This window comes from Neobacillus niacini (genome assembly GCF_030817695.1).
GTDB classification, from domain to species: Bacteria; Bacillota; Bacilli; order Bacillales; family Cytobacillaceae; genus Neobacillus; species Neobacillus niacini_F.
Map to the genome: position 1 here is coordinate 4,579,236 of NZ_JAUSZQ010000002.1, position 93,265 is coordinate 4,672,500.

Consider the following 93,265-nt stretch of genomic DNA (forward strand, 5'->3'; position numbering starts at 1 on the left):
GAGTTTAAGTATGTAAATAAAATTTTTGAATTTGATAACCGAATTGCCAAAGAAATTATGGTACCAAGGACAGAAATCGTTTCATTATCTAAAGATGATACCCTCGATACTTTTCTCGAAGTGATTCGTGAGGAAAAATATACGAGATATCCAATAATTGATGGTGATAAAGACCATATTATTGGTTTAGTAAATATTAAGGAAATGGTTACGGATTTAATCAGTAAAGAAACCCTATCAACTAAAACACTCGAACACTATACTCGTCCGATAATTAGAGTTATCGAAACGATACCGATCCATGATTTGCTTGTTAAAATGCAAAAGGATCGAATGCACATGGCTATCTTAATGGATGAATATGGTGGTACATCCGGTCTTGTTACAGTTGAGGATATCCTTGAGGAGATTGTTGGTGAAATCCGTGATGAATTTGATTCGGATGAGATTCCAATGATACGTAAAATTAAGGAGAACCATTATATTATAGATTCAAAAGTTTTAGTCACGGAAGTAAATGATTTGTTGGGCGTCGATATTGATGATGAAGATATTGACACCATTGGCGGCTGGATATTAACGGAGAATTATGAGGCCAAAGAAGGAGACTCCATTCATCACGATTCCTATGTCTTTAAAATACTTGATATGGAAGAACATCATATTAAATATATCGAGGTAACAAAGAGTGCAAAGGATGAAGCAAGTACAAATAAAATAGCTTTGTCTCAAACAGAAGTACTTTCTTAAAAACAGACCCTAGCGGTCTGTTTTTTTTGTAATAAAATCTTAATATTTCTTTAAAAATCCAATCAACTTCACCCTTCTAATCATATTCTAAAACTAAAGGGGGGAGAAATTACGATGGAATTAATTTTCTTATTTTTAGCAGCAATACTTTCTGGATTTGTTTTAATGAGTGTAGAACTGGTATCATTTTTAAGTTTCTTAGGCCCAATTTTTGATATCGTTGGCTCATTAGCAATGATTATTTTTTCTTTAGCGTTCATCTATAAGGCGCTGAAAGCACTATTTGGCAGATAAACTGTAAGCGATTGCATTATTCTATTCATAAAAAAAGATCAGTTTTCGAATCTGATCTTTTTTTGTTTATCTGTTTTTTAGGATAATGATTTCTTCTTCCGCTTTGGCTAATTTAATCAGGTGTGAATCCAGGCGGCGATTAATATGCTTAATCTCCTCGCCATTTCCTAAGTTATTCTCTAACTGTTTTACGACATTGTCTTGCACGTCTTCAATGCGCTGCAGTGATTCTTTTATATCGGATAAGTCGATTTGATTAACCTCCACTCGGTGTTCAATACTGTCCATTTGCTCCAACCGGGAAAGTCTATGTTCGATGTTTTCTAACGTTTTATTAAAAGTATTTATTAGCGTTTTAATATCAGAAATGTTTTCAGTTAATTTATCAAGTTTTTGCTCCATAGTTAGGATCTCCCTTTTTGTATTAAATCCATTTTACCACCTTTAACACTCTTAATATGTTACAAATACTAAAACAATACTAAAAGGTATTTTTTAGTATCCACTTTTCATGATGTTTATTGCGGAAATATGAACATTTTTTAAAATAATCTCTATGACGGATTTTCTTGTGAAAAATATCACATGCAAATCCAATAAAAAGCCTTAATCTAATACCATAAGAAATGATAAACATTTCTTTTTAACTTAAACAGTTTTCAATCTTATTATAGCTATTACTATTTTGAAAAGGTTGGTGCATATAAAATGCTAATTTCCATTGATGAAAAAGCTGCAAAGTGGTTTACAAATGAATTTGAGCTCCATACGGTGAGAATGTATCCGCAATATGATGGTTTTGGTGAAAAACATAAGGGCTTTAGCCTGGCGTTTTCTGCAGAGTCACCATCAAATATCGGCTTTACGAAAGAAATAAATGGAATTAACTTCTATGTAGAAGGCAATGATGTTTGGTTTTTCGAAGATACTGAAACATGTTTATCCTATAATGAAGAAATAAATGAAATTTCAAATAAGCTTTAAAGAAACATTTGCAATAAACTAATTGTTCTCCAATATTATTTCCTCAGGGCACCCATCATAAATGGCTGCCCTATTTCCTATATTATTAGTATACTTAAATTACATTTATTAATGATCGGAATAAAATGCGATCTGATTTGGAATAATGTAAGCGCCTATAATAAAATGTGTGAGCAATATCGCTCCTAACCTACGTAGAAGGGGTTGGACAATATGGAACATTGGTTTACAATTATTTTTACTTTCCTTGGGACTGGGATTGGGGGATTTACAGGTTACATAATAATACAAAAACATTATAATAAACCTGTAAATAAAACTACTGAGTTTAAAAATGACTCACAAATTAATCTGCAAGAAGCACAAAACTATCCAATGATTGACGTAAACATTGACCAGGTTCGGAAAGCTGTAAGGCAATTTTCAGATAATCTTCCAAAAGGTGTATACAGAACGATTATTGTACAAGACGATAACAGTATTGATTTCAAACAGATCGCAAAGATACTGGGCGGAATTCCCTCTAAAAAGTTTTATATGTCTAAAGAAACCTATGATCTGTTTGAGGAAAACGAAAAGAAAATACCAGCCGAAATGGACATGGTACAAAAGGCAGTAGACTTATATGTTAAGGAACGAAAAGAATATCCTATGCTGCGATTTGACCCAGAGCGAAGAGTGAACTACTACCAATTAATTCAAGAAAATTACTTAAAATCTGCTCCTGAAACACAATTCTATATTACTAAATTAGATGGAATGATAACTCATATTAGACCTAAAAAAAAGAAATTAGAAAACTCTTCTCAGTAATGTTAGAGGAGTTTTTTTTTGCTTTTTTATATGTTATTGAGATAATATCAATAAACAACCATATTTTAGTTAAAATGAGGGATACACAGATGTCGAAGAAAAAGAATAAATCGAAGCATTTAGCGACGATTTCTCTGGCTGTCATGGGAGCAGGTTTTATTGTAACGATTCCTTTTCAAGATTCTCTTTGGGGAACCATCCTTCAAGGGGGATTTGAAGCAGGCTTGGTTGGTGGTCTTGCAGATTGGTTTGCCGTTACCGCGTTATTTCGCCACCCTCTAGGTATACCTATACCGCATACTGCTCTTTTACCAAAGAACCGTAAGAGAATTATTGCAGGGATTATTTCAATGCTGGAAAACGATTGGCTGACCAAAGAAAGTATTCGCAAGAAAATATCAAGCTTTCCCTTTACCGTAAAGATGTTTAACTTTGCTGAGCAAGCCATCACAGGGCAGCATGTGAGAAATGTTACGCTTAAGCTAATCCAGCATTTACTTCATTCAATTGATAGCCATAAATTCGCACCTATCATTGAAAGCGAATTGAAAGGAAAGCTGAAAGATTTAGATGCAAGTAAGTATCTTCCTGTCGTAATTGATCAACTACTTAAAAGGAAGTATGATGAAAAAGCGCTTGATTTTGTTCTAAAGGAAATCGATGATTGGTCTAAAAAAGAAAGTACAAAAGAGAAACTTGGCAGGATGGCAGTTGACGCCCTGGAAAATATTAAAGCGGATGGTTTTATGCAATTTGCTTTAAAATCCTTTACGAACATTGTCAATGAGGAAAAGTTAGGAAACATCATCCAAGGTCTCATCCAAAAGGGTGTACAGAGCTTTAATGACCCATTTAATCAAAATAGACAAACCTTACTTTTTCATATAAGCACAAAACTAGAAGATTTAAAAACGGATGAAACTCTAGCTTTGGAAATAAATAATATAAAAGAACAAATGCTATCACACTGGCACTTAGAAGATAAAATCACCGATTTTATTGAACAGCTAAAAGAAAAAGCCATTACCCTTATTGATTTACCTAACTTTTACGAGGATTATCTCCTTCCTCATTTATCAAAGGCACTTGAAAGTTTGAAAACAGATGATGATAAAATAAAAGCCATTGAATCATGGATTCAACAACAAATTGCCACTTTTGTGGATAATAATCATCCGAAGATTGGAAAACTCGTGGAAGAAAACCTAGAAAAATTGGATAATAAAACCCTTATTGATATGATTGAGAACAATGTTGGAAAAGACCTGCAATGGATTCGTGTAAATGGTGCTGTCTGCGGCTTTCTCATCGGGCTTGTATTGGTAGGCTTAAAATTGATTTTTTAAAAGTTTATTTACCTACATGAAGGAAGGCAGCTATAGCATTTACTAGCTGCCTTCCCTTTTACAAATATTTTCGGTGAACGCCTTTTCCGTCATAAGAAAATAACATTCTTCGCTCTTCTATCATCGTTTCAATGTGAACAGGTCTTCCCCATAATTGTTGAATATATGGTAATACTTTTTCAAGATATTTTACATCTAATTCTACGCCTTCATACCAATGCTTTAAATAAAGTTCACCATTCTTCAGGTAGTCACCATCATTGACTGTAATATATGGGAAACCTCCATTTACACGCATATTAACTAACTGGTCACGTACATGTTCCCACTGTTTATCAACGATTTTGTAATCCCTTCCCTGTTTCTGAAAAAGATACATATCTTCCCTCATTACAAGGTCTTTATTTAAATAATTCCGTAAAAACGATATATCCGACTCCACTTCACGGACTTCAAACATCTTCTCCCGCCCAGAACCAGGTGTAACACCTCTTCTTATCATATCTTCAGTTGGATTATTATATCGCTCCTCAATATCCTCAAAAATCTTAATACCCAGGTAGTACGGATTTATTCCTGTTTTTGATGGCTGTACGACACCGGCATTTAATTTTGCAAATTCAATGGCTTCACCACTGGTTAAATCCATCTCTCTGATAATACGTTGGTGCCAATAAGAGGCCCAGCCTTCATTCATGATTTTTGTTTCAAGCTGCGGCCAAAAGTAAAGCATTTCTTCACGCATCATCGTTAAAATATCCCGCTGCCAATCTGTTAGCTCTCTGCTATATGTCTCAATAAATAATAATAAATCCTTTTCAGGTCGTGGAGGAAATTGTTTTTTCCTAGGCTGAGCCGGCTGCTCTTTGTCTTTATCGTCCAACCTCCATAAATCATCATACGGAGTCGCTGTTTGTTGGACATCTTCTTCTTCAGCATCATCTTCAAGTGACCAAGTAAGTTTAGGTCTCATCAGTGAAGGGTCAATATGTTCATCAATTGCCAGCACCGCGTCAAGAAAGGTCTCCACTTCCTTTTTACCGAATTGAATTTCATAACGGCGAATTCTCTCTGCTGTGGCTGCCATACTTTCGACCATATCCCGTTTGGTATTTTGGAAACGGACATTGTTTTTAAAGAAATCACAATGTGCAAGGACATGTGCGACGATTAATTTATTTTGGATGAGTGAATTGGAATCTAATAAAAAGGCATAACAAGGATTTGAGTTGATAACGAGTTCATAAATTTTACTTAAACCTAAATCATAATGAAGCTTCATCTTATGAAATTGCTTCCCAAAACTCCAGTGTGAAAATCTGGTAGGCATTCCATAGGCACCAAATGTGTAAATGATTTCTGCTGGGCAAATTTCATATCGCATCGGATAAAAATCTAAACCAAAGCCTCGTGCAATTTCAGTAATTTCACTAATTGCATATTCAAGAGCTTTGCGATCGTCCCCATTCATCGCCATTCCCCCTTTTCCTCTTATCACAATGTATGAAGAAAATCTGGGAATGATGAAACAAGATGTTAAAAACAACAAGTCTACCTGCTTATTTTGTCTTTTTCAGGTGCTTTGCCTCTTCTGCCAGGGTAAGTCCCACATATTTATTTCTTTCCCATTCAGTTTCAAAGACCGACAAGGGCGGGGATGTTTCCCCAACAAGAGGACTAATTTCAATCGTCAAAGCCGGACGATGATAGTGAGTGATAAACCAATCGGTGAACCCTCCTCCGGTTGCCTGTTTTGGCGGTTTTGCAAGTTTATATCCTGTCAATTTTGACACTTTCTTTGCAATCTGTTTATCACGCTGAAGATGTATACCATTATGATAATTCCAAAAAACCTCTTCGCCGGAGGAATGGTAGGCAATGGCAATCTCAGGATTGATTTTGCGAATGAATTGTGTTAATACCTTTACCTCTTTCGCTTCTAGGGGTTTCCTGCCTTTATAAAATTGATAAGATGGAAAATCAGGCTGATGATTTAACTCTTTCCATCCAGTAGGATATTGCCTATTCAAATCCACTCCCAGCCCGTTGGCTTTCCACCTTTCAAAATTGTCGAATCCTTCATTCATAGATATCAGATGTTTTCGGTGATGATACGGGAATTTTTCAAGAGTATTTTGCTGAATCGTGACACCATCTGGATTGAGCATTGGGATAAACCAAATGGAAACAACGTTTAAAATCTTGGTTGAAAAGGTTCCGAAATCAGTTTGATTTTGATATGCTTTAGCGTACCCCTCTAGCTTCTTCATTAAAAGCATGCTGGTCATCCATTCACGCCCATGATGTGCCCCTATAAGAACGATACTTCGCTTTCCTTCTCCAAGTTTAATCCCATAGATGGTTCTTCCAAAATGGGTCTTTCCAATACTTTTTACTTCTACTTTCTTATAGGTATGCTCGATTTCCGAAATATCCTGTTTTAATATTTCGTATGAATAAGGACGGGTGGTCTCGACAACCTTTGCCTTTGAAGTCATTTCGAATTGTAATAATAAAATCAACAAAATTAACAAAATTTTCTTCATAACAACCTCCTTATTAAAAACGAAACCAATACCTTACTTGTTATACAGGTAAAAGTTGAAAACACTGTAATATCGGCTTGTCCAACATTTTCTGTGAAAGTTTATTTGCAAAACGTCATAAAATAAACTCAACTCCTAGTAAGGAGGAGACAAAACAAATGAATAAAATGGATTATGATCGAGCTTTGTATTATACACATCGATCTGAATGGGATAATTTGCTGATACTTATGGTACGAACAAAAGACCAATTTTTATCTAAGCGGATAGAGCAATTCCTGCATGCCTATCACTTTGAACGTGACTATTCAGTCATTGAAGACAAATTATATTCACTGCTTCGTTATATCGACCATGCTAACGAAACAGTCGAACCTGATAATGAGTTACCGATGTATAGTCTTTCCTGAAATAACAAGTGGATACTATTATTGTTGAGAAAAATTTTTACAACCGGACCAAAGAATTCCACCAAAAAAAACGGCCTCCCTCCTTGGGAAGCCGTTTTTAAATGTTGTTATACTTTTCTTTCGTTTATTCCTTTTAGTTTTGCGTTACCATTTTGACTTTTTCGTCTACCAGTCCCATAAAGTTCTTTTCAATTTCAGATAACTTACTTCTGCTTTCGTCTAAACTCTTACTATTTACACCAAAATAGAATTTTACCTTTGGTTCAGTACCGGATGGTCGTAAACATACCCATGAACCATCTGTAAAGGTATACTTTAATACATTCGATTTTGGCAAGTCGATTGTCTCTTCACCTTTAGATGTTTGGCGAGTACCTGTCAGGTAATCCTCTGACATGGAAAGGGTTAAGTCACCAAGCTGCTTAATTGGTTGTGACCGGAAAGAAGCTAAAATCCGCTGAATTTGTTCAGCACCTTCTTTACCCTTTAAGGTTAGCGATCTAAGACCTTCTTGATAATAGCCGTACTTTTCAAATACTTGCATTAAACCTTCATAAAGTGACATACCCTGTTTTTTATAAAAGGCACATACTTCTACCGCTAAAAGTGCCGCTTGAACAGCATCCTTGTCACGAGCAAAATCGCCGATTAAGTAGCCATAGCTTTCTTCATATCCAAATAAGAAGGTATATTCTCCAGTTGATTGATACTCATTAATCTTTTCAGCAATAAACTTAAAACCAGTAAGTACATCAATGGTGTCTAAGTTGTAATCTTGGGCAATTTTTCTGCCTATTTCTGATGTTACAATTGTTTTTAGCACTACTCCATTTGAAGGAAGAGTCCCTTTACTTTGCTTTTGTGAAAGGATGTAATCTAACAATAGCGCTCCCGTTTGGTTACCGGTTAATACAACATACTCTCCTTCAGGGTTAAGAACAGCAATTCCTAAACGGTCTGCATCTGGGTCTGTTGCTATTAACAGATCTGCACCCACTTTTTTACCATCCCTAATAGCTAATTCAAATGCTGCATGTTCCTCTGGATTTGGACTTTTTACAGTTGAAAATTCCGGATCTGGCAGTTCCTGTTCCTTCACCACCGTTACGTTTGTATAGCCCAACGCAGCCAATGCTTGACGAACTGGTTTATTCGCCGTGCCATGTAAAGGTGTAAACACAATTTTTATATCTGTTTCATTTGAAATCGATGGATTTTCAGAAATCGTTTTTAATTTTTCTATATAAGCTTGGTCAATTTCTGCACCAATGGTGTTAATTAATCCAAGGGCTCTGAGGTTTTCTTCAGTATCTACCTCTATCAACAATTCATTTTCAATTTCGTTTACTCTTGCAATGACCTCGTCGGCAGCATCAGGAGGCAGTTGACCTCCATCAGAACCATATACTTTGTAGCCATTGTATTCTGGCGGGTTATGGCTTGCTGTAATCACAATTCCAGAAAAGGCGTTTAAATGCCTTAAGGCAAATGATAATTCCGGAGTCGGTCTTAATTCATCAAATATGTAAGTTTTAATCCCTTTTGTTGCGAGCGTTCTTGCTGCCTCCATACAAAACTCTGGAGACTTATGTCGTGAATCGTAGGCAATTACTACACCCTTTTGTTTTGCCTCATTCCCCTGTTCATCTATGTATGCTGCTAATCCAGCAGAAGCCTTGCGAACCGTATATAGATTCATCCGATTGGTTCCAACGCCAATCTCTCCACGCATTCCACCAGTACCAAACTCAAGATTTTTATAAAAAACTTCCTCAAGTTGTTTTTCATCGTTCTTAATTACCTCAAGCTGCTGCTTTAACTCTTCATTCAAATTAGCGAATTCTAACCATCTGTTTGCGTTTTCTTTCCACTCCATGACAAAATCCTCCTTGTTACTTCCATATTCATATTGTTTGAATTTCCCAATAAACTTACACCTTCTTTTTATTTTATATGTAATCTGTATAAGTTCAAGGATAATAAAAAAAAATGTCTGCATTTGCAGACATTTTTTTTCGAATTAGACGAGTAATTCATTTGCGGCTTTGATATAAATACTAAACACACTGTTTTTTAGATTTTTTGCTTCAACAAATTGTTCAAACTCAAACGGAAAGAAAAGTCCAAATTCTTGAAGAGTAGTAACATTTTTATTAAATAATGCTGCATATTGATCATCGAGAGTTGGAGACTCAAGTATTGAAATTACCGTTTGCATACTTGCCATCACTTGAAAGGCATCCTTTAATGTATTAAAGTCATCTGGCGTATGCAATACTTTTAATTGTTCAAACTCACTTATTTCCTTATCCGTAAAATAGAGTGGAAAAACAGTTGAATAGATATACCTGACAAGTCCACAAATTTCTTCTTCCTGACCCGGTGTCGAGGCAAAAACGATTTTCACTTGTAACCCACCTTTGCGATTGCCATAATCTATCGTAATATATATACATAAGAATAGCATATTTGAGGATAAATTTACGGTGGTAATTATAACCACGTTCTTTGATAGTGAAATTACAAGATAAGAGGAGTAAAAATGCTAAAAACGACGCGTAAAGGCAATTGGCTAGAAATCATTACACAAAAAAACTGGGCGGGAAAAACCATTGAAGAAATCTTTCGTAAGCAATGGGAAGTGCCAAAAAAGCTAACCCATCTATTCCGGATGGAACATAACGTATTAGTAAATGGAAATAATGCAAATTGGACTCAGCCCTTAGAGATTGGAGATAAAGTACTAATAAAACTATTTGAGGAAGCAGTGCCTCTAATCATACTAGACAACTTCTATGATATACAAGTTCTATATGAAGACGACCATGTGATTGTATTTAATAAACCACCTTTTATGAGTACACATCCAAATGATGAAAGTGATAAAAGCACGCTTTTACATGCAGCACAATTTTATGTACAGTCAAAAGGTGAAAAAGTGAAAATACGTCAAGTACACCGTTTAGACAAGGATACGACAGGTGCCATCCTGTTTGCAAAACACGCATTATCCGGTGCCATCTTAGACAGAAGGCTTGAAAAACATGAAATAAAAAGAACCTATCTTGCAATCGTCGACGGACATATAAAAAGGAAAAAAGGGACAATAAGTGAGCCAATTGGACGCGATCGACACCACGCAACGAGAAGACGTGTTTCTCCCACTGGGCAAGCGGCTGCTACACATTATCAGTTAATTAAAGAGGAAAAAGGACTTTCTTATATCAAATGCTGGCTAGAAACAGGGAGAACGCACCAAATACGTGTTCATTTTAGTCATATAGGACATCCTTTATTGGGTGATACATTATATGGCGGGAAGCCATTGTTCAAAAGGCAGGCATTACACGCTGCAAAATTAGAATTTACACACCCCATTACTGGTGAAGACGTTATTTGTTATGCTCCATTTATTGACCAGCCTCCAATCTTCAAAGGTATTGATATTTACAGTATATGAGACAAATTAAGAGGCCTCCCATATAGGAGGCCTCTTTTGCTTTTTATTATTTTGCTTTTCTAAATGCCCTCATTAATAGTGATAATAGGAAGACCAAGGCAACAGATCCAATTATCGCAGGGATAATCGCAAAATCTGCTACATTTGGTCCCCAATCTCCTAATAGTAAAGTACCAAGCCATGCGCCAACAAACCCAGCAATTATATTACCAATGATACCACCTGGAACATCTCTACCAACAATAAGACCAGCTAACCAGCCAATAACTCCACCGACAATTAATGCCCATATGAAACTCATACTGAACACTCCTTTTTGTGATGATTCAATTTATAACACGGTTTTTTTAATGATTAAAATTTGCTGCCGTGTACGATTAAAATACCCATTTTATTGAATTTCATACAAAGGAAGATACCAACTTCTATACAATACATATTACTATTTTGTTCTGGAGACATTAAAAAAATAAATAAAGCTGCTCGAATAAAACAATTTTCGGAAAATTCTTTTGTTAAGTTTTTGTAAATTAGGTTAACTTTTTATGATTTTTTTGTCTTTTTTCGGTAAAATGTTGTCCGTTAGTGTAAAAATTTTTTACATACTATTTAGGGGGATTCAAAAATGGCAAAAAAGGTTGATAAATTTTCAGCACTACTAAGTAATATTTCTTCAAACTTAAAGGAAGGCGCAAATTACTTTGCTGACTATAAATTAAAAAATATAAGTGATTTGAAAATCTTCTCAGAAAAGATGAAAGAAATTGAAACGAAGGGAGATTCCTTTGTTCATGAAGTGATCAAGCAATTAAATGACGCATTTATCACTCCTATTGAACGTGAAGATATCCTTCATCTAGCAAACAGCATGGATGACGTCCTAGACGGGCTGGAAGCCACAGCTGCACTGTTTGAAATGTATTCCATTACCCAAGCAGATGATTTTATGCTTCAATTTGTTGACGCTATAAAAGCTAGTGTTCATGAAATTGATAAAGCCATTGAATTGTTAGCGAATAAGAAACTTCCTCAAATGAGAGAACATGCAATCAAAACTAAGGATTATGAATCAAAATGTGACAATATCCTGCGTCAGTCCATTAAGCATTTATTTACAGTAGAAAAAGATCCAATAAGAATTATTCAGTACAAGGAAATTTATGAAAATCTTGAGGATATTGCAGACAGCTGTCAATCTGTTGCAAATACACTTGAAACCATCATCATGAAAAATGCATAAGGAGCAAACAAATGGAAATTTTAATTATTTTGGTTGTCATTGGTGCCCTTGCATTTGACTTTATTAATGGGTTCCATGATACGGCTAACTCGATTGCAACCTCTGTTTCTACAAAGGCACTAAGACCACGGCAGGCCATTCTGTTAGCTGCTATTATGAATTTTGTAGGAGCAATGACTTTTACGGGTGTAGCTAAATCCATTTCTAAGGATATTGTCGATCCCTTTACGCTTGAAAATGGATCGGTGGTTATTCTAGCTGCACTAATAGCAGCTATTTTTTGGAATTTATTAACGTGGTATTACGGAATTCCGAGCAGTTCTTCCCATGCACTCATTGGGTCAATTGCGGGATCAGCATTGGCTTCAGCAGGTTTTGGTGCGCTTAACTATACTGGATTTTTGAAAATCCTCCAAGCTTTAATTATTTCACCAATCCTCGCTTTTGCGGTCGGATATATTGTGTACAGTATTTTTAAAGTGGTATTTAAAAATGCAAATTTAGCGAAGACTAATCGGAATTTCCGTTACATGCAAATTGCCACTGCAGCCCTACAGTCTTACTCACATGGAACGAATGATGCACAAAAAGCAATGGGGATTATCACGATGGCTTTAATTGCTAATGGCTACCTTGGCAGTAATGCTGAAGTTCCATTTTGGGTACAATTCTCCTGTGCGCTGGCAATGGGATTAGGTACATCCGTCGGAGGATGGAAAATTATTAAAACCGTTGGTGGTAAGATTATGAAAATCAGACCTATTAACGGGGTGGCAGCAGATTTAACTGGTGCAGCTGTAATCTTTGGTGCTACTTTCATGCATGTACCTGTTAGTACAACCCACGTCATTTCTTCCGGTATTCTAGGGGTTGGTGCCTCACACCGACTAAAAGGAGTAAAATGGGATACTGCTCAAAGAATGCTTATCACTTGGGTTATTACGCTTCCGATTTCAGCAGCTATAGCAGCAATTTCTTATTTTATCTTAAATCTATTCTTCTAGAATATAAATAAAAAAAAGCAATACAATTCGAGCGAATTGTATTGCTTTTTTTTATAAAATTTTACCTATTTTGCCTTTATGGTCATCATACAAAGCAACGATAACCTCAATATTATTGTCAATAAAGCTTAGCCGTTCTCTTGAAACCACAGTCCATTCATCTGAAAAATTAATGGCTGACAAAATATGTCTGAAACTAAAGCTATATCTGTCGTGAAGTTGGGAAATGACATAACTTACTCCAGCATGTCTTCCTTCTTTATTCAAGATATCTTCTATGTCACTCTTTAGCCACTCCGGAGCCACCTCAACCGTTCTTTTCAGCAATAATTCATATTCGTCTTGAAGCATCATATACCTCCCTGATTTTAACAAAAAAAACTAATATAAAAAAAATTTACCTATTCCTATTATACCATACGTTAAGTATTCTCCTTATTCCTTGCCATCATACAACGTCTTAATTCAGAACCAACTTGCTCAACAATCCTTTTTTTAGTTTCAACACTTCTAAATGGAAATCACATTCATACTTTTTATGTAGGGACAAGTTTGGAGTGATTCTCATTGAAACAAAAAATTATTGCGATGCTTATTGGCAGTTTACTATTAAGCCTCGGTGTAAATGGGTTTCTCGTACCTTATCATCTGCTAGATGGCGGGGTAATCGGGTTAGGGTTAATCTTTCATTACTTTTACGGATGGCCAACGGGACTTACTATGATTGTTTTAAGTCTTCCTCTCTATATCTTAGCATGGTTTTTTGAAAGGCGATATTTTTACTACAGTCTGCATGGCCTCATTATCTCTTCTTTTTGCATTGACTTACTTTCCTTTATTAATGGAAAAATTAAGATTGGTATTTTCCCTAGTACGATTATTGGAGGTATTCTTGTAGGAGTTGGTATTGGTTTAATGCTCCGTTATGATACAAGCACGGGCGGGACTGATTTACTAGCCCAGATTATTACTAAATTTACCTCTGTAAATATAGGCATTATTATATTTTTAATTGACGGTCTTGTCATTACCAGCGGAATTCAAGTCGTGGGATTAGAGAAATTCTTTTATTCTTTAGTAACGATTATTTTTGTAGGTTTAATGACTTCTCTGACAGTGATTAGAAAACCTGAACCATACTAATGAAAAAAATATAAGAGCCTACGGCAGTGCCGCAGGCTCCGTGTTTGAATGTTAATGTAATGACTTTACCTTATCAGTACAGCTTTCCATCGCCGCCAATATACCGCCGCGAAATTGTCTCTTTTCGAGTTCAGTTACTGCTTCAATTGTCGCCCCGCCTGGTGTGCACACATTATCCTTCAGTTCTCCTGGGTGACTTGCAGTTTCGAGAACCATTTTAGCAGCCCCAAGGACTGCCTGCGCGGCAAGCCGATATGCTTTATCTCTTGGAATTCCCTGCTTAACTCCTCCGTCAGCCATCGCTTCTATCAACATATAAACATAAGCTGGCGAAGAACCACTTATCGCAGGTACAGCATCCATTAATTTCTCATCCAGCCTCTCTGTTTTTCCAAACGTTTGGAAGAGACGTTCAACCTCCAATACCTCTTCCTCACTAAGCCTCCCATTCGAACAAATAGCACTCATCCCTTCACCAACCAAGGAAGGAGTGTTTGGCATAGTCCTGACACCCTTTACATGAAAACCAAATTCCTTTTCAATATCCTTTAATGTAATTCCGGCTGCAATAGTAATAATCTTACATTCGGGATGAACATCATTTTTGATTTCTTGAATTACCTTCGAATGCTGATCAGGTTTTACAGCAAGGATCAAAATATCCGCAAACCTTGCTACTTCTCGATTATTATGGGTCGTTCGAATTTGATAATTTGATTTAATTTTTTCAATAGTGCACTCTGTTTTTGCGCTGGCGATTATGTTTTCTTTTGAAATCAACTTTGATTTTAGGATTCCTGCTATCATCGCTTGAGCCATTTTTCCTGCACCGATAAATCCGATTTTTTTATTCAAAAAGCTGCACCTTCTTTTATTTTCTATCTTTCGTTTCTGTAGGTTTCCTTAATGATGGAAATAACAAGCTTTTTTCTTTACCATTCTCATACATCATTAATTGTTATTTTTAAAATTAATAACAAGCATTAAAAAAGAGACGGGATTAGAATCCTGTCTCAATGTTTTATTTTATAATAAACACTCCTCAGACAACTTTATTTATTGGAAAAATTTAACCATCCAACTGGCAATAACGCCTCCAAAATAAACACCAAAGACGCCTACTACTGCGGAAAACACAGGAGGAGCGGGTAATGGCAGCCTCATAAATTTAAATATTATTCCAACAATTAATCCAGCAATTAATGCTAATACTACTTCTTTCATTTTGTATCCCTCAAATCGTAAAATTAATAATTGCTTTGAGAAATTTCACCTTTACTAATAGACACCCCTGAACTTGCACCGATACGAGTAGCACCTGCTTCAATCATGGCAAGTGCGTCCTCAGTACTGCGAACGCCACCAGAAGCTTTTACACCAATTTCAGGTCCAACTGTTTCTCTCATTAAACGGATATCTTCAATTGTAGCTCCGCCTGTAGAGAACCCGGTGGAGGTTTTTACAAAATCCGCGCCGGCCTTAACGGAAAGTTCACATGCTCTTACTTTTTCTTCATTCGTTAAAAGACATGTCTCAATAATAACCTTTGTTAGTGCTTTACCTTTCGCAGCCTCAACAACCGCTTTAATATCTCGCTCGACTAAATCGTCTTGTTTATCCTTAAGTGCGCCGATATTGATTACCATATCGATTTCATTCGCACCATTTTCAATCGCATTTCTTGTTTCAAATGCCTTTGTTTCCGGTGTAGAGGCTCCTAAAGGAAAACCAATTACGGTACAAACTTTTACTTCTGGGGTATTTTTAAGCATATCTGCAGATATTTTTACCCAAGTTGGATTGACACATACAGAAGCGAAAGAATATTTCTTAGCTTCCTCTACTAACTTCACAATTTCATCCTTGGTCGCGTTTGCTTTTAATAATGTATGATCAATCATTCTAGTAATACTTTGAGTCTTCATGTACATCCTCCCTGTTTTAGCCAAACATTCATAGTTTATTTTCACATTGTAACTATAACAAATCTATTAAACATTTGTAAATACACAAATGAACATTTGTAAAATAATTAATACTTATGAGTTTTTATCTAACAGAAATTTTGCGGTAAATTGATCGGTTATTAACACATTGGCATAATGTCCCTTCAATGCACCATATATCCCCTCAATTTTATTAGGACCGCCTGCTACAAGTATGGAATATTCCTTTTTTCGTAGGTCCTCAAGTTTCACACCTAATGTTCTTTCATTTAGACTTTCATCACAAACTTCTCCATTTTTATCAAAGAAACGTGAACAAATATCCCCAACTGCTTCTTCATTTAGAGCTTTTTGGTCACTCTCGGTAAAATACCCCATTTGGAATAATAACGAATCCGTTTTGATGGAACCAATGGTAAACAGTGCGATATTAGCCTTTTTTCCCAATTCAAGAATTTTTTTAATATGGCGGTCTGCCTCCATTGCCTGCTTAACAACCACGTGATCCACAATGGCAGGCAGCGGAAGATTGAGAGGTGTTGTGTTGTACGCCTTGCCAAAAAGATACAAAATTTCTGAAGCGTAATTATTGGTTTCCGCGTGACTGACGCCGCCTTTTAGCTGTACAACCTTGACATCTTTGACAAATTTCTGTTTTAGCTCCACTGCAATGTGGTATAGCGTTGTTCCCCACGTGACACCAATAATGTCCTGATCCTTTACAATTTCATCAAGATATAATGCTGCTTTTTCTCCGAGATAATTTTTGATAATATGATTCTCAAATTGGGGAATTGGTGCAACAATAGCTTTTTTTAAATTGAACTTTTTTTCTAGCTGAACGGTCAAATTCTCAACATCTTCAGTTGGGTCCATGATATTGATTTGGACGATTCCCTTTTCTTTGGCCTGCTGTAATAATCGGGACACTGTCGGGCGTGAAATACCCAAAATTTTCGCAATTTCGTTTTGATTATAATCCAATAAATAATATAACTTTGCTGCTTCAATCACTTTACTTAGTTTTTCTTGGTCCAATGTTCATCACCTAATCCCTGACTTTTTAATTATTATAGCAAGTCATCATGAAAATCCATAACTTTTTTTACATTTGTAAAGTATAAGATGAACATTATTTTACGTTCATCTCTTTCTGTATATTTGTATTTTCGTTATTAATTGAGGGAATGATTCATATCATATTTAATTGTCCATTTCTTATTGCCACGAAATAGTCATCTATTACTCTTAATGAGTTCTGCTATACTACGTAAGGGAATCATTTCCTAAAGGAGGTCTTAAAATGGAGAAACTCGGAGGAATTATATATCGATATCGTAAATGGGTACTTGCCCTTTGGATTCTGATTATTGGAATATCAGGGATTTTCGCATTAAAACTACCGTCTGTATTAAGCGGAAACGGCTTTGAATATAACGGGGAATATAATGAAACAAGAAAACTGCTTGAAAAAGATTTTGGGCAAGCGAAATCCTCTATTATTCTCGTTTTCCATAGGGAAAATAGTGTGGATGACGAGGATTGGAATCAATTCATACAAGGAACCTTCAAGAATCTTAAAGAGTTCGATCGTGCTAAAAGTATCACCACTCCTTATGATCGACATGGGATGATTAAAAATGACTATGCATATGGTCTTTTATCTTTTGATAAAAGTGCAGAAAGTTTAAGCGATGAAATTGGCCAATTGAACAAGATTCTAAAAAATAAAAAGGGATTAAAGGTCACAATGACAGGTGAACCTATCATTGTTCAAGATCTTAATATTGCAAGCCAAGAGGATTTAGCTAAAGCTGAAATGATTGGCTTGCCGATTGCATTAATCGTTTTGGTCCTAGCCTTTGGAGGGTTAATCGCTGCCTCCATTCCAATTGTCATCGGGGTTGTATCAATTCTAACAACAATGGGTGCTGTTTTCTTTTTTAGTTATGGTACTGATTTGACAATCTTTATTTTAAATATTGTCCCAATGATTGGACTGGCTTTAAGCATTGATTTTGCCTTATTATTAATAAACCGCTATAAAGAAGAATTACATACAAAATCTGTTGAAGAAGCGATTAAGATTAGTGTAGCAACCGCTGGACGTTCCATTATCTTTTCAGGGCTATGTGTTTTTATTGGCTTATCAGCATTATGGTTTATTCAAATTGATATTTTCCAGAATGTAGCTCTTGGCGGTATGGCAGTGGTATTTATTTCTGCCTTCTGTGCCTTAACCTTTCTTCCTGCCTTACTAGCAGTTCTTGGACCTAAAATTAACAAATTCAGCGTTCTTCGGATAACCGATAATAAAGCGAGCATCTGGCATAGATTTGCAAAGTTTGTAATGAGGCGCCCTGTTCTTATGGCAGCGGCCGCACTAGCCATCCTTCTTGCCGGTCTTGTGCCTGTTGCTCAGATGACAATGTCGATTCCAGGGACAGAATCACTTCCGGCAAAATATCCATCAAGAGTAGCATTTGAAGCCTTCGAGGAGAACTTTATTCCTAAGGATAAACGGAATGAAAAGAAAGTATCTGTAGTGCTTGAAACAAAAGGAAATATTTTAGAAACAGGGAATCTGGAAAAGGTAAGCAGCTTTCTTGATGAGCTATCGAAGGATAAACTGGTTGATACTGTAGATTCTCCTTTTTCTGCGACAGGCATTCAGGATGAAGAAGTGTTATCTCAACTGCTTCGGTTTGGACAAAAGGAACAGACTGCGCCCATACTTGATTATTTCGTTCGAGATAATAAAATGCTAATTGAAGTTTATTTAAATACAAATGATCATTCCGCGGAAGCTAGAGAGTGGATTCGTGATTGGTCAAGCAGGGATCTGGAACTGTCTGCCCATTTTGGAGGAGCGATTAAGTTTGAGCAGGAGATCTTTGATGAGATTTTCAAGAAGGCTCCTTATGGATTGTTATTAATTATAGTCTCAACCTTCTTCATTCTTATGGCGGCTTTTCGTTCAATCCTAATTCCATTAAAGGCGATTTTGATGAATATATTAAGCTTAAGCTGTACGTTCGGAATTGTCGTTTGGATTTTCCAGCAGGGGCATTTAGGTGTAGAGCCTGCAGATATAGCCCTAATTTTACCCGTTTTTGTATTCACTCTCGTATTTGGACTTTCAATGGATTACGAAGTCTTTTTGATTTCTAGAATTCAGGAGTTCTATTTGAAAACAGGAGATAATACTGAAGCTACGATATCTGGCTTAACTTACACGAGTAAAATTATTACCTCTGCTGCAGCAATTATGATTGTTGTGACAGGAGCATTTGCCTTTACAGGCGTAATGCCAATTAAGCAGTTAGGGGTCGGAATTGCCATCGCTATTTTTATTGACGCTACTATTGTCAGGATGGTTCTTGTACCTGCATTAATGAAGTTATTTGGGGACTGGAACTGGTGGTTCTTTGGACTTAAGAATAAAGGTTTGACAAAACACAAAAAGAAGCCGGCCTAATTTTTTAGGCTGGCTTTTCCAATCTTAGATATTTTTAGCGTATTGTTCGTTTGGTACTTTACTTAATGTAACATATAAGCTTACAGGTTCATTTCCGGTATTATTAAAAGCAAGTTCTTCTTCGCCGCCTACATGTACTAAATCTGCTTCCGATACCTCAGTTTCTTGACCATCAATAATAAATGTACCGCTCCCTGTTACAACATAAAGATATACCTCTGTTCCGGGGTGCTTATGAACGGGAAGCTGCTGTCCGGGTAAGAAATTTAAAACAAATGCAGTCGTTTCACCTTTTTTGTAAATAATCCGTTTTGTAAATCTATCTTCGCTATATTCCATATAGGCTTTTACAGAATTTTTTTCCATCCTATTTCCCTCCTTGTAATCCTATATGTATATTCTAACTGAAAATGATTTTCAATTAAGTGAAGCACATCACTGTTTATTGTTCTTATGGTACCAAGAAAAATTCTTGTAAAACTCTTCTTGTTATCGTAACCGCTTTTTGTTGCTAGGTAATCTTTTAATGCCCTCGGTACAAACAAGGCTTCCTAAAAACCCCACTAAGATGCTTGATGAGATGATTTTCAATGCATAAAAAATACCTGTTCCTGTGAGACAATCTAGTATTAAAAATTTTTTGATGGTTGATCCTTTAATAGTGTAGAAAACAACTTGATTTTGATGTTTCATATTCACATATCACACCCAAATTATTTTTCCTAAAGATATGATTAATCAAGATTGTCTTATTCCAACCTTTGACCTAAATAAGAAATGCGACCCTCCAAAATTGAAGAATCGCATTCAATACCCTGCTGCTCGAAAAGTTCTGAAACATCCCTAGAACGAAAATAGGGGTTAATAATATCTTTGTTATGTATCTTTTTTCATTCAATGCAAGATTTATCGCAATCTCTGTTTTTCCACTTCCAAAGTGACCGGTTAGGATAGTCAATGAACTTCTTTACGACATATAGGAAATGATAACTTTCTGAGGAACTTCTATCTCATCTTCATTTTTTGTTTTAAGTTGTCCACATGATGGCATTTCAAATGAGAAGTCCTCCACCTTTGAAGGAATAATACCTTTTTGTTTTAATTGTGAAAAAACTAGCTGCATTCCGTCTTCAGTCGAAAGGGTTTTATTCGACCCTTCTACCTGAAAACACTCTACACAGGTTTCAACAATATTCTCAGAGATCTGCTCCTGTGCAAACACTAATTTTGCTCCGGTAAACCGCTCTACTTCCATATTTTCTAGCTCAATGATTGTTGTAATATTCATATTTCAAAACCTCCACCTTTTGTCTCTTTTATTATAAGTAATCTCCCTAAAGATTTTTTTTGAAACCCCTTTAATTCACTTTTTATTCATATGTTTTTGACAAATTTCTGTCAATTTCGAGAATTTTATTCTCATGTATCAATATAAAGGGATTGCCAAATAATAACACAAAGAAGTTTAGAGGAGGCTGACAAATGAACAATAAAAAGTTATTCCTTTTACTCTTTATTAGCATGATTATTTGGTCTCTACTCCCGTCAAGAATGTTTGCAGAAGAAAGCAGTACAGTGAACAACAATGGAGTAATCGATTTGCGAATCCTTGAGACCACTGACCTCCACGCGTCATTAGTAAATTACGATTATTATCAAACTAAAACGGACAATACTATTGGGCTTGTCAAAACAGCAAGTCTTATTCGTCAGGCAAGAAGCGAAGCAGGCAATTCCTTATTGTTTGACAATGGGGACCATTTAAAAGGAAATCCTCTAGGTGAATACTTAGTAAGAATACGAGGTATTCAAAATGGGAAAGTACATCCTGTATACCGTGCTTTTAATTATTTAAAATATGACGCGATCACAATTGGAAATCATGAATTTAATTATGGTCTAAAGTTTTTAAACAATGTTCTTAAGGGAGTGAAAATGCCGGCTGTTAATGCCAATGTTTACTCCGTTAAAAAGAATAAACCCTATTTTAAACCTTATGTTATTTTAAAAAGAAGTGTTGTTGATAAGCAAGGTATGGAACATGAATTGAATATTGGGGTAATTGGATTTATGCCTCCACAAATTATGAGATGGGACAAGGCAAATTTAGAAGGAAAAGTGATCGCTCGGCCAATTGTTGAAAGTGCAAAGGAATTCGTGCCAATTATGAAGGCAGAAGGTGCTGATATAATTATCGCACTCGCTCACACAGGAATAGATAGTGAACCCTATCACCCAGAAACGGAAAACGCGGTCTATTACCTTAGTGAAATTCCAGAAATTGATGTGATTTTAGCAGGACACTCTCATAGCGTATTTCCAGGACCCACCTTTAAGGATTTACCAAAGGCAAATATTGAAGAAGGAAAAATCAAGGGTAAACCCGTTGTAATGGCAGGTGCTTTTGGCAGCCGTCTTGGGATTATTGATCTGCAGCTTGAGGTTAAAGATGGTAAGTGGAAAGTGGTAAAAAGTACATCCTTTACAAAATCGATTGCAGATGAAACTGGAAATCCTCTTGTGAAGACTGATAAAAAATTATTTAGGCTAATTAAACCTGAGCATCAGGAAACGGTCGATTTCTTGAAAAAGCTTGGTTTGTAGCGATGAAAAATAGGATGGATCCCTTTTAGTGACAATGGTCTCTACTTTTTTGGCCGTTTGGTCACTAAAAAGCCCTTTTAGTGACCTTGGCCTTTACTTTTCTTGCAATTAGGTCACTAAAGAGCCCCTTTAGTGACCTTAGCTCCTATTTTTTAAGGTTTCGGGCTTTAAAGAGCTCCTATAATGATCATGGTTTCTATTTTATTCAGTGAATTTTTTAAAAATCAAAGTGGCATTATGTCCGCCAAAACCTAATGAGTTGGATAAAACCACTTGAACATCCTTCATCTTTGCCACGTTTGGGACATAGTCTAAATCCAGTTGTTCATCAGGTGTTTGATAATTAATGGTTGGCGGGATAATTCCATCCTTGATTGCCAATAGAGAAAAAATCGCCTCTATTGCCCCAGTTGCACCCAACAAATGGCCTGTCATTGATTTCGTTGAACTGACAGATAATTTATAGGCATGATCTTTAAAAACTTCTTTGATAGCTAACGTTTCATACAAATCATTATAATAGGTGGACGTACCATGAGCATTGATATAGTCAACTTGTTCAGGAGTAATTCCAGCGTCAGCTAATGCTAATTTCATTGCTCTTCCTGCCCCTTCTCCTTCAGGTGCAGGAGTCGTAATATGATGAGCGTCACCTGTAGCTCCGTACCCTGCTAATTCTCCATAAATAAAAGCACCCCGAGCCAATGCGTGTTCTAATTCTTCTAGTACCACGATACCGGCGCCTTCACCGATGACAAATCCATCACGATTCTTATCGAATGGCCTGCTTGCTGTTGCCGGGTCGGGATTTTTTGAAAGTGCGGTCATATTTGAAAATCCCGCGACTGTCATAGCAGTAATGGTTGCTTCTGTTCCGCCAGCTATCATCACATCCACATCCCCCTTTTGAATCACACGGAATGCATCACCAATGGAATTCGCACCGGACGCACAGGCTGTAACCGAACAATTGTTGATTCCTTTAGCACCAAGTGAAATCGATACTTGTCCTGCTGCCATATCAGGAATAAACATCGGTATCGTAAACGGATTTACCCTTCTTTGGCCTTTTTCAATAAACTTTCGATGTTGTTCCTCGAATTCAGCCAATCCGCCAATGCCTGACCCAATCCAAACACCGACCCGTTCCGGTTGAATATCTTCTCCAATGTTGATCCCTGCATCCTTAACAGCCATTTTACTTGCTGCAATGGCGAACTGGCTATAACGCCCCATCCTTCTGGCTTCTTTTTTATCGATAAACTCTTCTGGCGCAAAGCCTTTAACTTCTGCTGCAATCTTGATGTCAACCTGATCTACATCAAAAAGGGTTGCAGGGCCAATACCGGAAACACCGTTCTTAATCTGTTCCCATGATGTATGAGCATCATTTCCCAAAGGAGTGACTGCTCCAATCCCTGTAATCACTACTCTTTTAATCATTCAATGCTCACTCCCAAATAGATTTTTTGAATAATTCTTACACTCTTTCTATAGTTTAACGAATTCAGAGTGGCCGGACAAATTAATTTTTCGGCACAGCACAATCTCTTTCACTAGCATACAGCAAAAAACGATAGGTTACCCTATCGTTTTTCCTCTACTTGCTATAAAGTAACTCCTGTTTTAAAAATAGCAATCTCTCTAAAGTCGTTTTTTTCGTTGTTCACCCATTCACCGCTTGCAACTTTGATAATGTAATGAATAAATTCTCGTAGTACTACATCTGATTCTTTTTCCAACAGTACGCCTGCATTAAAGTCAATCCAATGCGGCTTTGCCTCGTAAATTGGAGTGTTGGTTGATATCTTCATGGTTGGAACAAAGGCTCCAAACGGTGTTCCGCGGCCGGTAGTAAATAGAACCAACTGACAGCCGGCTGCTGCTAAAGCCGAAGAGGCTACAAGGTCATTTCCTGGGGCACTTAGCAGGTTTAGACCCTTTTGTTTAATCATTTCTCCGTATTTAAGGACATCGGTTACAACAGATGTACCTGCTTTTTGCGTACAGCCAAGTGATTTATCCTCTAGGGTAGTAATACCGCCGGCTTTATTCCCTGGTGATGGATTTTCATAAACTGGTTGTTTATTTTGAATGAAGTATTCCTTGAATTCATTAATTAATTCAACGGTTTTTTCAAAGACTTCACCATCTGCGGCTCGTTCCATCAAAATCGTTTCCGCACCAAACATTTCCGGTACTTCAGTCAACACGGTCGTTCCACCTTGGGATACTAAGAAATCTGAAAATCTTCCTAATAACGGATTAGCCGTAATCCCTGAAAATCCATCCGAGCCACCACATTTTAGACCAACCTTAAGTTCAGATAAAGGCACTGGTTCCCGCTTATCATCCCTAGCATTCTCATAGATTTCCTTAAGCAGCTTAACACCAGCTTCAATTTCATCTTTCACTTCTTGGGACACTAAGAACTTTACCCGATCTTCATCATATTCTCCCAAGCTTTCTTTGAATTCATATAAATTGTTATTTTCACAACCAAGACCTAGGACTAACACTCCGCCGGCATTTGGGTGCAGGACAGCATCCCTCAGAATTTTCTTTGTGTTTTCATGGTCGTCACCTAATTGTGAACAGCCATAATTATGTTTTAACACCAGTACATTTTCGTAAGGACTAATATCTCCCACTTCTTTTTCAAACAGCTTAATCATTCTTTCCGCAACGCCATTAACACAACCTACCGTTGGAACAATCCACAGCTCATTTCTAATTCCAACATGACCATTTTTTCTTTTGAATCCATTGAATGTTAGGTTCTCTTTTTCATAGTGAGTGGTGTTTAGCTTTTGATTATATTGATATTCCTGAATTCCGTCTAAATTCGTTTTGGTATTATGAGTGTGAATATGTTCCCCGACAGAAATTGCTTTTATGGCATGCCCAATCGGATAGCCGTATTTAACGACATGTTCATTTATCGCAATGTTTTTAATGGCGACCTTATGCCCTCTTGGCGCATCTTCCTTTAGTGTGATAGTTTCCCCATCTACAGTAAAAGTTTGACCTGCGCTTAAATCTTTTAAGGCAACCACAACATTGTCTTGATTATGGATCTGGATGATATCCAACATTAGATTTCCCCCCTGCTAGTTGGCTGCTTTTTGTCTTAAAAGTGATTCAAGGGCCTTATTCATTCCCTTTGTTTCAATGTTAAAGAGGTCAATCGTAATAGCAGCGGTTAGTCCAGGAACTTGGTTTAAATCCATCTCCCAAACCTCGTATCCTAACACATTAGAAACGATGTCCTTAATGCTGTCGATTGTTCCATTATATTGACTCCATTGTAATTTGAATAAATCTAGTACATCCTGGTCATCTGCTAAATGAATCTCTTCTTCTCCTCTTTTTCCTTTATAAAAAGAAATGAGAGCAGCAAGAGAGAAGACAAGTTTTTTTGGTAATACACGCTTCCGCTTGTAATAGTCCAATAAAGTTGGCAAATCCCTTGTTTTAAACTTTGACACCGAATTAAGTGAAATACTTAATAGAAAATGCTGCATAAATGGATTCCTAAATCGATCTAACACAGCCTCTGCAAATGAATGCAATTCTTCCTTTGGCAGGTCAAGCGTTGGGATGATTTCATCATAAATAAGCTCTTTGACAAATTGCCCTGTCACTTTATCCTCAATCGCTTGGGCCACAGTATTGATTCCATATAAATAGGAAACTGGTGTCATTGCCGTATGCGCACCGTTTAATATACGTACCTTTATTGTCCGATAAGGTGTCAAGTCATCAACCACCAAAGTATTTAATCCTGCCATATGTGCTGGAAACTCTTCGGTAATGAATTGAGGTCCTTCGATTACCCATAAATGGTATTGCTCCCCGACCACTAGTAGATTATCTTTATAACCAAGTTCTTCAGTGATTTCCTCAATACGATCTCTTGGGTAGCCGGGAACAATTCGGTCGACAAGACTGTTACAAAATGTATTTCCCTCATGTATCCATGCAGCAAAATCGTTTCCAAGATACCAAAGTTCTGCATATTTTAGGACGATTTCTTTTAACTTTTCACCATTTCGCTCAATCAGTTCACACGGGATGATAATCAAGCCCTTGTCCTTATCACCTTGAAAAGCATTGTAACGCTCATATAAAAAGGCGGTTAATTTTCCAGGAAAACTTCTTTGCGGGCGATCTTCTAAACGATCAGTTTCATCAAAGGTAAGTCCCGCTTCTGTTGTATTTGAAAAAATAAACCTCAGCTCTGGATTCGACGCCAGTTGAAGATATTGATCATAGTCGTTAAAGATGTTTATTCCTCTGCTAATACTGGTAATAATGGAATTCTCCTGAACAGCTTTACCATCCTTCATTCCCTGTAAGTAGAGTGTATACAGACCATCCTGTGCATTTAATTTCTCGATTTTTTCTTGACCACGCGGTTGGACAACGACAACACTGCCGTTAAAGGTACCCTGCTTATTCATGACATCAATTTGCCAGTCAACAAATCCTCGTAAAAAATTCCCCTCACCAAATTGCAATACTTTCACAGGGTATTTTTGGCGATCCTTTACTAAGCTATTATTTAAAACTTCCATGAATGCTCCTCCTCATAAATGGGGCATTTAAAATTGAAAATACTCTTTTGCATTGTCATAAGAGATTCCTTGGACAATCTTTCCTAAGAATTCGGTATCATTCGGTACTTCGCCATTTCCCACCCATTCACCGATGAGATAGCAGAATAATCTTCTAAAATATTCATGTCTTGTATATGATAAGAAACTTCTAGAATCTGTTAGCATACCAATAAAACGGGTGAATAACCCGACATTGGCTAATGCCTGCATTTGGTCAAGCATCCCTGATTTATTATCATTAAACCACCATGCGGTTCCAAATTGAATTTTCCCTGGAATCCCGTCTCCTTGAAAATTACCAATCATCGCTGCAATAACAGTATTATCGTTAGGATTTAAAGAATAAATAATCGTTTTAGGAAGAGCATTGTCCTGCTCCATCGCATTTAATAACTTTGCCAATGGCTTCGCAATTTCCTCGTCATTAATGGAATCATAGCCTGTGTCTGGCCCCAATTGGTTAAACATTCTCGCATTATTATTTCTTAATGCATTTATATGGAACTGCATGGCCCATCCTAATTCTGAATAGAGCTTGCCTAGGAATGTTAATGTATAGCTTTTATATTTTTTTTCATCTTCAATAGAAACCTTTTGGCCCTTCAATGCCTCGTTAAAAATCTCTGCTGCTTCTTCTTTTGTTGTATCCGCATACATCATGACATCAATTGCATGGTCTGAAACTCTTCCTCCAACAGAATGGAAAAACCGAACTCTTGATTCAAGCGCTAGTAAAAAGCCCTCATACGTATCGAACGGAGTACCAGAAACCTCTTGCAGCTTGTTCACCCACTCGAGATATCCATCGCGATTAATTTCAAGTCCTTTATCTGGTCGGAAGCTTGGCAGTACCTTTACATCAAAATCGGAATCTTCTTTTAATAGTTGATGATATTCTAGACTATCAAGTGGGTCATCTGTGGTACACACCACTTCTACCTTCGATTTTATGATAAAATCCCTCGCACCGAAGCCATCACTATCGAGTAAGGCATTCACCTTCTCCCAAATAACCGGAGCACTTTTTTCATTCAGTAACTCATCAATCCCAAAGTACCGTTGTAACTCTAAGTGGGTCCAATTAAACAGTGGATTCCCGATCGTCATTGGAACTGTTTTCGCCCAAGCCAGAAATTTTTCATAGTCATTGGCACTGCCAGTAATGAACTCTTCATCAATCCCATTGCTGCGCATTAACCGCCATTTGTAGTGGTCTCCAGATAACCAAATATCTGTAATGTTTTTGAATTTTTTATTTTCATAAATTTCTTTCGGACTTAAATGACAATGGTAGTCAATGATTGGCATTTCTTTTGCATATTCATGATACAAAGTAACCGATGTTTCATTGTTTAGTAAGAAATTATCATCCATGAAGTTTCGCATCGCGGCACCAACTTTCCTTTTTTGTTAAACTATAAACTATGCACTTGCATATTTATTCAGTAAGTAAGCAATGCTTCCATCTATATATGGTTCCTGTGTACTTTCCATTAAAATATTAATATATGGCTTTTTCTTTTTTAGTAAGTTAAATAGAGTATCATAATTTAACAATCCTTGACCAACCGGAACCATTTTGATTTGTTCATCCTCAATGATAAAATCCTTCGCATGTACAATCACCATTCTGTCTCCAAACAGGTCAAATGCTTCTTGAATGACTGCTTCTTGATTATGATAATTATCAATGGAGATAAAGTTGGCAGGGTCGTAAACTACTTGAAGATTGTTAGATGGGATAAGATCAAGTAATCTCTTCATCCGCCCAGGTGTATGAATTGGGTGGCTTATTCCTCCCTCGATTCCTACAATTACCCCAAATTTCTCTGCTTCTTCTACAAGCTCCTTGACACTCTTGACTGCTTCAAGAAATGGCTGTTCTGTAAAATTTTTTTCTGTATAGACGATTTCAGCCTGAACATTACCGGTCTCTGTTGCAACTATGCTACAACCAAAATCTCGTGCGAACCGAAGGTGTTCCTTGAATCGGTCCATCCCTTTTCTTCTCTCCTTGTGGTCAGGGTGGATTATGTTGAAATAGCAGCCTATAACAGCTATTTGAATATCCTTCTTGTCAAAAATGCGTCGAATACATTGAGCAAAACCTGGACTTAAACTGCCTAATTCGGAATTGATATCCTTTAAGGATTTGTTTAGTGCTAACTGAACAGCGCTGAATCCTTTATTTGCTACTATATTTACTACATTCTCGATTGACGGGTCTTCAATATCGTGAGCCCGGATTCCTATATTCACAGTCATTTCCATCCTCCAGTTTCTTTAAAGAAAGCCCTATCACTTCCGATGTGATACGGCTTCTTAAGATTATCTTGCTAGCCATCCGCCATCCACAGCTAGGATATGTCCGTTCATATAGTCCGATGCTCTACTTGCTAAGAACACTACAACACCCATTAAGTCTGCAGGTGTGGCCCAACGTTGAGCAGGAATACGTGCAGTAATTTCCTTTCTGCGCACTTGGTCTTCGAGAATTGGAGCGGTATTTGCTGTCTCCACATACCCTGGTGCAATGGCGTTGATTTGAACCCCATATTGTGCTAATTCATTCGCAAATGCCCTTGTCAACCCAGCAACCCCGTGCTTACTAGCCGTATACGATGGAACAAATTTCCCGCCTTGGAAAGAAAGCATGGAAGCAACATTTATGATTTTTCCACTGTTCTGTTCTACCATTACTCTAGCAACCTCTTGGCTTAAGAAATAAACAGCGCTTAAGTTTATATCGATTACAGCATCCCAATCTTCTGCCTTGTATTCAAGAAGTGGTGCACGGCGAATCGTACCTGCATTGTTTACTAAGATGTCGATTCTGCCATATGCGCTTACACAAGCCGATACAACATCTTTAATTGCCTCACGATTTGATAGATCTGCTTGAAAAAACTCAACACGGCGTCCTTCCTGTTCAATCAGGGCTCTTGTTTGATCCCAATTATCACTGTGTGTAACTACAAATAAGTCCGCTCCAGCTTTTGCCAGTGCTACTGCATAGCCTTGTCCTAAACCTGTATTTCCGCCAGTAACAAGGGCAATCTTTCCAGTAAGTGAGAAAAAGTCTAATGAGAAGTCGTTTAATTGGATGGTCACAAATATGCCTCCTAGCTTGTTAATAATTCGTATTTATTTTTCTATTTATCTCAACTCAGACATTTTGACATGATCCATGTCATCGTACGTAATGTTTTCCCCGCACATTCCCCAAATAAATGTGTAGTTGCTAGTTGCAGTGCCTGTGTGGATTGACCAGCTTGGAGAAATTGCTGCCTGCTCGTTTTTAATAACCAGATGTCTAGTTTCATTTGGCTGCCCCATAAAGTGGAACACGCGAGTATCTTGTTCCATGTCAAAGTAGAGGTACACTTCCATCCTGCGTTCATGGGTATGGCATGGCATTGTGTTCCATACACTTCCAGGTGATAACATCGTTAGTCCCATTTGAAGTTGACAGCTTTCGCAAACATTTGGATGAACGTATTGATAAATTTTTCTTTCATTTAATGTTCCAGGTTCACCTGCTTCAAGCGGCTTAATTTTATTTATATCAATTTTTACCGTCGGATAGGTATGGTGGGCTGGAGTAGAATTGATATAAAACTTTGCTGGATTATTCGCGTCTTTTGAACGGAAGAGAACCTGCTCAGTTCCCCTTCCTACATATAGACCGTCACGACGCTGCATGTCATATTCGACTCCATCAAGAATGACAGATCCGTCACCGCCAATATTAATAATTCCTAATTCACGGCGTTCAAGAAAATAGTTGACCCCTAGTTCTTTATCAAGCCTAATGGTTAATTCCTCTTCTGCAGGGGTGACACCGCCAAAAATCATTCGATCCACATGGGTGTAAATTAAATGAACCTTTCCTGGTTCAAAAAGTGTTTCTACTAAGAAATGATTTCGTAATTCGTCCGTATTATAACGTTTTATTTCTTCTGGGTGATTTGCATATCGTGTTTCCATTTTTGGTTCCTCCTTGAAATAACATTGGTCTCTATTCGTTACCGAACAATTTTTCCCGGTGATTGACTGGCAAAATCTATAATTTCATTTGGAGAGAAAATGTTGCAGTCCCCGTGAACTGTATGCTTCAATACCGATGCAGCTGTGGCAAATTCAATTACCTCTTCTGGAGCCAACCCCTCTAGAATTCCGTATATGATTCCCGCTGCAAAGGCATCTCCTCCGCCAATACGTTCAACAATATGTTCTATAGGATAAACCTTGGACTGATAGAGTATTCCGTCGAAATAAAAGTTCCCTTGCAGCGTATTCGTTGACGCTGAGAGTACCTGGCGGAAAGTAGAGCTCATGTAACGGATATTCGGGTACATTTGCTTTATTTTTTGGTAATAGTATTCGAGTTTTGCTCCCGCCTCTAAAGTGGGCTCAGCTATTTCAATTCCTAACAGGTAAATAGCGTCTAGTTCGCCGCAAAAAGCAATATCAACGTAGGGAAGGTATGTCTTAATTGTTTCTGCTGCTTCTTTTTGACTCCATAATTTGGCACGATAATTAAAATCGAAGCTGGTGGTAATGCCATTCTCCTTTGCTTTTTTTAAGGAGTGTAAAACAATCTCCTTCAAATTAGGAGATAATGCCGCAGTAATACCTGTCACATGGAAAAGGGATACATCTTGAAAAGCTTCATCAAAGTCAATTTCTTCAAGCGTTAACTTAGAAAAACTAGAGTATTTCCTGTCATAGGTTACTTGTGTACTTCTTGGTCCAACCCCAGATTCAACATAATAAGTTCCTAACCGCTCTCCACCTTTTAGTAAAAAATCCGTTTGAACTTCATTGGATTGCAGATGTCCTTCAACGGCCGATCCAAGCATGTTGTCTGGCACCTTACTAACAAAATAGGACTGATAACCAAAGCGAGACAAGGACACAGCGACGTTTGCTTCTGCACCGCCATAGTTCATCTGTGTCTGACCAGCTTTGAATAACCGTTCTCCTGTATTTGTAGAGAACCTAAGCATTATTTCTCCTAGAGTAATAATCTTTTTCATAGTTTATGCCTCTCTAGCAATCTGGACTTTTTTCACATATTCTCTGGCATATTCAGTAATTTTTTCAAATTCACCTGTTTTAGCAGGGGCTACGAGATTACCGCCAACGCCTACCGCTACACAGCCATTTTTAATCCATTGACCTACATTATCTAAGTCCACTCCGCCGGTAGGCATAATATTTACATGTGGTAACGGCCCCTTCACAGCCTTTACAAAGTCTGGACCAAAGGCATTGCCAGGGAAGAGTTTCACAATATCGACACCAAATTCTAGTGCCTGTTTTATTTCTGTCAAAGTCATGCATCCTGGTATGTAAGGAATTTGATAGAGATTACAGATTCTAGCAGTATCTTCATCAAAACATGGACTTACAACAAATTGAGCTCCAGCCAAAATTGCAATCCGTGCGGTTGTTGCATCAAGTACAGTACCTGCGCCAATAACCACATCAGTGTTACCTTGATAAAGCGAAACTAATTCCTTTATGACCTCATCTGCACTATTAACAGTAAAGGTCACCTCAATGCCAATAATTCCGCCGTCCACACATGCTTCAGAAGTTTTTATGGCTTCTTCCTTAGAATTCGCTCTAACGACTGCGACAATCCCACAGTCTGAAATTTTTGATAGAATCTTATATTTATTCAAAAATATCACTCCCCTCATTTTGCTTCATTTGGGTATTTACATTATTAGTAGAACTTACACGTTGATTATATTAATATTTGTAAGGGTTTACAATTCATCTCGATAAAGTCCTTAAAATGTTAAACGATTTTCTTAAAAATTTGCACAATATACAAAAAACATCCACATTTAACATTCCAAAATAATCAGATAGAATTTTAGATCAATCTGATTGCAGGAATCTCACGTGGATGGTATCTCTCTATTATTTAAACTTTTTCTTAAATTCTGCTGGTGTAAAACCAGTATATTTCTTAAAACAAATACCAAAGTATTGAGGGTTACTATAACCTACTCTTTCACAAACTTCATAGGTTTTAATATTCCCATCACCCAATAGCTCCATCGCCTTCTTCATTCTTAACTCTAATAAGTAATCCCCAAAGTTAAACCCTTTCTCAATTTTAAATAGATTGCTTAAATATGGGGTACTAACGTGGATTAACTCGGCTACCTTTTGAAGTGTTAAACTGCTGTCATGAAAATTCCCCTGCATATACTTGATTGCTTGGTCAACATGGCTATAATAATTATTTTCTCTCTTTTTATACATAGCTGAAGACCATTCTTCTATCAAGCTATGCAGCATTTCTGTCATTTCCGTTAGGGTTCTTAACTCCATGATTTCTTTGTACACATTTGATGAATTAAAGCTACTGGTTGTATCTTCCTTTTTCCACTTTTCTATTTCAAAAAAGAGCATGGTACTAAATTTTAGCGCCAGGACTTTCAAATCTGCTAAAGCGACAGTTTTTCTATCAACTATAGCTGTGCTTAAATCAAATAGGGCTTCATCTGCCTTTTCAGGTAAACCAGACTTGATTTGATTTTCTAATTTCAGCTCTAAATCATGGATAAGCTCTTCTTTCTGGTCACACTTAGAAACCGTTTCATCCAAAGATATGACCTTGCCTGTCCCCACAATATGTTTCATATCCATGGCAACCCTGGCTTCTAGAAAGGATTTCCCAATTTCAAACATATTCGGATATGCCCGCCCATGTGTAATCGTAATGGTATCGTCTATTTCTTTACTAAGATAATTGAACAAAGCCTGGGCTAACTCCCCTTTCCTTGAATCATGATCGTTTTCAAGGGATAAAAGGATAGTATATTCACCGACATCCGCATTCATAACCAAACAACTTAATTCATTAAAATGGGATGAAATGAAGCTGGTAATCTTTTCTTTGAAGAAATGTCCCTCAAGATCAAGCTCAATCGTATTCTTAACAAGAATAACGCCAAAGAAAGGACCCTCCAGCTGCACATCAAGCCCTAGCAGCTCATTCTCGACATCAACCCGGTAATCTCCTTCTCTTATTAACTTTTGAAAAAATTTCTGCTGCAGCAAAGGCAGGGACTCTAAGATTCGTTTTTCTTTCACGGATTCCTTTTCCCAATCAGCTGCTGCTTCTATAGCTTTTTCCAGCAAGTATTCCGAATCAACTGGCTTTAAAAGATAGTCAAACGCTTTCAATTTAACGGCTTCCTGAGCATATTTGAAATCTTCATACCCTGTCAGGAAAATAATTCTTGTCTCAGGGCTTCTTTCTTTAATCTGTTTCGCCATTTCTAAGCCGCTCATAAAAGGCATATTAATATCAGAAACGACGACTTGCGGCTGTTCCTTTTCGATTAACTCTAAAGCCACCTCACCGTCTCCTGCTTCTCCCGCTACGACAAATCCATGCTCCCCCCAAGGAATTGCCTGACATATGCCCCGACGAATAATTCTATCATCTTCTACTACAATTACTTTATGCATACTCGTTAATCTCCCCTTTTGTTTTGGGAATTGTAATGCTGACTACTGTTCCTTTACCAAGTTCACTGGTAATGGTCAAACCGTATTCGTTTCCGAAGTGAATTTTAATTCGTTCATTTACACTTTTCAGACCAATACCAAGATACTGCTTTTTCTCCTGATAAGATGCTTCTATTTCGAGCAAAATATCTTTTAATTTTTGTGGTTCAATCCCATTCCCATTATCACTAACCACTAAATGGATGGTATCTCCAGCCAGAAATCCACGTATGGTTATTTTTCCTTGGCCACGTTTTTGCTTTACCCCATGGTAGATGGCATTTTCAATGAGAGGCTGCAATGAAAGTTTAATAATATTATAGGGAAGGATCTCTTTGTCTATTTCAATTTCATAGGTAAAATCATCGCCATAGCGCATTTCCTGAATAAACAAGTAATGCTGAATATGTTCCATTTCTTCATGGATGGAAATGATTTCTCTTCCTTTACTTATTCCGATCCGGAAAAAACTTGCAAGTGCACTAATCATTTGACTAGCGTCTTTATTCAGACCCATATCACACAATCCTTTGATTGAATACATAGTATTATAGAGAAAATGTGGATTAATTTGGGCGTGCATAATCGCAAATTCTAATTGTCGTTTCTCTTCTTGTTCTAATCGGATCTGGTCCATTAAGGTATTAATGCGAATGATTAATTCTTTAAAACCCGTATGCAGGATTTTCATTTCTTCAGGAGCAGACATTTCAACATCAAAGTCCAGATTTTTTTTATTAATCATCCCCATTTGTTTGGCCATTTTTTTAAACGGATGGGTAATATATTTTCCTACGATGTTCGTAATAATAATCGCACTTAGAATCATCAATACGACCAATAGAATGGTGAAATCTTTGATGTAATTTACTTTATTTAAGATTTCATCTTGTGGAATAACCGCCGCTATTTTCCAATTATTAGAAGTTAATGTATCGTAAATCACAATCATATCTTCCCCTGCGGTATTTTCGTAGGAGAACTTCCCATCCTCCTCTTTAAGATTTTGCAGCGAGTGAAGAGTAGGTTTATCCAACTTGTATTTCTCTTTTACAATTTTGGATTCGTAGATTCCATCTGGACTAATAAGTGTCAGGTATCCATTATCTCCGATTAACGATTTATTCAAGACCTGTTCGAAAAATTCTGCCCGTAAATTAAATAGTACGATTCCTTTTGCGGATGACTGATTCTTATCGATCAATCTAAATATTGACATTACTTTATTATTTTTATTAAATTCCTGGTCTTCATGAATGTTTCTCCAATAAAACCCCTCTTTGTTTCCGTGGAATTTTGTAAAATACTCTTCATAATTTATCGATGGATTAGAATTATAGCTTGTATGATAAAGTAAAAAACCATTTTGCTTATGATTTACGAGAACCGATTCGAGAATGACATTGTATCTTGAATAAATAAGCTTTAAATTATTATCAATCTCCACGTAGGATTCTGGCTTAATCTCCGACACTTCTTTATCTACCAACGATAAGATCCTAGGATCATTCGATAAGGAGACTAGCTGTTGAAAAACATCTGAAAGCATATTATCAAGGTAATTTTTCGTTTGAAAGATCGTATCATTCACGTTTTTATAGGCATTTTCTTCTATTTGTGCAGTAGCCAGCAATGATGAAACCCATCCTGTAATTAATATAAAAAAGATAATGATAGGTAAATAGAGAGTATTAATAGTGGATTTAAAAGAATAGAAAAAATGTGTGCGAATAAAGTTTTTAATCTTTACAGCCGTCATAGAAGGAACTCCCTGTGAGTATATAAAATTCTTATTATAATTTTTACTGTAACCGTTTTCCGCATTTTATCATAATACAAAATTATCGGTCAATTGGATAAAAAAAACAGCAGCCAGATCAAAAATTTGGCTGCTGTGGTCTATTTTACATCAGGACCAAATAATCTTAACGCTTTAACTGCTTCATTTCCATTATTTATCAAAGAAAAACTAGAAACTTGAGCAGGAATAAACAGTTGGTCACCTTTTTTTACTAACAGATGATCCTCACCAGTAATGACTGTTGCCTCACCAGATAGTATATATAATCCTGAAAATACTCCGTCCCCCTGAACTTCAGTCTCAGTTTGGACTTCGACTTGTGTCATTCTAAAATAGGGTGTTCGTTTATAACCGATGAGTTCAATTTCTTTACTGCCTTCTGATTCTGTGACAATTTCAGGAGCTGCCTGCCAGTTTTCTAGAGTTTCTTCTCTAGTAAAAGTGTCGTACTTAAAAATATCAAACATCTGATCAAATCCAAGTCCTTGATGAATTAAGAAATCGTCAATTTGTAATCCTGAAGGTGATGTTTTTTCTAAACGTATTGTAATGTCTGAAGGCTCTTGAATTTCAACCAATAAGCAGCCAGAACCAATGGCATGTGGAATACCAGCTTCAATGAGGAAAGTGTCTCCTGGCTGAACATAGTATTTATGTAAACAATTAAGCATGCCTTCGACATCTTGTTTCTCAAACAAGGCTTTCCATTGCTCTCTCGTTACACCTGGTTTAAAGCCCATATAAACATGGGGAAGTTCACCGCCAATTTCCCTTCCGCCAACAAAATGCCAGCATTCTGTTTTTCCGTACATTGAATTAAATAGCTCTTGCGCTTGCTTCCTGTCTGGATGGGTCTGAATAATTAAGCGTTCAGCAGTATCGATCAACTTTACTAGTACTCCTGTTTGCTTACCGAACTTTTCAACATGGTTTTCCCCTAAGAACTCTACAGGATTTTTATCCACTAGGTCTTTCAAGGAAATGTCCCTGTCAGGAAGGTCTACCTTGCTGAGTCCTTCCTCTTTTAGATGTTGTCGATCGGCATTTCTATTAGTAGAAATAATCGACATCATCCATTCTTCAGGGTAACGACTATCCTTGGGATCACTGATACCATGTAATTCATCTAGGAGTTTTCCACCTACGTAGGTCCGCCATGACCTAGTTGGTGATAATTTAATTGGCTGTGATCCATCGATTTTTATTGTACTAACATTCAAGGGAATAAACCTCCTAATCATATAATAATAGATAAAAAGAGTAGAAAGCCTCCATTTGAATAGAAGCTTTCTATTTAGTTGATAAATCTTCATTTTAAATTGAGTGTTTTACTTGGTCCAAAGCCGCTCCAACGATAGCCTTCAACTTCGACAAGACCGTTCAGTACGACGTCGGAAAGTCTTTCTCGCTTTGAATACTTGATTCCTTTTCCGACAGCTTCTACTTTAAACGTATATTCTATTCCTGGTTCAAGACCTTTAACAGTATACGTAGTATCAGCCGTTGTCATTTCTGCGTTAATAGGCGTAAAATTTGCACCTTCAGGCTTAATTGGCTGCCCATTAACATAAACACGGTATCCAATTACTTCTTGGTTATTGGCTTTTGCTTGATTCCAAGAGAGAGTTACACTTGCTATATCTTTTTCAACTTTTGTTCTTAATGCACCATTAAAGGTTGGTGCTCCAATTGCATATGGAACTGCTGTTTCAATTTCAAGAGATGTGTTATAAGGTGTCTTGTTTCCTGCAAGATCAACCGCTTCTACTGTAACATCATATTTTGTACCTGGTTGAAGATTGGATAATGTATAGTTGCTAGTTTTAGCAAATCCTTGTAATTTGCCATTTGCATATACGTTATAACCGGCAATACCAGTGTCGTCACTTGCTGCATCCCATGTAACTGAAGCCCAAGTAAATCCTGGATATACAACCTCAACATCCTTGCCACTAAAAGTATCACTGGCTGGAATGGTGGTTGTTGGTTCTTTAATCTCAGTATTTACTGGAAGCACCGGAGCAGTTACATCTGCTGCTCCATTTGTTTTTACTTTGGTTGTAGGGCCATCAGAAGTACGATTTCCAATCGCATCAGTTGCTTCTACCTTAAAGGTATATTTTGCAGCAGGCGTTAAACCTGAAACTGTAAAGCTTGTTTCATTCGTTGTGGAATAACTAGAACCAATCTTCTCTCCATTTTTATAGACAGTGTACCCCGCTACCCCTAAATTGTCTAAAGCAGCATCCCATGTTAAGGTCACACTCTTACCATCTTCAGATGAGACGGCTTCTAATGCGGCTTCCTTAGCCCACTCAGGCTTTTTGGCGGCATCTGCAGGAGCTGCTGTAGTATTATCAAATTCCAGACCTGTGGAGTTCGTAATTCTCCAAGGATTGCCATTATTGTCTTTGACGTTGGTAAAAGCTACATTAATAAAATTAAAGTCTTTTGCGTAATCCATTTTAACGGAATATACATTATCAAACTTTACTTCTTTAAAAGTAATATTTTCGTGATATACTTCTCCGACATCATTATTTCCTTGTACAAGTATTGCTTGTTTCTTGCTGCCGCCTTGGTTGCGTACAGTCGTATTTTCAATCTTCATATCTCTGAATTGTGAAATTTGTTGTGCTGGTTCATATAGAATTGCAGCATTTGCATCTTCATATGAAGAAGTAAAAACAAATGGACCATCTCCATCAATGCCTTCTAAAGCATTATCCCGGAACAGGATGTTTCTTGCTCCGCCACCCATCGGTGTATTGGTTTTGCTGCGTAAACCAACATCTGTTTTATACATGATATTGTCTTCAACAACGAAGTCTTGAATCCAGCTGCCTGTATGACTGCCTGTTACCACGCCGCCGTGACCTTCACGAATATAGTTATTGAAGATCCATGCATCTCCAGTCGGTTCTTTACCTGCTGCTGCTTGTCCCATACCTGCTGCAAAGTTAACCGCATCATCTCCGGTATCAATAAAATTATTGAAAACCATTATATGCTGGGAGTCACCAAACTCATAACCATCCGCATTATTGGCGTCGTATGTTTTTGAAATCGTACCGTTTACAACAATGTTTTTACTATGAAGGTTCACGATACCGTGGAAAGCAGGATTCAGCTGTGTAAATCCTTCATAATACATGCCGTCCACACCACGTACCGTAATCAAGCTTGAGCGTGTGGAATAAGCGGATTTCACGTTCATCCCCATCTCTTGAGACGCATACGACTGGGTCGCTCCTAAAATCCCAAGTGTATTTGGGGAAGTAAGATCTAGATCACTCATCTTTCCATTTTCCACTTTTACATTTCCTGTTACTTTAGAATTATTGCCAGCAAAGTAATATGGAAGTTCATTACCTGCTTCATCAATGGTTGGGTTTTTTGAAGGGTCCAGCTTCCAGCCATTCCCATCGATCGTTCCTTTCCCTGTGATTCTGATATTCTTAAGACTGCCATAATCGTATGTATGGGCATTGATCAGGGAATAGGAACGCTCATCTGTCGAGTAATCATATACCCAGAAATTCCTGCTATAATCTTCTGGGTCATCGGAACCTAGTAAATAACCCTCTACTTGTAACGTCATATCGGATTTAAGCCAGATTTCACCGGAAATAAACTTTCCTTCTGGAATTAATACTTTCGCGCCTTTTGTTGCTGCGTCAATGGCGGCTTGAATGGCTTTGGTATCCTTTGTTTCATCATTTGGAGTTGCGCCAAAATCGACAATATTAAAAACCTCGGGTACTGGTGTTGTTTTTCCCTCAATCTTGTTTGAAGGTGTTGATTCAACTCCATCTTTATTTACAGAAGTAACATAAAATTCATAAGACGTGTTTGATCTCAATTTTTCTACTGTAAAATTATGAATGAGAATGTCTACATGAAAATCATCTTTATCAATATTTTCGTAGAAATTCTCAATATACTCTTTTGCCGGACCGCTGTTATCCTTTAAAGCACTGCCAATCTTCTTTCCATCCATATAAACATTAAAATCTACGATATCCTTATAATTCTCAGGTTTTTCCCACACAAGGGTTATACTGTCTTCGTCAAAAGCAAGAGTCGGTATCTGTAAGTTTACCGGTGCTCCCGGAGTAGAGGTTTTTGTTATTGCCAAAGATGCCGTTCCGAAGTTACTGAATACTAGCAATATTGCAAAAAATAAAGAGAGACTTGTTTTAAGTATTTTCAACTCTTATTACCACCTTTTATCTCACTATTGTGAAGCTCCCTTTCCTATGTAAAAAAACTGAATAGGAAAGGGACATATCAAAAAAAACGTTACCCGCAAGTTTTACTTAAGGAGGTCGTAGTACGCCATGCTGCCTAAAATAAAGGCACCCATTCCATGAAGATCATTTTCAGATGTTGGACGTGAAACATAATAATCGTATGTTCCTGCGGAAGTTCCAATAACAATTCCTTTTAATGTAAAAGAAGAATCATCGCTTTCCACCATATGTTCTAATAAACCTGCATAGGCTTTATCACAAACTTCACGGTAAGAATCATCAACAATGCCATGCTTAATTGCCTTCGCAATAAAATATAAGAAGAGAGCAGAACATGAGGATTCTAGCCAATTGTCTGGACGTTCTCCTTTATCGACCACATTGTACCAAAGGCCAGACTGTTCATCCTGGAATTTCACGATAGCTGGAATGAAACTTTGCAGAGATTGAATCCACTCCTCTTGACCGCGTTTCTTTTCCCCCAAAACCTCTAACAGATCAATCAATGCGGCACCGTACCAGCCAACTGAACGTCCCCAGAAGTCCGGTGAACAGCCTGTTTCCGGATCAGCCCATGGCTGCACATTTTTCTCATCCCAAGCGTGGAAGAGCAAACCAGTTTTAGGGTCTGTCATATGCTTTCTCATTAGCTTTTCTTGAAGTATAACATGCTGAATCAATTCTTCTTCTTGAAAATGGTTGCTGTACATAAGCATGAATGGTCCACCCATAAAGAGACCATCCAACCACATTTGATAAGGGTATTTTTCCTTATGCCAGAAACCATTTTCAGTAGTTCTGTTGATTGTATCTAATGCACTCCTTAATTTCTTTGCCGCAATCATATATTTAGGATTCTTGGTCTTTTCATATAAAGGAAACAATAAGATCCCAGGCATGATAGAGTCTAACTGATCTCTCTCAAAAACGACATTTCCTTCTTCATCAATTAAGTGATCAAAGTATGCTTTGATGTAGTTGAAGTACTCTTCCTTACCTGTTTCTTCCCAAACTCTATACATTCCGTATAGGAAAACACCTTGGTGATAATGGAACCAATTTACTGGAGGTAAATCCTCAGCACGGAAAGTATTCATTAATGCTTGGCATGCCTTTTCCGCCATCATTAGCGGCGTTTCTTTTCTGACTTTATCTGTTGTTTTTCCCATTCTCCTAATCTCCTTTACCATTTAACTAAATTTATTCTTCTAAATAGGGAAACTGGGTGTTAATAGAATCAACACCCAGAATGAAGATTTAATTACTTTTTAAACGTTTCGTCGTACTTTGTTTTCGAGTCTTCAATGGCTTTTGCCCACTCATCTAGGAAGTCTTTTGCTGACATTTTACCACTCATCACTGCCTGTACTCCTGGGTCAACTACACCGTCAAGAATCGCACGGTAATCTGGTAGATAGAATGGCGGTTCATATAGTTTTGTATCAGGATTGTTGTAAACCTCAAATGCTGTTTTGATATGCTGAGCTTCTTGTACCCATTCATCATCTAACACATCAGAGTTGGTAGGAATTTGACCTGTTTGTTGATTCCAGTAGCTTTGTGATTCTTCTGAGTTAACAAATTCTACGAATTTCCACGCTTCATCAGCATGTTCTGTTGATTTGAAGATTGCTAGGTTAACTGCATTACCACCTTCTGCAACATATTGACCTTTGTCTGTTGTTGGCAGTGGAATTAACTTGTAAGAACCTGCTGGTAATGCTTTATTGTGCTCGCCATAAGAACCTGGATTGTGGTGTACCATTGCTACTACACCAGTATCAAAGCCGGCAATCATTTCTTTATAACCATTCGTGATATCACTCTTTGGTGTTAATTTTTCATAGTAAGAGAAATACTTCTCAACAAATTCTACGTGTTTAGGATCATTGATGTTGGTCTTTCCATTTTTATCAAAATAGTCTAAACCACTATAAGCAAACATTGCTCTCTGGATTGTGAAGGATGCACCTGCACCTCCGCGGATTGTAAATCCATAACGATTATTGTTTTCATCTCTCATTTTTTCAATAACTGTAAAGAACTCATCCCATGTTTTAGGCTCTTGTACACCAGCTTGTTCGAACCAGTCTGTACGAATCCATAAGGCATCTAGATTTTGTGCATACGGAATTCCATATAGCTTGCCATCTTGAGTTATTTTCTTATTTACACCTGTAGCACTTGGGTTAATTTTCTTGCTGATTTCAGACTTCTTGTAATAAGAATCAAGTGGCAGCAAAGCTTCACGAATTGAGAATTCTGGCAGCCATGTTGTTTGCATAGATCCAATATCCGGCGTATCATCTGCTGCGATAGCCGCATCATATTTTGATTTAGCTGAACTATTTGGAATACCAACATACTCAACATCAATATTAGGGTTCTTTTCTTCAAATCGTTTAATTACCTCCTCCCAAACAGGGGTACGTGCTGGGCCTGCATTTTCATCCCAAAATTGGAGTGTTACAGGTTCATCCGATTTCGTTGCTGCTTTTTCAGTATTTTTTGTTGCAGCTTTTTCTTCACCGCCGCAGCCTGCAAGTAACATTCCGGTTGCCATTGTTAGTGCAAGCACAGAGGTTGAGAGTTTTTTCTTCATCATGGTAATGCCCCCTTAAATATTTTTTATAATTAGCCTTTTACAGCTCCACCCATACCGTTTACAAGGTGCTTCTGTGCATAGGCAAATAATATAACTGCAGGAATTAAAGCGATTACACTTCCAGCCGCCAAAGCTCCATAGTTAATACTAAATTCTCCCAGCATAGTACTTAATCCAACAGGGAGCGTAAACTTGGATTGTTGATTCGTCAGCATCAGTGCGATTAAAAATTCATTCCAAGTATAAATGAATGTAAATACACCTGTTGCTACAATCCCAGGCAGCAATAATGGGAATACCACATGGCGCAGTGATTGAAGTTTCGAGCAGCCGTCAATCATCGCTGCTTCTTCTAACTCCTTTGGAACATTTGAGATAAATCCACTCATCAAGATCGTAGTAAACGGAATTTCGATAGCTGTATAGGTAATAATCAGTGAAAGTGGATTACTGATTAACCCAAGATTTTTGAAAATGACGAACAAAGGAATAATCATCATGGCTCTTGGGATGAATTGAGTACATAGCAGCATAATCATAAAACTGCGTTTTCCTTTGAACTGATATCTGCTTAATGCATAACCCGATAAAGTCGAACAGACAAGTACAACCAAAACTGTAGAAACCCCAACTATTAAACTATTTTTAAAGAAAGTAGCAAAACCAACATTGGTCCAAGCAGTGACAAAGTTTTCAGTTGTCGGGTTTACTGGCAAATACTGCAGGGGACGTTTTACGATATCCCCTTCAGGTTTGAAGGCTGTATTTATTGTCCAGTAGATTGGAAAAATGGTAAAACTCAATAACATTGTTAAAGGAAGGTATAGCGTTAAAATTTTGTCGACTTTTTTATTGGCCGTAAACATCCTTCAAATCACTCCTTTTCATAACGTGAAAGTTTCAGATAAAGGATGGCGAAAACTAGTAAGATCCCAAATGAAACAACCGTTAATGCTGATCCGTATCCAAAATTACTTCCATGAACCGCTAAATCTGCAATATACATGGTAAGAGTTGTGGTTGAATGGGCCGGACCACCACCCGTTAAGTTAAACAATAGATCGACGTTATTAAACTCCCAAACAACTCTTAGTAAAGTAGTTAAGACAATCGTATTTTTTAATTGTGGTAATGTTACATAGATAAACGACTTCCATCTACTTGCACCATCTACCCTTGCTGCTTCATATAGTTCATTCGGTATACTTGATAAGGACGCTAGTAAAGTAATGGCAAAGAACGGAATACCCCTCCACAATTCAGCAATAATCACCGATGTAAAAGCTGTTGAGGTACTTGCTAAGAATGCCTGTGGTTCATCAATAATCCCTATTTTCATAAGCAAGTCATTGAGTACACCCATATGTTCGTTAAACATCAATGACCACATAGTTGACGCCAGAACCCCTGAAATCGCCCAAGGGATAAATGCCACCGCACGTACTAAACCTCTAAACTTAAATGTTTGGTTCAAAAGTAATGCGAGGATCATACCAAACACTAATTGTAATCCTACTTCCGTTACAACCCATTTCAAACTATTAATTAAACTAGGTATGAACATCTTGTCATTCGTAAAAATTTCTTTAAAGTTCTCTAAACCAGCAAAGCCATTATAATATGGTGCCGACACGTCATAGTGTTGAACACTATAATAGAATACAGTCGCTATCGGATAAAAAAGAAAACCTAAGATAATAAGGAAAGAGGGTAGAATAAAAAGGTAGGGAACCCATTTATCCTTTTTGACTTTCTTCCGATTCACCGTCTTATTGCTGTTAACAACTGTTTCAGTAACACCTTGTGAATAATTCATCTAGTTTCCTCCTCTCTGTTTTTTATAATAAATGAAAACGGTTTCTTAAATAATTAAAGATTTTTAAGATGATTGATTAAAATTTTAAGATATTTCAAAATATAGATAAAAATACAAAAAGGCATCCGATGCTTATGTGCTTCGAATGCCTAAATTTATCTTGTATTCACTAATGTTTCATCGTATTGTCGTTGAGCTTCTTCCATTGCTTCTGCCCATTTATCTAGAAACTCTTCCACGGTCAAGTTTCCACTTAGTACCGATTGTGTACCGGTGTCGACGATTGTATTTAAAATCGTACGATATTCCGAGAGATAAAATGGAGGCTCAAAAAGTATCGTACTTGGATCATTATAAACCTTCTGTGCTGTCTGAATATGCGGCGAAGTCCTGATCCAGTCCTCATTTAGTACATCTATATTAGTAGGAATCTGACCGACACTTTGATTCCAATAGCTTTGCGCTTTTTTCGAATTAATAAACTGAATAAATTTCCATGATTCATCTGGATGCTTGGTTCCTTTAAAAATACTGATCCCAATGGTGTTGCCGTCTTCTGCTACATAATAACCTTTATCTGATTTTGGTAAGGGGATTGCCTGAAATTGGCCAAAATCCAGCGCTTCACTATGTTCCGCAAAAGATCCTATGTTATGCTGTAACATCGCAACCGACCTAGAATCAAATCCAGCAATCATCGCCTTATAATCATTGGTGATATCGTTGATAGGGGTATAGTTTTGATACAAGGCAAAATATTTCTTTAAGAATTCTACATGTTTCGGATCATTAATCGTACTTTTTCCATCTTCGAAGAATGTTTCAATGCCTGAGTAGGCATACATCATCCGTTGTAACTGGAAAGAGCCCCCTGCTCCCCCACGGATTGTATAACCATAACGATTATTCGATTTATCTGTTAACATTTCAACTGCACCAAAGAACTCGTCCCATGTCTCAGGAGTGTTCAAATTGGCAGCTTTAAACCAATCAGATCGGACCCAGAGGATATCGAGGTTTTGAGTATATGGAATGCCGTATAACTTTTGATTACTTACCATTCGTTTATTAAACTCTATCGCACCTTTATTTATTTTATCCTTTTCACTCCATTTGGAAAAATAAGTATCTAACGGTAACAAAGCGTCACGCAGCGAAAATTCAGGCAGCCAACTCGCATAAACACTTGCCACATCAGGCGTTTCCCCAGAAGCAATAGCCGCGTCAAACATCGCTTTTGCTGAGTCCTTAGGCAATCCGATGTATTCGACATCAATGGTTGGATTTTCTTTTTCAAACCTAGTAATTAATTTCTCCCAAATTGGCGTCCGTTGTGGACCTGTATTATCATCCCAAAAAACGATTTTAATTCGCTCATCTTCTTTAGAGTTTGACTTTTGAAATAATGAGTCTTCACCGTTGCACCCCGTAAGCACCAATCCAATTACCACGATCAGGGCCATCACAGAAGCTGTCAGATTCTTCCTAAGCATGTTTTAATCTCCTCTTTGAAAAACCACTTCCTAAAAGTATAAAATCATTCTACTCATTTTGAAGCCACGTGCAAAGGTAATTTCATTGAAAAAAAGAAAAAACATACTAGAAAGTTCAAATTTAACTTATAGTATGTTTTTTCACTTAGATTTTCTTTTATCACTAGGTTAGTTGATGCTCCGAATGAAATAGGATTTCTTTTATGTTAATGGGTTTCTTTTCTGCAACTGAACGCCATACCCCTTCACCGACCGCAATGGAATAGGCACCTGCCTCAGCTCCGGCCAAAATCTCATATTTTCGGGCCGGGTCCGGACCAAGGAATAGATCTGCTAATAATATAGGGTCTCCCCCGCCGTGTCCTCCGGGATCTTGTACCAGTTCAATCGTTTCTTTCCCGCCAAAAAGAGGGTAATAATCTATCTTTTGTTCAGGATATTCAAATGGAATCCTAGAAGGTTCATGGTACTCGGTTGTTTCAATTCTTCCCTTGGTACCGTTAATAGCCAAGCGGTATCCTTCATATGGAGCTGAAAAATTAATCGAGTAACTAAGCATACTCCCCCCGTCATATTTAACGGCAGCTACATACGTATCCTCAATCGAAATTTCTTCGTCAAAAATGCATGCATCAGGTCGATAATTTGTATACGGTACATCCTTTTCATACACACCTGCTAAAAGGTGATCATCTCTAACAGTTGTGGACCCTGCTCGGGGATTCCACCTTCGAAAATAACTGCAGTCATTCCTAACATCACAAGTCCCACAAAAACGACCGGACTCTTTCCGAGGATTCATTTCACCATCCTGTCCATAGTAATTCAAAGCACCATACGCGAATACTTCTTCTGGCTTTTGGTCTAACCACCAATTGATAAGATCAAAGTGATGGGTAGATTTATGAATGGATAAGCCTCCTGAATTTTCACGGCTTCGATTCCATCTTTTAAAGTAACTTGAACCATGATACGTATCAATATACCAATTTAGGTCAATGGAAGTGATTCTCCCTACTTTCCCTTCAAGAATCATTTCCTTAATTTTCCGGTGAAATGTACTATACCGATAATTAAATGTAACAATGACTTTCCCTTTGCTTTTTGCTTCAGCCTGCATTATTTTATTGGCATCACTTGCTTTTGTCACCATTGGCTTTTCCGTTATCACATTCACCTGTTTATGTAACGCTCTTAAAATATATTCTACGTGCGTATCGTCTCTCCCCGTAACTAAGACATAATCTGGTTTGGTTTGATCAATCATGGTTTCAAATTGTTCTGGGTTGAAGGTGGGGACTTGGTCTAACTGCGGGTATTTCTCTTTACAAATACTAAATCGAAGCGGGTCTGCATCTAATAATCCAACAATTTTATTTTCTTTTGAAAACTCATTTACGAGTGGTTTAATAAACATTTCTAATGCTCGATTGCTGACACCGCAGATTACATACTTTTTCATACTAATGTCCTCCAATTTTTAATAAAGGCAAATTTACTTGCCCTCATTTTATATGAAAACGGTTTCTATCTTAATGGAGAATCTTTAGACTTTTGTGTAAATATTTAAGATAATTTCGATAAATATATCATATATAATTTATATTATTCTGTTAAAACTCGATAAAAAAAAGCTTATAATAGATTTATAGTTTTTTCATTAAACAATAAAGACAAGGGATCTGGTATGAATGATTGGATTAGTAATTATTTTAATTCTGGTTTTATTTTTGCCTTTTTCGGTAAAAAAGGTTGAACACAATTTAGAAATCTTTTTGTTTGTAATGGGTATTGCAGCTGCTTCAATTAGCGGGATGATGAATCTCCATTTAATCGAAAAAGCTCTAATCGATCCTATTACTATTACTTTAGCTGTCTTGATTGCAGGATTAGTCTGTAAATGGGGGCAGGTTCAGCTGGAAAAATCCATTCTATGGATGAACCGAATACTATCTCCTAGGATCTTTTTCGGATTAACCGTTATTATTTTGGGACTGGCCTCAAGCATTATTACGGCTATCATCGCAGCAATTGTGCTCGTGATTATCATTAACGTCCTTCCCCTTGACCGTAAATCTGAAATTCGCTTTACTGTTTTAGCATGTTTTTCAATTGGGCTTGGTGCCGCCCTCACCCCCATCGGTGAGCCTTTAGCAACCATTACGATTAGTAAGTTAAACGAAGACTTTTTTTATTTACTAAAATTAATTGGGCCGGAAGTTATCCCAGCGGTTGTTATCTTTGGGATATTGACAATCCTTTTAGTTAAACCCCAAGAAAGTACTGACGGTTTAACGGCTGAACAAAAAGTAGAAAGCTATAAAGAAATACTGATTCGATCTGCTAAAATCTACTTGTTTGTAATGGGATTAACCTTCCTTGGACATGGGTTTGAACCATTAATAAATGAGTATATTCTTGGACTTCATCCAATGTTATTATATTGGATCAATATGATCTCCGCCATATTAGATAATGCTACCCTTGCAGCAGCTGAAATTAGTCCAGCAATGGACCAAGCAACCATCCAGGCTGTTTTAATGGGACTAATTATTAGTGGTGGTATGCTGATCCCTGGCAATATCCCTAATATTATCGCAGCAGGAAAACTTAACATTACAAGTAAAGAATGGGCAAGTTTTGGTGTCCCCGTTGGCCTTATAACCATGGCTGTTTATTTTGTTGTTTTGTTTCTTTTTTAAGAAGTAAAAAAAGAATCGATTCCACATAAAGTGGTGTCGATTCTTTTTTATTTTGCCAGCATGTTCATTCGGGATAGGGCTTTTTCCTTCATTAACGGGGTAAACAGGGAATAGCAGTTTCTTCCCTGTTCCTTTGAATGATACATGGCTAGGTCCGCGTATTTAATTAGATTTTCCATATCTTCACCATGGATAGGATGTAAACTGATACCGATACTTGGAGAAATCGTAAATTTTTGTCCGTAAATAGTAAATGGTTCTTTCATCACTTTTAATATCTCTTTGCTTACTTCAAATGCCTCATCTGCTGATACAATTTGCTGCATTAGGATTATAAATTCATCTCCGCCAAATCGCGCTAAAACATTATCTGCTTGAATGACTCCTCTTAACCTGTTAGCAACAGCTTGTAATAACTGGTCACCTGCTTCGTGTCCCAGACTATCATTAATCACTTTGAAATGGTCTAAATCTAGTAAAAGAACGCCTTTCATCATTTGTGTTTCATCAGGAAGAGAATGACAATTTTTTAGACATGACTTTATAAACCAGCGATTAGGCAATCCTGTTAATGCATCATGGTAAGCCATATGTGTAATCTTCTCTTCCGCATTTTTTAAATCGGTGATATCTATGCCAAATCCGAGTAAATAGTCTTGATTAGATTCTTCCAGATGGATAATGGTTTTTCCTGTAAGCATATGGCCTTTTTTTCCTTGAAATTCTGTGGCAACTTCATTTGTTTGAAGAGTACGCTTCTCCCACACTTCTAGGTCTATTTCACGTAGTTTTGCAGCAATGGTTTTAGGAAAAAAGTCAAACACTGTTTTTCCTTCCAGTTTTTCCGCATTTACACCATGTGCTTTACAAACCTGTTCATTTACAAACATCGTTCGACCTTCCGGATCCTCTAAAAAAATATTTATTGGGAGCGCATTAAGAATTTTCGAATGCAAGGATTTATTCGTACGAAGGCTCTTAACAAGCTGTTTTTCTCTTTCCTCTAATTCTTCAACTCTTCTGCGTAACTTCTCTACTTCACTTTCATCGGTAATTTGGGAATTTAGGTTCATGATTAATTCCGCCTTTTAGTTTTTAAATCTTCTAATAGTTTTACCTTAATCATATTGCATTCCTGACTGATTTTCCAAAAAATTTCTAACAATTTAATGAAAGAAAAAAATAATCATGAGGTTAATCTTCACTTAATGTTCAAGAATTTCACCTATTGTACAAAATTGGGCAGGTTTATTTTTTTTATAATAGTAGTAATGAGGGCTATTAAAAGGATTGGATGTGTTTACGTGGGAAGATTATTATATATTACAGCAAATCCAAAAGGACTAGAGAAATCAAAAGGCTTGAAAATAGGCGAAGCATTTATCAATACCATTAAAGAAGAATCCCCTGAAACGGAAATAAAAACGATCGACTTATTCTCTTTAGATATTGCTCATATGGATGCTGAATTAGTGTCAGCTAGAGGTAAATTAGCGGGATATGGTTATACACTAGATCAATTAACTGAAGGTGAGCGTGAGAAAATACTAAAAATGCATGCTCTCGCGGATGAATTCCTTTCTTATGACTACTATGTTTTCGTTTCGCCGATTTGGAATTTAAGCTCGCCAGCGGTGTTAAAAGCATACTTAGATAATTTGTTTATTGCCGGTAAAACATTTGCACACACTTCGAATGGTCCGAAGGGTCTTCTAACCGGTAAAACAGCCATTCATATCAATACCCGTGGTGGTCTTTACACCGGAACACCAATGAAGGAGTTAGAATGTGGCGATCGTTATTTAAGAATTGCGCTTAATTTCCTTGGCATTGAGGTAATGGATACCATCATAGCGGAAGCGTTAGACCTTTATCCTCAAAAAGTCTCTGAAATTGTAGAAAAGGCGAAAAAAGAAGCAATTCTTGCAGCAAAAGAAATGATAAATTCACCCGTATTACTTTCATAGCGAAAAAGCTTCCTTAAAGTAGGAAGCTTTTTCGCTATGCAAAACGATAATAAATGAGAAGGAAGGTTGCCAATGTAAAGACAAAATTCAAAAATACAAAAACCATTTGAGAAATTTTTGTTCTATGGATGTTAATTGGCGGGTCATAAAACGATACACCCTCTATGATAAAGATAATTAAGACGATATGAATCATTAGGTGTCCGATAATCTCTGTAATACCAAACAACATGGTGGTTGAAATAAAAATCAATGTCAGCACAAAAGCTAAAAGGCGGTTTAAGATTCCCACAATCAGCAGATAACCAACAACAAATTCGATAAATGCTGCAAGAACGACAAATGTGACTGGAGGAAAACCAAACGTAGGAACCCCGTGCTGATGAATAATATCCATACTCATTGTGGGGTAAACCCATTTCTCAACTGCCACCCAGCATAATGACAATCCTGTCCCTAAGTATAGAAAAGGAAATCCCCAATCTTCTAGTTTCGTTTTTCCCACTAATAGTACACCCACGATGGCAAGGTAAAAGCCATAATCTAGCATATGAAATAAACCAGAATGAGTTAACTGGTATATAAATAAGCCCAATAAGATAAGGGCACCAGCTTTTGTCGCATAATGAAAGGGTATCAATAGCAGGATAATCGTTATCCACATTAAAATTCGAATCATTTGGTTGTTGATAGCAAATTCGGGTGCGAATATGGTCCCAGCCAAAACCTGAATAATTAAGGCGAGCGCTGTACCATATTTTAAAATGTACCGAGAAGTTTTCCGGTACTTATCCAAAAATTTATCAATTTTTTTGGTGACTGGGATTTTATCAAGCACTGGCAAAAGCTGCGTCAATACAGCCAGCAGTGCAGCAACCAAAATGGTAACCGTCATAAACATCGGAGATAAGATGTGTTCAATTTCTTCTTTTTCGGGTGTAACTTCTGTAAACCACTTTACATGTGCCTCAACAAAAAAAGGTGAACAAATGATAACAAAAACGAACATGAAGAAGACCTTAGCTTTATTTTTCATTATAACCTCCCAAAACGAGTAGTCATCTATATGGTTTTCGGATAATAGCTCAAATATTCTATTCTAAGAAATATACACATTCATTCCCAGAAGAATGTTTTTCTTCTATAATAGATTGATGGATGAAATTTATTAGGAGAACATAAATGTTAAAAGACTTTTTTTCAAATATAACTATACTAATTACTGCATTTACAGTAATGGGTCAAATTTTAAAAAACAAACCATTACTTCACTCCGCTGCAATTAGGACAAAACTTTATTGGGGAATTTGTTATGGTATCTTAGGAATTATCTTAATGTTATTTAGTTTTCAAATAAATCCCACTACCATTGCCGACCTGCGTCATCTTGCAATCGTCATTGCAGCTTCTTTTGGAGGATGGGTACCTGCAATCATTGCTTCTGGATTAATTGCTATTGGAAGAATAATTTTCTTTGGTTTTACTGACACTGCGTTTGTTGCAGCAATCAGCGCATTCCTTACAGGAATAGTGTGTGGTGGATTTTCTAAATTAGACATCGAACCAAATTTAAAGGCATTTTATATGAACCTAATTGGTTTATTTTTTATTTCAATTGTCTTTACCCTTTATATTGAAGATGAAAACACACTTATAAATGTTTTAATGACCCATTATCTTATTTCGTTAATCGGTGGATTTTTCGCTTATCACTTATCCATTTACATTGCTAACTCAAATGCAGCGGTAAGAGAATTAAATGACAGCCTCCTAAAATTAAAGGAAAGTGAACAGGAGCTAAATAAAGCAAATGAGTTTCTAAATCGTCTTTCTTATATGGATGGCCTAACAGGCATTGGAAATAGAAGGCATTTTGATGAAGTTCTGAATAAGGAATGGTCTAGGCTACTGAAAACCAAGTCACCAATCACTCTTCTAATGTTTGATATTGATTACTTTAAAAAATACAACGATACGTACGGTCACCTTGTTGGGGACGAATGCCTGCAAATCATTACTTCAGCAATAAAAGACCTTATTGCCAATAACCCATATAGCACATTTTGTCGATATGGCGGTGAGGAATTTGCTATTATCTTCACCAAAACGAAGTTGGATCAGGGATTCGCTATCGCTGAATTAATTCAAAAGAAGGTTCAATCCCTAAAAATTGACCATAGAAGTTCTGAAATAGCTGAAATCGTTACAATCAGCATTGGCATTGCCTCAACCATTCCGAGCTTGGAGACGCAGCCAAAAGATTTAATCCAATTAGCGGACACTTGTTTATATACCTCGAAAACGAAAGGAAGGAATACCATCTCAACTCCATAAAGATAAAAACGGAAGGATATTATTCCTTGGTTTTTATACAAATTTCTACAATTATCTTCTCTTTTCATGTATTTATTCAAAATAATTAGTAAATTTAGTTGTAATGGGACGAAGTTAAATGTAAAATTTTTCTTATAAGCCCTTGGGACGGTGAAAATAGATGGAAATTACTAAACACCTTTTCTTAAATCTTTCCATTTTAATAATATTGCTCCTCTTTTGCTTAATTTGGCTGGATCAAAGTACAAAATTTACGTTATCAAAAACGACTATGATTATCATTTCTGTCCTGGTGTTATGGATTTGTATTCAGTTCTCTTATAATCCCGTTCCCTATGCGCGGTACGATTTAAGGATTATTCCAATCGTTATTGGTGGGTTATATCTTGGAATTGGGCTTATTATTGTGATTGCCATGGTAATCATTAGAGGCTTTTATGGCTTGGACACGGGCTTGCTTGCAACAATCCTTCTCTATGTGCCGCTTGCGATTGTTTTTTTTCGACTTACACCTTGGTTTTGGAAACAATCTTCTAATCGTAGAATCTCTGTAGCTATTCTTTTAGGAATAATCCTTGGAATCCTTACTACGGGGGGAGAATTACTTAGATATACCGGCAGCCCTTGGTATGATGTTTTGATTGCCTACTTTGTGATTCCACCAATAGGTATTGGTCTTATTGCTTATTCAATTGAATATATCAAAAAAAGTGTAGAACTTAGGCATCAATTAATTAAAGTAGAAAAACTTAAGGCGGTAGAACAAATGGGTGCGGCCATTTCCCATGAAATTCGCAATCCGCTGACGGCTGCGAGCGGTTTTGTCCAATTACTTAACGATGACTATCTCCCGAGACATAAACGCCGGGAATACCTCTCGATTGTAAAAGATGAACTTAATTCTGCCGAACGAGTCATTCAAGATTATTTAACATTTGCCAAGCCATCCTTAGTTTCCATCGAAGAACTTAATGTCAAAAATGAGCTAAAGCAAATCATTAGCATCGTAACTCCGATGGCAAATCAAAATTCCGTCGAGATTATCACTAATTTTTCAGTGATTGGATTCATCAAGGGTGATCGACAACGATTCCGCCAATGCTTTATTAATATCTTTAAAAATGCTGTTGAGGCAATGCCTAATGGTGGTCAGCTATATATAGAAACCCATTTTAGTCAAGATTATGTAACGGTTTGTATCAGAGATACTGGCATTGGGATGACATCCGAACAAATTGAACGTCTCGGTGAGCCCTATTATTCAACAAAAGGTAAGAACGGTACTGGGCTTGGAATGATGGTGGTTTATAGTATCGTACGTGCTATGCATGGTTTTATCCGAGTGGAAAGTGAAATTGAAGCTGGCACGACATTTTATATTAAGTTTCCTACCATTACCTCGATCAAGAAAATTGAGAATTAACATATACAAAAAAAATCGACAGGCATGGTACCTGTCGATTTTTTTAGGCGTACATTTTATTTTCTTCTTTTTGAAAAAAGCTTTTCATCGCATGGAATACATCCGCCTTTTGCTTGAGAATATAATAGCGGAATTGCTCATCCTTGATATTTTTGTAGGCTGACATAAGTGTAGAATGGCGATTATACTGATTTACTTCACCATATCCAAACATGTTTGAGACTTTCATTAGTTCTTCAACCAGCTTTACGCAGCGAGCATTATCAGAAGTTAAATTATCACCATCAGAAAAGTGGAATGGATAGATGTTGAACTTTCGTGGATTATATTTTGCATCAATAATTTCTAAGGCTTTACGGTACGCAGAAGAACAGATGGTCCCTCCACTTTCACCCTTGGAGAAGAAATCCTCCTCAGTCACAACCTTAGCTTCTGTATGGTGAGCAATGAATTCTATTTCAACAGTTTCATATTTTGTACGCAGGAAGCGTGTCATCCAGAAGAAGAAACTTCTAGCCATATACTTTTCCCATATTCCCATCGATCCACTCGTATCCATCATAGCAATCACGACTGCTTTGGAATCTGGTTTAATCACTTCATTCCATGTTTTAAATTTCAAATCGTCTTTGTAAATCGGATGGAAGGCTGGTTTTCCATTCATTGCATTTCGCTTAAATGCAGACATCATCGTACGCTTTTTATCAATATTACCCATTAGACCTGTTTTACGGATATCGTTGAATTCAATATTCTCCACTAAATGTTCCTGTTCTTCTTTTCTTTTCAGATTTGGCAGCTCTAGTTGTTTAAACAAAGCTTCCTCTAATTCCATTAATGATACTTCAGCTTCAAAGTAATCTTCGCCGGCTTGATCCCCAGCACCTTGCCCTTTTCCTGGACCCTTTTGCTGACTCGATCCGTCACGAGCGATTACGTCACCTACCTGGCTCTCACCGTCTCCTTGGCCCACGTGTTTGTTTTTGTCATAATTGTAGCGGATTTTATATTCGTCCAGTGAACGAATTGGTATTTTCACCACATCGCGTCCATTAGACATAATAATACTTTCTTCTGTAATTAAGTCAGGAAGATTGTTTCGAATTGCCTCCTGGACTTTTTCTTGATGCCGTTGCTGGTCATCGTGGCCTTTACGGTGGAGGGACCAATCTTCTCTTGAAATCACAAATTGATGGTTATTGTCAGACAATGTAAACCCCTCCTTATAAATTTTTTATTTCCCTGAGTCACATTTTTTTTTCAAATGTCATAAAATAACCCGAGTGCAAAAATGCGTATAATGTTGATTACTTTATCCTATGCAGAAGCCATAAATAATTTACAAATTATTTTGACAATTGGGCTTATGCTATTAAAAATGGACGAGTCTTGGTGTGTTGATTTGCTCTCCACGCACTTCGCTTTCCGCAGGCGGTTCGGGGAGCCTCCTCGGCGCAAGCGCCTGCGGGGTCTCCCCTGTCCCGTCCTCCTGCAGGAATCTCGTGCCTTCCGCGCAAATCAACAATGAGATAACTGCTTTACCAATTTAAATCTCAACCCATTATTGAAAAAAACAGACTGGCAGATCTTTCCGCCAGTCCATGCTATTTTTCTAGGAAAATTCCTAATTAACGGTTTAATAGGGCTGCCTACATAGCGTAGGAGTTCGTTTGCGGATGTTGAGTTATAGCCGTGTTCGTCAATTAATCTAGCAACAACATCATTAATTTTCTTTAACTGCTGCTCATCTGGAGTTTTAGATGAAGTGGTAATCTTCACAACATCTTTAAGGTCAGCAAATAATTTCTTTTGAATCGCTTCCCTCAGCCTATCATGTGAGTTGTAATCGAATCTTTTCCCTTTTCTCGCAAAGGCAGAAATTCGAATTAGGATTTCTTCCCTAAATGCTTTTTTGGCGTTTTCAGAAATACCAATTTGTTCTTCAATTGAACGCATTAGTTTTTCATCTGGATTGATTTCCTCACCTGTGAGCGGATCTCGAAGTTTAGCTTTGTTGCAATACGCCTCAACATTATCAAGATAATTGTCCATTAGCGTTTTGGCGGACTCTTCATAGGAATATACAAAAGCTTTTTGGACTTCATTCTTGGCTATATTATCATACTCTTTCCGTGCAACCGAAATATAATTCATATAACGCTCGCGCAGTTCAGCTGTGATCGAAGGATGTTGATCCAGTCCGTCTTTTAACGATCTTAATACATCTAAAGCATTAATAGATGGAACTTCTTTCCGGATGATAGTAGATGAGATTCGATTAATGACATAACGTGGATCAATGCCGCTCATTCCTTCATCTGGATACTCCTTCTTTAGTTCACTTACGTCCACTGCATTAAAGCCTTCAACGTTTTCACCGTCGTAAAGACGCATTTTCTTTACCAAGTCAATATCGCCTTTTTTCGGTTCTTTTAGACGAGTTAGAATCGTAAACATCGCCGCAACGCGTAATGTATGCGGTGCAATGTGCACATCAGAAACATCACTTTCGCGAATCATTTTTTCATAGATTCTTTCTTCCTGTGAAACTTTTAAATTATACGGAATTGGCATTACGATAATCCGAGAATGCAACGCCTCATTCTTCTTGTTCGAGATAAATGAGCGGTATTCAGTCTCGTTCGTGTGCGCCACGATTAGCTCATCAGCTGAAATTAACGCAAACCTTCCTGCTTTAAAGTTTCCTTCTTGTGTTAATGAAAGCAAATGCCATAAGAATTTTTCATCACATTTCAACATCTCTTGGAATTCCATCATCCCTCGATTTGCCTTATTTAGTTCTCCATCAAATCGATAGGCCCGTGGATCTGATTCGGAACCGAATTCAGCAATCGTTGAAAAGTCAATGCTTCCTGTTAAATCAGCAATATCCTGTGATTTTGGATCGGACGGGCTAAAGGTTCCGATTCCAGTTCGCTTATCCTCTGAGAAAAAGATTCTTTCTACTAATACATCTTCAATTCTTCCACCGTATTCCTGCTCCAAGCGCATCATGTTTAAAGGTGAAAGATTTCCTTCGATCCGAATTCCATATTCTTCATAAAAATCCGAGCGCAGGTGATGCGGAATTAAATGAAGCGGATCCTCGTGCATTGGGCAGCCTTTAATGGCGAACACCGAGCCTCTTTCCGTATGAGAATAGGCCTCTAATCCACGTTTCAGCATGGTAACAAGAGTAGATTTCCCTCCACTTACTGGACCCATCAATAGTAAAATTCTCTTTCTTACGTCCAGTCTTTTGGCTGCAGGATGGAAGTACTCCTCAACAAGTCTTTCAAGTGACTCCTCTAAACCAAATAATTGATTACTGAAGAAATTGTAATGCTTCGTTCCTTTTACTTCCTCAATCCCAGAATCTTTGATCATATTGTATACTCGTGAATGTGCAGATTGTGCTACCCATGGCTTCTCTTTTAACAACAATAGATAATCAGCAAATGACCCTTCCCAACGGAGCTTTTCTTCTTCTTCTCGAAACATCTCAATTTTTTTTAGGATATCCATAAGGCCCTCCCCCTGTAGCGTTATCAGAGACGATTAATATACTCTATGCACCAATGAACTTGAACATGCGTAACGTTGAAGTATTCCTGCCTATCTTTTTTGTTTTCAGAAAAGATTGGAATATTGCCCTTTTCATTTTTTTAAGATAGGCTATAATAAATGTATATGTGTCTAATTAGAGAAATATCTTAAAATTAAGGAGGCTTTACATAAGCATGGGAACATTTCTAGTTATTTTAGTTATGGTGGCGTTTCTAGCAGCTATCTTTACAGCGGGTTATAATGATAAGCCAGGTACTAATAAATAATATTTTTTCACGTAAATAGGCTGCCTTTAAGGGGCAGCCTTTTATTTTTTGTAACAGTTACATTCGTTTTGTAAAAACTGTACGCTTTTATCTCAAATCCATCTTATTTTTTTGAACAAATTCCTTCATATACATCCTTGTTTGTTTTTCAAGCATGATTGCCATTTGCTCTGTCCACCGGTCTTTTCTTTTCCCGTCTGTACGCTGTTCATAATAGGTAGAAATCATTTCATTGTACTCTTGAAGCTGGCGTAAATAAACTTTTTTATCCTGTTGGTATTCTTCTTCATGATAGACATGCTCTAGTGGCAGCCTTGGCTTTTGATCATTAATCCTGTCCGGATAACCCACTGTCATACCAAAAAGAGGAATGACTCTCTCAGGTGTTTTTAATAATTCCTTCACCGCCTGCAGATTATTACGGATTCCACCTATGTAACAAATACCTAACCCCATCGATTCCGCAGCGATTGCCGCATTTTGAGCTGCCAAAGACGCATCGATTAACGCCACCATAAATTTCTCTGTACTTTCAATCGAAGGAAGAACATTTTTCCCTTCTATTTCTCCAATTAGTTCGTAGCGGCTTAAATCCGCGCAAAACACAAACAGATGACCATTTTGGGCAACATATTCCTGATTACCCGCTATCTCGGCAAGTTTTCGCTTTTTATCCATGTCCTTAATGCCAATTATCGAATATGCCTGAATAAAACTAGATGTAGAAGCAGCTTGAGCACTTGCAACAATAGTTCTAATTTGCTCATCACTTAACGGCTTGTCCTTAAAATCACGAATGGAACGATGATTTAATATAGTAGTAATGGTTTCATTCATTGAAATACTTCCTTTCTATTTAGCAAAAAGAGGCCTCACGCTTGGCCTCTTACGTCTATTTTAAATGACGATAATCTTGCTGGCGCAACGCTTCATAGATTAGAATCGCGGCCGTGTTCGATAAATTCAAGGAACGAATATTGTCATTCATCGGAATCCTTAGACTGACATCCTTATTATTTTCAATTACATCTTTCGGCAGCCCAGTGGTTTCCCGGCCAAAAATAAAAAAATAATCTTTATCGGGATTGCTATAATCAAAGGAACTATAAGCCTTCTCACCGAATTTCGTGATATAAAAAAACTCTCCACCCTCATTCTTCTGATAAAAGTCATCGAGAGAATCATAATAAACAATGTTTACAAACTCCCAATAATCCAATCCCGCTCGCTTTAACATTTTATCATCTGTTGAAAACCCTAATGGACGAATTAAATGTAAAGAAGTATCAGTTCCGGCACAGGTTCTCGCGATGTTTCCTGTGTTTGAAGGTATTTGCGGCTGATATAGTACTACATGAATTGCCAAGAATCTCACCTCATCAAAAAAACTCTCTCAACATTATACCATTATCCACAAGCCAAACAAATTTTCTTAACCATCTACTATCGTGAAAAATTTATATTTAATATTTGGGGTGTACGCGGATGAGTCTTCATAAGCCCAGTACCGCATACGGCTGTTATAGGTATTTGCATTTACTAAAGGCATTCCATAGGCATCCTTCCCCGTCACAATTGTGTTATGATTATAACGGCCATCTCCCTCGAAATCATAACAGATAACATCCCCCAACAATAATTTATCCGGACTGCTGACCTCTCTCGCCCTTAAGCCACTTTTAGAATTCCCCAAATACAACCTTAATGAATGGGCCACTGTCCAGCTGTAACTCCAATTATTATTTCGCATCCACCAGCCTATTCCTTTGTTCGGATACCCTCTCATCGGCGCTCCGCCTGCGTGAAGACATTGCGAAATATAATTCGTACAATTGTTTTCAAATGTCTTGTAAGCGGGATTGTAGCTATTCCACCAGCGTTCAGCATATTGAACAGCTTTTAGGCGATTATACTGGTAGCTAATCCGTTCCTCCTGTTCATTTTCTGACATGATTTCCAACTCAGGCAGCTTCGCATGAGGGTTCATTTCTTTATCCATAATTAAATCATTTTTAAAAAACTTGCACATTCGTACTTCTACTTCTTCCTCTTGGTACAATGTTCCTTTTTGTTTTATTAGATATTGGTAATGAACCTGGTAGGTGGTTGTTTGAAAATCCCCATCCAGTGATTGATTAATGATGTTCCCTTGCGCCTTCACCTTTACGATTTCTGCGGACCGTTTCGCAAAAGACTCCAGCTTCTGCTCGGCCTTTTCATAATTCCCCGACTGCCTCTTACGCTTTGAAACAAATTGTTCGACACGGCCTTCAAACAATTCTTGGAGTGATTGATCCACCTTCATCTCCCCCTTCTGTTTCATACATATGTAGAGAAGGGAAATTTAATCAAAAAAAATGAGCATAGACAGAATGTCCATTGCTCATTTAGTTCTTTAGTTTTAGTAAGCTTTTTTCAATTTCATTCTTAACCTCTAAATCATTCTCTTTATCTAACAATTTTTCCAGTGAATCAACCGCCCTCGGACTGCCGATTTTTCCGAGAGCCCAGGCCGCTGTTTCCTTCAGAAAACTGCTAGTTTCATTTTCTAACACACCTAGTAAATCCGGAACTGCACTTTCGTCCTTGAAATGGGCTAGTGCGATAATGGCGTTGCGCTGAATCGGCTTTTTTCCTCTCCACGATCCTGCTACTGAACCAAATTGGTTCTTAAATTCACGATTGCTCATCTTTAACATCGGTCTCAATAATGGTTTGGCAGCCTCGGGGTCAGCCTCCATTTCCTCATGGAAGTGAAAATCCTTCCCTTTATTGACGGGGCATGACGTTTGGCAGGAATCACAGCCGTACACCCGGTTGCCGATCTTATCTCTAAACTCTTCAGGAATCACCGTTTTTGTTTGTGTTAAAAAGGAAATACAGCGCTGCGCATTAATTTGGCCGCCTTGTACCAATGCTCCAGTCGGGCAGGCTTCGATACAAGCTGTACAGGAACCGCATTGATCCTCCATCGGTGAATCTGGTGCAAAGGGAATGCTCGTAATCATTTCACCAAGATATACGTAGGAGCCAAATTCCGGCGTCATCACTGCGCAGTTCTTACCGCTCCAGCCAATCCCAGCTCTCACAGCAACAGCACGGTCCGAAAGCTCCCCTGTATCGACCATTGATTTTAGACGAGCCTCTGGCACTTTTGCTAAAATAAAGTCCTCAAGCTTTTTTAACCGATCTCGCAAAATATGGTGATAGTCTAGTCCCCATGAAGCCCGGGAAAAAAATCCTCGCCGCTCCCCTTTTTTTCCTTTAACACGAAGCCTCATTTTTGAAGGATAGGCCAGAGCGATGGAAATAATCGACCGTGGTTCGGGAAGAAGTAAGGCTGGTGTAACCCGCTTTTCAATATCAGGCTCTTCAAAGCCTGATTGAAACCCGAGCTCCTGCTGGCGAATCAGTCTATTTTTCAGCTCTGTAAAAGGATCTGCCGTGGTAAAACCAATCTTATCAATGCCGATCGTTTTGCTATAAGCAATGACTTCCTCCTTCAATTGCTCAATATTCATTCGCAAACCTCCCTTCTTGTAAAAATGATCTACAGTAAGCCGTTAATTTTTCGGTACACATCTCATTATGATAAACTATTTTTATAAAATTTTGGAGGTGGAATCATTGGAAATTCAGCTTGCGTCAGAAATAATCAACAAGATTCCTGATTTTAAGCTTGGAGTCATTGAATATAAGAATATTACGGTAGGAGATTCCCCACAAATGGTCAAAGGCAGACTGCAGCTTTTTCAAGAATCGATTTACTTTGATTTAGAAAATAACAAAATAACAGGTCTGCCAGGAATACAGGCATGGCGCAGTATTTTTAAAACATTTGGCAAGGACCCTAACCGCTATCGCCCTTCTGTAGAGGCTCTATATCGCAGAGTCCAGAAACAGAATTATCTAACCACGGTTCAAAGTGCCATTGATATTAATAACTTCTTCTCGCTGCAATATCAAGTGCCGATTGGTATTTATGATAGCGATCAAATAAAGGGACCTGTCACAATCAAAATAGGTAAAACTGGAGAAGAGTATTTAGGTCTGAATGGTCGAGTGAATTCTTTAGAAAATCTGATTGTCTCAGCGGATCAGCTTGGACCATTCGGCAGTCCTTTTATAGACTCCAAAAGAGCCCCGGTAACAGAAGCAACCAAAAATGCGCTGCAGATTATCTATTTACAGCCTTCTACAGCGGTGGAAAGTGCTGGCAGGCTGACAGTATCGTTGATGAAGATGTTCACACAAATACATGGCGGTGACGCAAGCTTTTATATACTAGGAAGCGAGTAAGCCAAGCTTTAATATGTTAACTTTTTTATATCAAGCTATTGGTGACCACAATCGCTGTAAAAGTGTGAAACCGGTCACCAAGAAGCGTTCATGATGACCCAAATCCACGGAAAAATTAAAAAGTCGTAACCATGGAGCCTAACAAAGCCTTATAATTATCCTGAAAATTAAAAAAACGCAATGCATCGTTTTCTAGTAACGATACACTGCGTTTGGTAATATGTATGGAGCGGGTGATGAGAATCGAACTCACAACATCAGCTTGGAAGGCTGAGGTTTTACCACTAAACTACACCCGCACAAAAAAAGTATTAACAAAATATAAAGAACTTAAACACATTTATTATATTACAAAGTTTCTTCACTATCGTCAAGCATATTTTGCATTTTTTTGTCGAAAAAAATCCTTATACCAAAAACATCCAATCGGACTCTAATTGCTTAATGATATGATTGTGTAACAGTATTAATACCTAAATTTTTTTACAAAAAATTTGATTACGGTATAAGAAAAGGAACTGTTCCTTACTATTCAGTTTACTAGATAAAACAAAATAGATGAAACCTTACCGGTTTCACCTTATAAGATACTCCATCTAGCAAAAAAATCGACTGGGTAAGCTTTGTTCTATTTCGCTCCCAATCGGAACGCCCCATGTAGGCTAATCACAAATTGAGGAGAGTTAAAAAGTTTTATTCCAATGATATCTTCACAATTTCATCCAAATATTTCATTACATTATATCCAAAAATCTCCAGCCTCTTAGGAATTACCTTTTCTCCAGGAGTGTTATGGTGTAACTCCGTGCTGAGAACTGTAATGAAATGATGGGGCTGCTCGATTTCTTCATATGATATCGGTTCATTCAGATTATATTCCACCCCGTTTTTATCAACAAGCACTCCTTCAGAATTCATTTCCATTGGCCCAATTTCACTTTCATCTTCACCCACAACATGGAAGTTAAGCGACTCATATGAGCGATTCTCATGATTACTTATTTCAACTTTCGTCGGCTGTCCAATTTCCACTTTATCAATGGAGATAGTACTGCCTGCATATTCAAATGTTTGAGGATACCCCTGATTAGCATCCAATTCAATCGTTTTGTGGTCGTCAAACGTTAACCGAACAGATTCTAATTGGACATTAACCTCCTTTGGTTTTTCTCCATAAAGAGGGGCAAAATGCCGTTGAAAAGTAAACCAATTTACATCTTGTTGTGTGTTAAAAAAAGAACCTCCGTACATATCAGCTTTCACTTTTTTATTGTTCACTTCTAAATGATTAAATTCAAGAACCTCTATCCTCTTCTCTGTCTGTTCATTATTAATACCATATTGCAGAACCGTTGCTGTTGGAGCAATCGTTAGTTTTTCAAAACGAATCGGAATTCCCTCGGCTTCTGTTTCTGCGTCCAATGCATATTCTTCTGAGGGATGTTTTGTTACTGGAATCTCGAAGTTCCATTCCCCCGTTTCATATTCCATATTCCCGTAAGCACTAAACCCATTCTGATCAGAGGAATCACGAATCAATTTCATTAGCTTTGTGATTTCTAGTTTGATTGTCCCTTTATCAGAAGTAAGTGGTCGCAGGCTAATCTTCCCATGAAAAACATTCTTTTCATCTTTATTTAGCTCCGAATCAAAGTCTGGAGGATTGTATCCTTGATATCCTTCAGTGTTCAAGATTTCATGTTCGTTCTTCACAAATACCCCATTAAATTGGTCCATAAAATATTGATTGCCTTCCTGTGTGTCTTCTATTTCATAAAAAACAAGCGTCTGAACATCATCTGCAATCGCACTTTTAATCTTGATTTTCACCCCATTGCTTTCCGCTTCAAGGTTCAACCTTTCTCCTAAGTCCTGTTGAAGAAAGGCACGCAATTCCTGATCATCTTCTGTCCATGTGTAGTAAGGTTTGGAAAACGCCCCTGTAAAAATTTCTAAACCTATTAATAATGCGAATATAGCTGCGAAAATAAGACCCACAGTTATTCGTTTCTTGTTCTTCTGTTGTCTACGCTTTTCCTTTTCTGCGAGTCTATCTTTAACGTTCTCCATGAAACCAGAAGGCACATGCAAATCTTCTAACCTATCAGTTAGATTTAACAGGGTTACCATAACATCCTGAAAGGTTGCCAAATCTGCCTGACAGTCAGGGCAATGATAAATATGTTTCTCTAAATCAATCTTTCTCGAACGATCCAGGGTTCTTTCTAAATAATCGATGTAATTCTTTTGATAATCTTTACAGCCATTATGGAGAGCTCCTTCCCCCATTTCGTTTCTAAGTGCCCGAATTCCGGAAAACAAAGTCTCTTTCATCTTTTCCACTGAAACTTGGAGAAGTTGAGCACCTTCTTCCTTAGAGATTCCTTTTACATATGTAAGGAGCATCGCATCTCTCTCATACTCTTTTAATTGATCAAGTGCTTTAAATATATCCTGACGTGTATCTCTTTCGACTCTAGTTAGTAAACTTCTATCCTCAGAAAGCTCTCTGCATATATTTAGGAAGATGGATGTGACCCACGTATCGAATGTTGACTGACTTTTAAATCGAGGAATTTCTTTATGGACTTTTATAATAGCCTGGTAGAAAAGCTCTTCCATTTGCTGCTGATTGCCAAGATACGACCAGCCAAGTGTATAGAACGATTGTTTATTCAGATCGAACCAATCGACGATGGAATTCATGCTTTTTTCTCTGAGTATAGTGTTTGAAATAGGATCTATTTTTGAAATCATCATTTTGTTCCCCCCTTTAACATTGTAACTCTAGTACGTTGTCATTCATTCCCCTATTATTATCCTACTTCAAATATAACAAAAATTGGAATTTAAATCTCTTTATTTTGACGGTTAAACCGTACAGGAGATCATTAAAACACTTCTGTTACAAGAATAAAGAGCCTGTGATTTAACTCAGGCTCTTTACTACTTAATTATTTAATTGGTTGAATCATAAATTCAAATTCCATGTCTTCATTAGAATTCACTAGATGTTCCGGGTAAACCGGTGCTCCCCAACTATCATCTCCGCCAACGCCCATTTGTTTGCCCGCTACCGTAACAACGGTATAGTGCACATTAGGCAGTTCATAATGATGAGCTGCATTCTCTATTTCAAATGCTGTATAAGGTGAAAAATTACATTCAACCGGACGAGATGTGGAAGAAATTTTAATTCCGTGTCCTTCACTATTGGTGAGATTTACCCAACGTACTCCAGTGCGATTGCCAGATTCTTGCGGTTTTACATATCCTGATAAATTGTCTTTCACATTATTAGTAAATACCCCTAGCCTTGCCCCAGCTGCGCGGTCCGAATAATTTTCTTCAGGTCCCATAGCATACCATTCTAATTGGTCGTAATCCGCAGCAACCTTAAATGTAACGGCAAAAATCGGCATTTGCGGAAGGTTTTCAGCACCATAATAGTTTGATTTAACGTGCACACCTCCATCTGCAAATACGGTGAAAGTATTTTTGACTTCAATTACTGAATGCATCGAAAATTTATAGGTAAAGGTAACTTCTACTTTGTCTTTCTGTTCCTCAACATCCAACCCAAACGATTGACGGGCTAGGCTAGCTGCATACCAGCATCCTGAAGTAAAGCCTTGAAAAAATCCTCTATCATTATCGGTAGTAGCTCTCCAGAATAGTGGAAGTAGTGGAGCTTCAATCATCTCTCTAGCTCCATATTTCATAGAAATAAGACTTCCAGCCTTTCTACAAAACATGATGGTAAAATCAGTACCATGCACACCAATGTTTTGTGTACCGTATGCTACTCTCAGATTCCCACTAGGAATTTGAGTAATATGTTTTCTTTCCGCAAACACATATTGGCCAAAGGCAATCTCATAACCAGCTTCTGCCCAAAGCTTCTCTTCTTTGAGTTTGAATGATGTATGGATGACATATTCACCTGCTAGATTTAGTAAGTCCGCCGGCCAGTTAAATTCAACTCGCCCTTTACTTTGTGGCTGGATCACCACTTGGTCTTGATTCCGATACAATTCCTTACCTTCTAGGAATAGAATATATTCCAAATTATAGTTGGATGTATTTTCGAATAAATTTTCATTGATAATTGTTACCCCATATTTATCAACGTTAAGCTTGAGATTCTGGTATAAGAATTTTACTTCCTGCATTTTTGGTGATAACTCCCGATTTGAATATACAATCCCATTTGTACAGAATCCATAATCTGAAGGACGGTCACCAAAATCTCCGCCGTATGCAAGAAACTCTTGACCATAGCGGTCTTTCTTTATTAGAGATTGATCAATATAATCCCAAATAAATCCACCTTGGTACATCGCATATTTATTTTCAAGAGCAGTATATTTGTACATGCCTCCGAGAGAATTACCCATAGCATGCATATACTCACAGCTTATATAAGGTTTTTCCGGGTTATCGTTTAAATATTCCTCAATATCTGCTGGCTTTGCGTACATACGGCTCTCCATATCACTAGTGTCATTGAAGTCACGATTATGAAATACACCCTCATAATGTACAAGTCGACTAGGATCAACAGACTTAAAGTAACGGGTAACATTCAGAATAACCTCACCCGCATATGACTCATTACCACATGACCAGATCAATATGGATGGGTGGTTTTTATCTCTTTGTACCATTGAAACTGCTCGATCTAAAACAATATTTTGCCATTCAGGCTTATTCCCCGGAATATTCCATGAAGGTTCAACTTCCCCCATTTTTTGCCAGGAACCATGTGTTTCCAAATTCATTTCATCTATCACATAAATTCCGTATTCATCGCATAACTCGTACCAATAAGTTTGATTTGGATAATGAGATGTTCGCACTGCATTAATATTGTGTTGTTTCAATGTTTTAATATCCCAAAGCATATCTTCTTTTGTTACAGCACGACCTCTTCTACAGTTGAATTCATGGCGATTTACACCTTTAAACACAATTCTTTCGCCATTAAGCACCATGATTTTATCAACAATCTCAAACTTTCGGAACCCAACTTTTTGTGGAATGACCTCTACAAGTTCACCTGAAGCGTTATAGATTTGGATATAGAGTTTATATAAATACGGATTTTCCGCACTCCAAAGCTTGGGAGCTTCTACTTTTATCGAAATTGAACTATTTTCACCAGTTAGTTCGCTGCTTTTTTTCGTAATAAGGTTTCCTTTATCATCACAAAGCTCTGCTGCGATTTTGGAACCTGCAGGAATGTTTGACAGGAACTTCATATCTGCTTTTAGATCTGCATTCTTATAGGATGCGTCAAGATCCGTATGAATGTGGATATCATGTGCATGAATTTTAGGTACTGTATATAAATAAACATCTCTAAAAATACCGGAAAATCTCCAAAAGTCTTGATCTTCAAGCCAACTGCCCGTACTACGTTGGAACACCTCAACGGCAAGCTTGTTTTCTCCTTCTGTTAGAAAAGAGGTTAATTCAAATTCAGCAGGTGTGAAGCTGTCTTCACTGTACCCAACAAATTCACCGTTTAACCAAACAAAGAAGGCCGACTCTACACCTTGAAAAGAAATATAAACAGGCTTATTCTCCATAACCTCAGGTACTTTAAAGTACTTTACATAGCTTCCTACCGGGTTAAAATCCTTTGGGATTTCTGGAGGACGTACATCGCTATGCCCGTCCCATGGATAGATTGTATTCACATATTGTGGGGTTCCATATCCTTGTAATTGAATATGGCCAGGAACAGAAATATCTCCCCAGGCCGAGCATTCAAAGCCAAGCTCGTAAAAACGCTCGGGTCTTGATTCAGGGTTAATAGAATAATTAAATTTCCAATTTCCGTTCAAGCTATGGCGCATTTTCATTGCAGAAGCATCCTTTGCTTCCTCCATAGATGCATAATACAGATGATCAGAATGTGCAGGTACTCGGTTTACTGCGAACACATTTAAATCAGTAAGCCAATCTATAGTTGGAGCTTGGTTTTGTTTTTTTTCTTGGATCTGAGTTTTAGTCATATTCTACTCTTCCTTTCAATTTTTCTACCAACGATGATTATTTATTTTACTGACCCCATCATCCCAGCTACAAAATGCTTTTGAAGCAAGAAGAAGATAAGTGCTGTAGGTAATGTTGCAATCACAATCGTTGTCATAATAATCCCGAAGTCAGGTGAATGACTTGATCCAAGATTAGATATGAGCAACGGAATCGTATGGTTTTCAGGAGATTGTAAAACCACTAGCGGCCACAAATAATTATTCCAGCTTGCCATGAAGGTAATAATGGCAGCTGCTGCATATGTTGTTTTCATTGTAGGAACAAATATACGGAAGAAAACACCAAGCTCTGTTAAACCATCGATTCTTCCGGCCTCTAGCAGCTCTTTTGGAAACATCTTTGTATTTTGTCTGAAGAAAAAGATTAAAAAAGCAGTTGTAATGCTTGGTAACATTGCAGATGTTAGTGTATCAATACCAATCCCCGGTGCAATTTGAGAAATTGTCCCAAACATCCGGAATAAAGGGATCATCATGGCAGCGAAAGGTATCATCATGGATAGAAGTAAAATATTAAACACAACGTCCTTTGCCTTACTCCTGTAGATTTCAAATCCGTAGCCAGCAAGAGAAGCAATGATTAGAGATAGAACGGTCGTTGTTATCGCTATAATAACTGAGTTTGTTAACGCAGGAACAAGATTTACCGTATTAATAAGGTTCTGATAATTTTCTACCAAATGTGTTCCTGGCAATAATCTTCCCTTTGTAACATCGGAAGATTTATTTGTAGCACTGACAATCATCCATAAAAATGGAAAGATAGAGACGATTGTAAAGATTGATAGGATAATATAAATGAATATTCGATTTATTTTATGCATTTTTATCACCTGCTACTTTGAACTGAATGATAGAAAATATGACAATCATGATAACGATCGCGTATGAGACAGTCGCTGCATAACCAAAATCAGGAGTATATTTGAATGAAAGATTATATATATACTGAGAAATGGTTAAAGTGGAATTTCCTGGACCACCTTTTGTTATATTCATAACTTCATCAAACAACTGAAGTGTACCAATGGTTGATGTAATAGATGTAAATAAAATAATTGGCTTTAGCATTGGAATTGTAATTTTAAAGAATTGTTGAAATGCAGATGCACCATCTATTTTAGCTGCTTCATAAATGGAATTATCCACGTTTTGAAGAGCAGATAAATAGAAAATCATATTGTAGCCTGTCCAACGCCATGTAATCGCAATAATAATAGTTACCTTTGCCCAAAAAGGATCCGTAAGCCATTGAATTGGCTCTGATATGAGAGAAACATTTATAAGAAATTGGTTGATAAAGCCTTCTGAACCAAATAGATATTTGAATACAACAGAATACGCTACAAGGGAAGTTATACACGGTAAAAATATTGCAGTTCTGAAGAAACCTTTTAGCTTCAGTTTCTTATCATTTAACAAGACTGATATAAGCAATGCCAAAATGATCATTATCGGTACTTGAATGATGAGGTAGATTACTGTGTTTTTTACAGCAGCAATAAATGTCGGATCTGTAAATAATCGAAGGTAATTATCGAAACCAACAAATTGCAGATTGGTTCCAGCACCTGATTGAAAAGAAAGAATAAGTGCTTGAGCCATTGGATAGAAATAAAATAAACAGATCATTACTGTCGCTATTGTAATAAACGACCAGCCGATTAATCCATTCTTAAAACGAAGGTTGTTATTATATTTTCTTTGTTTTGGCTGTACGCCTTGCTTCGTAGTTGCTTGTATCATTTCTTCAACTCCCTACTTATAACTATATAAGAATAGCCTCGGAAGAGCCCGCCTAACCAGTAAATAGCTTCGTTGTACCCTATTAGAGAAGCTGGCGCGAGTTCCGAGGCTATAGCTCTTATATATCTCAAATTCTATAAAATATATGCGAGGTTAAATTCGAAGCCAATTATTTAATTTGTGTTTCCGCTTGTTGCTGTGCTTCTTCTAATACTTTATCTATGTTTTGACCTTCAAGGTAATTCTGCATAGCAACAACTAAAATATCCTCAATCGCATATGTGTGCATTCCGTAGTTTACTTGTGGAATTTCTTCAGCCCACTTTGAAAAATCAGAAATAATTGGCTGACCACCGAAGAATTCATCTTCTGCCTTATAAGCTTCACCCTCAGTTGCTGGAATATAAGTACCGATAGCACCAATTTCAGTAACAAATTTTTGGTACAAGTCTACATTCGAACCAAAAGTCTTTGTGAGAAAATCTACTGCATTTTCTTTACCAGGAACATCTAGAACGTACCAAGATGCACCACCTAAGTTAGAAGCATTTACGGATTCCATTCCTGGAAGACTAGGATGCGGCACTACTGCCCATTTTCCTGATTGTGAAGCTTCCGCTTTTATTGAAGGAGTAATCCAGTTACCAGTAGTTACTGTAGCAACTTCACCACCATTAAATGTAGCTAAGAACTCATTCCAGTCTGAATGGAAGTTCATTAAATCATTATCAACCAGTTCCTTATACATTTGGAATGATAGTTTAAGAGCTTCATTACGTTCTAAATCAGGTGTTTTACCATCTTCCTTTACATACCACTTACCTGCTGTCTGAATCATTGTACGAAGAATACCTAAATCATTTGGGTCGTTAGTAAGCAATCTTTTACCAGTTGCTTCTTTTACTTTCTTTCCAATTTCAATGTATTCTTTCCAGTCGATATTTTGTAAATCTTCTACTGTATAACCTGCTTCTGCTAGATAATCTGTTCTAACATATAGTCCAGTTACTCCCGTATCAAATGGTAGTCCGTAATTTTCACCATCTACACTTGTTGCTTCAACTTTGTATTGAACGAAATCTTCTGTTTTATAAGATCCAGTTAGTGGATGGAACATATCTGGATATGCTTGTAGGAAGCTTTTTGCACGATAATCTTCAATTAACACAATATTTGGTAATCCCTTAGTAGTACCGGAACTTAAAGACGTATTAAGTTTTTGAACAATGTCGTCTTGAGCATTTTCAATGACGTTAACCTTAAGATCTGGATTTTCAGATTTATAAGCTTCTTTCGCTAATTCTAATGCTTTAATGTTGAAATTTGGATCCCATGCCCAAACTGTAATTTCATTTTTATCTGAGTTCTTCTCTGAGTCAGTACCATTTGAAGCCCCCGAAGAACACGCTGCCAATAAAAGAATACTGATTATCAATAATACAAATATTTTCTTCATCTTTTAACCCCCTAAGATTTTTTTTCTTTGTAAGCGTTATCTCACTTACAATTACTATCGTACCATCACTTAGAGAGTACAAGTTAGGACGATATTTTTGTAAACTTGTGATATATTTGTCAGTTGGATACGCTTCCATTCGTTCTTTTGTATTATTTTTATATTTTATGAATATTTTTATTTTTTTCGTACTGGAAGTGAAATCCGAACTTTTGTCCCTTCTCCTATCTTACTAGAAATTGTAACTCCATAAGCTTCACCGTATATCAGCTGAATACGCTCATCGACGTTTCGAACACCAATCCCACTGAACATCTCCTGTTTGCGCTTCGTATCCGGAAGTTCGTTATCTGCCGATACTTCCATTCCGTCACCATTATCAAACACCTCACAAATAAGAGAATCTGCTTCTTTCCAAACGAGGACATTAATCGTCCCCACACTTTTTTTATTAAAACCATGAAAAAAGGAATTCTCAATAAAGGGTTGTAAAACTAATTTAGGTAGTTGGATTTGATAACATTCTGGCTCGATGAAATAATTCACTCTAATTCTTTCTCCATAGCGTTTTTGATTAATTAAAACATAGCTTTTTAAATTGTCTATTTCTTGCCTCACGGTAATGGTTTCACTAATATTACCTATCGTATTCTGTAATAAGGATATCAACGCATTAATGGTTTCGGATGCCTCTTCTTTTCCACCTTGCTGTACCATAAATTTAATGGAAGTTAACGTATTATATAAAAAATGGGGATTTATCTGCTGCTGCAGGGCCGCTAATTCCGCATTTCGTTTCTGCTTTTGGATTAGGACAATTTTATTCACATACTCATGAAGTTCATCAAGCATAACGTTGAAAGCTTGACCAATTTGTCTCGTTTCATACGTGCCCATTACAGGAATATAATAATCAAAGCCGTTTTTAGGAGTATTTCCAATCTGCTTAACAAGAGATGACAATGAATTGGTTAAACTTCTAGAAGCAAAAAACACGGTGATAATGGCCAGTAAGATGAACAGTAAACAAATGAGTGCAATCGATTTTTTATCGATGATATTTGCAAATGCTGCTTCTTTATCAATTAAATTAACCAAGTACAAATTAAAGGTTGGCAGATATTCAATCATTATTAAATGGTCCTTACCCTTAAAATCTGCATTCATATAATCCTTTTGTTGCTCCTCTAGTTGGATGGCATACTCCAGGAGTTCCGTTTCCTTATTTCCAATGAACTCATTACGATTACTCGATAAAATGGTCCCAGACTGATCCATCACTAACACATTATTACCCAAGCTTGTATAGCTGCTATAAAACTTTCTAAAATCCTTTTCTTGTATAGTAAAATACATAGATCCATAAATATATTTTGAAGTCGGTTCCATAAAGGCTTTTGAAGCAACAATCACTCTATTTTCTTGTGTTTTATCATTTTGTTGTTCAAGATGATATAGCAGTTTTTTAGGTTGTTTAAATGTATTTGTTGTGATGAAGTGATCTTTTAAATCTTCATCTGCACCGACCCATGATGGTCTTTCTGTTGCAAAACTAATGCCATTAATACCGTAGACTAAAATACCAACATCATAAGCTTCTACACTTGTTTTTATATTGTTCATTTGTTTTTTTACATTATAATAATACGTACCCAACATTTTGTTTGAATGCTCACCAGTGAGGAAACTCTTCATCGTTCCGTTATTCAAAAGACCATTAGAAGCGATAACAATCGAATAGTGAAAAGTACCTAAACTCTCCTTTATTTGATTCATAACCTTACTATTATTAAAGCTAAACCGCTCAATAAAAAATTGTTCTGACATACGAAATGTGGTCCAGGTAATCAGTGTGGAGACAGTAACAATGATTAGTATCGTAATAAGGAACATTTTATAAAATAAGCTGTTATGTCTAAATCGTTTCGGTATTATTTTCATTTATATCCCATCTCTTAATCCTTAAGTGTGTTTTCTTCTAAATTTACTAGGTGACATTCCGTTAATTTTTTTAAAGACTTTACAGAAATAGCTATGATCTGAAAAACCTACCAATCCACTAATTTCTGAAATCGATGCTGAATCCTTAAGTAAGAGCTGCGAAGCTTTTTCAATTCGAACCTTATTTAAATACTCGATAAATCCTTCTTTATTATGTGTAGAAAAATAGTTTGACAAATAGGAAGGATTAAAATGAAAATGCTCAGCTACATCTGATAGGCTTAGTTGGTCGGCATAATGGTCTTCAATAAATTGCAGGATTTTCTTCATATTTAAATTACTAGGTTGGTTTTTCTCTGAATCTAAGCATTTGTTCACTTGTTCAATAAACTTATTTAGTTGTTCTACTGTTTCATTAGATGAATATGCCTCGTTAATTGACCTGAAGTACTCATATTTCGTATTCTTTATTTCAGTCACATCGTATTCCATGTTATTTAGTATGACAGTAATGTGGAAGATGATATTTTCAAAGAATGATTTGAATTCGAATATATCCGTTGTAAAACATTTAGAAAATAAAGATACATACTCCTGTAAATAGCTAAAAGCTTCATAAAATCGACTATGCTTACATTCGCTTGTGAACCAATCCATTTTGAAAGCTTCCATTTTTGGTACTTCCCGTTGTAAATCCTGTTCCCTTAGAATAGGGATGTGTGGAAAATAAAATTGATATTGAATCAATTTTGATAGTTTTTCCTTATATACAAGCCCGATTTGTGAAAAATCAGTGAATTGCTCACTTAGAACAAAGCCAAAATCATTATGAGTTTCGGCAATCTTTTTTACGGAATCGATGATTGCTTCGGACTCGACTTTATTTACATTTAGAATAACCGCTGTTTTATTCTTATCTATGGAAAATGAATAATGTGTTGCTTGAGCTATATTAGAAGGGTATTGCTTTGTAATTTGATCTTGTATTTGAGTCAAATCTTCTTTAGGATAATGCCCATTAAAAACTACACCTAATAAATAGAAGCTATCATAGGGAAATACTCTCGATACCAGTTCGGCATCATAATCGGTTTCAAGACCAGAAATTAACTTATCAATGACAAGATTTACAGACATACGATCCTGCTGTTTTGTTTCATTTGAAGCAGTAGGTAACAACCTGCTTACTGCTTTATTTAGCCCATCTAACAATGTACTTGCATCCAGTTTAGGCTTTAGTATATAATCAACGACTCCGCTTTGAAAGGTAGAACGAACATAGTCAAATTCGCCAAAACTACTAAGGATAATGATTTCAATATCTGGATACTTTGACTTAACAATCCTTGTCAATTCTTCCCCATCCATAATAGGCATCACAATATCGGTTAGTATGATTTGAGGATGAGTTCGTTCAATGATCTCAAGTGCTTCCTTTCCATTCGAAGCCTCCCCCACAATTTGAAAGCCTTCTTGCTCCCAATTAATGTAGTGTTTAATCCCCTGTCTAATTAAAACCTCATCATCTACAATAATAATTTTACACAGTTCTTTTGCTGCCATCATGTTCACCTCAGAAGGAAAGCCTATTTTGCTAATATTCTTAGTATATATTATACACTTCAAAACTAGTATTTCTCATATTATCTATGGGGTTTAAATCTACCAATTTTAGATAAATAAATGAAAGACCCTAAGAAGAAACAGTTAAAGCTAAAAAACGTTCCTTACTAGTGTAAGAAACGTTTTTTCATCGTATTAAGTATTGCAATACAGTTTAAATTAAAGCTTTAATACTAGCCCTTTCTTTCTTTCCGTACAATAAAAAGTAAAGACCAGAAGAAACTAACACTAGAACGCCTAGAATCATATAAAGAGTACTATAGCTCGTATATGGAAGGAAGAATCCAAGTAAATAAGGACCGAATCCAAGCCCGGCGTCAAGAAATATAAAGAAAGTCGACGTTGCCAGGCCCATACGATGAGGTGGCGTCAGCTTAACAGCGATTGCCTGAGTGCATGACTGCATATTCCCAAATCCGAATCCAATAAGGATACCCGCTACTAACAAAGTGCTGCTGCTGTGGGCTGAACCTAAAAGCAGCATTCCAGCTGTAAAAAGGACAAATGCCGGATACATCACATAGTTTGCACCTTTCACGTCCATTAAGCGGCCTGTGAAAGGACGTGAAATCAATACTGCTATTGAATAAACAAGAAAGAAGAAACTTGCTGCACTAACCAGTTCAATTTCAATGGCATAGAAATTAATAAAAGAAAGAACGCTAGAGTAACAGAAACCTATTATTAGAGTAATCACAGCAATCGGAACTGCCTTAGGTTCGATAAATTGAGAGAGTTTGAATCCTTTTATTTCGGTTTTCGATGTTGCTCCTTCCAATGCCGGCACATGGACAAAGAATGCTGTGATTAAACTGAGGATTCCTAAAATCAGACAAAGGCTAAAAATGATTTGAGTGCTTGTATGTTGGCTCATATATATCCCAATGAACGGTCCGATTGCTGTAGATAATGTCGAACTCATACTGTAATAACCGATACCTTCTCCTCTTCGTCTTTTCGGGATAATCTGAGCCACAATCGTTCCTGTTACTGTGCTTGCAATACCCAATGTAATACCATGTAAAAAACGGGTAATAAGCAAGAAGGTGATACCCAAATGGATAAAATATAAACATGTTGTTAAAATATAAAGAATTAATCCGATGAATAACGTTCTTTTACGGCCAATTGAATCCATACTACGGCCAATAAACAGACGCCCAATTAACGTACCAACAATAAAAATCCCTGTAACAAGCCCGGCCTGACTTGCAGAAGCTTGATATTCCTCTACCGCATAAACACCTATAATTACGATTAATAAATAAAAGACTAACGTTAACAAAAAGTTGACGCTGGATACAATAATAAAATCCTTTGTCCATAATTTAGGATTATTCACTTTTGCTTCCCTCGCCTTTCATAATATTTTCCTGTACCTTAGGAAGCGTTTGAAACGTAATCATTTGTTCTTCATCAGTGATACCTTCCATAACACTATTTTCTAGTTCCGTAATTTTTTCTCTACATGCTTGATAAATCTCTTCTCCTAATTCTGTTAGCTGAATGACTTTCTCACGCCTATCCATACCAGGAATTTGCTTCACCAGCTGTAGGTCCTCCAAACGGTGAACCCTTCTCGTGATAGTTGGCTTTTCAACATTATAATTATTTGCAATATCTACAAGTGTCGAAGGTCCATTGTTTTTTATATAAAAAATAACTTGCCATAAAGAGTAAGAAAGCTCATAAGTACTCATTAGTTCATTCAATTTAGTTATTAGTGATCTATATAAACTTAAATAACGCTGAAAAAAACCTTCCAATTCTTTCTCCTCCGCTCAAATAAAATAGTTACTACGGATAACTGTTACCTAAGATAACCATATGTTTTTTTGAAAAAGATGTCAAGGTATTTACTTTAAATATTGACTCATTCAGTTCATAGTAAGTGATGTCTTAAATGAGTCTAACAAGATATATTATTTTGAATTTTTATTATATTATTATCCCAATAAAATATATTGACTCGCCCGTTAAACTCGTGATAAATTATCTTTTAATAATTAAAGTCTATGACGAGAAAGAGTAAAAAAAGAATTTGTTCTCCAGAGAGTCGGCGTTTGGTGGAAGTCGATGGGCAATCTTATCTGGAAATCATCTCCGAGACGCAAAGCTGAAAATCAGTAGGCTTTGACGGATTTCCACCGTTACGATGGAACACGTATGGTAGTACGTTGACTGAGAGCCGATTTGTTTCTATTTAGAAACCTACGGAATATGGGTAGTAACGCGAGCACAAACTCGTCCCTATTTTTGGGACGAGTTTTTTTATGCATAAAGTGGTGGAATCACCATTCGTGTTCACATCTCACCTAAAAAGTTCCTTAAATGCACATTCTACCATTACAAGTAATCATTCTTTTTTTACTCAAGGAGGTTTAATGGTTTGAAAAATCTATTTGTTATCTCAGGTTCATTAATTGTGGCTTTTGCTTTTAATTTCTTTCTCGTTCCTTATGGAATCTTGAGCAGTGGTATTAGCGGTATTGCTATTTTGATTGGGTTAATTACTCCATTTGATATTGGCTTAATGAATCTGCTGCTGAATTTACCCTTGCTGATTTTAGGCTATTATAAACTTGGGAAAATGATTACCATCAATACACTAATTTGTGTTTTATCCCTCTCCGTTTTCTTATATCTATTGCCCGCAGTTCCTGTGACAGACAATATATTGCTCTCAACCATTTTTGGCGGAATCATTGGAGGTATTGGGGTCGGCATTATTTTAAAGTCCTCCGGAACTTCTGGTGGTTTGGATATCATTGCGATTATCCTTTCCCGAACGAGTAATGCTCCTGTTGGTCTTCTACTTACAGGTATGAATGGCATTATCGTTCTTATTTCCGGAGCTGCTTTTAGTTGGAATATCGCCCTATACACACTTTTATCTATCTATCTGACTGGTAAAATGATTGATACAATTCACACGGATCATATTAAATTAACCATGCAGATTGTCACTACAAAAGGTGATTTAATCCGAAAAGATTTACTGGAATCAATCTACCGAGGGATTACCATTACTGAAGGTTATGGCGGCTACTCCCAAGAGAAAAAACAGATTATCATGATGGTCGTTACAAGCTATGAAACAGCACAAATAAAAAAAATTGTCCGTAACCATGATGAAAATGCATTTATAAATATATTTAAGACCGTTGAAGTTGACGGGTTGTTTGCTAAAAATTAGAAATATGGAAAAAGACGCTTTCGATTAGAAGCGTCTTTTCCATTTTTAAAAAGTATGCATTTTTTTGATAATACTACTGGTCATTCTACCTTAGCACAGATCATCCTATGAAAGGGTAATTAATATGATTCTTTTAATGTACGTTTTAGGAATTCTCTGGTACGGTCTTGTGTTGGATTATTGAAAATTTGTTCGGGACTTCCTTCTTCTGCAATAACTCCCTTATCCATAAATACGGCTCGATCAGATACTTCCCTGGCAAATTCCATTTCGTGCGTTACGATTAGCATCGTAAGACCTGATTCTGCAAGTTCCTTCATGACCTTTAAAACTTCTCCTACCATTTCTGGATCAAGAGCGGATGTTGGTTCATCAAATAACATCACATCTGGTTCCATGGAAAGTGCTCTTGCTATCGCTACCCGCTGCTTTTGACCGCCGGATAGCTGCTTTGGCTTCGCATTGATATATCTATCCATGCCAACAACTTTCAAGTACTTCATCGCTACTTTTTCTGCTTCTTCCCTAGAGCGTTTTAATACTTTTACTTGTCCCACCACACAGTTGTTGAGAACATTGTGATTGTTGAATAAGTTAAATTGTTGGAACACCATGCCTAAATGCTTCCGGTAATCAGCTACATCATGCTTATCATCTAAAATATTTTCGCCATGATAGATGATTTGTCCGCCGCTTGGTTTTTCTAAAAGATTGATACAACGAAGAAGAGTTGATTTACCAGACCCTGAAGAACCGATAATGGAGACTACTTCTCCTTTATTCACCGAGAAATTAATGTCTTTTAATACTTCATGTGTTCCAAAGGATTTGTTTAAATGTTGAATATCAATAATTTTTTCCATATTAACTCCTCCTTCTCCTATTATTTTTGACTCACTTCTGCCTGTGTATCATTTCCGATCATTGTATAGTTGTCAGAGCCATCTAATTTCTTTTCAAGGTATAGCAAGATTCTTGTGACAATAAAGGTCATTACAAAATAAATCATACATGCTACGAAGAATGATTCAAAATATCTAAAGTTATTACCTGAAATCGATTTTGTAACGAAATATAATTCTGTAACGGATATAACATTCAGAACGGATGTATCTTTAATATTAATAACAAATTGATTTCCTGTTGCCGGTAGAATATTTCGAATAACCTGTGGCAATACCACATTCCACATCGTTTGGACATGAGTCATTCCGATCGCATGCGCTGCTTCGAACTGTCCTTTATCAATCGAAACAATCCCGCCACGAACAATTTCTGCCATATAGGCTCCTGTATTAATCGATACAACAATTATTGCTGCTGCAAATACATTCATATCGATACCAAATGCTAACGCAGAACCATAATAAATCACCATCGCTTGTACAATCATTGGTGTTCCACGGAAGAATTCAATATAGATAGAAAGAATTGCGTTGATTACTTTTAAAAATACTCTTTTCGCTCCACGTTCAGGCACTGGAATTGTACGAATTACCCCCGCTAATAATCCAATTATTGCTCCTAAAACCGTCCCAATAAGAGCAATCAAAAGTGTTAACCCAGCACCACGAAGGAACATAGGCCAGTTTTCTGAGATTATTTTAACGACCCACTCAAGACTCATCTTTTATCCTCCTCTACTGTATAAGACCGACTGTACGATTTATACAGCCGGCCTCGTTTAAATTATTCTGCTGCTGGTTGATTCTTAATAGCATTATCCATAATGCTTGTGCGTTCTTCTTCTGAGATACCCGCTAAAATTTCATTGATTTTGTCTGTAAGGTCACTGCCTTTTTTAAGACCGACAGCAATTGCTGTATCATCTGCTGAAGTTTTAAAGCCTTCTTCAAATTCAACCATTACATAGTTATCATTTGCTGCTTGAGCACTAACTCCTTCTGGACGCTCTGAAACGTATCCATCAATCATCCCTGATTCAAGAGCTACTCGCATTGCTGGGAAGTTGTCCATCGCCGTTTTCTTGTCTACACCTTCAATTTGATCAATTACTGAATAGTGGAACGTATTTAATTGAGCTGTAATTTTTGTCCCTTTGAAATCTTGGATAGAAGTTGCACCTTCATACTTGCTGCCTTTTTTCACAACCATCACTAAATTGGATGTATAGTAATTATCCGAAAAATCGATTGTTTCTTTACGTTCTGCTGTCGGTGACATTCCAGCGATAATGGCATCAATTTTACCTGATGTTAAAGCTGGTACAAGTCCATCCCATTCTGTTTTGACAATCACTAATTCTTTTCCTAAACCTTCAGCCACTTTTTTAGCAATTTCCACATCATATCCGCCTGCATATTCTGCAGAACCGTCTATTTTAACACCACCGTTAGAATCATCGTTTTGAGTCCAGTTAAACGGAGCATATCCAGCTTCAAGACCAACCTTAAAAGTATTATCCTCTGATGATCCAGAATCAGAACCCTTGCTTGTCCCACAACCTGCTAATAGAAGAATCGCTGAAACCAACAAAACTATAATTATCTTAAACTTATTTTTCATGATGTCTTTCCCCTTTTTTTTAATAGTTTACTAAAGACAAAAAACGACCTGAGATAAACTCAGGTCGCAATATGCATAGTTACCTTAAGTCCCCTCTTTTATCCCAAATGAGATAGCACAACTCAATAAACCGGAGAGTTTATTGAGACAGTCCTGCAGCTCTTAACTACAGACCCAGCATGTAATACTTGAGAATATTACAAACTTCGGCGATATCCCCTTCTCCTTAGCCTCATTGCTTCTCAAGCTCCACTAAAGACTGTTAAATACCGCGCCTCTACCTCACTGAAAAAAAAGTGAGGTCTTATTAAATTATATTAATATACTACCGCATCCAGTCGAAATCCGTCAACTTGTATTTTACTTCCATTTCTATTCAATCCATTCCTGGCAACATTTGAGTTGTGAATGGCTCTTTTTTGGTTTGCTTTATGCTGTTAGTTTGATATCTTTTTCCTTTTTTCTTCTATTAGAATACAAAATAAATAATAGTATAAACCATAGTGGTGTCAACAATAAGGCAGGACGTGTTTCTTCGGCAACCAGCATAATGATAAGAATCATTGCAAACAACGTTAATACAGCATAATTAACAAATGGTGTGAATGGTGCCTTAAAGGTTGATTTTTCCTGTAATTGCGGGCGTGTTTTTTTATACTTTATATGACAAATTAGTATAATACCCCAAACCCAAATAAAACAAATGGCACTAATCGTTGTCACGATTCCAAAAGCTTGTGCCGGAATAAGTTTACTTAAAAGCGCACCGACTGATACCACAAGCGTGGATGTAAATAATGCGTTGCTTGGTACAAAATTTTTATTCAGTTTTGCAAAATTAGATGGCGCCTGATCATTTTTGCTTAAATTGAATAGAATTCGGCTAGTTGAAAACAAACCGCTGTTACAAGCAGATGCAGCTGACGTTAATACGACAAAATTAATAATTCCTGCGGCTATCGGAATTCCAACTAAACTAAACGTTTTAACAAAAGGACTTTCTGCTGCATTTAGCTCCGTCCATGGATTTATACATAATAAGATAATTAGTGCGCCAACATAGAAAAATAGAATCCTTGCAGGAATTTTATTAATAGCTGATGGGATATTTTTTTCAGGATTGGATGTCTCTGCGGCCGATACACCCACTAGTTCCACTCCAACATAAGCAAATACAACCATTTGAAACGAAAGTAAGAAACCTGAAATTCCGTTTGGAAATAGTCCTCCATGTTCCCAAAGATTTTGAATCGTAACTGTCCCCGCATCGGTCTTGAATCCCATCACTAGCAAAATAACCCCAATAGCTATTAATACTAGAATGGTAATTACTTTTATTAAAGCAAACCAAAACTCTAATTCTCCAAAAAGCTTTACCGTTAATAGATTGAGTCCTAATAAGATAATTAAACAGATGATAGCAGGTACCCATTGTGGAATATCAAACCAATATTGCACATAGACTCCAACTGCAATCACATCAGCCATAGCAACCATAATCCAACAAAACCAATATGTCCAGCCAGTTACAAACGCTGCTCGAGACCCAAGATAATCTTTAGCAATGTCGGTAAATGATTGATAACCTGCTTTAGACAAAAGGAGCTCCCCTAGCGCCCTCATAACGAAAAAAACGGCAATCCCCACGATTAAATAAGCAAAAATGATGGATGGGCCGGCCAGTTGTATCGCTTTGCCGGACCCTAAGAATAATCCAGTTCCAATGGTGCCGCCAATTGCAATTAGTTGAACATGCCGATTTTTTAAATCTCTCTTTAATTCTTGTTGTGCCAAGTTAAATTCCTCCTTAAACTACTATTAATGTGAAATCATGAGCAATAAAATTACCCAATAAAAAAAGAGACTGGATGTTCTCCAATCTCTTAGGTCTAAGAATAACAAATAATAGTTGTCATGCTGACGATTATCAGCATAACAAATAATATTCAGTACTCTTCTGTCCTTTTGCCTGAGATTGTGAACCCTTCGGCGCCGCTAAAATTCCAGCGGTCTCTCCAGAAGCTGCTCCTGCTATAGTTTGATCCATAGCATTCATAGCTGCTAATTATTAAATTTTTATTGCGATAATATTTTTAATATTTTTTCATTTTAATAGTAGTTAAGGATCTTGTCAACAACAATTTACTTTCACTAATTTACGATATGGTTCTCAGCAAGAAATTCTATAGGCAAATAGTGATACCTTACAAATGCTAACTGCTTATATTTTTCTTACTCCCCTGAGAAAAACTCCATTGGAACAGTTACTAGTTCTGGAATAAAGATTAATAAGAATAAGATAACGACTTCTACGATGAGGAACGGGGTGATGGCCTTAATCAAACGTTCCATACTTATTTTACCTGCACCAATCGCAACATTTAGAACGGTTCCAACTGGCGGGGTTAGAAGTCCAATAACATTGTTCAATACAAACAATAGACCAAAATAGACTGGGTCGATTCCTGCTGCATTGACAACAGGCATTAACACTGGTGTTAAAATCAAGATGGTTGGATTTACGTCCATGGCCATACCGACCAAAATAATAATGATATTAATCACGATTAAAAGAAGCAACGGACGATCAATTAACGGGCTTAAAATCTCAGAAATGTCTTGTGGTACATTCCCTACTGCCATCAACCATGCAGACACCATCGCAGCCGCAGCTAACAACATAATGACACTTGATGTTTTTGCAGAACTAATTAAGCTCTCCATAACATCTTTTGGCTTCAGATCCCGATAGATAAACATCCCGATAACCAAAGCGTATACAACAGCAACCACACCGGCCTCTGTAGGAGTAAAAATCCCACCTCTAAGACCAATTAAAATACCAACAGGCATTAAAATCGCCCAAACCGCATCCAAACAAGCCTTCGCCATTTCTTTAAAACTAGCACGCGGCAGCGGTTTTACCTTGTCCTTACGTGCTACCCAAGCCCAAACAAGACATAGAGCAATGGCAATATATATCGAAGGAGCAATTCCTGCAATAAATAAATCCGTTACAGATACTCCTGCTGTTACCCCAAAGACAATCATTGGAACAGATGGAGGCATAATCGGTGCCACAATGTTACCGCTTGCAATCAAAGCCGTCGAACGGCCGCGGTCATATCCTGCTTGTGACATCATTGGGATTAAGATGGCTCCTAATGCCGCAGTCGATGCAACAGCCGATCCTACTAAACTAGCAAATAATAAAATGGCTAAAATAGAAACATATCCTAACCCGCCGCGAATATGACCAACCATAGCAGTGGCAGCACGAACAATTCTTAGCGTTAATCCGCCGCGGTTCATTAAATCGCCGGCTAAAATAAAGAATGGAATCGCCATTAAGGAAAAGCTATCGGCTCCAACAAACAAATTTTGTGCAATAATCTGCGTATCAAAATCCCCTAGGAAAAACATCATGAAGACACCGCTTAATAGCAGCGCAAATGCAATTGGCATCCCTAAAGCCATTGCACCAATCAGACTTACTAAAAATACTCCCATTGTCATTGCCCATTCCCCCTTAGATGCTCAATTTTTTTTCAGAATTGGTTTTATTGTCACTATTAACCTGGTCAACAATATCATCCTCTTCTGATTCATGCATAGTAACAAGTTGATCAATTTTATTTGGATCTTTTATCACCTTAACGATGTTCGCAATACAGTTAATTCCAATACACACAGCAGTCACAATCATAATGCTGAATAGAACCGATAATGGAATTCCCGTTGCAGCCGCTCTTGCTTCTACACTCTGGACGACCATCGAATAAGTTCCTTGAACAAGCATACCCATAACAACAAGAATTAAAGCTTGATTGAGGAAATAGGCAACAATCTTTCCTTTATGCGGCAAACGTCGGACAACAATATCCATTCCTAAATGAGAATTGGATCGCATCGCTCCAATGGCACCAATAAAGGTAATAAACACAAACAAATAACGAGCAAGTTCTTCTGACCACACGAGCCCTGAATTAAATCCAGCACGTAGAATGACATTTAGAAATACGAATCCGACCATCAACGCCATCATAATGCCCAATAAATAATCTACATTTTTGAAAAGCTTATCCAAAATATTAGACATAATCCTTCCCCCCTTGTTTGAAAATAAATTCTCCTACTCAACCGCCTGAATTCGTTTAATCAAATCTTCTGCCCAATCATATTTTTCATAAAGCACTTCATACACTGGCTCCATCGCCTTCACCAATTGCTCTCTGTCCTCTTCCGTTGGAACAACATAAGTTAAGCCTTCTTCCTCGAGGAACTTTCGATCTGCTTCGAGACTTTCTTCATATAAATCCCAGCTTTTATCCGATGTTGCATCGGCAATCTCTTGGAAAATTGCCTTTTCTTCCTTCGTCAACGTTTCCCAAAATTCATTGGACATCAACAATTCAATCGAGGATACCATATGGTTCGACTCATAAATATAATCTTGAACGTTATACCAGCCTTCTTGTCTAACCGTTGAAATTGGGTTGTCCTGGCCATCAACCACATTTTGTTCTAATGCTGTAAACACTTCCCCAAAATCCATAATTTGTGGATTTGCTCCGAGAGACTGCGCAACCTGAACGTGAATTGGGTTATTTGGCATTCTTAATTTAAGTCCTTTAAAATCTTCTACAGAGTTAATCGGTTTGCTAGAACTAAAAACACGGGCACCATTTGGATGCCATGATAAAAATTTAAGAGGCTCCTGTGATTCTAAATTCTCTGCAATATACTCTCCGACTTCTCCTTGATATACTTTTCTCGCATGCGCAACATCTCTAAAAATAAATGGAAAGTCAGGAGTCGACATCATTGGAACTTCACTCCACATAACGGTACCAACCGCTGTAACTTCCACGATACCGCTGCGAGTAAAATCGTATAATTGCTTTTCTCCACCAATTTGACCAGAATGATAGATTTCCACATTATATTTTCCATTTGTCTTTTTTTCAATTTCTGGTTCAAAGACTTCTAACAATGCTACACTCACTGGATGTGTAGGTGCAAATGGTGTCCCCACTTTCACTAAAGTACTTTTGCTTGCCCCAGCAGCATTCGAACTGCAGCCTGAGAGCGCAGCCATTCCTGTCAATAGTGCAACCCCTAATAAACCCTTTACGAATTTCTTTTTCATTCCTTATTCCCCCCATCAACAAACTCTGTTTAAAGCGCTATCATATCCACTCAAATAAAAAACAGGTTTTTAAAATTTTCCGTCTACTTTATCGAGGGCAGAATATAGGGGTGACCCCCTATATCCAATACCTATACCCCTGAATATGCCATAAACCCGCCATCCACAGGAACGGTAATCCCTGTTACAAACCCTGAACATGACTCATCAACAAGCCAGATCAATGTTCCAAGCAGATCTTCAGGTGTTCCAAATCGTTTCATCGGCGTATGCGTAATAATTTTATTTGATCGTGATGTAAGTGATCCATCTTCATTCAATAATAGATTACGATTTTGCTTCGTTAAGAAAAATCCTGGTGAAATACTATTCACACGTAAGCCCGTTTCTGCAAAGTGGACAGCCATCCACATCGTGAAATTATTGATGGCACTTTTGGCTGCACTATAAGCAGGTACCTTTGTCATCGGCGAATACGAACTCATTGATGAGATATTGATAATCGATGGGGCATCTTGTTCCAATAGTGCTTTGCCAAACACTTGGCTAGCTAGAAATGTCCCCGTAAAATTACTCGCAAAAACCTGTGAAAAACCTGATTCATCAAGATCAAAAAAGGTCTTGCCTTCCACTTCTTCTCCATAGGTTTCATTTGCAGTAATGGCGTCAGGATGGTTTCCACCGGCACCATTTATTAAAATATCAATCTTGCCAAATTGTTCAATGATTTCAGCTCTTGCCTTTTCTAATGAAGAACGATCAAGGACATTCGCTGCTAACGCAATGGCACTCCCGCCATTTGAGCGAATTTCTTCCGCGACCGCTTCCCCTTTTTCAACCGTACGATTTAAGATGGCGACTTTTACTCCGTGCCTTGAAAGTTCACGGCACATTTCTGAACATAAAACACCACTTCCACCAGTAACAACAGCCACTCTTCCATTTAACTGGTTATGTATAGGTATCATTTACACATTCTCCTCTCTCATTTTAATATTTGCATCCCATAGACCGTTCAAATACATAATTCCAAGTGCCCGATCGTACAAGCCATATCCTGGACGGCAATCTTCCTCCCATATATGCCGGCCATGGTCAGGTCTTACATACCCTTCGTAATCTTGCTCAGCAAGCTCTTTGACCACTCCTGCAAGGTCAATCGATCCATCTGCAGTAAAGTGCGACGTTTCAATGAAATCACCATTATCAAATATTTTTACATTGCGAAGGTGAGAAAATGGAGAATACTTAGCATATTTCTTAGCAAGATCCACCATATCATTTGACGGGTTTGAACCTAAGGAACCTGTGCAAAAGGTAATTCCGTTTGCAGGAGAGTTAGAAATGGATACTAATCTTTCCAAACTCTGTTCTCCAGTCATAATTCTCGGAAGCCCAAATAAGCTCCATGGCGGATCATCGGGATGAATCGCCATTTTGATGTCACACTCTTCACATACAGGGAGAATTTCTAATAAGAAATAACGCAGGTTGTCCCAAAGTTTTTCCTCATCAATCTCTTTGTACGCCTCAAACAATTCTTGAGTTGCTGCTAATTTTTCAGGTTCCCACCCAGCTAACGTCATTTTCGAAGAAGCACTCGCAAAGGTTTCGATTAACTCGTTCGGTCCAAGAGAATCAAGCTTTGCTTTTTCATAAAATAGAGCGGTTGAACCATCTGGAAGCGGGTGAAATAAATCGGTACGGATCCAGTCAAAAACAGGCATAAAATTATAACAAATGACTTTTACGTTAAACTGACTTAAATTTCGAATCGTTTGTTTGTAATTTTCAATATAATAATCTCGCTCTTGATTACCAAGCTTGATCGATTCATGGATGTTCACACTCTCAACGACATCGGCATGAAAACCATATGATTGGATATAGTCGACTTCTTCACGAATTTCATCAGTCGTCCAAACTTCACCAACCTGTTTTTTGTGCAGCGCCCAAACAATCCCCTTCACATTTGGAATTTGTCTGATTTGTTCAAGTGACACGGTATCATTATCCCTGCCATACCAACGAAATGTCATATTCATTTAAAGGACACCTACTTTTTTAAATTAACTCTTTTGAAAAATCTACTCAAAAACGATAAGTGCTTTTCTTACAATGTCTGGATTTTTCTCTACAAAAGTAAAGGCTTCTTGTACATCACTTAAAGCAAATTTATGAGTGATCAAGCCATTTTCTTTTAGTTTGTTTTCATTTAATAGCGAAACAACCTTCTCAAATTGATAGGTTTGAAGACGTGAACCCACAATCGTTAATTCCTTCTTTGTGATTGGTAATTGTGGAATTTGCGATGGGCGCTCATCAAAACCAAGAACAACTATGGTACCTGCAACAGAGGCCACTCTCAAACTCAACTCAACGGTAGCCGGTAAACATACGGCATCAATGACAACATTGGCACCTTCACCATTTGTAAACTCCATTATTTTCTCTTCAATGGATTCGCTTCCGGCATTAATCACATAGTCTGCGCCATTTTCCTTTGCAAATGCAAGTCGCTCTGCTTTTAAATCAGACATCATGACTGTAGCTCCTGCAATCTTTGCCATTTTCAAGATACAGATACCAATCGGTCCACACCCTTGAATGAAAACCGTATCTCCCTCTTGAACATTACCGCGCCATACAGCTTGAGCACCAATGGTATAAGGCTCTGCTAATACAATTTCATCCCAGTCCAGTGATGGATCAACAGCATGAAGTTGATTTTCAGGGAGGACGACAAATTCACGCATTCCTCCATCCTCATGAACTCCAAAAACAGAAAGTTCGTTACACACATTCGGACGTCCTTTACGACATGCATAGCACTTACCACAATAACGAATTGGCTCAATGACGACATGATCACCTGGTTTTAGATTGGTAACAGCTTCACCAACAGATACCACTTCTCCAGCAACCTCATGACCAACCACTCGCGGATAGGTGGCAAGCGGATTTGTTCCATGGTAAATATGCATGTCCGATCCACAAATTCCTACTCGTTTTATTTTTACAAGTACTTCGTTCGGACTGCTAATGACAGGTTTCTCAACTTCTTCTATAACAATTTCCATTGGTTTTGGAATACGAACAGCTTTCATAAAAGTACACTCCTATTCAATTAAAACTCCCTGCAGCAATCGCATAAAGGTATTTTTCACACCAACTTTATACAGATTCTCTTTCTATTAATTTTGGCTGATAGCGCAAAACTTGATATTCTTCCTTTAGTTCCGGGTTTTCAATTAACCCTAGTATAATATTCGCTGTATCTTTACCCATCTCATAGTTTGGTTGAGTTACAACCGTTATGGCCGGAGTAGAAGCAGCTAAAAATGGTGAATCATCCATGGTAACAACGCTTACATCTCCAGGAATGCGAACGTTATTCGCTTTCAAAAAGGTTAATAAATGAATCGCGGCCATCCCATTAATCGCATAAAAAGCATTGGGACGATTATCTTCATCCTGCCAAACAGATAATAATTGCTTATTGATTTCATGAGAGTCAGCCGTAACAATCCAATTTTCATTTACAGGTAATCCATTTTTGAGCAAGGCTTTTTTAAACCCTTCAATCCTTTCAAGACGCGGGGTGATTCCGCCTTCAATAGACTGACCTACTAAACAAATTCTTGTTTTTCCACCTTTAAGGAGGCAATCAACAGCTAATTCAGACGCTTTCTCGTTATCTAGCAAAATGGTTGGAAAAATAACCGGCTCCATTTTACGGTCAATAAACACAACCGGGAATTGAGCTTTTCTTAATTGTTTATAGGACTCTAAGTTCCCTGTCGTTGGAAAAATAATCAAGCCGTCTACTTGCTTAGCTATTAACATATTTATATAGCTTTGCTCTTTTTCAGGGTTATCATCTGCATTACAAACGAAAATATGAAAATCATTCTGCTTACATGTATCCTCAATGACTCTTATTATCTCCGTAGTAAAGGAATGAAGGATATTAGCAACAATAACCCCGATGGTTGCTGATTTCTTTTGTTTTAAACTCTTCGCCACATAATTTGGGATATAGTGAAGATCTTTGATCGCACTCTCAATTCTTTTCTTGGTGGCTGGTGCCATATATTCATAGCGGTTGTTTATATACTGGGAAACAGTACTCTTCGAAACTCCCGCTTTAATAGCAACATCTTTCATTGTGACTTTTTCCATCTGCATCTCTCTCCTAAACCGGTTTAGTAAATCGGTTTAGTGAAAGTATAAGTGAAAACACTTACATTGGCAATACCTTTTTAAAAGATTCTGAAAACAAACTTTCCAAGTGTTATTTATAAGTTAAATCTATTACCTTTTCGCTTCTTTAAATGCTTGACTATACGCACGTGCTGTCTGCTCAAGTTCTGCAAGGTATTGCTCATTGATTTCCCGCTTCGTATTCACAAGGTTGCTTCCAATTCCCGCCGCAACAGCGCCTGCTCTCACAAAATCACCAAGGTTTTCAAGATTTACACCGCCGGTAGGCATTAATGGAATTTGCGGAAGTGGTCCGTGGACATCTTTTAAATATTTCGGACCAAACACATTTGCCGGAAACACTTTGATTAGATCTGCACCATTTTCAAAGGCAGTTAAAATTTCTGTCGGAGTTAACGCTCCAGGAATGCTTAGGACTCCATAACGTTTTGTCATTTTAATCGTTTCTATGTTCGTCGTTGGAGAAAAAACAAATTTTGCTCCGGCCATAATCGCTGCTCTTGCTGTTTCAGGATCAAGGACTGTTCCTGCACCAACAATGACTTCATCCCCAAGTTCTGCGGATAACTTTTCAATTGTCGAAAGAACTCGAGGTGTTTCAAGTGTAATTTCTAAGGCAGTAACGCCGCCGCTTTTTAAAGCATTTGCAATGGGGATAATATTTTCTTTTGATGCACCGCGAATAACAGCTACAATACCTGTCTCTTTAATTTGATCTAGTAAAGTCATAAAATCACCTTTCCTTAACGAATGACATCGTTTTCATTGTTTGATAGAATTTGATCAATTTCAAATCGATCTGGAAGACCTTCAACATCTCCCTTGACCATAGTCACATGTGCACCTACTGCGTTCGCACGTTTAACAGCTTGTTCAAGCGGTAAGTCATCAATCATTCCTGAAAGAAATCCTGCTGCGAAGCCATCACCCGCTCCAACGGGATCAACAACATGCTTGACTGGAATACCAGATACTTTTCTTGTTTCATTTTCGGTAAAATAGATAGCTCCTTCTGCCCCGATCTTTAACACAACAATCGATGCGCCCAACTGTAAAAAACGTTTTCCAATTTCTTCAGGTTCGTCAACCCCAAATATAAATTGACCTTCTTCAACACCAGGCAGAATAATATCCGCTTCAGAAGCAATCTTCAGTAATACTTCTCTAGCCAAATCTTCTTCCCAAAGTTTTTTTCGAAGGTTCGGATCAAAAACGACCTTTACATTTCTCTCTTTTGCGATTTTGATAGCTTCATAGACCGTTTCACGGCAGCTCTCGCTGAGTGCTGGAGTAATTCCCGTGATATGGAGATATTTGGCTTGGCCAATATAGTCCTTATCTAAATCTTCCTTTGTCATCCTACTTGCGGCAGAACCTTTTCGATAATAATAAATATTGATCACGCCTTCGCGTTTATGTTCTTTAAAATACATCCCTGTTGGGGCTTCATCTGTTAGTTGAACCGTACGAACATCGACCCCTTCACCGCGGATAAACGAAAGCATGCCTTTCCCAAATTCATCATTCCCTACTTTACTGATCCAGCCTGCCTGATGACCAAGCCTAGATAAACCAATGGCTACATTCGACTCAGCTCCCCCATACCTTTTCGAAAACTGCTGCGAATATCTTAGCGGCCCCTCCGCCTCAGGAGTAAACAGCACCATCGTTTCTCCAATGGTTACAACGTCCATCACTTTTCCCCCTAACTCACTTACTGTATCCCATTCTTGCTGATATCCTTTCAGTGGTTACTAATAAATTGCTTACAATTCTGTCCTTATGCATGAGCATTCTCTCTTTTGGACCAGCAACACTTACCGCTGCCTTTATCCTCTTGCTTACATCATAGACAGGTGCTGCAATACAAAGTAATCCTTCTTCATTTTCTTCTTCTTCAAACGTATAGCCTAGTTCAAAAAACTCAGATAATTGCAATTCCAAAGCCTGACGATCTGTAATCGTCTTTGGTGTAATCGCCTTCAATTCAATCTTACTTAAAATCTCTTCCCTCTCACGAAAAGGAAGGAAAGTTAAGAATGCTTTTCCCAAACCAGTACAATAAACTGGCCTTTGCATTCCAATATAAGCACTTGTCCGTATGGAACGCTCAAACTCAAACTTATTTACATAAACCACTTTGTCTTCTGAAAGGACCGCCATAAAAACGGTCTCCTCTACTGTATTCATTAATTCTTGCAAATACGGTTGAGATTCGGTTACGAAATCAAAGGAATCTAGTGCTTTTGAACCCAGTTGAATAAGGTTCGCACCAAGTTTATACTTTTTTGAAGCTGATTGTGATAAATAGCTTTGATTGTATAGGGTTTGAATCAGATTAAAGGTACTACTCTGGGGCCAGCCTAGTTTGTCACTCATTTCTTTCACGGTTAATCCATCAGGATATTGAGCAAGCAATTCAAAAATTTGTAAAACGCGCAGTGCAGACTTAACGGTCAAAATAACACCTCACTTTAAAATCACATATGTGATTGTATATATGAATCATATATTCGTTTATTGAGGGTGTCAATGCATTCTCTTTAAATATTGAGAAAATAATAAAAAAAACACTCACAAATGTTGATTGACAACATTTGTGAGTGTTTTTTGATACCGGTGGTCGGGGTCGAACCGACACTC

The 93,265-nt window shown here is 37.4% G+C and carries 80 protein-coding genes, 2 tRNA genes, 1 pseudogene, 2 riboswitches and 1 other annotated feature (2 of these 86 only partly in view); of the genes and pseudogenes, 18 read left to right on the top strand and 65 right to left on the bottom strand.

From position 1 onward, the window contains the following. Positions 1 to 750, top strand: the 3' portion of a protein-coding gene (locus tag QFZ28_RS23160) for a hemolysin family protein (protein WP_307196842.1). The gene continues 600 nt to the left of window position 1, outside the view; 750 of the gene's 1,350 nt are visible here — the last part of the coding sequence; its start codon lies off the left edge, out of view; its stop codon occupies positions 748 to 750. A gap of 114 nt (positions 751 to 864) precedes the next feature. Next, positions 865 to 1,044, top strand: a complete 180-nt coding sequence (locus tag QFZ28_RS23165; RefSeq protein WP_307196843.1) for a hypothetical protein — start codon at positions 865 to 867, stop codon at positions 1,042 to 1,044. Positions 1,045 to 1,110: 66 nt separating this feature from the next. Here the strand turns inward: QFZ28_RS23165 and QFZ28_RS23170 are convergent, their stop codons facing one another. After that, positions 1,111 to 1,446 carry a hypothetical protein gene (locus tag QFZ28_RS23170; RefSeq protein ID WP_307196844.1) on the bottom strand — a complete coding sequence of 112 codons (336 nt, stop codon included), beginning with the start codon at positions 1,444 to 1,446 and terminating at the stop codon, positions 1,111 to 1,113. Between the two features lie 306 nt (positions 1,447 to 1,752). On the opposite strand from QFZ28_RS23170, the gene QFZ28_RS23175 reads away from it, so the two are divergent. The 3 genes from QFZ28_RS23175 (at position 1,753) to QFZ28_RS23185 (ending at position 4,187) form a co-directional block, all read left to right on the top strand. Next, complete coding sequence (locus QFZ28_RS23175) at positions 1,753 to 2,028, top strand: HesB/YadR/YfhF family protein (protein ID WP_307196845.1); 276 nt, start codon at positions 1,753 to 1,755, stop codon at positions 2,026 to 2,028. A gap of 213 nt (positions 2,029 to 2,241) precedes the next feature. Further along, positions 2,242 to 2,841, top strand: coding sequence for a DUF3939 domain-containing protein (locus QFZ28_RS23180; protein ID WP_307196846.1), 600 nt, complete (start codon positions 2,242 to 2,244; stop codon positions 2,839 to 2,841). An 89-nt stretch (positions 2,842 to 2,930) separates the two neighbouring features. Continuing rightward, positions 2,931 to 4,187: a DUF445 domain-containing protein gene (locus QFZ28_RS23185; protein ID WP_307196847.1), complete on the top strand. Its 1,257-nt coding sequence runs from the start codon at positions 2,931 to 2,933 to the stop codon at positions 4,185 to 4,187. 58 nt (positions 4,188 to 4,245) lie between these two features. On the opposite strand, the gene QFZ28_RS23190 is transcribed toward QFZ28_RS23185, so the two are convergent. Together QFZ28_RS23190 and QFZ28_RS23195 are read right to left on the bottom strand one after the other, a co-directional pair. Next, positions 4,246 to 5,658 carry a SpoVR family protein gene (locus tag QFZ28_RS23190; protein WP_307196848.1) on the bottom strand — a complete coding sequence of 471 codons (1,413 nt, stop codon included), beginning with the start codon at positions 5,656 to 5,658 and terminating at the stop codon, positions 4,246 to 4,248. Positions 5,659 to 5,746: 88 nt separating this feature from the next. Then, complete coding sequence (locus QFZ28_RS23195; RefSeq protein ID WP_307196849.1) at positions 5,747 to 6,733, bottom strand: M14 family zinc carboxypeptidase; 987 nt, start codon at positions 6,731 to 6,733, stop codon at positions 5,747 to 5,749. Between the two features lie 158 nt (positions 6,734 to 6,891). Here QFZ28_RS23195 and QFZ28_RS23200 point away from each other — a divergent pair, with 158 nt between their 5' ends. Then, positions 6,892 to 7,143 carry a YhdB family protein gene (locus QFZ28_RS23200; RefSeq protein WP_307196850.1) on the top strand — a complete coding sequence of 84 codons (252 nt, stop codon included), beginning with the start codon at positions 6,892 to 6,894 and terminating at the stop codon, positions 7,141 to 7,143. A gap of 133 nt (positions 7,144 to 7,276) precedes the next feature. Here QFZ28_RS23200 and QFZ28_RS23205 read toward each other — a convergent pair whose 3' ends face one another. Then, positions 7,277 to 9,019 carry a phospho-sugar mutase gene (locus tag QFZ28_RS23205; RefSeq protein WP_307196851.1) on the bottom strand — a complete coding sequence of 581 codons (1,743 nt, stop codon included), beginning with the start codon at positions 9,017 to 9,019 and terminating at the stop codon, positions 7,277 to 7,279. Between the two features lie 144 nt (positions 9,020 to 9,163). Continuing rightward, complete coding sequence (locus QFZ28_RS23210; protein ID WP_307196852.1) at positions 9,164 to 9,550, bottom strand: YhcU family protein; 387 nt, start codon at positions 9,548 to 9,550, stop codon at positions 9,164 to 9,166. A 135-nt stretch (positions 9,551 to 9,685) separates the two neighbouring features. Between QFZ28_RS23210 and QFZ28_RS23215 the strand changes: the two genes are divergently transcribed. Next, positions 9,686 to 10,603, top strand: coding sequence for an RluA family pseudouridine synthase (locus QFZ28_RS23215; protein WP_307196853.1), 918 nt, complete (start codon positions 9,686 to 9,688; stop codon positions 10,601 to 10,603). A gap of 46 nt (positions 10,604 to 10,649) precedes the next feature. On the opposite strand, the gene QFZ28_RS23220 is transcribed toward QFZ28_RS23215, so the two are convergent. Further along, the gene (locus QFZ28_RS23220; protein ID WP_307196854.1) at positions 10,650 to 10,904 is read right to left on the bottom strand and encodes a GlsB/YeaQ/YmgE family stress response membrane protein; all 255 of its coding nucleotides are present in this window, start codon (positions 10,902 to 10,904) and stop codon (positions 10,650 to 10,652) included. Positions 10,905 to 11,228: 324 nt separating this feature from the next. Between QFZ28_RS23220 and QFZ28_RS23225 the strand changes: the two genes are divergently transcribed. Continuing rightward, positions 11,229 to 11,843 (top strand): DUF47 domain-containing protein, encoded by a 615-nt coding sequence (locus tag QFZ28_RS23225; protein WP_307196855.1) that lies wholly within the window; start codon positions 11,229 to 11,231, stop codon positions 11,841 to 11,843. An 11-nt stretch (positions 11,844 to 11,854) separates the two neighbouring features. Continuing rightward, a complete protein-coding gene (locus QFZ28_RS23230; protein ID WP_307196856.1) occupies positions 11,855 to 12,847 on the top strand; it encodes an inorganic phosphate transporter in 993 nt (330 codons plus the stop codon). A 51-nt stretch (positions 12,848 to 12,898) separates the two neighbouring features. Here QFZ28_RS23230 and QFZ28_RS23235 read toward each other — a convergent pair whose 3' ends face one another. Next, positions 12,899 to 13,198 carry a hypothetical protein gene (locus QFZ28_RS23235; protein ID WP_307196857.1) on the bottom strand — a complete coding sequence of 100 codons (300 nt, stop codon included), beginning with the start codon at positions 13,196 to 13,198 and terminating at the stop codon, positions 12,899 to 12,901. Between the two features lie 237 nt (positions 13,199 to 13,435). Between QFZ28_RS23235 and QFZ28_RS23240 the strand changes: the two genes are divergently transcribed. Then, a complete protein-coding gene (locus tag QFZ28_RS23240; RefSeq protein WP_373428156.1) occupies positions 13,436 to 13,990 on the top strand; it encodes a YitT family protein in 555 nt (184 codons plus the stop codon). 51 nt (positions 13,991 to 14,041) lie between these two features. On the opposite strand, the gene proC is transcribed toward QFZ28_RS23240, so the two are convergent. From proC to QFZ28_RS23260, 4 genes are all read right to left on the bottom strand, one after another. Next, the gene (gene proC / locus QFZ28_RS23245) at positions 14,042 to 14,845 is read right to left on the bottom strand and encodes a pyrroline-5-carboxylate reductase (protein ID WP_307196859.1); all 804 of its coding nucleotides are present in this window, start codon (positions 14,843 to 14,845) and stop codon (positions 14,042 to 14,044) included. Positions 14,846 to 15,046: 201 nt separating this feature from the next. After that, positions 15,047 to 15,214, bottom strand: a complete 168-nt coding sequence (locus tag QFZ28_RS23250; protein ID WP_034675180.1) for a XapX domain-containing protein — start codon at positions 15,212 to 15,214, stop codon at positions 15,047 to 15,049. Positions 15,215 to 15,237: 23 nt separating this feature from the next. Next, positions 15,238 to 15,915, bottom strand: coding sequence for a deoxyribose-phosphate aldolase (gene deoC, locus QFZ28_RS23255; RefSeq protein WP_307196860.1), 678 nt, complete (start codon positions 15,913 to 15,915; stop codon positions 15,238 to 15,240). A 114-nt stretch (positions 15,916 to 16,029) separates the two neighbouring features. After that, positions 16,030 to 16,974, bottom strand: a complete 945-nt coding sequence (locus QFZ28_RS23260; RefSeq protein ID WP_307196861.1) for a sugar-binding transcriptional regulator — start codon at positions 16,972 to 16,974, stop codon at positions 16,030 to 16,032. 265 nt (positions 16,975 to 17,239) lie between these two features. Here QFZ28_RS23260 and QFZ28_RS23265 point away from each other — a divergent pair, with 265 nt between their 5' ends. Then, entirely contained in the window at positions 17,240 to 19,414 is a 2,175-nt protein-coding gene (locus tag QFZ28_RS23265) for an MMPL family transporter (protein WP_307196862.1), read from the top strand. Positions 19,415 to 19,438: 24 nt separating this feature from the next. On the opposite strand, the gene QFZ28_RS23270 is transcribed toward QFZ28_RS23265, so the two are convergent. Together QFZ28_RS23270 and QFZ28_RS23275 are read right to left on the bottom strand one after the other, a co-directional pair. Further along, a complete protein-coding gene (locus QFZ28_RS23270; protein WP_307196863.1) occupies positions 19,439 to 19,780 on the bottom strand; it encodes a cupin domain-containing protein in 342 nt (113 codons plus the stop codon). 601 nt (positions 19,781 to 20,381) lie between these two features. Further along, positions 20,382 to 20,702, bottom strand: a complete 321-nt coding sequence (locus QFZ28_RS23275) for a hypothetical protein (protein WP_307196864.1) — start codon at positions 20,700 to 20,702, stop codon at positions 20,382 to 20,384. 194 nt (positions 20,703 to 20,896) lie between these two features. Between QFZ28_RS23275 and QFZ28_RS23280 the strand changes: the two genes are divergently transcribed. Continuing rightward, positions 20,897 to 22,018: a metallophosphoesterase gene (locus QFZ28_RS23280; protein ID WP_307196865.1), complete on the top strand. Its 1,122-nt coding sequence runs from the start codon at positions 20,897 to 20,899 to the stop codon at positions 22,016 to 22,018. A 201-nt stretch (positions 22,019 to 22,219) separates the two neighbouring features. Here the strand turns inward: QFZ28_RS23280 and fabF are convergent, their stop codons facing one another. The 19 genes from fabF to QFZ28_RS23375 all read right to left on the bottom strand — a co-directional run bounded on the left by fabF (position 22,220) and on the right by QFZ28_RS23375 (position 47,603). Continuing rightward, positions 22,220 to 23,461: a beta-ketoacyl-ACP synthase II gene (gene fabF, locus QFZ28_RS23285; protein WP_307196866.1), complete on the bottom strand. Its 1,242-nt coding sequence runs from the start codon at positions 23,459 to 23,461 to the stop codon at positions 22,220 to 22,222. Between the two features lie 164 nt (positions 23,462 to 23,625). Beyond that, positions 23,626 to 25,113 carry a UxaA family hydrolase gene (locus QFZ28_RS23290; protein ID WP_307196867.1) on the bottom strand — a complete coding sequence of 496 codons (1,488 nt, stop codon included), beginning with the start codon at positions 25,111 to 25,113 and terminating at the stop codon, positions 23,626 to 23,628. Between the two features lie 15 nt (positions 25,114 to 25,128). Continuing rightward, a complete protein-coding gene (locus tag QFZ28_RS23295; protein WP_307196868.1) occupies positions 25,129 to 26,595 on the bottom strand; it encodes a tagaturonate reductase in 1,467 nt (488 codons plus the stop codon). A gap of 27 nt (positions 26,596 to 26,622) precedes the next feature. Next, entirely contained in the window at positions 26,623 to 28,023 is a 1,401-nt protein-coding gene (gene uxaC / locus QFZ28_RS23300; RefSeq protein ID WP_307196869.1) for a glucuronate isomerase, read from the bottom strand. A 36-nt stretch (positions 28,024 to 28,059) separates the two neighbouring features. After that, positions 28,060 to 28,902, bottom strand: coding sequence for a sugar phosphate isomerase/epimerase family protein (locus tag QFZ28_RS23305; RefSeq protein ID WP_307196870.1), 843 nt, complete (start codon positions 28,900 to 28,902; stop codon positions 28,060 to 28,062). A 63-nt stretch (positions 28,903 to 28,965) separates the two neighbouring features. Next, positions 28,966 to 29,742 (bottom strand): 2-dehydro-3-deoxy-D-gluconate 5-dehydrogenase KduD, encoded by a 777-nt coding sequence (gene kduD, locus QFZ28_RS23310; RefSeq protein WP_307197102.1) that lies wholly within the window; start codon positions 29,740 to 29,742, stop codon positions 28,966 to 28,968. 51 nt (positions 29,743 to 29,793) lie between these two features. Then, complete coding sequence (gene kduI, locus QFZ28_RS23315; RefSeq protein WP_307196871.1) at positions 29,794 to 30,624, bottom strand: 5-dehydro-4-deoxy-D-glucuronate isomerase; 831 nt, start codon at positions 30,622 to 30,624, stop codon at positions 29,794 to 29,796. Between the two features lie 38 nt (positions 30,625 to 30,662). Then, on the bottom strand, positions 30,663 to 31,676 hold the full coding sequence (locus tag QFZ28_RS23320; RefSeq protein ID WP_307196872.1) for a sugar kinase: 1,014 nt from the start codon (positions 31,674 to 31,676) through the stop codon (positions 30,663 to 30,665). Between the two features lie 3 nt (positions 31,677 to 31,679). Further along, positions 31,680 to 32,327, bottom strand: a complete 648-nt coding sequence (locus tag QFZ28_RS23325; RefSeq protein ID WP_307196873.1) for a bifunctional 4-hydroxy-2-oxoglutarate aldolase/2-dehydro-3-deoxy-phosphogluconate aldolase — start codon at positions 32,325 to 32,327, stop codon at positions 31,680 to 31,682. Between the two features lie 244 nt (positions 32,328 to 32,571). Beyond that, positions 32,572 to 34,134 carry a response regulator gene (locus tag QFZ28_RS23330; RefSeq protein WP_307196874.1) on the bottom strand — a complete coding sequence of 521 codons (1,563 nt, stop codon included), beginning with the start codon at positions 34,132 to 34,134 and terminating at the stop codon, positions 32,572 to 32,574. Next, a complete protein-coding gene (locus QFZ28_RS23335; protein ID WP_307196875.1) occupies positions 34,127 to 35,932 on the bottom strand; it encodes a sensor histidine kinase in 1,806 nt (601 codons plus the stop codon). Before QFZ28_RS23335 ends, QFZ28_RS23330 begins: the two co-directional genes overlap by 8 nt. Positions 35,933 to 36,072: 140 nt before the next feature. After that, positions 36,073 to 37,194 (bottom strand): type I phosphomannose isomerase catalytic subunit, encoded by a 1,122-nt coding sequence (locus QFZ28_RS23340; protein ID WP_307196876.1) that lies wholly within the window; start codon positions 37,192 to 37,194, stop codon positions 36,073 to 36,075. An 89-nt stretch (positions 37,195 to 37,283) separates the two neighbouring features. Continuing rightward, positions 37,284 to 40,187 carry a fibronectin type III domain-containing protein gene (locus tag QFZ28_RS23345; RefSeq protein ID WP_307196877.1) on the bottom strand — a complete coding sequence of 968 codons (2,904 nt, stop codon included), beginning with the start codon at positions 40,185 to 40,187 and terminating at the stop codon, positions 37,284 to 37,286. 102 nt (positions 40,188 to 40,289) lie between these two features. After that, entirely contained in the window at positions 40,290 to 41,396 is a 1,107-nt protein-coding gene (locus QFZ28_RS23350; RefSeq protein WP_373428101.1) for a glycoside hydrolase family 88/105 protein, read from the bottom strand. A 92-nt stretch (positions 41,397 to 41,488) separates the two neighbouring features. Continuing rightward, positions 41,489 to 42,832, bottom strand: a complete 1,344-nt coding sequence (locus tag QFZ28_RS23355) for an ABC transporter substrate-binding protein (RefSeq protein WP_307196878.1) — start codon at positions 42,830 to 42,832, stop codon at positions 41,489 to 41,491. 29 nt (positions 42,833 to 42,861) lie between these two features. Beyond that, positions 42,862 to 43,698 carry a carbohydrate ABC transporter permease gene (locus QFZ28_RS23360; protein ID WP_283864031.1) on the bottom strand — a complete coding sequence of 279 codons (837 nt, stop codon included), beginning with the start codon at positions 43,696 to 43,698 and terminating at the stop codon, positions 42,862 to 42,864. Positions 43,699 to 43,706: 8 nt separating this feature from the next. Then, complete coding sequence (locus tag QFZ28_RS23365) at positions 43,707 to 44,648, bottom strand: carbohydrate ABC transporter permease (protein WP_307196879.1); 942 nt, start codon at positions 44,646 to 44,648, stop codon at positions 43,707 to 43,709. 155 nt (positions 44,649 to 44,803) lie between these two features. Next, positions 44,804 to 46,141 (bottom strand): ABC transporter substrate-binding protein, encoded by a 1,338-nt coding sequence (locus tag QFZ28_RS23370; RefSeq protein ID WP_307196880.1) that lies wholly within the window; start codon positions 46,139 to 46,141, stop codon positions 44,804 to 44,806. Positions 46,142 to 46,304: 163 nt separating this feature from the next. After that, positions 46,305 to 47,603, bottom strand: a complete 1,299-nt coding sequence (locus QFZ28_RS23375) for a Gfo/Idh/MocA family protein (RefSeq protein WP_307196881.1) — start codon at positions 47,601 to 47,603, stop codon at positions 46,305 to 46,307. Between the two features lie 229 nt (positions 47,604 to 47,832). Here QFZ28_RS23375 and QFZ28_RS23380 point away from each other — a divergent pair, with 229 nt between their 5' ends. Beyond that, positions 47,833 to 48,843 carry a DUF1646 family protein gene (locus QFZ28_RS23380; RefSeq protein WP_307196882.1) on the top strand — a complete coding sequence of 337 codons (1,011 nt, stop codon included), beginning with the start codon at positions 47,833 to 47,835 and terminating at the stop codon, positions 48,841 to 48,843. A 47-nt stretch (positions 48,844 to 48,890) separates the two neighbouring features. Here the strand turns inward: QFZ28_RS23380 and QFZ28_RS23385 are convergent, their stop codons facing one another. Then, on the bottom strand, positions 48,891 to 49,916 hold the full coding sequence (locus QFZ28_RS23385) for a GGDEF domain-containing protein (RefSeq protein WP_307196883.1): 1,026 nt from the start codon (positions 49,914 to 49,916) through the stop codon (positions 48,891 to 48,893). A gap of 231 nt (positions 49,917 to 50,147) precedes the next feature. On the opposite strand from QFZ28_RS23385, the gene QFZ28_RS23390 reads away from it, so the two are divergent. Further along, the gene (locus tag QFZ28_RS23390) at positions 50,148 to 50,810 is read left to right on the top strand and encodes an FMN-dependent NADH-azoreductase (RefSeq protein ID WP_307196884.1); all 663 of its coding nucleotides are present in this window, start codon (positions 50,148 to 50,150) and stop codon (positions 50,808 to 50,810) included. A gap of 34 nt (positions 50,811 to 50,844) precedes the next feature. Here the strand turns inward: QFZ28_RS23390 and QFZ28_RS23395 are convergent, their stop codons facing one another. Then, positions 50,845 to 51,846, bottom strand: a complete 1,002-nt coding sequence (locus tag QFZ28_RS23395; RefSeq protein WP_307196885.1) for a DoxX family membrane protein — start codon at positions 51,844 to 51,846, stop codon at positions 50,845 to 50,847. A 146-nt stretch (positions 51,847 to 51,992) separates the two neighbouring features. Between QFZ28_RS23395 and QFZ28_RS23400 the strand changes: the two genes are divergently transcribed. Continuing rightward, positions 51,993 to 53,144, top strand: coding sequence for a GGDEF domain-containing protein (locus QFZ28_RS23400; protein ID WP_307196886.1), 1,152 nt, complete (start codon positions 51,993 to 51,995; stop codon positions 53,142 to 53,144). A gap of 271 nt (positions 53,145 to 53,415) precedes the next feature. Beyond that, the gene (locus QFZ28_RS23405) at positions 53,416 to 54,567 is read left to right on the top strand and encodes a sensor histidine kinase (RefSeq protein ID WP_307196887.1); all 1,152 of its coding nucleotides are present in this window, start codon (positions 53,416 to 53,418) and stop codon (positions 54,565 to 54,567) included. Positions 54,568 to 54,610: 43 nt separating this feature from the next. Here QFZ28_RS23405 and yhbH read toward each other — a convergent pair whose 3' ends face one another. The 6 genes and pseudogenes from yhbH to queG all read right to left on the bottom strand — a co-directional run bounded on the left by yhbH (position 54,611) and on the right by queG (position 61,921). Next, positions 54,611 to 55,777, bottom strand: a complete 1,167-nt coding sequence (yhbH, locus tag QFZ28_RS23410) for a sporulation protein YhbH (RefSeq protein WP_307196888.1) — start codon at positions 55,775 to 55,777, stop codon at positions 54,611 to 54,613. Positions 55,778 to 56,211: 434 nt separating this feature from the next. Beyond that, positions 56,212 to 58,092, bottom strand: a pseudogene (locus tag QFZ28_RS23415) (PrkA family serine protein kinase); the annotation flags it as partial. Positions 58,093 to 58,487: 395 nt separating this feature from the next. Then, entirely contained in the window at positions 58,488 to 59,237 is a 750-nt protein-coding gene (gene nfsA / locus QFZ28_RS23420) for an oxygen-insensitive NADPH nitroreductase (RefSeq protein ID WP_307196889.1), read from the bottom strand. Positions 59,238 to 59,292: 55 nt separating this feature from the next. Beyond that, positions 59,293 to 59,766, bottom strand: coding sequence for a tRNA (uridine(34)/cytosine(34)/5-carboxymethylaminomethyluridine(34)-2'-O)-methyltransferase TrmL (gene trmL, locus QFZ28_RS23425; protein ID WP_307196890.1), 474 nt, complete (start codon positions 59,764 to 59,766; stop codon positions 59,293 to 59,295). 66 nt (positions 59,767 to 59,832) lie between these two features. After that, on the bottom strand, positions 59,833 to 60,699 hold the full coding sequence (locus QFZ28_RS23430) for an amidase domain-containing protein (RefSeq protein WP_307196891.1): 867 nt from the start codon (positions 60,697 to 60,699) through the stop codon (positions 59,833 to 59,835). Between the two features lie 88 nt (positions 60,700 to 60,787). Next, a complete protein-coding gene (gene queG, locus QFZ28_RS23435; RefSeq protein WP_307196892.1) occupies positions 60,788 to 61,921 on the bottom strand; it encodes a tRNA epoxyqueuosine(34) reductase QueG in 1,134 nt (377 codons plus the stop codon). A gap of 106 nt (positions 61,922 to 62,027) precedes the next feature. On the opposite strand from queG, the gene QFZ28_RS23440 reads away from it, so the two are divergent. Beyond that, positions 62,028 to 62,699 carry a B3/B4 domain-containing protein gene (locus QFZ28_RS23440; RefSeq protein ID WP_307196893.1) on the top strand — a complete coding sequence of 224 codons (672 nt, stop codon included), beginning with the start codon at positions 62,028 to 62,030 and terminating at the stop codon, positions 62,697 to 62,699. Positions 62,700 to 62,924: 225 nt separating this feature from the next. Here the strand turns inward: QFZ28_RS23440 and QFZ28_RS23445 are convergent. From QFZ28_RS23445 to QFZ28_RS23490, 10 genes are all read right to left on the bottom strand, one after another. Beyond that, positions 62,925 to 62,998, bottom strand: a tRNA-Gly gene (locus QFZ28_RS23445). 394 nt (positions 62,999 to 63,392) lie between these two features. Continuing rightward, a complete protein-coding gene (locus QFZ28_RS23450; protein WP_307196894.1) occupies positions 63,393 to 65,459 on the bottom strand; it encodes a sigma-70 family RNA polymerase sigma factor in 2,067 nt (688 codons plus the stop codon). A 194-nt stretch (positions 65,460 to 65,653) separates the two neighbouring features. Next, complete coding sequence (locus QFZ28_RS23455; RefSeq protein WP_307196895.1) at positions 65,654 to 68,719, bottom strand: glycoside hydrolase family 2 TIM barrel-domain containing protein; 3,066 nt, start codon at positions 68,717 to 68,719, stop codon at positions 65,654 to 65,656. Between the two features lie 41 nt (positions 68,720 to 68,760). Continuing rightward, complete coding sequence (locus QFZ28_RS23460) at positions 68,761 to 69,585, bottom strand: carbohydrate ABC transporter permease (RefSeq protein ID WP_307196896.1); 825 nt, start codon at positions 69,583 to 69,585, stop codon at positions 68,761 to 68,763. Beyond that, positions 69,578 to 70,507 (bottom strand): carbohydrate ABC transporter permease, encoded by a 930-nt coding sequence (locus QFZ28_RS23465; RefSeq protein ID WP_307196897.1) that lies wholly within the window; start codon positions 70,505 to 70,507, stop codon positions 69,578 to 69,580. Before QFZ28_RS23465 ends, QFZ28_RS23460 begins: the two co-directional genes overlap by 8 nt. A 169-nt stretch (positions 70,508 to 70,676) precedes the next feature. Further along, entirely contained in the window at positions 70,677 to 71,963 is a 1,287-nt protein-coding gene (locus QFZ28_RS23470) for an ABC transporter substrate-binding protein (RefSeq protein WP_307196898.1), read from the bottom strand. 177 nt (positions 71,964 to 72,140) lie between these two features. Beyond that, positions 72,141 to 73,904, bottom strand: a complete 1,764-nt coding sequence (locus QFZ28_RS23475) for a sensor histidine kinase (RefSeq protein WP_307196899.1) — start codon at positions 73,902 to 73,904, stop codon at positions 72,141 to 72,143. A gap of 21 nt (positions 73,905 to 73,925) precedes the next feature. Further along, positions 73,926 to 75,467, bottom strand: coding sequence for a response regulator transcription factor (locus QFZ28_RS23480; protein WP_307196900.1), 1,542 nt, complete (start codon positions 75,465 to 75,467; stop codon positions 73,926 to 73,928). Positions 75,468 to 75,681: 214 nt separating this feature from the next. Continuing rightward, entirely contained in the window at positions 75,682 to 76,869 is a 1,188-nt protein-coding gene (locus tag QFZ28_RS23485; RefSeq protein ID WP_307196901.1) for an MFS transporter, read from the bottom strand. After that, on the bottom strand, positions 76,862 to 77,293 hold the full coding sequence (locus QFZ28_RS23490) for a MarR family winged helix-turn-helix transcriptional regulator (RefSeq protein WP_307196902.1): 432 nt from the start codon (positions 77,291 to 77,293) through the stop codon (positions 76,862 to 76,864). Before QFZ28_RS23490 ends, QFZ28_RS23485 begins: the two co-directional genes overlap by 8 nt. Positions 77,294 to 77,533: 240 nt before the next feature. Further along, positions 77,534 to 77,782 (top strand) — a binding site (T-box leader). A gap of 134 nt (positions 77,783 to 77,916) precedes the next feature. On the opposite strand from QFZ28_RS23490, the gene QFZ28_RS23495 reads away from it, so the two are divergent. Continuing rightward, positions 77,917 to 78,723 carry a YitT family protein gene (locus QFZ28_RS23495; protein ID WP_307196903.1) on the top strand — a complete coding sequence of 269 codons (807 nt, stop codon included), beginning with the start codon at positions 77,917 to 77,919 and terminating at the stop codon, positions 78,721 to 78,723. Between the two features lie 119 nt (positions 78,724 to 78,842). Here QFZ28_RS23495 and QFZ28_RS23500 read toward each other — a convergent pair whose 3' ends face one another. The 15 genes from QFZ28_RS23500 to QFZ28_RS23570 form a co-directional block, all read right to left on the bottom strand. Beyond that, complete coding sequence (locus tag QFZ28_RS23500; RefSeq protein ID WP_307196904.1) at positions 78,843 to 79,586, bottom strand: amino acid ABC transporter ATP-binding protein; 744 nt, start codon at positions 79,584 to 79,586, stop codon at positions 78,843 to 78,845. A 20-nt stretch (positions 79,587 to 79,606) separates the two neighbouring features. Next, on the bottom strand, positions 79,607 to 80,350 hold the full coding sequence (locus tag QFZ28_RS23505) for an amino acid ABC transporter permease (RefSeq protein ID WP_307196905.1): 744 nt from the start codon (positions 80,348 to 80,350) through the stop codon (positions 79,607 to 79,609). A 62-nt stretch (positions 80,351 to 80,412) separates the two neighbouring features. After that, entirely contained in the window at positions 80,413 to 81,249 is an 837-nt protein-coding gene (locus QFZ28_RS23510; protein WP_307196906.1) for a transporter substrate-binding domain-containing protein, read from the bottom strand. Between the two features lie 105 nt (positions 81,250 to 81,354). Further along, positions 81,355 to 81,537: riboswitch (Lysine riboswitch) on the bottom strand. A gap of 141 nt (positions 81,538 to 81,678) precedes the next feature. Beyond that, positions 81,679 to 83,043 carry an amino acid permease gene (locus tag QFZ28_RS23515; RefSeq protein WP_307196907.1) on the bottom strand — a complete coding sequence of 455 codons (1,365 nt, stop codon included), beginning with the start codon at positions 83,041 to 83,043 and terminating at the stop codon, positions 81,679 to 81,681. A gap of 153 nt (positions 83,044 to 83,196) precedes the next feature. Then, positions 83,197 to 83,278: riboswitch (glycine riboswitch) on the bottom strand. 203 nt (positions 83,279 to 83,481) lie between these two features. After that, complete coding sequence (locus QFZ28_RS23520) at positions 83,482 to 84,765, bottom strand: TRAP transporter large permease (RefSeq protein WP_306073672.1); 1,284 nt, start codon at positions 84,763 to 84,765, stop codon at positions 83,482 to 83,484. A gap of 13 nt (positions 84,766 to 84,778) precedes the next feature. Continuing rightward, entirely contained in the window at positions 84,779 to 85,348 is a 570-nt protein-coding gene (locus QFZ28_RS23525) for a TRAP transporter small permease (RefSeq protein ID WP_307196908.1), read from the bottom strand. A gap of 33 nt (positions 85,349 to 85,381) precedes the next feature. Then, the gene (locus QFZ28_RS23530; RefSeq protein WP_307196909.1) at positions 85,382 to 86,398 is read right to left on the bottom strand and encodes a TRAP transporter substrate-binding protein; all 1,017 of its coding nucleotides are present in this window, start codon (positions 86,396 to 86,398) and stop codon (positions 85,382 to 85,384) included. Positions 86,399 to 86,529: 131 nt separating this feature from the next. Next, entirely contained in the window at positions 86,530 to 87,366 is an 837-nt protein-coding gene (locus QFZ28_RS23535; RefSeq protein ID WP_307196910.1) for an SDR family oxidoreductase, read from the bottom strand. Next, the gene (gene uxuA / locus QFZ28_RS23540) at positions 87,367 to 88,443 is read right to left on the bottom strand and encodes a mannonate dehydratase (protein ID WP_307196911.1); all 1,077 of its coding nucleotides are present in this window, start codon (positions 88,441 to 88,443) and stop codon (positions 87,367 to 87,369) included. Positions 88,444 to 88,485: 42 nt separating this feature from the next. Further along, positions 88,486 to 89,505, bottom strand: coding sequence for a zinc-binding alcohol dehydrogenase family protein (locus QFZ28_RS23545; protein WP_307196912.1), 1,020 nt, complete (start codon positions 89,503 to 89,505; stop codon positions 88,486 to 88,488). 67 nt (positions 89,506 to 89,572) lie between these two features. Next, entirely contained in the window at positions 89,573 to 90,580 is a 1,008-nt protein-coding gene (locus tag QFZ28_RS23550; RefSeq protein ID WP_307196913.1) for a LacI family DNA-binding transcriptional regulator, read from the bottom strand. Between the two features lie 132 nt (positions 90,581 to 90,712). Next, positions 90,713 to 91,351 carry a bifunctional 4-hydroxy-2-oxoglutarate aldolase/2-dehydro-3-deoxy-phosphogluconate aldolase gene (locus QFZ28_RS23555; RefSeq protein ID WP_307196914.1) on the bottom strand — a complete coding sequence of 213 codons (639 nt, stop codon included), beginning with the start codon at positions 91,349 to 91,351 and terminating at the stop codon, positions 90,713 to 90,715. Positions 91,352 to 91,365: 14 nt separating this feature from the next. Then, a complete protein-coding gene (locus QFZ28_RS23560) occupies positions 91,366 to 92,316 on the bottom strand; it encodes a sugar kinase (protein WP_307196915.1) in 951 nt (316 codons plus the stop codon). A 16-nt stretch (positions 92,317 to 92,332) separates the two neighbouring features. Next, complete coding sequence (locus QFZ28_RS23565) at positions 92,333 to 93,082, bottom strand: IclR family transcriptional regulator (RefSeq protein WP_307196916.1); 750 nt, start codon at positions 93,080 to 93,082, stop codon at positions 92,333 to 92,335. Between the two features lie 154 nt (positions 93,083 to 93,236). Then, positions 93,237 to 93,265, bottom strand: a tRNA-Leu gene (locus tag QFZ28_RS23570); it runs 52 nt beyond the window's last position.

Coding starts and splice junctions, on each gene's coding strand:
- QFZ28_RS23165 (WP_307196843.1), top strand. CDS start 865: ATGGAATTAATTTTCTTATTTTTAGCAGCAATACTTTCTGGATTTGTT.
- QFZ28_RS23170 (WP_307196844.1), bottom strand. CDS start 1,446: ATGGAGCAAAAACTTGATAAATTAACTGAAAACATTTCTGATATTAAA.
- QFZ28_RS23175 (WP_307196845.1), top strand. CDS start 1,753: ATGCTAATTTCCATTGATGAAAAAGCTGCAAAGTGGTTTACAAATGAA.
- QFZ28_RS23180 (WP_307196846.1), top strand. CDS start 2,242: ATGGAACATTGGTTTACAATTATTTTTACTTTCCTTGGGACTGGGATT.
- QFZ28_RS23185 (WP_307196847.1), top strand. CDS start 2,931: ATGTCGAAGAAAAAGAATAAATCGAAGCATTTAGCGACGATTTCTCTG.
- QFZ28_RS23190 (WP_307196848.1), bottom strand. CDS start 5,658: ATGAATGGGGACGATCGCAAAGCTCTTGAATATGCAATTAGTGAAATT.
- QFZ28_RS23195 (WP_307196849.1), bottom strand. CDS start 6,733: ATGAAGAAAATTTTGTTAATTTTGTTGATTTTATTATTACAATTCGAA.
- QFZ28_RS23200 (WP_307196850.1), top strand. CDS start 6,892: ATGAATAAAATGGATTATGATCGAGCTTTGTATTATACACATCGATCT.
- QFZ28_RS23205 (WP_307196851.1), bottom strand. CDS start 9,019: ATGGAGTGGAAAGAAAACGCAAACAGATGGTTAGAATTCGCTAATTTG.
- QFZ28_RS23215 (WP_307196853.1), top strand. CDS start 9,686: ATGCTAAAAACGACGCGTAAAGGCAATTGGCTAGAAATCATTACACAA.
- QFZ28_RS23220 (WP_307196854.1), bottom strand. CDS start 10,904: ATGAGTTTCATATGGGCATTAATTGTCGGTGGAGTTATTGGCTGGTTA.
- QFZ28_RS23225 (WP_307196855.1), top strand. CDS start 11,229: ATGGCAAAAAAGGTTGATAAATTTTCAGCACTACTAAGTAATATTTCT.
- QFZ28_RS23230 (WP_307196856.1), top strand. CDS start 11,855: ATGGAAATTTTAATTATTTTGGTTGTCATTGGTGCCCTTGCATTTGAC.
- QFZ28_RS23235 (WP_307196857.1), bottom strand. CDS start 13,198: ATGCTTCAAGACGAATATGAATTATTGCTGAAAAGAACGGTTGAGGTG.
- QFZ28_RS23240 (WP_373428156.1), top strand. CDS start 13,436: ATGCTTATTGGCAGTTTACTATTAAGCCTCGGTGTAAATGGGTTTCTC.
- QFZ28_RS23250 (WP_034675180.1), bottom strand. CDS start 15,214: ATGAAAGAAGTAGTATTAGCATTAATTGCTGGATTAATTGTTGGAATA.
- deoC (WP_307196860.1), bottom strand. CDS start 15,915: ATGAAGACTCAAAGTATTACTAGAATGATTGATCATACATTATTAAAA.
- QFZ28_RS23265 (WP_307196862.1), top strand. CDS start 17,240: ATGGAGAAACTCGGAGGAATTATATATCGATATCGTAAATGGGTACTT.
- QFZ28_RS23270 (WP_307196863.1), bottom strand. CDS start 19,780: ATGGAAAAAAATTCTGTAAAAGCCTATATGGAATATAGCGAAGATAGA.
- QFZ28_RS23275 (WP_307196864.1), bottom strand. CDS start 20,702: ATGAATATTACAACAATCATTGAGCTAGAAAATATGGAAGTAGAGCGG.
- QFZ28_RS23280 (WP_307196865.1), top strand. CDS start 20,897: ATGAACAATAAAAAGTTATTCCTTTTACTCTTTATTAGCATGATTATT.
- fabF (WP_307196866.1), bottom strand. CDS start 23,461: ATGATTAAAAGAGTAGTGATTACAGGGATTGGAGCAGTCACTCCTTTG.
- QFZ28_RS23290 (WP_307196867.1), bottom strand. CDS start 25,113: ATGTTGGATATCATCCAGATCCATAATCAAGACAATGTTGTGGTTGCC.
- QFZ28_RS23295 (WP_307196868.1), bottom strand. CDS start 26,595: ATGGAAGTTTTAAATAATAGCTTAGTAAAGGATCGCCAAAAATACCCT.
- uxaC (WP_307196869.1), bottom strand. CDS start 28,023: ATGCGAAACTTCATGGATGATAATTTCTTACTAAACAATGAAACATCG.
- QFZ28_RS23305 (WP_307196870.1), bottom strand. CDS start 28,902: ATGACTGTGAATATAGGAATCCGGGCTCACGATATTGAAGACCCGTCA.
- kduI (WP_307196871.1), bottom strand. CDS start 30,624: ATGGAAACACGATATGCAAATCACCCAGAAGAAATAAAACGTTATAAT.
- QFZ28_RS23320 (WP_307196872.1), bottom strand. CDS start 31,676: ATGAAAAAGATTATTACTCTAGGAGAAATAATGCTTAGGTTCTCTACA.
- QFZ28_RS23330 (WP_307196874.1), bottom strand. CDS start 34,134: ATGCATAAAGTAATTGTAGTAGAAGATGATAGAATTATTCGTCGGGGC.
- QFZ28_RS23335 (WP_307196875.1), bottom strand. CDS start 35,932: ATGACGGCTGTAAAGATTAAAAACTTTATTCGCACACATTTTTTCTAT.
- QFZ28_RS23350 (WP_373428101.1), bottom strand. CDS start 41,396: ATGGGAAAAACAACAGATAAAGTCAGAAAAGAAACGCCGCTAATGATG.
- QFZ28_RS23355 (WP_307196878.1), bottom strand. CDS start 42,832: ATGATGAAGAAAAAACTCTCAACCTCTGTGCTTGCACTAACAATGGCA.
- QFZ28_RS23360 (WP_283864031.1), bottom strand. CDS start 43,698: ATGTTTACGGCCAATAAAAAAGTCGACAAAATTTTAACGCTATACCTT.
- QFZ28_RS23365 (WP_307196879.1), bottom strand. CDS start 44,648: ATGAATTATTCACAAGGTGTTACTGAAACAGTTGTTAACAGCAATAAG.
- QFZ28_RS23370 (WP_307196880.1), bottom strand. CDS start 46,141: ATGCTTAGGAAGAATCTGACAGCTTCTGTGATGGCCCTGATCGTGGTA.
- QFZ28_RS23375 (WP_307196881.1), bottom strand. CDS start 47,603: ATGAAAAAGTATGTAATCTGCGGTGTCAGCAATCGAGCATTAGAAATG.
- QFZ28_RS23380 (WP_307196882.1), top strand. CDS start 47,833: ATGATTGGATTAGTAATTATTTTAATTCTGGTTTTATTTTTGCCTTTT.
- QFZ28_RS23385 (WP_307196883.1), bottom strand. CDS start 49,916: ATGAACCTAAATTCCCAAATTACCGATGAAAGTGAAGTAGAGAAGTTA.
- QFZ28_RS23395 (WP_307196885.1), bottom strand. CDS start 51,846: ATGAAAAATAAAGCTAAGGTCTTCTTCATGTTCGTTTTTGTTATCATT.
- QFZ28_RS23400 (WP_307196886.1), top strand. CDS start 51,993: ATGTTAAAAGACTTTTTTTCAAATATAACTATACTAATTACTGCATTT.
- QFZ28_RS23405 (WP_307196887.1), top strand. CDS start 53,416: ATGATTATCATTTCTGTCCTGGTGTTATGGATTTGTATTCAGTTCTCT.
- nfsA (WP_307196889.1), bottom strand. CDS start 59,237: ATGAATGAAACCATTACTACTATATTAAATCATCGTTCCATTCGTGAT.
- queG (WP_307196892.1), bottom strand. CDS start 61,921: ATGAATATTGAGCAATTGAAGGAGGAAGTCATTGCTTATAGCAAAACG.
- QFZ28_RS23450 (WP_307196894.1), bottom strand. CDS start 65,459: ATGATGATTTCAAAAATAGATCCTATTTCAAACACTATACTCAGAGAA.
- QFZ28_RS23455 (WP_307196895.1), bottom strand. CDS start 68,719: ATGACTAAAACTCAGATCCAAGAAAAAAAACAAAACCAAGCTCCAACT.
- QFZ28_RS23460 (WP_307196896.1), bottom strand. CDS start 69,585: ATGCATAAAATAAATCGAATATTCATTTATATTATCCTATCAATCTTT.
- QFZ28_RS23465 (WP_307196897.1), bottom strand. CDS start 70,507: ATGATACAAGCAACTACGAAGCAAGGCGTACAGCCAAAACAAAGAAAA.
- QFZ28_RS23470 (WP_307196898.1), bottom strand. CDS start 71,963: ATGAAGAAAATATTTGTATTATTGATAATCAGTATTCTTTTATTGGCA.
- QFZ28_RS23475 (WP_307196899.1), bottom strand. CDS start 73,904: ATGAAAATAATACCGAAACGATTTAGACATAACAGCTTATTTTATAAA.
- QFZ28_RS23480 (WP_307196900.1), bottom strand. CDS start 75,467: ATGGCAGCAAAAGAACTGTGTAAAATTATTATTGTAGATGATGAGGTT.
- QFZ28_RS23500 (WP_307196904.1), bottom strand. CDS start 79,586: ATGGAAAAAATTATTGATATTCAACATTTAAACAAATCCTTTGGAACA.
- QFZ28_RS23505 (WP_307196905.1), bottom strand. CDS start 80,350: ATGAGTCTTGAGTGGGTCGTTAAAATAATCTCAGAAAACTGGCCTATG.
- QFZ28_RS23510 (WP_307196906.1), bottom strand. CDS start 81,249: ATGAAAAATAAGTTTAAGATAATTATAGTTTTGTTGGTTTCAGCGATT.
- QFZ28_RS23520 (WP_306073672.1), bottom strand. CDS start 84,765: ATGACAATGGGAGTATTTTTAGTAAGTCTGATTGGTGCAATGGCTTTA.
- QFZ28_RS23525 (WP_307196908.1), bottom strand. CDS start 85,348: ATGTCTAATATTTTGGATAAGCTTTTCAAAAATGTAGATTATTTATTG.
- QFZ28_RS23530 (WP_307196909.1), bottom strand. CDS start 86,398: ATGAAAAAGAAATTCGTAAAGGGTTTATTAGGGGTTGCACTATTGACA.
- QFZ28_RS23535 (WP_307196910.1), bottom strand. CDS start 87,366: ATGATACCTATACATAACCAGTTAAATGGAAGAGTGGCTGTTGTTACT.
- uxuA (WP_307196911.1), bottom strand. CDS start 88,443: ATGAATATGACATTTCGTTGGTATGGCAGGGATAATGATACCGTGTCA.
- QFZ28_RS23545 (WP_307196912.1), bottom strand. CDS start 89,505: ATGAAAGCTGTTCGTATTCCAAAACCAATGGAAATTGTTATAGAAGAA.
- QFZ28_RS23550 (WP_307196913.1), bottom strand. CDS start 90,580: ATGGAAAAAGTCACAATGAAAGATGTTGCTATTAAAGCGGGAGTTTCG.
- QFZ28_RS23555 (WP_307196914.1), bottom strand. CDS start 91,351: ATGACTTTACTAGATCAAATTAAAGAGACAGGTATTGTAGCTGTTATT.
- QFZ28_RS23560 (WP_307196915.1), bottom strand. CDS start 92,316: ATGGACGTTGTAACCATTGGAGAAACGATGGTGCTGTTTACTCCTGAG.